Genomic DNA, 111,552 nt, shown 5'->3' on the forward strand with positions numbered 1-111,552 from the left:
TTGGCACATACCCCCCCAAACCCCTATTGGGCCGGCGACGCCTATCCCGCCCCCAACTTTCTCCCGCCCCCCCTCTGGGGGGCGCTCGGGCCCGCCCCCCCGCAACGGGTCGAGCCCGGTGCATTCGGTGTCGGTGGTCGTTCCGGTGTATCGGGGCGAGGACACGATCGCGGCACTGGTCGCCGAGCTGGACCGGCTGACGGGCCCGAGTACGACTGCGGCGGGCGCCCGGTTCGCGGTCGAGGAAATCATCCTCGTGCACGACAACGGCCCCGACCGCTCCGATGTCGTCCTGCAGGAATTGGAAGGCTCCTTCCCGCAGGTGCGCGCGGTGTGGTTGAGCCGCAACTTCGGTCAGGACGCGGCGACGATCGCCGGGATGGCGGCGGCACAGGGCGACTGGATCGTCACGATGGACGAGGACGGTCAGCACGACCCCGCGTTCATCGCGGACTTCCTCGACGCGGCGCTGGCCTCGCGCGCGGACCTGGTCTATTCGAAACCGTCCAATACCCGCCCGCACGGTTTCCTGCGCAATCTCACCTCACGCGGCGCCAAGATCGTGCTCGCGACGGTGTTCGCGTTCCCGGATTCGACGCGCTTCGAGAGCTTCCGGCTGATCCGCGGCGACATCGGCCGTCAGCTCGCCGAGGTCGCGGCCAACGGGGTGTACCTGGACGTGGCGCTCACCTGGGTCGTCGGCAATACGGTCTCGGTGCCGGTGGTGCTGCGCGCCGAAGGGCGCGAGGAGTCCGGGTACAACTATCGCCGCCTGTTCTCACTGTTCTGGAAGATGGTGCTGTGCAGCGGCACTCGTGGCCTGCGGCTGGTGAGCATGCTCGGGGTCACTCTCGCGCTGGCCGGGGTGATCATGGCCGCGGTGGTGATCGTGCAGGCGCTGACGCAGGACAACCACGATCCCGAGGGCTGGGCGTCGATCATCGTCGTGATGCTGCTGTGCTCGGGCGCGATGCTGTTCTCGCTCGGCCTGATCGCCGAGTATCTCGGTGTCGCACTGCACATCCTGGTCGGCAAGCCGCTCTACCTCACCGTGCAGACCCCGACACCGCGCCCGGATACGATGCATGCGCCGGCCGTGAACCATCGAGTCGACGCCGCGGTACCGGCAGCCGCGACGGAGAAGGGCCAGCGCGCGTGAGCGACCGCATCATCTTCAGCAGGCCGTTCCGGGCTGCCGCTGAACGCCCCAATCTGATGACCGTGCTCGATTCCGATCACAGTCACGGCGACGGTCAGTTCACCAAGTCGGCGACGGCGAAGATCAAAGCCATCACCGGCGCCGATCACGCGCTGCTCACCACCTCCTGCACGCACGCGCTCGAATTGGGCGCGCTGCTGCTGGAGCTGGGTCCCGACGACGAGGTGATCGTCCCCAGTTTCGCGTTCACCTCCGCGGCCACCTCGATGGCCCTGCGCGGTTCCACCTGCGTGTTCGTCGACATCGATGAGTCCACCGGCAATATCGACCCCGCCGCCGCGGCCGCCGCGATCACCGACCGCACCAAGGCCATCGTGGTGATGCACTACGGCGGTGTCGCCGCCGACATGGAGCCGCTGCTGGAACTCGCGGCTCAGCACGGTGTGGCGATCATCGAGGACAACGCACACGGTCTCGGTGGCACCTGGCGTGGTCGGCAGCTCGGCACGATCGGCACCCTCGGCACACAGAGTTTCCACGACACCAAGAACGTGCACTGCGGTGAGGGCGGCGCGCTGCTGCTGTCGGACGAGATCCTGATGGGCCGCGCCGAGATCATGCGGGAGAAGGGCACCGACCGCGCTCGCTTCCTGCGCGGCCAGGTCGACAAGTACTCCTGGCAGGACATCGGTTCCAGCTACCTGCCCAGCGAGCTCAATGCCGCCGTGCTCGACGCCCAGCTGGCCGAATTCGACACCATCCAGGCCAACCGTCACCGCGTGTGGGACACCTACGCGGCCGCGCTGCCCGACTGGGCGGCACGCAACGACGTGCGCCCGATGACGGTGCCCGCCGACGCGGGGCACACCGCGCACCTGTTCTACCTGCGCATGCCCAGCGAGGACAGCCGCGACGGCATCATCGCCCACCTGGCCGAACGCGGCATCGTCGCGCCGTTCCACTACATTCCGCTGGATTCGAGCCCCGCGGGCCTCAAGTACGGCCGTACCCCGGTGCCGTGCACCCGCTCGGCGAACTTCTCGGCGACGATCGTGCGCCTGCCGCTGTGGCCGTTGCTCAGCGAGGCGCAGCTCGGTCGTGTCGTCGACGCGGTCACCGAATACCAGGTGTAGCCGCAAAATCGAACAAAGGCCGCCCGGTTTCTGCCGGGCGGCCTTCGCGTTGTGCGGTCAGCTTCCGCCGAACAGCGTCGCCGCCGCGGCGTTGCTGAGCACCTCGTAAGCCTCGGTCTCCCGGTTGTAGATCCAGGTACCCGGTCCGGCCTTGGGCAGACCCGCGGCCTGGATCGCCGAGGCCGAGGGGCGGAAGCTGGAACTGCGCGGGATCTCGTCGACGACGTAGACCAGGTCAGGGCGCTGGCCGGGCTCCAGCCCGCGCATCGCCTCGGTGACGTCGCCCGGTTCGATCCGGAACCCGTCACGCACGCTCAGGGCGGCCGCGGCGATCACCCCTGCCGCGGTCTTCAGCCCGAACGCGACCTCCATGTCGACCGGGGTGATGTCGTTGAGCACGTCCACGATCGGCTGGGTGAACACGGGGCCGCGCACGGCACGGATCACGGTGTCGCGCCGGTCGACCAACCAGTAGTCACCGTCGCTGTCACGCCGGAACAGGTTCTCCGTCGGCCACCAGGCGTCACCGGCGCGGAACACACCGCGCAGCCCACCGTCGGAGATGTCGCCACCGTCTACGGCCTTGCCGAGCAGCAGCCCGGGTTCGTTGTCGGCGCAGCGGCGGGCGAACCCGTCGTCGCCGACGAGGATCTGCTCGCTGACCGGGTCGTAGGCGACCAATTCGACCCGCGCGGTGCCCGGAACCGGCCTGCCCTTCGATCCGATCTTGGCGCCGGTGACATTCGCCAGCACCACGTCGCCGTCGATCGAGGCGTAGAACTCGAGCACCCTGGCCGGGGCGAACTGTTCGATGGTGCGCCGCCACAGACCCGCGGGCATACCGGAACCGATGAACAGCCGGATCGGATGGTTGTGGCCTGCGGGGAAGACCTGGGAGTCGAGCAGGTCGCGCAGCATCGTCCAGGTGTAGGTGACGACGGTGACGCCGTAGCGGTGCACCTCTTCGGCGAACCGGCCCGGATCCATGTCCATCGGCCGAGCCAGCGCGATGCGGCTGCCGCCGGCGATCGCCCCGCCGAGGCTCACCAGCAGCCCGGACGAATGGTGCAGTGGCGCAAGGCAGTAGACCGTGTCACGACGGTCGAGGTCGGCCGCGCTCGCGGTGCCGAACGCCGACAGGGCCCAGCGGTGGTTGGTGATGTACTTCGCCTCGAGGCGCTCGCCGGAGCCGAGGACGAGCACGAACGCGAGTTCGCGCGCCAGGCCCGGGTTCGGCCGGTACCAGGCGGGCACCCGGACCTTCGCCGGGTCGATCTGTTCGAGGTCGATCACCCGATCGCTGGTCGGCACCGCGAGCGCGCGGCTGTCGCCACCGCCGAGTACCAGCACCCTGGCGGCCGTCGCGGCGGCGGTGCGCAGGTTCTCCGGATCGGCGATCAGCGTCTGCACGCCGGTCAGCTCGATGGCCCGGTCGAGTTCGGCGCCCGGCGCCAGCAGCACCGCGACGGCGCCGATGCGGGAGAGCGCCGCGACCGAGGCCAGGGCGCTCGGGCGCGTCTCCATCATGATGCCGACGCGCATGGCGGGGCGGATGCCGACCGAGATCAGGCCGCGCACGACATTGTCGACGCGCTCCTCGACGGCGGCATTGGTGTGCACCCGGTCGTCGAAGAGGACCAGGTCCTTCTGCGGCGCGCGGCTCGCGTGCTCACTGAGCAGTTTGCCGAGCGAGATGCGGGTGTGCGGCTGGATCATCCCGAGCCTGGTCAGCCGGGGCAGTGCCCGCGCCGCCTCCCCCGCCATTTCCAGCGATCCGCGAATCGTGTTGCCCGCGATGCCTTCCAGTGCCTTGCCGACACCCGCGCCCGCCTCGGCCAGGCCGGCGGCGGTGTGCACCATCCGGGTGGCGGCGGTGCGCGGCGCGTTGCTCGCGACGTGTTCCTGCATGGGCACGATCTGCTCGGGCAGGGTGCCGTTGCCGTCCATCCAGGCGATCCAGTCGCGCACCATCGGCCAGGTGTGGTTGGTGGCCGTCGAGCCGGCGACGAGCCCGAAATGGCCTGCCACCAAACTCGCTTCGTACACCTCGGCATTGGGGGCGGCCCGCACGATGCCACGCACCGCGGCGGGCTGACCGATGTCGTCCACCTCGCCGACGAAGGCCAGGATCGGGCACTTGAGCTCAGCGAGCGATACCGGGTGGTCGCGAATCACGAATCCGCCGAGCATCATCCGGTTGTGGGCGACGAACTGCTTGAGCAGATCGGCCACCGCCGGACCCGAATACCCCACCCAGCCATCGCTGTTGAGGAAGCGGCGCTGACGTTCCTTGGGCAGCAACGCTTCCCGATCGTGCAATTGCAGCAGGAAGTCGATCCGCGACTTGGCGGTCTTCACCGGGTCGAGCATCTGGAAGCCGATGCGTACCATCGATTCGGTGATCGGCAGCCGGTGCATCACGTGGTCGGCGAGGAAGTCGGCGACTTCGGAAACCAGACCGTAGGGCAGACCGAACGGCATCCCGTTGACGATGTCGACAGGGCTGCCGAAGGTGACGATGGAGGCCACGCCCTTGCCGTAGCGATAGGCGGTGGTCTGGTAGGCGAACATGCCGCCCTGGGAGTACCCCATCAAATGCAGCTGCGCGCCGGTGGCATCACAGACGGTGTCGATCGCGGAGTTCACCGCGAGCACGTGGTCGGCCAGGTCGCGTTCCCAGCCGCCCTCCTCGGTCGCCGGTGAGCCGAAATCGATGACCCAGCAGTCGATTCCGCTCTCGTGCAGGATGCCGACCGCGCCGCCTGCCGCGTTCACGTCCCAGATGTCGGCGTTCACCATCAACGGCGGCACCAGCAGCGCCACCGGACGCCCCGGCGTCGTATCGTCGGGGAAGTAATGTCGCAGCCGGTACATGCGCCGACGCTCGACGACCTCGAAGGGCGAGGACTCGACATCGTGTGACAACCCGCCGAAGCGGATCACCTCCAGCCCGTTCTGCGCGGTAGCCAGCAACCGCTGCACCGAACCGACCACACCTTTTGGACTGATATCCACCGTTCCCACCTGGCCCTACCTGCTCAAAGTGACACACCTCACACACCCCGATGTGCTCATATGAGCTTGCCACATCGGACCTCCATTATGTGTCGGCTGTGACAGGCCGCATGTTCCGGCGATTCGAATCACATGCCCCGCTCAACGGCCGATAACACTGAGGTCACAACTCTCGTACGGTTCGCTGTCACGCCGAGATCGCCCGGGAACCGACAGTGCGGGGCAGAGGTGGCGGCCCAGCATCGGCGCCGAGAACACAGCGCGGGCTACCCCCGGACACGCACCTGTCCGCAATCGCCTCCCGCACAACGGTTCTCCCGGTCATCACCATGTTTTCCCGAATATCCGGCGCGCGGCCTCCGCAACCACCTACCATCGTTATCGTCCGGAACGCACTGACACGCATCAGATTTCGTGTAACACCGTTTCACACGCCCGGTTATCCGCGCAGGACCATTCGCTTCGCACCATCAACCACACCCCAGCCTGTCGCGCATTGTCGCGCCACACAGGTCGATCGGCCGTGCCGATTTTCCGTCCCGAGGTGAGGACATATCCCATGACCATCGAAATGCCGTTGCCCACAGACAATTCCGTGCGCAAGAGCCTGAGTACCACGGCCGCGCACAAGCTGACACATACCACCAAATCCGAACCGCAGATGCAGGGCATCAGCTCGCGCTGGCTCTCACGCGCCCTGCCATGGGTGCAGGTCGCGGGCGGTATCTATCGGGTCAACCGCAGGCTCACTCACACCGTCGGCAACGGCGAAGTGGAATTCGTCGTCGACGGATCCCGGGCCAGGGTGATTCCACAGGAACTCCGTGAGCTTCCGCCGCTGCGCAATATCGACGACGACGAACTCCTGCGCCCGCTCGCGGACAAATTCGTGCAATACGACCTCGATCCGGGATCGGTCGTCGCCGAATTCGGCAATCCGATGGATCAGGTGATCCTCGTCGTGCACGGAAAACTCGCCCGGCTCGGCTCCGGTCAATACGGCGAGTCGACCAAACTCGGCCTGCTGTCCGGCGGCGACTATTACGGCGAGGAAATGCTCACCGATCCTTCGGCGATCTGGCCGGACACGGTGAAGACGGTGACCAGAACCACCATCCTCTGCCTGCCGAGACAACAATTCGAGCAATTCCTCGAACTGAACCCGGAGCTGGATCAGATCCGCACCGAAGCGGCCCAGCGGTCGAGCCGGCTCCAGAACTCCAAGGGTGAAGCCGATATCGAGATCGCCTCCGGTCACTCCGGCGAGCCGCTGCTCGAGGGCACTTTCGTCGACTACGACGCCAGCCCCCGCGAATACGAACTCAGCCTGGCGCAGAGCGTGCTGCGGGTGCACACCCGCGTCGCCGACCTGTTCAACGATCCGATGAACCAGGTCGACCAGCAGCTGCGGCTCACCGTCGAAGCGCTCTACGAGCGACGCGAGCACGACCTGGTGAACAATGCCGAGTTCGGCCTGCTGCACAACTGCGACCTCAAACAGCGCATCACCACCGAATCCGGCGCGCCGACCCCCGACGACATGGACGAGCTGCTCAGCATGCGGCGCGGCACCAAATTCTTTCTCGCACATCCGAAAGCGATCGCCGCGTTCGGTCGCGAGTGTTCGCGCCGCGGTCTGTATCCCGATCCCGTGGAGTACCAGGGGCACCGGGTGCCCGCCTGGCGCGGCGTGCCCCTGCTGCCGTGCGGCAAGATCCCGGTCAGCGACACTCAGACCACATCGATCATGGCGATGCGCATCGGTGAGAAGGATCAGGGCGTCGTGGGGCTGCATCAGACCGGCATTCCCGACGAGTACGAGCCGAGCCTCAACGTCCGGTTCAAGCAGATCGACGACCAGTCGATCATGTCGTACCTGGTGAGCTGCTATTACTCCGCGGCCGTCCTCGTTCCCGATGCGCTCGGCGTGCTGGACGACGTGCTCGTCGCGCGTCGCGCCGACTGATCGGCGCGGACCGTGTCCATCCTCACCAGGGTCGGCGCTCCCATCGCGGCAGGCGAGCTGGCTGTCGCGGTGGCGGCCCTGTTGCACGGCGCCGCCGCCCCGGCCGACCTGTTCTCCGGCACCGCGACGCTCCCCCGACGCGCACACAGTGCGCCCACCGGCTCCGTCACGCCACGTCGTCTTCGCGGTCCGACCGGGATAGGCACTTCAGGCCTGCGATTGTTCCCGGCACAGAATTCTCCTGCCGCTCCCGCTGCGGAGACGACGAATTCCACTGGGCAACAGCCGATTCCCGCTCTCTACTGCCCACCTCCCGAGCGTGACGACCCGGCGCTGGCCGACGCCGTCAACGCGGGGCTGCTCGCCTGGGCCGCCGAGATCGGCCTCTACGAAGGCCGTCTGGACGAGCTCGCCAAGGCCGACTTCGGCCGGTTGATCATGCTCGCCCATCCCGATTGCGACGATCCCGACCGGCTGCTGGCCGCCGCACGCTGCGCGGTGGCGGAATGGTCGGTCGACGACTACTACTGCGAGGAGGACGCCCCTGGCGACACCGCACCCGACGGCACACCGTCCAGCGCCGCCGCCGAACTCGGGCCACGGCTCGAATTGGCCGCCGCCGCGATGGATCCGGCCCATCTACCCACGCGGTACGCGCCCAGGCTCGAACAGGCCATGCAGGCCGACCCGATCCTGCGCGCGTTCCGCACCTCGTTCGCGCACCTGGCGGGGTACGCGAGCCCGGCGCAGCTGGCCCGGTTACGCACCGAGATCGCGGGGTGGTTCATCGCGCTCGGCGCGGAGGCGGGCTGGCGCACCGCGGACCGGATGCCGCCGGTCTGGGAGTACCTGACCAACCGGCAGCCGCACAGTTTCCTGCCGTGTATGGCACCGATCGACGCGGTCGGCGGCTACGAACTCACCGCCGCCGACTACGCCGATCCGGCGGTGCGGCGGGTGACCACCACCGCCGCGCTGGCCGCCCAGATGGTGAACGACCTGTATTCGATGGCGCGCGAGGACCTTTCGGGCGGCAGGGAGTTCAACCTGCCGACGGTCCTGGCCGCCGAGGAGGGCTGCAGCCGGGCCGACGCCGTGCTGCGCACCGCCCAGATCCACGACGAACTGATGCATCGCTTCGAACGGGAGGCGGCCCCCCTCGCCGCCTCGGGCTCACCCCAGCTGCGCCGCTTCCTGGCCGGGCTGTGGGCCTGGATGGGCGGCAACCGCGCCTGGCACGCCGGCAGTCGCCGCTACCACGACATCGCACCAGGAGAGGACGACAGATGACCATCGTCAACACCCCCGACCGCTCGGTCCTGCGCACCACCTATCAGCGTTCGGTCGCCGCGTACTGGAACAACAATCCCAACGACGACCGGGTCAATACCGAACTGGGCAAGGTCGACGGCCTCTACCACCACCACTACGGCATCGGCGAACCCGATTGGTCGGTACTCGAAGGCCCGGAGAAGACCCGGCAGGAACGGATCGTGCGCGAACTACACCGCCTCGAGACGGCCCAGGCCGACTATCTGCTCGACAACCTCGGCGCCATCACCCCCGACGACCGGCTGATCGACGGCGGCTCGGGCCGCGGCGGCACCAGTTTCATGGCCGCCGATCGCTTCGGCTGCCACGTCGACGGCGTCAGCATCTCCGAGTACCAGGTCGGCTTCGCCAACGATCAGGCCGAGGCGCGCGGTGTGACCGAGCGGGTCGGGTTCCACTTCCGCAATATGCTCGACACCGGCTTCGTCGACGAGTCGGCTCGGGCCATCTGGACCAACGAAACCACCATGTACGTCGACCTTTTCGATCTCTTCGACGAATTCGCCCGCGTGCTCGAACCGGGTGGGCGCTACGTGTGCATCACCGGCTGCTCCAACGATGTCACCGGCGGCCGGTCCGCCTCGGTCAGCTGGATCGACGCGCACTACGGCTGCATGATCCACCCGCGCAGCGAGTACTTCCGCGCACTGTCCGACAGCGGCCTCGTCCCCACCACGGTCGTCGACCTCACGCCCGACACCATCCCGTACTGGGAGTTGCGCACCCATTCCGAGCTCGCCACCGGCGTCGAACAGCCGTTCCTCACCGCCTATCGCGAGGGCAGCTTCCAATACCTGATGATCGTCGCCGATAAGGTGGCCAGGTGACCGAGAAGCTCGCCGACCCGTCGACCGACCGCGAAACCATGCTCGTCGAGCTGGTCGACGAATCAGGCGCGGCGATCGGAGCGTGCTCGGTGGCCGATGCCCATCGGCCACCGGGCACGCTCCACCGCGCCTTCTCCGTGCTGCTGTTCGACTCGCACGGACACGTCCTGCTCCAGCAGCGCGCGGCGGTGAAGACCCGGTTCCCGCTCCAGTGGGCGAACACCTGCTGCGGGCATCCGCTGCCGGGTCAGAGCGTTGTCGAGGCCGCAGCGATCCGGTTGCGCGAGGAGTTCGGGATGGCGGCCGAACTCACGAAGGTCGGCGTGTTCACCTACCTCGCCGGCGACGAGAAGACCGGCCGTGTCGAGCACGAGTACGACCATGTCCTGATCGGTGTGGTCGGCGAGGTGCCCCCGCGGCCGGACCCGGCCGAGATCGCCCGCTGGGCGTGGATCCCCCCGCAGGAAGTGCGTGCGGATCTGGCAGAGAACCCTGGCAAGTTCACGCCGTGGCTGTCCCAGGTGCTCGAGATCGCCGATCAGGCCCACCAGCGCTGACCTGGCTGTCCCTGCTTTCTTTTCTCGTCCCGGGGGCCTCCCGTGACGACAAATCAGATAGATGCGCATATCTATATTTGTAGATGGTTTCGAGTTCCTTGGGGAACTCACAGGCTCACCACAGTCCGTGAACAGGCCGCCCGGCGAAACTGGACATCGAACGGTCCGCACGATGGCGAGTGAGGTAGCGATGGTCGAGGTCGAGATCAACGACGACACGGTGACGGTCAATGTGCTCGGTGGGCATCGCCTGCTCGCTCTGCGCCAGCAGGTCGTGATCGACCGCGCCGCGATCACCGAGATCGCTACCGCCGAAGTGGACCTGCGGCCCCCGTGGGTCCGTGCCCCCGGCACCTTCATCCCCGGCGTGATCGCCGCGGGCGTCTACCGCGGCAAGGGCCGCAAAGAGTTCTGGGACACCACTTTCGGCGGCAGCGCCGTGCGGATCGACCTGGACGGGCCCGACTTCACCCGCCTGGTCGTCGACGTCGACGATCTCGCCGCGGTGCTGAACGCACTGGGCACCGAGACCGCGGGCGTCTGACCGGGCTTCACGAACCGAACGATTCCAGCAGTCCCGCGTACGTCTTCGGCGGCGGCGTCGCGAACTCGCCCCTACCCGACTTGCGCAGGCCCATCGTCAGCAGCGACTGCACGGTCAAGGTCGCCGCCGCGACGCCGTCGATCACCGGCACCCCGATCTCGTCACGGATGTGCGCGCACAGATCCGCCATTCCGGCACACCCGAGCACCACAGCATCGGACCCGTCCTGCGCGACGGCGACCCGGCACGCCTCGGTGACGATCTTGCGCGCGTCCGGATCGGTGTCGAGGGCGAGTACCGGGATCTCGCACGCGTGGATTCCCCGGCAGAACCGTTGCATGCCATAGTGTTCCGCGAGATCGGCCGCCCGCCCGATGGTGCGGCCGAGCGTCGTGACGACACTGAATCCGCGACCCAGATGACTCGCGGTGTGCATGGCCGCCTCGGCGATCCCGATCACCGGCCCCACCGCCAGTTCCCGTGCCGCGTCCAAGCCCGGATCTCCGAAGCAGGCGATGACGTACCCGTCCACCCCGTCGGCCTCGCCCTGCCGGATCGCGGCGAGCAGGCCCGGCACGCTCATCGCCTCGTCGTAGTGGCTCTCGATCGAGGCGGGCCCGATCTCGGAGGTGACCGCGTCGAGCAGCGTGCCCGGGCCCGCGACGGCCAGCGCACACTGCTCGATCGTGTCGGTCATCGCCCGCGTGGTGTTCGGGTTGACGACCCGGATGCGCATCAGACACCGACCTCCTCGGCAGCGGCCGTCCGCGCGGCGCCCGTCAGCAGGTAGTAGACGGCGAAGCCGATACCGCACCCGATGAACCAGCTGTATTGGGCGGCGGTGTGCATGCCGGGCAGGCTGTTGGCCAGCACCGGGAACACCGCCACCGCGGCGGCCACCGCGGTCGCGATGATCGCGGCCGGGTGATAGCCCTTCGCGTAGTAATACGTCCCCTGCTCCGACATCGTGAACAGATCGTCGACGACCACCTTCTGCTTGCGCACCAAGTAGTAATCGCAGATCAACACCCCGAACAGCGGTCCGATGAAGGCCCCGAGAACCTCGAGGGTGTAGTGGATGACGTCAGGATTGTTGTACAGATTCCAGGGCGTGATCAGCACCGAACCGACCGCCGCGATCATGCCACCCGCGCGCCAGCTGATCCGCTGCGGACTGACGTTCGAGAAATCGAAAGCCGGCGAGATGAAGTTCGCGACGATATTGATCCCGATGGTGGCGACGGTGAAGGTGAGTGCGCCGAGCACGATCGCGAAAGTGGAATCGATCTTGGCGACGGTGGCAACCGGATCGGTGATGAGCTCGCCGTACACCGGCAATGTCAGGGAGGCGGTGACCACCACCAGTACCGAGAAGACCAGGAAATTCACCGGAAGCCCGAGGAAGTTCCCCTTCTTCACCGCGGCGAAGCTCTTGCCGTATCGGGAGAAGTCACCGAAATTGAGCATCGGCCCCGAGAAATACGACACGACGAGGGCGATCGCGCCGAGCATCACCGGCACTGACGCCCAGCCGGTGTATTTCACATCGCCGAGTTTCAGGTCGATGGCACTCCAGCCCGCCTTCGCGATGAGGTAGCCGCACAGCAGGAACATGACGACGTAGACGGCGGGGCCGCAGAAGTCGATGAACCGGCGAATCGATTCCATGCCCCGCCAGAACACGCACGCCTGCACCACCCACAGCAGCAGGAAGCTGCCCCAGCCCAGGGCCGACAGTCCGAGGAACCCGTAGTCGGCGGTGACGGCGTAGGGCGCCAATCCCGGAAACAGTTTCACCAGAACGACATCCAGCGCCGCCGACGCGAGGAAAGTCTGAATGCCGTACCAGGCCACCGCGATCAGACCGCGGATGATCGCGGGAATATTCGCGCCGAGCACGCCGAATGCACTGCGGCAGATCACCGGATAGGGCACCCCGGTCATCTGACTCGGTTTCGCCACCAGATTACAGAAGAAGTACACGATGGTGATGCCGATGAGCAGTGCGGCGAGCACCTGCCAACTGGCCAGCCCGAGTGCGAAAAGGCTTCCCGCCGTGACATATCCGCCGACGCTGTGCACATCCGACATCCAGAACGCGAAGATGTTGTAAGTGCCCCAGCTCTGCTTGCGCAGGGGTGCCAGATCCTCGTTCGTCAGCCGCGGGTCGTAAATGGGCGGTTCGCCGGCGGGAACCGCCGAGGACGTAAGGGTGTCGGTCATGATCGTTCCCGTCCGAAAGGGTACATCTGCTGAACTGACGGTAAGTATCAGCAATTGCCCAGCGGTTTCCCGGGAATTTCGCGCCTATTGCACCGAAGATATATCTTCCGGCGCGAGCAGCCCGGTATCGGTCGGCAGGGTCGCGACCACGGTTTCCAGCCTGCGGTGGTGCTCCTCGGCGGCCACGAGCAGACGGTCGACATCGCGGGCGAGGAACGCGTCGAGCATGGCGATGTGGTCGATGTGCAGGCGCTCGCGGTCGAGTCGGTCGATGTGGACCATCGACTGCACCGGCTCGGTGACATTCCACGCGGCTTCGAGCATGTACAGCAGCCGGAACATCCGTGACGGCCGGGTCAGCGCCACGTGGAAGCTGCGGGACTGGCGCTGGTACGACTCGGGATCGTCGTCGAGGATGGCGCGTTCGAGCAGGTCGTTCACCGCGAGCAGGTGCGCGCGTTCGGCCTCGTCGGCGTGCAGCGCGGCCGCGGCGAGTGACGCCGTCTCCAAAGTGTCACGCACGATGTACATTTCGCGCAGTTCACGGGCGGTGAGCTGGGCCACCTGGTAGCCGCGCTGCTGACGGTGGGTGACCAGGCCCTCCCCGATCAGCGTCTTGAGCGCCTCACGGACCGGGATGTGACTCACCCCGAACAGCTCGGCGACTTCACGCAGCGGGATCACGGTGCACGGCGGTACGGCACCGTCGAGGATCACCCGGCGCAGTTCGCCCAGAATCACTTGCGGTCGGCCTGGCTCATCGACCACAAGCCTTGCGAGCAGCGCCGATCGTCGTCTCGGGGGCATGCGAACATGCTATGGACCACGTATTGCGTGCGGAGTGTTCGGTGTGACAGTTAGGAAACGTTCACCGTACCGACCGGTCCCTAGTGTGTGATGGCATGCTCGGAGGATGGGAGTTTCGACAGCGCAGTCGGTGGATCGCCGTTTCGTCCGCTTGGTCACCGTCTTCGACCATCTGTTCCGCAAGCCCTCACACGGCGGTGGCGCACTGTGCGTATATCTGCACGGCGAGCCCGTCGTCGATGTTTGGGCGGGCTACGCGAGTCCGGGCGTGCCATGGACGGCGGACTCGGTGGCGTTGGGCTTCTCCACCGGAAAAGGCGTGGCCTCCACCGTGATTCATCAGCTGGCCGATCGGGGACAGCTCGACTACGACAGCCCGGTCGCCGAGTACTGGCCGGAGTTCGCCGCGGCGGGCAAGGCCGGCATCACCGTGCGCGATGTACTCACCCACCGCGCCGGTCTGCACCGGCTGCGGGGTCTGCTGCCCGGGCCGATCGAGAGTTTCCTCGATGACGGTGCCGTCACCGCCGCGCTGGCCGCCGCCACTCCCGATCCGCGGCATCGGGTCACCAGCGGCTATCACGGAATCAGCTACGGGCACTTGGCCGCCGAGATCGTCGCGCGGGTAACCGGCCGCGAATTCGTCGATGTGGTGCGCACCGAACTGGCCGAACCTCTCGACGCCGAAGAACTCTGGTTCCGGGTGCCGCACGATCAGCGCCACCGCATCGCCACCACCTTCCCGCGCCTGCGCGCCGCGGGCATGGATTGGGATACCGGCTCCGATCTGCTCACCCGTACCCGTTTCGCCGCCGCCGCCGAGACCACCCCGCGCGGGTTCGCCGACCTGATCGTCGATGAACGCGTCCACGATTCGGTGATGCCCGGCGTGAACGGTGTCTTCTCCGCCCGCGCGCTCGCCCGCGTGTACGCCGCCCTGGCCAACGGCGGCGAACTCGACGGCACCCGCATCCTGTCCCCCGGTTCGATCCCCCGCTTCGCCGCGCGCCAGGTCTTCACCCCCGACTACGTCCTGGCATTCCGCATCCCCTGGGCCATGGGCTTCCACGGTGTCCCGATGAAACCCTCCAAGGCCGACCCGATCTCCGCCTTCGGCCACTTCGGCCTCGGCGGCTCCGGCGCCTTCGCCGATCCCGAAACCGGCCTCTCCCTCGCCTTCGTCACCAATCGTCTCGGCGGCAGACTCACCCCGCTCGGCGACGCCCGCCTCACCCGCCTCGGCACCATCGCCCACAACATCGCGAAGTCGTCGCAACTCCCCTGAGCCAGTCGCGGGTCGGTTGATCACTGCACAATATGGACGCAACACCTGGATACACGACTCGCGATGCCGAACCTGGCACCATGTGGCCGATGGAGACCGTGGGACTGGAGCGGATCGAGGAAGCCGCGCGACTGCTGGCGCCGGTGATTCGACGGACACCGATCGTGGGGTCGCGGGTGTTGTCGGAGCGGGCGGGGACGCAGGTGCTGCTCAAATGCGAGAACTTGCAGCGGACCGGGTCGTTCAAGCCACGCGGGGCCTATAACCGGATCGCCAATCTCCCGGCGGCGGATCGGGCGCGGGGCGTGGTGGCGGCCAGCGCCGGCAACCATGCGCAGGGTGTGGCGTGGGCGGCGAGCGAACTCGGGATCGCCTCGACGGTGTTCATGCCGGTCGGGGCCTCGTTGCCGAAGCTCGTCGCGACGCGCGCCTATGGTGCCGACGTGCATCTGGTGGGTGACACGATCGACGAATCCTTGGTCGCCGCACAGGACTTCGCCGACCGCACCGGCGCGACCCTGATCCATCCCTTCGACCATCCCGACATCGTCGCCGGTCAGGCGACAGTCGCGCTCGAGATTCTCGAGCAGGTTCCCGAGGTGGGCACGGTCGTCGTGCCCACCGGTGGTGGCGGGTTGCTCGCGGGTGTCGCCGTGGCGTTGCAGGCGTTGGCGCCGAATGTCCGGGTGATCGGCGTGCAAGCCGCCGAGGCGGCGGCGTGGCCGGATTCGCTGGCGGCGGGCAGGCCGGTCCGGGTGCCACGGATGTCGACGATGGCCGACGGTATCGCGGTCGGACTACCCGGCGCGGTGCCCTTCGCCCATGTCGCCGAGCTGGTGTCCGAGATCGTCACCGTCGACGAGGACGCCCTGTCCAGGGCCCTGTTGCTCTGCCTCGAACGGGCCAAACTCGTCGTCGAACCCGCGGGTGCGGCGGGCGTCGCCGCCTTGCTCACCTCCGCTCTCGAGGATCTGCCCGGCCCGGTGGTGACCATCCTGTCGGGCGGAAATATCGACCCGCTGTTACTCACGCGCGTGATCGGCCACGGTCTCAGCGCCGCGGGCCGCTACCTGGCCATGCACGTGACGATCGACGACCGGCCAGGAGCCCTGTCCGCGCTGCTCGCCGTGGTCGGGCGAGCGGGCGCGAGCGTGGTGGATGTCGTGCACTCGCGAACGGGGCCGTGGCTGGCCGTCGACGAGGTCGAGGTGTCGCTCACCGTGGAAACCCGCGGCTCCGCGCACCGCGACGACGTCCTGGACGCACTGCGTGACTCGGGTTTTCGTGTACACGCCGAGCTCTAGAAACCGTCCGCTCACCGAGTTCCCGCACCACGAGCCCGGAGATCACCGCGTCAGTGCGCCATTTTCAGCCCGACCACACCGGCAACGATCATCACCAGGAACACGGCCTTCACGACCGAGAAGGCTTCCGCGCCGGTGACCATGGCATAGACGACGGTCAGGACGGCACCGATGCCCACCCAGACCGCGTACGCGGTGCCGACGGGGAGATCGCGCATGGCCAGCGCCAGCCCGGTCATGCTGGCTGCCAGAGCTACGCCGAAAACCACGGTCGGGACGAGTCGGGTGAACCCTTCGGTTCGGCCCAGCGCGGTGGCCCACACTGCTTCGAGCACACCGGAGATGACGAGCAGAATCCATGACATGACGAGCCTCCTGTGGCCGTCTTGTCGCGTTCCGGGTACGGCTACCCTCGTCCGGGAGCCCCGTTCGGGCTCACTGCCAAGTTGTCACAGCGGCAACCTCTTGGCAAGCGGGTGGTGGGTGAAGTCACCACCTCCCCGCCTCAGCTCAACCAGGCGCGAGCGTCGTCCGCGGTCTTGCGGACCTCGTCGAGCTGTTCGGCCACGCGCACACCGGCGGTGCCACCCCGCGCGTTGCGCGAGGCGATCGAACCCTGGACCGTGAGCACCTCGCGCACACCGGCGGTGAGCGCGGGGTCCACGGCGGCGAACTCTTCGTCGGTCAGCTCGTCGAGACCGACACCGCGCGCCTCCGCGACGCGCACGCACGCACCGGCCGCCTCGTGGGCGACGCGGAACGGAACACCTCGGCGCACCATCCATTCCGCGATATCGGTGGCGAGGGTGAACCCGGCGGGTGCGAGTTCGGCCATCCGGTCGGTGTGAAAGGTCAAGGTGGCGACCAGGCCCGCGATGGCGGGCAGGAGCAGTTCGAGCTGCGCGACCGAGTCGAAGACCGGCTCTTTGTCTTCCTGCAGGTCCCGGTTGTACGCCAGCGGTTGGGCTTTCAGCGTGGCGAGCAGGCCGGTCAGGTTTCCGATCAGGCGGCCTGCCTTGCCACGGGTGAGCTCGGAGACATCGGGGTTCTTCTTCTGCGGCATGATCGACGAACCGGTGGACCAGGCGTCGGCCAGGGTCACGTAGCCGAATTCCGGTGTGCTCCAGATGATGACCTCTTCGGCCATCCGGCTCAGATCGACGCCGATCATGGCCAGCACGAAGGCGGCCTCGGCGGCGAAGTCACGCGAGGAGGTGGCGTCGATCGAATTGGCGGCGGAGGCGGTGAAATCCAGTTCGGCGGCGATCTGCTCGGGATCGAGGCCCAGCGAGGAACCGGCCAGCGCGCCCGAACCGTACGGCGAGATGGCGGCGCGCTTGTCGAAATCGCGCAGGCGTTCCAGGTCGCGCAGCAGCGGATGCGCGTGGGCGAGCAGGTGATGCGAGAGCAGTACCGGCTGGGCGGCCTGGAGGTGGGTCTTGCCCGGCATCACGGCGTCGGGATGCGCGGCCGCCTGCGCGACCAGCGCGTCGACAACATCGAGCACACCGGCGGCGACGCGACGCACACCGTCGCGCAGCCACATCCGGAACAGGGTCGCCACCTGGTCGTTGCGCGAACGACCGGCCCGCAGCCGACCACCGAGCTCGGTGCCGACCCGCTCGATCAGCCCGCGCTCGAGCGCACCGTGCACATCCTCGTCGGAGTCGGCGGGGCCGTAGGCGCCCGAGGCGACGTCGGCCGCGAGCGCGTCGAGACCGGCCAGCATGGCGGGCAGATCCTCGTCGGCGAGCAGCCCGGCCTTGTGCAGCACGCGAGCATGCGCCTTGGACGCGCGAATGTCATAGGGAGCCAGCACCCAGTCGAAGTGGGTCGACTTGCTCAGCGCCGCCATCGCCTCGGCCGGACCGGAAGCGAATCGCCCACCCCAGAGGGCACCTTCGTTGGTTCCACTATGGGTCATCGTGTGCCCTCTCCTGGGTATAGGCGGTCGCGCTCACAGTCGCACATCGGCTGCCAGCGCACGAAGGGCAACCGAATCGAGCCTACGGTTGCCAACTGATCTAGCGAGAACATGGGTAACTCATCGGGCACGCCCAGAACAGGTGTACACCTCAGGTGAGCCCGGAACCGACGCCAACCGCCCCCTACGACCGGCAGAAGTCGCGGGGAGGCGGGAAGGCGGCGGGCGAGCTTACTTCTGGTTCAGGTCGCGGCGCGCGGCAACCTTCGAGGACAGGCCGTGGATCTGGACGAAGCCCTTGGCCAGCGACTGGTCGAAGGTGTCGCCCTCGTCGTAGGTGGCCAGGTTGAAGTCGTAGAGCGACTGCTCGGAGCGACGGCCGTTGACCACCGCGGACCCACCGTGCAGCACCATCCGGATCTCGCCGGTGACGGTCTGCTGGGTGTCGGAGATGAAGGCGTCGAGTGCGCGCTTGAGCGGGGAATACCACAGGCCGTCGTAGGCCAGCTCGCCCCAGCGCTGCTCGACCTGGCGCTTGTAGCGGGCCAGCTCACGCTCGACGGTGACGGCTTCGAGGGCCTGGTGCGCGGTGATCAGCGCGATGGCGCCCGGCGCCTCGTAGATCTCGCGGCTCTTGATGCCGACGAGGCGGTCCTCGACCATGTCGAGACGGCCCACGCCCTGACGGCCCGCGCGGGTGTTCATCTCCTCGATGGCCTGCAGCACGGAGACCGGGCGGCCGTCGATGGCGACCGGCACACCCTTCTCGAAGGTGATGATGACCTCGTCGGGCGCTTCGAAGTTCACCGTCGGATCAGCGGTGTAGTCGTAGACGTCCTTGGTGGGCGCGTTCCACAGGTCCTCGAGGAACCCGGTCTCGACCGCGCGGCCCCACACGTTCTGGTCGATGGAGAACGGCGACTTCTTGGTGACGTTGATCGGCAGGCTGTTCTGCTCGGCGAAGGCGATGGCCTTCTCCCGGGTCCAGGCGTAGTCGCGGACCGGGGCGATGACCTCGAGGTCGGGCGCGAGCGCGCCGATGCCGACCTCGAAGCGGACCTGGTCGTTGCCCTTGCCGGTGCAGCCGTGCGAGACGGTGGTGGCGTTGTGGAACTTCGCGGCCTCGACCAGGTGCTTGACGATCAGCGGGCGGCTGATGGCCGAGACGAGCGGGTACTGGCCCATGTACATGGCGTTGGCCTGGATGGTGGGCAGGCAGTACTCGTCGGCGAACTCGTCGCGCGCGTCGACCACGATGGCCTCCACGGCGCCGCAGTCCAGTGCGCGCTGTCGGATCGCGCTCATGTCCTCGCCGCCCTGGCCCAGGTCGATGGCCACGGCCACCACCTCGGAACCGGTCTCCTTCGCGATCCAGCTGATGGCGACGGAGGTGTCAAGCCCACCGGAGTAGGCGAGTACGACGCGATCGGACATGTCTGTTGTGCTCCTCGAAGTCTGGTACGTAAGGCCTGCCGTGAGCAGTATGGATGCTCCGGCCGCCGGTTCGGCTCACGCCGTTGCTACAAATGATTATGCATGATGATGCAATCTCATTCATAACCGGGGGTACGGCGATACCGTAAGCCCCCTTGGCGAGCAGTCTCGGCTGTGAGACGCTGGTCACAGCAGATAGCCGCGGGTCGGGACCAAAGGAGCCATCATGCAGTCGCTACGTGATTTCGCCGAGGCCAACTACGACCTCATCGGCACCGTGGTCATCGGACTCGGGAACCTCGGCTTGACGGTGGCCAAGACCGTCATCGAGCTCGGTACCCCGCTGCTCCAGGGGTTCTTCGCCTGACCCCATCGACCTCGAATCCAGGGAGCACAACATGGACGAAGTCCTGCAGTTCCTCTCCGACAATTACAACGCCATCGCTGGTCTCGGGCTGTATGTCTTGCAAACAGGATTCGAGATCACCGCTCCGCTGACGCTGCTGATCCTCAATTTCCTCAACTCCTGACACCTCGCGTATGGCACGCTGGGAGAGCACTATTCGGCTCGCCACACGTGAGGACGAACAAGATGCTCCATTACATCGCGCAGGAATTCTCCACCCTCGGCAACGGTGTTCTCGATGTCGGCAGGGCCGTCGTCGACCTGGTTCAGGACATCATCGACATCGCCACGCCGAACAACCGCGGCGGCGGCGCGGGCGGCGGCCAGTACCCGTTCAACTGACGCTCCCCCGTCTCACGGGGATTCCGGCGCGGGTTACCGCCGATCACCGACCCACGCCGCTAGTCTGCGAGCCATGACCGACGATGTGCGGCTCGACGCAGGTTCCGCGGGTCTCACGATCGCCCCCGGCGACGGCGGCGCGATCCACAGCCTCACCGTCGACGGCACCGAGCTGCTCCGGCAAGACCCGGGGGCCGGGTGTTTCGTCATGGCGCCGTGGGCCGGTCGGCTCGGCAACGGCGAGCTGCGCGTCGGCGATCGCACCTATCAGCTGCCGATCAACAATCCACCGCACAGCATCCACGGCACCGCGCGCGACGGACGCTGGGACGTGGTGGCCGCGTCGCCGACCGAGGCGACGATCAGCCATCGCCTCGGTGACCCGTGGCCGTTCGCGGGCACCGTCACTCAGACTTTCACCCTGACCGACACCGGCCTCGCCCTGGCGATGCGCATCACCACCGACCACGATGCGTTCCCCGCCCAAGGCGGCTGGCATCCATGGTTCCTGCGCGAAGTCCCGCCGGCGACCGGCCCGGTGCGACTCGATTTCGACCCGGTCTGGCAGTACGAACGCGGCGACGACTACCTGCCCACCGGCCGAGAGATCGCGCCGGCACCGCCGCCGTGGGACGACTGCTTCGGCATGCCCGACGGCGTTCTGGCCCGCCTCACCTGGCCCGGATTCCTGGAGTTCACCATCACCAGCCCGGTCCACGACGTGGTCGTCTGGACCCTGCCGGAGCGATCCCTGTCGGTGGAGGCCCAGTCCGGCCCACCCAACGGCCTCAACACCGAACCACGGATGGTCACACCGGATTCACCACTCGATGTCCACGTGGACTGGACATGGCAACGCCTGTCGCGGAACCGAACGACTCCGCGGCCCGAGTAGCCCAGCACCACAGCCGATTACGGTGATTGCGTGCCGATCACGTTCGCCCATCCCGTTGCGGTGCTGCCCTTCGCTCGATATCTCCCCCTTCCCGCACTCGTCGCGGGATCCATCGCTCCCGACGTCGTCTACTACCTGCCCGGTCCCATGTCCGGCACCACAACCCACTCGGTTGTCGGCGTTCTGTGCTGGGACCTGCTGATCGGCCTGGTACTACTCGTCGCTTTCCGGCTTTCCGCCGGCCCGGCCTCGGCGCTTCTCCGCCTGGCGCCCTCCTCGTCCCCTGATCACAGATCAGCGGGGCTCGCGGCGGTTTCGACGGTCACCGCCCTCGTGCTCGGTGCCGCGACACACGTGGTCTGGGATTCTTTCACTCAGACAACAGGTTTCGTGGTCCAGCACTCGGCTCTGTTGCGGACGTCGATCATCGAGCCGCACAAGACCTACAACGTCCTCGGCTATCTCTCCTCGCTCGCCGGAACAGCGGTCCTCACCTACCTTGTGGTGCGCCGCACCTGGCGCGAGGTTCGCGCACCCACGTGGACGCACCGGGCCGTCGTCGCCGTGCTGCTCGCCGCGCCGGTCATCGGTGCGGCACTCGCCGTCGACGACCCGGTCACCCGAGCCAGCACCTACGACCTGATCCGACACACGATCGTCGGTGCGGCTCGGGCGACGGTTGTCGCCTGGGCCGGCTACGCCGTGCTCTGGCACCTCGGCACAGGTCGCGTGCGCTCACCGCGGCGAGCGGACGCTGCGGAAGGTGAGGGCGACCAGGAAGGTCAGGGCGGCGATGACGGCGGCTGCCGCGAAGGCGGCGGTCATACCGCCGACCAGGGCATGGGTGGGTGAACCGCCCGCGTCGCGCGCGGCGGTGCCGAAGATCGTCACCAGAACGGCCAAGCCCAGCGCGCCACCGGTCTGCTGCATGGTCTGGAGAGCGCCGCCCGCAGCGCCCGCCTCGTCGGGCGAGACGGTGGACATGATGATCACGTTCAGCGGAGAGAACGCGAGCCCGATGCCGCAGCCCATCGCGACCATCGCCACGAACAGCAGGGGGAAGTAGCCGGAATCCTCCGAAAGCCTGGTCAGCAGCACGAGTCCGGTGACCATGGCGACGGCGCCGGTCAAGGTCACCGGCTTGGGTCCGAAACGCGCCAACAGCCGCGGGATCAGGCGGATCATCGCGAACATCAGCACCGCGGTCGGCAGGAACGCGAAACCTGTTGCCAGCGAACTCATCCCCAGCACATCTTGCAGATACTGGGTGAGGAAGAAGAACATCGACATGCCCGCCATCGGGCCGAGGAACATGTTCAGATACGCGGCGGCGCGATTGCGGTCGGCGAACAGGTGCAGTGGCAGAAGTGGTTGCGACGCACGCAGTTCGATGGCGATGAACGCCGCCAACAGCGCGACTCCGACCGCGAGCCAGATATCGGTGCCCGCCGCGGCCCACCCGTGCGAGGCGGCGCTGATGAAGCCGTAGACGAGGGCGGCCACGCCCGCGGTCGCGGTCACCGCACCGGGCAGGTCGAGCCGGGCGGCGCGCCGGGGCAGATCGGGCAGGCAGCGCAGCGCGAGCACGGCGATGACCAGGCCGAACGGCACATTGATGAACAGCACCGAGCGCCAGCCGAACCATTCGGTCAGCAGCCCGCCGACGACCAGGCCGATCGCGAAACCGGCGCTCGACATGCCGGAGAACAGGGCCAGTACCCGAATCCGCGCCTTGGGCTCGGTGAACGTAGTAGTCAGCAGCGCAAGGGTATTGGGACCGGCCATCGCGCCGCCGATGCCCTGGAGCACACGGGCCGCGAGCAACCACCCAGCAGAGGGCGCCAGCCCACCGGCCAGCGAGGCGAGGGTGAACAGCAGTGCGCCCGCGAGGAACATCCGGCGCCTGCCGAACAGGTCGCCGGCGCGACCGCCGAGCAGCAGCAGGCCACCGAAGACCAGCGTGTAGGAGTTCATCACCCAGGACAGGCCGGTAGCACTGAACTCGAGGTCGGCTCTGATGTGCGGCAGTGCCACATTCATCACGGTGATGTCGAGGATGATCATGAGCTGACAGGTCAGCAAAGTGACCAGGACGAGCCGTGGCCGAACACGGTCCACCTGGGATTCTTCCGAGAAAGTGGTGGTAGTCAAGAACGCTCCATCAACAAGGAACTCAAACGGAGAGAGTCTCCGTTTATGACAGAGTTAGCATAGGGAGAAAGTCTCCGGTTCCGCAAGACTAAACGGAGACTTCATCCGTTTCCAGTGGAGGATCTCGTGGACGCACCGTCGCGGCCGATGCGCGCCGACGCACGCCGCAATTACGAGCGCATCGTCGACTGCGCCCGCGACGCGTTCGCCGAGCACGGCACCGACGCACCCCTCGATGACATCGCACGGCGCGCAGGGGTCGGCCCGGGGACGCTGTATCGCCACTTCCCGAATCGCACCACGCTCATGGAGGCGGTGTACCGCTCCAACATCGAGACCCTCGCCGCACGGGCCGACGAATTACGCCGAACCCACGCCCCCCTCGACGCGTTCGACGCCTGGTTCGGCGAACTGGTCACCTACATCCTCGAAAAGCACGGCCTGGCAACCACTCTCAAAGCGGCCATCGACCGCACCTCGGAGACCTTCACCGCCTGCTCCACCCTGCTGGCCGAAGCCGCGGGCAGCGTGCTGATTCCGGTGCAGGAGGCAGGCCTCATCCGCCCCGAAGTGAGCCCCCGCGACATCCTGCGCCTGGGCCACGGCATCGGCGCGGGCTGCCAAGCCGCGGCCGACTCCGCACCACTGCTCACCGACGTGGCGCTCGCGGGCCTGCGCGTCCAGCGTTAGGCCAGGCCTTCGATCTTCGCCGCCAGTTCGGCGCCGGTGAGTGGTTCGCGGGCGATGACGGCGATGGTGTCGTCGCCGGCGATGGTGCCGACGATGTAGGGCAGGGCGGCGCGGTCGAGGGCGCTGGCCAGGAAGTGGGCGGCGCCGGGCGGGGTGCGCAGGACGGCCAGATTGCCGCTGGCGTCGGTGGAGACGAGCAGGTCACCGAGGAGTTTGGACAGACGGCCGGTACCGCCGGTGACCCCACGCACGGGGCTACCGTCCTCGGGGACGATGTAGACGCCCGCGCCGCCGTCGGCCGCGCGCAGTTTCACCGCGCCGAGTTCGTCGAGGTCGCGCGACAGGGTGGCCTGGGTGGTCTCGATCCCCTCGGCCGACAGCAGCGCGGCGAGTTCGGTCTGGCTGCGGACCGAATGCGAGGTCAGCAGTTCGATGATCCGTGACTGGCGGCCGGCGCGGGTGCGAGCGATCGCGGGCGAGCCCTTTTCAGGCGCGCTCATCGCCCAGCCCCTACGCCGGCCCCGGTTCGCGGTCTCACGCGGCGGCTTTCGCGAGCAGCCACACCAGCAGCGCCTTCTGCGCGTGCAGGCGATTCTCGGCTTCGTCCCAGACCACACTGTGCCCACCGTCGAGAACCTCGTCGGTGATCTCTTCGCCGCGGTGCGCCGGAAGGCAGTGCAGCACAATCACTTCCGGAGTCGCGTGGGCGAGCAGCTCGGCGTTGAGCTGGAACGGGCGGAACGGGCCGACACGGTCGAGGCCGTCGTTCTCTTGACCCATGGAGGTCCAGGTATCGGTGACGAGCACGTCCGCGCCGGTCGCGCCGACCACCGGGTCACCCGTGACCGACACGGTCGCACCGGTTTCCGCGGCGCGCTTGGCGGCGGCGTCCAGGATCCACGGCAGCGGTTCGAAGCCCGCGGGCGCGGCCACGGTCACATTCATGCCCGCCGTCACGCCACCGAGCAACAGCGAGTGCGCCATGTTGTTGGCGCCGTCGCCGAAGTAGGTGAGGTTCAGCCCCGCGAGCGATCCCTTGCGCTCGCTGATCGTCTGCAGATCGGCCAGCACCTGGCAGGGGTGGAACTCGTTGGACAGCGCGTTCACCACGGGAACCGTCGCGGTGACGGCCATCTCGTCGAGGCGGGACTGTTCGAAGGTCCGCCACACGATGGCGTCGACGTAGCGCGAGAGCACGCTGCCGGTGTCGCCGAGGGTCTCCTCACGACCCAGCTGGGTGTCGCGACCGTCGACGACCACCGCGTGCCCGCCGAGCTGAGCGATACCCAGCTCGAACGAGAAGCGGGTGCGGGTGGAGTTCTTCTCGAAGATCACCCCGACTCCGCGCGGGCCGTCGAGCGGCCGGTGCGCGAAGGGGTCCTTCTTCAATTCGGCGGCGATGGCGAGGATCTCGGCCTGTTCGGCCTGCGTCACATCGTCGTCGCGCAAGAAATGACGCAGGGTCACTTGGTCGCTCCCTTAGCATCGGCGGCGGCCTTGTCGAGGATCTCGGGCAGGTCGGCGACGAAATTGTCGGCCTGGGTTTCGGTGAGCACCAGGGGTGGCGCCAACCGGATCACGTTGGGCTTGGCGGGGTTCAGCAGGTAGCCGGCCTCGCGCGCCCGTTCGTCGACATACGCGGAGATGTCGTTCTTCAGCACGATGCCGATGAGCAGACCCGCACCACGCACGTGGTCGATCTCGGGATGCTCGAGCAACGCGATGCCGTCGCTGAGCTTCTTGCCCACCCACTCCACATGGGTCAGCAGGTTGTCGGAGTCGATCGTGCGCAGCACGGCCAAAGCCGCTGCGGCACAGACGGGATTGCCGCCGAAGGTGGTGCCGTGCAGACCCGGCGTGAGCAGTTCGGCGGCGCGGCCCTGGGCCAGCACCGCGCCGATCGGCAGGCCGCCACCGAGCCCCTTGGCCAGGGTGATCGCGTCGGGCACGATGCCCGCCGCCTGGTGCGCGAAAAATGTTCCGGTGCGCCCGATTCCGGTCTGGACCTCATCGAGGATCAGCAGCGCCCCGGCCCTGGACGTGATCTCCCGCGCCTTGGCGAGATAGTCGAACGGCGGGACGACCACACCGCTCTCCCCCATCATCGGTTCGAGGAACACAGCGGCGGTGTCGGAGTCGACCACCGCGTCGAGCGCGGCGGCGTCACCGTAGGGCACGTGCACGACGCCGGGCGGCATCGGCTCGAACGGTGTGCGCTTGGCGGGCTGACCGGTGAGGGCGAGCGCGCCCATGGTGCGACCGTGGAACGCCTCCTCGGCGGCGACGATCTTGGACCGCCCGGTGAGCCGCGCGATCTTGAACGCGGCCTCGTTGGCCTCGGTGCCGGAGTTGCAGAAGAACGCCTTGCCCTCCCCGTCGCCGAAGTGGGCCAGCAGCTTCTCGGCCAGCTCGATCACGGGCTCGCTGGCGTACAGGTTCGACACGTGGCCGAGCGTGCCCAGCTGCTGGGTCACCGCTTCCAGAATGGCCGGGTGGGCGTGGCCGAGGCTGTTGACCGCGATGCCGCCGAGGAAGTCGATATAGCGCTTGCCGTCGGCGTCGTAGAGCACCGCACCGGCGCCGCGCACCAGCGCGACCTTCGGGGTGCCGTAGTTGTCCATCATCGCGGCCGACCACCGCTGCTGCAGCTTCTCTACTTCGCTCATGATTGCGTTCCATCCGGCGACCCTGCGGGGGTCACCATGGTTCCGATTCCTTCTCCAGTGAACAGCTCCAGTAGTACCGAATGCGGGACCCGCCCGTCGATCACGTGGGCACTGGGGACCCCGCCGAGCACGGCGCGCAAGCACGCTTCCATCTTCGGCACCATGCCCGCATCCAGCCGTGGCAGCAACTTCGCCAACGCGTCGGTGTCGATCCGACTGGTCAGCGAGGAGCGGTCCGGCCAGTCGGTGTAGAGGCCCTCGACGTCGGTGAGCACGACGAGTTTCTCGGCGCCGATGCCCTCGGCCAGCGCGGCGGCGGCGGTGTCGGCGTTGATGTTGTGCACCACGCCGTCGGCATCGGGGGCGATGGTGGAGACCACCGGGATGCGGCCCGCGTCGATCAGGTCGAGCACGGCGCCGGGGTTGACCTCGGTGACGTCGCCGACCAGGCCGATGTCGGTGGCGACACCCTCCACGGCGACGGTGCGCCGGGTGGCGGTGAACAGGTGCGCGTCCTCGCCGGAGATGCCGACCGCGTACGGGCCGTGCGCGTTGATCAGCCCGACGAGCTCACGGCCCACCTGACCGAACAGCACCATCCGGACCACGTCCATCACCTCGGGGGTGGTGACGCGGAAGCCGCCGCGGAATTCGCCTGCCATGCCGAGCCTTTTCAGCATGGCGTTGATCTGCGGGCCGCCACCGTGCACGACTACGGGATGGACGCCGACGGTGCGCAGGAACGCCATGTCGGCGGCGAAGGCGGCCTTGAGTCCGTCGTCGACCATGGCGTTGCCGCCGTACTTCACGACCACGATCTTGTCGCGGAACTTCTGCAGCCACGGCAGCGCGTCGGCGAGCACGTGCGCCTTGTCCAGCGCCGAAAGAGTGTGCACCACACTGTTACTCATGAGCTGTACGCCGAGTTCTCTTCGACGTAGGCGTGCGAGAGGTCGGTGGTGCGCACCATCGCGGTGCCCTCTCCCACGTTGAGCTCGATCAGCACGTCGACGTCCTCGCCGGACAGGTCGACCTCGCGGGCGCCGGGCGCGCCGACACTGTCGACGCAGACCGGATTGCCGTTGAACGACACCGTGATCCGGTTCGGATCCAGGGTCACCGGCGCGATGCCGACGGCGGCGAGCACGCGACCCCAGTTCGGGTCGGAGCCGAACAGCGCGGTCTTGACCAGACTGTCGCGGGCGACCGCGCGGGCGACGGTGAGCGCCTCCTCCTCGGACGCCGCACCGGCGACGGTGACCTGGACCCGCTTGGTGACGCCCTCGGCGTCGGCCATCAGCTGGGCGGCCAGGTCGTCACACACGGTGAACACCGCGGCGTCGAGATCCTCCTGCGTGGGCGCGACGCCGCTGGCACCGTTGGCCAGCAGCAGCACGGTGTCGTTGGTGGAGCAGGAACCGTCGACATCGAGCCGGTCGAAGGTGTATTTGGTGGCCTTGCGCAGGGCGGAATCCAGTTGCTCGGGCGCAGCCACGGCGTCGGTGGTGAGCACGACGAGCATGGTGGCCAGCGACGGCGCGAGCATGCCCGCGCCCTTGGCCATGCCGCCCACATTCCACTTGTCCTCGCTGTGGAATGCCGACTCCTTCGGCACGGTGTCGGTGGTCATGATGGCGTGGGCGGCGTCGGAGCCACCCGACATGCCGCCGCCCATCTCGTGCACGATCTCGGTGACCGCCGGGATGAGCTTGTCCATCGGCAGGCGGTCACCGATGAGACCGGTGGAGCAGACCGCGATCTCGCCCGCGCCGGTCTCGGTGCCCCAATTGCTCAGTGCCGCGGCGAGTTCCTCGGCGGTCTTGTGGGTGTCCTGGAAACCGCCGTGGCCGGTGCAGGCGTTCGCACCGCCGGAGTTCAGGATCACCGCGCGCAGGTGACCGGTCTTGAGCACCTGCTGCGACCACAGCACCGGCGCGGCCTTGACCTGGTTGCTGGTGAAGACACCGGCCGCCGCGTACTCGGGGCCCTCGTTGAGCACCAGCGCGAGGTCCGGCTTGCCGCTGGCCTTGATACCGGCCGCGATGCCCGCCGCGCGGAATCCCAGTGGCGCGGTGACGCCCTGGGTGTGGATCAGTTTGCCGTGGTCCGGGGTCTGCGGATCAGGGGTCGTCACGGTGCCACTCCTACGGTGGAAAGTCCTGCGGTCTCGTCGAATCCGACGGCCAGATTCATCGATTGCACCGCGGCGCCCGCGGTGCCCTTGGTCAAGTTGTCGATCGCGCCGATCACCACGAGCAGGCCCGCGTCGGCGTCGACGGTGACCTGCAGGGTGATGGCGTTGGAGCCGAGCACCGAACCGGTCTGCGGCAGTACGCCTTCGGGCAGCAGGTGCACGAAAGGCTCGTCGGCATAGGCTTTTTCGTAGACGGCGCGCGCCTGCGCGGCGTCGACCTTCACCGGGGCGGTGCAGGTGGCGAGGATGCCGCGCGGCATCGGCGCCAGCACCGGGGTGAACGACACCGAGACATCCACGCCGCCAGCGGCTTTCAGATTCTGCGCGATCTCGGGAGTGTGCCGGTGCGCGCCCGCGATGCCGTAGGCCCGAACGCTGCCCATCACCTCGGAACCGAGCAGACCGACATCGAGCTTGCGGCCGGCACCCGAAGTACCGCTCACGGCGACGACATTCACGGCGGGCTCGATGATTCCGGCGGCGATCGCCGGGGCCAGCGCCACACTCGACACGGTCGGGTAGCAGCCGGGCACGGCGATGCGCCGGGCGCCGGTGAGCTTCGCCCGCCCACCGGGCAGTTCGGGCAGACCATAGGGCCAGCTGCCCGCATGGGGGCTGCCGTAGTACCGCTCCCAGGCGGCGGCGTCGGTGAGCCGGTAATCGGCGCCGCAGTCGATGATGACGGTCTCGTCGGGCAGGGCTGCCGCGATGGCGCCGGACTGGCCGTGCGGGAGGCCGAGGAACACGATGTCGTGACCGGCCAGGACCTCGGGAGTGGTCTCCTCGAGAACCCGGTCCGCCAGGGGCAGCAGATGCGGCTGCAGCGCGCCCAGGGCGGTACCCGCGTTGGATCCGGCGGTCAGCGCCCCGATCTCGAGGCGCCCCGCTCGGTATTCGGGATGACCGAGCAGTAGACGCAACACTTCGCCACCGGCGTATCCACTCGCACCGGCAACCGCCACCCGCAACACGGGTCCTCCCGACGTATCGACCATGTGATGATTATGCACGACTATGCAAGCTCATTCATGAGCGGGTGTGACCGACTTCGCCTCCGACGCCCCGATCAGGCGCGCGACCAGCGGAAACACCAGAACGGTCGTCGCGCCCGCCGCGACCAGGATCGAGGCGACATCAGCGGTCAGCAAGCCCGTCTGGGTGGCCACCTGGGTCACCGCGACGATGATCGGCAGGCCCGTGGCGGCAAAGAGCGCCAATTCGACGCGCTCCCGCGCGGTCGGCAGGGTGTCCGCGCGCGGCACGAACCGCTCGCTCAGCCAGACGGGCAACCCGCGGGCGATCGCGATGGTGACCACGAACCACAACCACAGTGCCGGATTCCGGCCGACCGCCGCCACATCGATGCCCATGCCCGACACCACGAAGAACACCGGGATCAGCAACCCGTAGCCGATGGCCTCGAGCGAGGAGTCCACATCCGGATGCCCCGCCGCGATGAGCCGCCGCAGAATCATGCCCGCGGCGAACGCGCCGAGGACCACGTCCAGATCGAAGACCTCGGCGACCACCATCAGCACCAACAGCAGCAGCACCACCCCGCGCACGGGCAGCTGCGAGGTGCCACCGCCCAGCTTGGCCAGCCCGGCGCCCAGATCCGGCATGCGATCGAGCATCCGCACCGGCACGAATCCGACGACCACGGCCGCCACCACGAACATCACGACTACCACCACCGCGCTGCCCGCATCACGACTGGTGAGCAGCACCGACATCGCCACGATGGGCCCCAGCTCGCCCACCGCGCCGTGCGTCATCACCGCCCGGCCCAGCCGTGAATCGAGGATTCCCGCCTGCTTCAGGATCGGCAGCAGGGTGCCGAGCGCGGTGGAGGTCAACGCGATCGCGACCGCGACGCGGGTGCCGCTGGAGGTGTCCGTCGCGACCATCACGATCACGAACGCGAACAGCAGACACACGATCCACACCACCCACGCCGTCCGCCCCGAGCGGCCGCGCAGCAACTGCGGATCGAGCTCGTAGCCCGCCAGCAGGAACAGCATCCCCAGGCCCAACTCGCTGACCAGGTCGACCCCGCCCGCGCTGCTCGCCCACCCGAGCACATGCGGTCCGACTACCGCCCCGGCCACCAGCAGGATCACCACATCCGGCAGATACCCGCGCACCAGCCGCGACAGCAGCGGTGCGATCACCGCGATGAGCGCGATCCAGAACAGCGAGACGATCGGCGAGGGATCGCCGACACCTTCGGACGCGAGCAGATCCATGCAGGTCATCGTGGCACAGCGGCATGCCCGATCCCCGAAACCGCGCGCGGGCGATCGGTCACGCCACCGGGCGCGGCGTGACCGGCACGCGCTCGTCGACGGCGCCCGGCTCCGGCAAGAGGTGGGCGAGGAGGAGTTTGATCAGCAGAACGGGTCCGAACCAGACCAGGAACGTCGGGACCGCGAGCACGGCGGTGGTGAGCGTGGCACCGAAGACGGTGGCGGCGAAGGCGACCGGGGTGCGGAGGTGGAATGGCGTCGCGGTGACCGCTATGGCGGCCACGACTACGAATCCGTAGATCGCGGCCGCCGTCCACCCGCCGAACCCGGGCACGACGAGGGCGAGCAGGAACGGCTGTGCGTGGATCGCCACGAACGCCAGGTGGTGGCGAGCATCGCGGCCGGGCCGGTGGAACCAGCGCTTCGCCGAGTCGGTCGCGTTCACCACCGCGCCGCCGAACAGGTCGAACCCGACCAGTGCGACCACGATGATCAGCACTGCGGATCCACCCGCGTGCCGAGCCAGCAGACCGGCCACCGCCGCGCCGGCGACCGCCGCCGAATAGCACAGGGCGGCTTCACTTCTCGTCGCGTTCGGGGCGATCAGCCGGTCGGTGATCGTCATCGCCGGACCCCGTCCACACAGATCTGCACCAGGGGTTCGGCCAGATCGGCGAGCCGGACCTGATCGTCGGCCAGCCACTGCACCAGGCAACCTTCGATCGCACCGACGATCACCGCCGCGTGCCCCGGCCCGATCCCCGCCCGCAACTGTCCGCCGGCGCCTGCCTCACGCAGCAGCTCGGCGATCGCCGCGCGGTATTCCGCGTACACGGTGGCCATGTCTATCGGGGTGCGGGCGGCCCACACGTCCAGCAGCACGCGTGCGTGGTCGGGATGAGCGGCCAGCATCGTGACTGTCGCCCGGATCAGCGCGGCCAGCCGATCCAGTGCCGAACCGGCGCCAGGAATGGCGAGCTGTTCCCGCGCGCGAGCGCGGTACTGGTCGAACGCCGCGGTCAGCAACTCCTCTCGGCTGCTGACCGCGAGGTAGACACTGCCTTTCGCGACACCGGCCTCGGCCGCGACATCCTCGATCCGGGATGCGGCGAAGCCCTTGCGCGCGAACACCCGGACGGCCGCATCCAGGATTTCGGTGCGCCGGGCATGCACGTCCACTCGCTTCGGCATGCTCCGATTATGACTGACTGGACAGTCATAATCAATGAAGGGTGGGTGACTCAGTGCTTGCGGACGACGGTTTCGCCCGCGCCCGGTTTCCAGACGGTGATGTCGAGGTGGTCGTCGTTGGTTTCGACGGTGGAGGCTCCGGTGAGGTCGGCGACGTAGAAGTGGTCGAATTTCTCGCCGCGGATGTCGAAACCGCTGTCGTCGAACAGTTTTTGGGCGAAGCGGGCGTGGACGGTTTCGTCCTTCAGGTCGGTGACGGTGCCGAAGAGTTTCGCGTCGCCGTCGGAGACCATGGTGTCGACGGTGGCAGTGTGCAGGCAGAAGCGTGGGTCGCGCGCGAGGTCGTCGAATTTTCGGGTATTGGGCATGCCGGCCAGGACCAGCATGTCCTCGAAGACCATCGGCTCGATCGGGCTGATGCGTGGCGATCCGTCGGCGCGCAGGGTGCCGAGCATGCAGAGTTTGCCGGTGGCCTGGTGTCTGCGCTGGAACAAGGCCGCGATGCTCGGTGCTTCTTCGGTGAACTGGCTCCACGTGGTCATATCTCGTACGGTACGACTCAACCTTGACATCTTGTGTCAGGTTTCGCGGCTAGTCTCGGAATATGCGAGCGAGCAGGTTGGTGCAGTTGCTGCTGCTGTTACAAGCGGGCGGCGGCGCGACCGCGAGCGAGTTGGCGCGTGAGCTCGAGGTGTCGGTGCGCACGGTGTATCGGGACGTGGAGGCACTCTCGGCCGCAGGCGTTCCGGTGTACAGCGAGCCGGGGCGCGGTGGCGGTGTCCGGCTGATCGACGGCTACCGCACCCGGCTCACCGGCCTCACCTCCGACGAAGCCGACGCGGTCCTTCTCGCCGGCCTCCCCGGCGCTGCCGCCGACCTCGGCCTCGGGACTGTGCTGGCCACCGCCCAGCTGAAGATGCTCGCCGCGCTCCCACCGGAACTCCGCGGCCGGGCGACCCGCATCGCCGAACGCGTCCACATCGACATGCCCGGCTGGTTCCAGCGCCCCGACGACACCCCCACCCTCGCCACGGTGGCCGACGCCCTCTGGCACGACCGCCGCCTCGCGATCACCTACCGGCGTCGCGATCGCACGGTGGAACGGACCCTCGACCCACTCGGCCTGGTCATGAAGGCAGGCACCTGGTACCTGATCGCCCGCGAACACACCGACATCCGCTCGTACCGGGCGAGCCGCATCGCCACGGCGGTTAACACCGGCGAATCATTCATCCGCCCAACATCTTTCGACCTGGCCGAGCACTGGCAGTCCGCCGCCGAGGAGTTCGCCCGGTCCATGCTGCGCGTCAGCGCGCACTGCCGGATCTCCATCGACCACCTGAGCCTGCTGCGCCTCATGAACGACCCCGCCGCCGTCCGCGAAGCCCTCGCCTCGACGGGTACCCCCGACGCGGACGGCTGGGCCGACATCACCATCCCCGCCGAGTCCTACGAAGTCCTGGCCCACGCCCTACTCCCCCTCGGTGAACACATCGAAGTCCTCACCCCACCCGAACTCCGCGCGACCATGACCGCCACCGCCGTAGCTGTGCTCGCCCGCTACCAGCGCTCGACGGTGATCTAGGCGCCCGAGCACCGCGAAACCTACGCAGACTGCGAGGTGCCCGGCCTGCTGAACTCGACGCAGTCAGGGCATTCGTCGACGATCGGGTGAGTACAGCGCAGCACGTGACCGAGGAAGTCGATGGTTCGGGTGAGGTCGTCGACGTGGGCTCGCAGTTCGGCCTGCTTGTCCGCGAAGAGCGCTACGCGCCGGGCCCTCGACCTCGTGTCGAAAAGATCTTTGATCTCCGCCAGGGACAGCCCCGCTCGTTGACAGAGCTGGACGAGGCGGGCCTGAACGATCAGGGCGCCGTTGTAGATCCGTTGCCCGCCGGGCGCGCGGGGCGGAACCAGGACACCGGCGTCCTCCCAGTGACGCAGGACATGTGCGGCGACGCCCAATTCGGCGGCGGCGTCACCGATGCGGCGCAGCTCGTCGGCACGCGGCATATTCACCCCTTTACTTCAGGTCGACCTGAAGTTTTAGCGTACTTCGCATGGGACACAACGACAATCGGACTCCATTGATCGACTCGGTCGCGGCACCGGACTTGTGGCGCTGTTGCCGATCCGTGGGATCGGCGGTGACGGGCGCGCTGCGGCCACGACAACCCGACCGCCGGTTCCTGGCCTCGTTGCCTGACCACGGCCTACCACGCGGCACAACGACGGTCGAACTGACAGTTCTGGCGCAGAACGCCAAGAGTGTGCCGACGGCAGCGATCGTCGAAGGCCTGTTCGCCCCGCGACGGATTGATTCCGCGATGACGGCTTTCGTGGTCCGGCATCCGAAGGCGACCTTTCTCGTCGACCCGGGCATCTGCGTCGACGTCCAAGACCGAGCGGTGGTGGAACTCCCCCGGATATTGCGGCTCGCGGTGACGCCTCCGAAGGACGTACTCGACATACGCGAGTCACTGCGTCGCAGTGGAATCGAGGCGAACGCCCTCGACTTCGCGCTGCCGACACATCTGCACTGGGACCATATCGCCGGCCTTCTCGATCTCCCCGGGCTGGCACTGCGCCTGCACCGACCAGAGCACGAGTGGGCGATGGAGGGTCCGGTGGCGCCGGTCGGCGGCGTGCGGCGCGCCGTTCGCGAACGACCTCTCGATGTCTACGATCTGGACGGTCCACCCGTTCTCACCTTCGCCCGCAGCCGCGATCTCTTCGGGGACGGCGCGGTGGTCCTCGTCGACCTGTCCGGCCACACCCCGGGCAGCGTCGGTGTCCTCTCACGCACCGAGCACGGTCCGGTCCTGCTCGCGGGGGACGCGATCTGGCACAACCTCCAGACCGAGGAGCTCCGACAGAAGTCCGGCTATCCCGGCATGCTGGCCGACAACGACCGCACCGAGACCTGGCGTACTGTCCACCGGCTGCACGCGATCCGCGGCGCGGTTCGCATCATTCCCAGTCACGACCATCGGGCGGCGTGCGCATGGCACGAGAACCCGCGCGCACTTCGGTCGAGGGAGATCTGACCTCAAGACTTCCAGTCGAGAATCTCTGCCAGGGAACGTAACTGGGTCGAGGTGGGGGTCAGGCGTAGTGCCGTGTTGCGGAGGGTGACCAGGGGGCGCGCGGACAGCTGGGCGATGGTGCCGATCCGGGCGGAGCGGGCGACGATCATCTGGGTTCGGGGGCGGCGCTCCCGGTCGTAGCGGGCGAGGCCGTCCGGCTCGCTCGCCGAGCGGGCCAGGACCACCGCGTCCTCCAGGGCCTGGCAGCCGCCCTGGCCGAGGTTCGGCGTCATCGCGTGGGCGGCGTCGCCGAGCAGGGCGATGCGGCCGGCGGTGAAGGTCGGCAGCGCCGGTAGATCATAGATGTCGTTGTGCAGCACCGTGTTCTGGTCCGCGGCGGCGAGGAGGGCCGAGATCGGGTGGTGCCAGTTGTCGAAGCGGTCGCGCACTTCGGCGAGGCTGCCGGGGGCGTTCTCGGGGGCGTCGTAGACGGCGAAGCAGTAGACGCGACCGTCCGCGAGCGGGGCCATGCCGAAACGTGCGCCGCGACCCCAGGTTTCACCGAACTCGGTGAGCGGCTCGTCGATGTCGACCACCGCGCGCCAGGCGGTGTAGCCGGCGTAGCGTGGCGCGACCTCCCCGCAGACCGCACGCCGGACGACGCTGCGAATCCCGTCGGCACCCACGACCAGATCGGCGGAGGAGGTGCCCGAGGAGTGCACCACCAGTCCGTCGGTCGTCGCCTCACGCACCGAGATCCCGGTGCGCACAACCTCTTCGGGAAGCGCCCCGCGCAGAATGTCCAGCAGCCGGGCGCGGTGGATCACCACCGGAGCACCGAACCGCTCGCGCAGGGTCGCCACATCGGTGCGTGAGAGCCATCGCCCACGGTCGTCCCTGATCCCGGCCGACACCTCCGCCAGGCCCTGCGCACGGACCGTGTCACCGACACCGAGGGCATCCAGCGCCCGTAAGGCATTGGACCACAGGGAAATCCCGGATCCCACGTCGGCGACCTCCGGCGCCCGTTCCAGCACCTGAACCGACCACCCCTTCCGAACGAGCGCGAGCGCCGCGGCCGTTCCGCCGATTCCGCCGCCGACGACGATTGCTGTGGACATCGCACACTCCCTCGTTTCGAGTACGACACGAACCGCGTCCGCACACAGGCGCGCTCGGCTGTTCGGCGAGTCGCAGACGATGCCCATTCTCGCCGAGTCGGTGCATCGTGGGCACCAGCGGCTGCGCGCCCGGCATGTCCCGACTTCGTCCGGGCCGGTCCCGGCCGTCCGCCGATCCGTGCTCGGCCAACACGAAGCCGGGCTGCCCCGTGGGGACAGCCCGGCTTCGCGGTAGGTGTCAGACGATCGAGAACAACAGGGCCGCGACCGCGAAACTGACCACCGACAGGATGGTTTCGAGAACCGTCCAGGTCTGCAGGGTCTGCTTCACCGTCATGTTGAAGTACTTCGCGATGATCCAGAAGCCGCCGTCGTTGACGTGGCTGAGGATGATCGAGCCCGCCGCGATCGCCATGGCGATCAGCGCGATCGACATCTGCGAGTAGCCCTGCTCGGCCACCAGCGGCGCGACGATGCCGCCGGTGGTGACGATGGCGACCGTTGCCGAACCCTGGGCGATGCGCAGTCCGCAGCTGATCAGGTAGGCGAGCACGATGATCGGCAGTCCCGCCGCGGACATCGTGTCGGCCAGGGCCGTCCCGATGCCGGTGGCCGAGATGACCTTGCCGAAGAAGGCGCCCGCGCCGACCACCAGCAGCACCATGCCGACCGGCTTGAGCGATTCGGCGGTGATGGTGCTCAGTTCCTGCACCGTCGAACCGCGCCGGATCCCGAGGAGATAGAACGCGACGAGCACGGTGATGAGCAGCGCGACCGCCGGGGTGCCGAAGAAGGTGAGCACCTGCAGCAGCGTCGAATCCTTGTCCAGCAACTGGTACCCGAATGTGGCGCCCAGGATCAAGACCAGCGGGATCGCGATGATGCCGCCGATCAGCGCGACCGAGGGCGGCGATTTCGTGAGCACCGCGGTCCCACCCGAACCGTCGGCCTGCTCCGGCTCCGGCTCGGGCTCCAACGGCACGAACTCCTCGGGCACCGAAACCTGCACGCGCTTACCGATATAGGTGCCCCAGACGATGCCCGCGGCGATGAAACCCGGAATGCCACAGACGAAGCCCATGAGAATCAGCCAGCCCAGGCTCACCCCGAGCAGCCCGCCGAGCGCGACGGGGCCGGGATGCGGCGGCAGGAAGGCGTGCGTCATCGACAGACCGGCGAGCATCGGCATGGCGTAGAGGACCAGCGAGCGCCCGCCGCGCTTGGCCGCCACATAGACCAGTGGCGCGAGCACGAAGATGCCGATGTCGAAGAACACCGGGATACCGAAGATGAGCCCGAGCAGGCCCATCGCGACCGGAGCGCCCTTCTCGCCGAACATCTTCAGCAGCTTGTCGGTGAGAACATCGGCACCACCGGATCTTTCGAGGATCGCGCCCAACATAGTTCCCAGACCGATGATCACCGCGATGTGGCCGAGGATGCCACCGAAGCCTGTTTCCAGCAGTGACTCACCGGCTTTCAGCGGTGTGCCGACGATCTGGGAGATCGGCAGCCCGGCGGCCAGCGCCAGCAGGAGTCCGGTCAGCAGCAGCGCGACGAACGGCTCCAGTTTGACCTTGATGATGGCGATGAGCAGGACAGCGATCGCGAGACCGCACAGCACCAGCAACCCGGGGGTGGTGGTGCGCAACCAGTCGATGGTGGCGCCCATGGAAAACCTCTCAATCCAGCGAATGAACGAAATGCGCGGCTTTGGAGCCGATGTGGGACCAGCGCGCGGCCTCGACGTCGGCCGGGGCGACCACTTCGGTGCCCGCGGTGACGGCGATCGCGCCCGCTCGGAGGAAATCGCGGGCGTTGTGGGAATTGACGCCGCCGGAGGGGATCAGGAACATGTGCGGGAACGGCCCGAGCAGATCCTTGAAGTACTGCGGGCCGAGCGCGCGAGCCGGGAAGATCTTCACCGCCGCCGCCCCCAGCTCCGCCGCGGCGAGGACCTCCGACGGCGTGAACGCGCCCATGATCACCGGAATCGTGTGTGCCGCTGCCACTTCGGCGACCTCGGGGCGCAGCGCGGGTGTCACCAGGAAGCGGGCGCCGACCTCGATGGCCGCTTCGGCCTGCGCACGGGTGGTGACGGTGCCGACCCCGATCACGGCGTCGGTGACCGCGCTCGCCTTGCTGATCGCGTCGAGCACACCGAGCGTGGTGAACGTCAGTTCGACCGCCCGCAGACCGGCGCCGGCGAGCGCTTCGGCCAGCGCGGCCGGGTCGGGGATGTCGGGGGCGCGGACCACCGTGAGGGCACGATCCGCGCGGATCACGTCCATGGCCTCCGACGACGAGCTCAGCATCGGGTTCATCGGGTTTCCTCCTTCGTGGGGTCCAGGCGCAGGGAGCGACCGGCGCGCACGCCGGTCGCGGTGCCGTTCTCCAGCGCGAATTCGCCGTTGACCAGCACGTGCTGGATGCCGCGGGCCTGCTGCTGGGGATGCTCGAACGTCGCCGTGTCGTGGATCGTCGCCGGATCGAAGACGACCAGGTCGGCGGCGTAACCGCGCCGGATCAGGCCACGTTCGGCCAGGCGGAGCCGGGCGGCCGGGCGGCCGGTGAGGTGATGCACGCAGTCCTCGAGACCGAGGACACCCAGTTCCCGGACATAGCGCGACAGATAGCGCGGGAAGGTGCCCCAGGCGCGCGGGTGAGGTCGGGCGCCGACGAGCAGTCCGTCGCTGCCGCCCATGTGGCCGGGGTCGACCATGATGGCGCGCACGTTCTCCTCGTGACCGACGTGCTGCAGGATCGTCGTGGCGAGCTGGTCGCGGCGCAGCAGGTCGAAGAACACCTCCGCCGGGGCGGTACCGCGCTCGGTCGCGAGCTCGGCGACGGTGCGGCCCACCGCGTCCGCGAGCGCGTCGTCGCCGACGCCGCTGATCTGGATGGTCTCCCATTCGACGGTGACGCCGTGGCAGCCGTCGGAGCCGTTGACGTCGACATCGTCGGTGATCCTGGCGCGCTCGGCCGGATCGTCGAGCCGGGCGAGCGCGGCGTCGGGACCGCCCGACATCGCCCAGCTGGGCAGCAGCGCGGACAGGGTGGTCGAGCCGGGCAGATAGGGATAGGTGTCGAGGGTGATGTCGCAGCCGTCGGCGCGGGCCGCGGCGAGCATCGCGAGGAATTCCGGTGCGCGGCCGCGGTTCACGCCGAAGTTCATGGTGGCGTGGGTCAGGTGCAGCGCGCAGCCGGTCGCTTTCGCCAGGCCGATCATCTCCGCGTAGGCCTCGAGCGCGCCCGCGCCGTAGGAGCGGGTGTGTGGTGCGTAGAAGCCGCCGTAGGAGGCGACCACCGCGCACAGCGCCGCGAGTTCGCTTGTGTCGGCGTATATTCCGGGCGTGTAGGTGAGCCCACTGGACATGCCGACCGCACCCTGTTCGAACCCCTCGGCCAGCAGTGCGCACATCCGGTCGATCTCGGCGGCGGTGGCCGCCCGCTGCTCGCTGCCGACGACGAGCATGCGCAGCGTGCCCTGGGGGACGAGGTAGGCGGCGTTGGGCGTGATGCCCTGATCGAGGCGGTCCAGGTATTGCGCGACGGTGCGCCAGCTGAAGTCGAAGTCGCCCGGGTTACCGTTCCAGCCCGCGATCTGCTTGCGCACCACCGCGAGTGCGGCATCGTCGATCGGCGCGTAGGACAGCCCGTCCTGGCCGATCACCTCGGTGGTGACCCCCTGGGTGATCTTCGGGAAGTGATCGGGATGGGTGAGCAGGTAGAGGTCGGAATGCGCGTGCATGTCGATGAATCCGGGTGCGATGACCGAACCCGGCTGTACCGGAACGACTCTCGCGTCGGAGCCGATGGTGCCCGGTGGCGCGATCTCGGCGATGCGGCCGTCGCGGACCAGCACGTCGCCCCTGGTGCGTGGGCCGCCGGTGCCGTCGACGATATCGATGTCACGAAAGAGCAGGTGCGTCATGGTCATCCGTCAGAAGTAGGTGCGGATCAGGTCGATCACGCGCGGGTCGGGCGCGTCGACGCTGTCGATCGCCGGGATCAGGCGCCACTTGTCGAACGCGGTGCACGGGTGTGAGAGACCGAGGCGCACGACGGAGCCGACCGGGAGATCGGCCGCATCGGCGCCGGGCAACCGCAGGAAGGTGTGCTGATCGTTCAGCGCGGTGACCACCGCGTTCGGCGGAAGCATGCCGCCGACCACCAGTTGGGGCACCGGCAGACCCTCGTCGAAGGGGAAATCGCGTTTGCCACCGTCGAGCAGGGCCAGCTCCGGTTCCGGCCGCGAGACCACCCTGGCCCAGCCGTGCATGGCGGACCGCAGCCCCGGCTCCTTCGCGGGCGCGGCGAGCGGGGAGATTCCCGCGTAGAAGCCGTCGTCGTGAACGACGTAGGCGCCGCTGCGCAGAACCACCGTGGTCGGCACGCCGCGCGCACCCTCGGGGTCGGCCAGTCCGGCGAGTTCCTCGACCACGAGCTCGGGGTAGGCGCTGCCGCCCGCGGTGACCACCGCGGGGCCCGAATAGGCGCCTGCCGCACCGAGTTCGGTGTGCAGCGCGGCGAGTTCGCGCAGATAGCCGCGCACCGCTGCGACACCCTCGGCGCTGCGATCGTGAGCCAGCGCGCCCTCGTAGCCCGCGACTCCGGCCAGGCTCAGCCGCTCGCTCGCGCCGATGGCGGCGGCGACCGCGTGCGCCTGGGCCCGGGTGCGAGCACCGGTCCGGCCGTGCGGTCCCCCCAGCTCGACCAGCACGCGCACCCGCGAACCCGCGGCGGTCTCGCGCAGGATCTTGTCCATCAGTTCGACGGTGGCGACGCCGTCGGCCCAGCAGTACAACTCGAAGCCGGCCTCGCGTGCCGATTCCGCTGCGGCCCACGCCAACCCGACCGGGTCGAGCAGGGTATTGGCGAGCATGATCCGGCCGACACCGAACGAGCGCGCGAGCTGCGCCTGCCACGCGGTGGCCAAGGTGATCCCCCACGATCCGGCCACGAGCTGCTCGCGCCACAGCTGCGGCGCCATCGTCGTCTTGCCGTGCGGGGCGAGCGCGACGCCCACCGCGGCGGTCCATTCGGCCATGAGGTCGCGGTTCGCGTCGAGCCTGCCGCGGTCGAGGGTGAGCAACGGCGTCTGCCACTGGTCGAGTCGCGGTGCGCCGGCGAGATATTCGCGCACGGTGCTCCCCCACGCCGCGGGCGGCGCGCTCTTGTCATGGGGTCCGAGCAACTCGTCGGCGAGGGCGTCCACGACGTCGTTGTCGATGATCACAGCATCCCTTTCTGTCGACCGAGCCCGGGATGGCGGCTCGATCAGTCATATCGAACAAACATTGCACAGTATGCAACGGTGGTTGCGCTGAATGTTTCTGCTCGTTATTGTGCATCTCGAAGGCAGTGACCGCAAGCACGAAAGGGCGAACAAGGTGACCCAGGCAACATCCACTCCGCCCAGGGCGATCACTGTCGGCGAGGGGCTGGCCGTCCTGATCGCGGGCGCGGGACCCCTGGAACTGTCCGCGCGGTTCGATCGCGGCGCGGGCGGCGCGGAGGCCAATGTTGCCGTGGTCCTCGCCCAGCTCGACGTGTCGGCGGCCTGGCTGTCGCGGGTCGGCGACGACGGATTCGGGCGATATCTGCTCGCCGAGCTCAGCGCGCAGGGCGTGGATGTCGCGGCGGTCGCGGTCGACCCGATGCGGCCCACCGGCCTCTACGTCAAGGAACGTGGTGCGGGCTCCGGCGTGGCCAACGATCTGGACGCCGATGCCAGCCGCATGCACTACTACCGCACGGGTTCGGCTGCCAGCGCACTGTCGCCCGCCGATCTCACGGACCGGGCGGCCTTGCTCGAGGGCGCCGATCTCGTGCACTTCACCGGCATCACCCCGGCGCTGTCGGAATCGGCGACCGAACTCACCCGCGCGCTGCTCGCCGAGCCCCGTCGCGCGCTGGTCAGCTTCGACCTGAATTACCGTCCGGCAGTGTGGGGTTCGCGCGTCGACGAGGCCACCGACGAACTCGCCGCGCATATTCGCGGCGCCGATGTGGCGTTTCTCGGCGCCGACGAGGCCGAGGAGATCTTCGGCACCGGCGAACCGGCCGCCCTGCGCGCGTTGTTTCCCGAACCCGCCCAGCTCATCGTCAAGAACGACAAGCACACCGTCACGGGATTCGACGGCGATTCCTCGATCGAGGTGCCCGCGTTGACACTGGAGATCACCGAGCGCATCGGTGCCGGCGACGCCTTCGCCGGCGGCTATCTCGCCGCCCTGCTGCACGGCGCCGACCTGCGCACCCGCCTTCGATACGGCCATCTGTGCGCGGCGGCAGCGCTGACCGCGACCGGCGATTCGGCGAAACTGCCGCCACCCCAGGATATTCGGCGCCTCGCGCTGCTACCCGATGATATCTGGGCCACGCTGCGCTATCCGGCGGCGCTGGATGAAACGATCAGCGCATGAGTCAAAGCGTGTCGCGGGCCCTGTCCATTCTCATCGCCCTCGGCGAGAACTCGCAGTCCCTCGACGAGCTGGCTGCCCGGCTCGGCGTCCACAAGTCGACGGTGTTGCGGATACTGCAGACCATGCAGGCCGATCGGTTCGTCGTGCGCGACAACGCGCACCGCTACTCGCTCGGCACCCGCATGTTCGAATTGGCCAGTCGCGCACTGGAGAACCGTGACGTGCGCACCGTCGCCCGCCGGCATCTGAGTGCGCTGGGCGCGGCCACCGGGCAGACCGTGCACCTGGCCGCCTACGAATCGGGCGATGCCGTCTACATCGACAAGGTCGACGCCGAGCAGGCGGTGCGGATGTACTCGCGGATCGGCAGGCCCGCGCCCCTGCACTGCACCGCGGTCGGCAAGGTGCTCGTCGCCGCGCTGCCACGCAGCGAATGGGCGGCAGTGGCAGCCCGATTGGACTACCACCCCTTCACCACCCGCACCCTGCGCACCCCCGAGCAGTACCTGGCCGAGTTGAAACTCGTTGCCGCGCAGGGCTTCGCCGAGGACCACGAGGAACACGAGAGCTTCGTCAACTGCATCGGCGTCGGCGTGCGCGACGGGATCGGCGCCGTCGTCGCCGCCGTGTCGGTCTCCGTTCCCGACGTGCTGCTCGACCATGACCAGGTGCTGGCACTGTTGCCGCAGCTCAGGGCGACAGCCGACGCCATCTCCACCGAACTCGGCTGGGACCCCCGCCGAGACGTCACCGCGAGGAAAGGCTGAACTCCATGTCCGACAAGACCGCCGTGCGCACCTCCGACGCCCCGGCGCCCGCCCACACCTTCTCCCAGGGCGTGCGCAAGGGCCCGTTCGTCCAGGTGTCCGGTCAGGGACCCGTGGACCCCGAGACCAACGAGTACCTGCATCAGGGCGATGTCGCCGCCCAGACCACGCGCACCCTGATGAACGTCAAGGCGATCATCGACGCGTCCGGCGCCACCTTCGACGATGTGATGATGCTGCGGGTCTACCTCACCAAGCGCGAGGACTTCGCGATCATGAACGAGGCCTACGGCGAATTCGTCACGAAGCACACCGGCAACGGCGTGCTGCCCGCGCGCACCACCGTTTTCACCGGCCTGCCGCGCGCGGAGATGCTGGTCGAGATCGACGCGATCGCCGTCGTAACCGGCTGAGCCACCGCGAATCCCGCCATGTCGTGGACGCCGTCGGCGCATCGTGTTGAGATGGGGTCGCCCCCGCACGGGGGTGTTCACCCCGTTCTACCCGAGGATCAGCCTATGTTCGCCAAGATCGCCCGCCCGCTCGCCGTCGCCGCCCTTGCCCTGTCCGTGACCGCGATCGGCGCCGGAACCGCATCGGCCGCCCCCGCGCAGCCGGTCGTCGGCTCGGTGTCTATCTGCACCGGCATCCCGGTCGGGCCCTTCACCATCAGCGTCTGCCTGTAGTCGCTCACCCGAGTTGCCGCTACCCCGAGTTGCGCAGCGCGGTGGCCAGGCCGTTCATGGTGAGCAGGATGCCCCGCTTCACCAGTTCGGAATCGTCACCGCCGCGCAGCCGGGCCAGCAGGTCGACCTGGAGCTGGTTCAGCGGCTCCAGGTAGGGGAAGCGGTTGTGGATCGACTCGGCCAGCGACGGGTTGTCGCTGAGGAGTTCGGCGTGGCCGGTGACCGCGAGGTACATGCGGATGGTGCGGGCGTGTTCGTCGGCGATCATGGCGAAGATCTTCGCGCGCAGAGTTTCGTCGGTGACCAGCTCGGCGTAGCGGGCGGCGATGTCGAGGTCGCTCTTGGCCATCACCTGGGCCAGGTTCGACAGCACGGTATTGAAGAACGGCCAGCGCTGGTAGAGGTCGGTGAGACGTGCGAGGCGGGCCGGATCGTCGTCGACCCAGTCTTCGAGCGCGGTGCCGGTGCCGTACCAGCCGGGCAGCATGACCCTGGCCTGACTCCAGGCCATCACCCAGGGGATGGCGCGCAGGTCCGAGACCGAATTGGTGGGTTTGCGGGAGGCGGGGCGGCTGCCGATATTGAGGTCGCCGACTTCGGCGACCGGGGTGGATTCGCGGAAGTACTCGACGAAGCCGGGGGTGTCGTGCACCAGGTTCGCGTAGGCGGCACGAGCGCGGGCGGCGAGGTCGTCGAGGAGTTCATAGGCCGGTTCGGCGTCGTCGCCGAGACCTTCCACGTCCAGTAGCGTCGATTCCAGGGTCCCTGCGATCAGCGACTCCAGATTGCGGTGTGCCGCACCGGATTCGGAGTACTTCGCGGCGATCACCTCACCCTGTTCGGTCAGTCGCAGCGAACCACGCACCGCGCCCGCGGGCTGCGCCAGGATGGCGTCGTAGCTGCGGCCGCCGCCGCGACCGACGGTGCCGCCGCGACCGTGGAACAGCCGCAACCGGATACCCGATTTCCTGGCCACCTCCACCAGGTCCAGTTCCGCGCGGTAGAGCGCCCAGTTCGCGGCGAGATATCCGCCGTCCTTGTTGGAGTCGGAGTAGCCGAGCATCACTTCCTGGCGCATGCCCGCCGCCTCGACCAGCTCGCGATAGACCGGAACCTCCAGCACCGCGGCGAGAGTCGACGCACCGGCGCTGAGGTCCTCGATGGTTTCGAACAGCGGGACGATGCCCACGGGACAGCTCGGCGCGGTGTCGGCGGTGCCCGGATCGAGAATGCCGGATTCCTTCAACAGCAAGGCCGCTTCGAGCATGTCACTGACCGAGGTGCACATGCTGATGATGTAGTTCGGGACGGCGGCGGCACCGAAGGTATCGATGACCTCCTTGGCGGCGCCCAGAACACCGAGTTCCTTGGTGGCGAGTTCGCTCAGCTGCGCGTTCGGCCCGAGAAGTGGTCGGCGCGTGCGCAATTCGGCGGCGAGCAGCTCCACTCGCCGGGCTTCGGACAGGCTCGGATAGTCGGGGTGCACGCCCGACCACGCCAGCAGTTCGGTGACCACCTGTTCGTGGACCTCGGAGTTCTGGCGCATGTCCAGGCCCTGCAGGTGGAAGCCGAAGGTCTCGATGGCGTGGCGCAGCGCGGCCAGGCGATCGTCGGCGAGCAGTCCGTCGCCGCTGGCGCGCATGGACTCGTCGATCGCGTCGAGGTCGTCGAGGACCGATTGCGGCGACGGATACGGTGCGGCGCCGACGTCGAGGCCGTGTTCGGGCAGTTCACCGAGCGCGAGCTCGGCAGTGGCACTGAGCCGGGCCCGAATCGCGTGCAGCGCACGGCGATACGGCTCGTCGGCGAACAGGCCGGGGTCGGGGTAACCCGCTGCGGCGAGGTCCGCGACCCGAGGTGTCACCTGCACCAGGCGGGCCGATTGCGACAGGGACTTCTCGAGTTCGACCAGCTCGTCCAGGTAGCGGCCGAAGGCGTAGGCGGCTGCCTGCTCAGCGGCGGTGTGCACGACTTCCGCTGTGACGAAGGGGTTTCCGTCACGGTCGCCGCCGATCCACGAGCCGGGGCGCAGGATCGGGCGCGGCAGGAGATCTTCGGCGGGCCAGCGCGTCCGCAGCGCCGCGCGCACCTGCGCGTTGATCGCGGGGATCACGTCGTAGAGGGTCAGGTCGTAGTAGCGCAGACCGACGGAGATCTCGTCCTGGATCCGCAAGCGCGCCAACCGGATCAGCGCCGTGCGCCACAGGGTGAGCACTTCGCGGCGAATCCGCTGTTCGGATTCGTCGAGGCCGGGCTCGCCGGGTTCGAGGCGCCGGCGCAGGCGCATCAGTTCGGTGATCTTGGACTGCACGTCGAAGACGGTGCGCCTGCGGGTTTCGGTCGGATGCGCCGTGATCACCGGGGAGACGAGCGCGTCGGTGAGTAGGTCGGCCACCACGGTGCCGTCCAGACCGGCCGCGTCGAGTTTGTCGTAGGTGGCGGCCAGGGAGGAGTCCTGCGGCGGCTCGCCCGCCGCCACGTGCACGGCGCGGCGTCGATCACGCTGGATGTCCTCGGCCAAGTTGGCCAGCAGCACGAAGTAGCTGAACGCCCGGATCAGCGGGATCGCGACCTCGGTGGGGGTGCCGTCGAGCATGTCGGCGACGGCGCTGCGCTCGACCTCCTCGCGGCGCACCCGGAACGCCTCGATGCGGACGCGCTCGATCAGGTCGAACACCTCCGGACCTTCGTGGTCGCGGATGGTATCGCCCAGGATGCCGCCGAGGAAGCGGATGTCCTCGCGCAGCGGCCGGGTAGCTTCGGGTTCCATCTCGATTCGCGATTCGCCCATGGTCAGACAGTATTGCCGCCGGGCCGCGGGCGCGACCCGACGCCGCACCCGCACCGCATGTCGCGCTCAGCCGTGGTGGCGGGCGGTGAAGCGGATCTGATTGCCCCACGGGTCACGGAACGCGCAGTCGCGGCCGTACTGCTGGTGCACGATCTCCTGGGCGACTTCGGCCCCGGCGTCGCGGATACGGGTGAAGGTGGCGTCGATGTCGTCGGTGGCGAAGATGACGGTGGACTGGGCGCCGCTGTCGATGCGCGCGAGCGCGGCCGCCCGATAGGCGGGGTCGGGGGCCATCTCCGGGACCTCGAGCACGAATTCCAGGTTCTTCTGGTCGACCGGGCCGACCGTCAGCCAGCGCGTGTTGTCGCCGAACGGCATGTCGGTGCGGACCTGCAGGCCGATCAGGTCCCGATAGAAGGTGAGGGCCTGGTCCTGGTCGCCCACGAGCAGCATGACGTGGGTGAGGGAGAGATCTTCGCCGTGGCGCATCCGGTCTCCTTCGGTCGGGCGTCAGCGGTGCGCCGGCGCCTGCGTTCCAGCGTAGCCAGCGAACCTAGAGTTGCCGGATCACCCGCGCCGGATTGCCCGCCGCGAACACCCGGTCCGGTAGATCGCGGGTCACCACGCTGCCCGCGCCGACCACCACGTCGTCGCCGATGGTCACGCCGGGGCACACGATCACCCCGCCACCGAACCAGGCATTGTTCCCGATCCGGATAGGCGCCGCCGATTCCCAGCGCTGCCTGCGCTTTTCGTGATCCTGCATCGGATGCAGCGCGGTGAGCAGCTGACAGCGCGGCCCGATCGAACAGTCGTCGCCGATGGTGATCGGCGCGCAGTCGAGCAGGATCGCGTCGTAGTTGAGGAAGCTGTTCGCCCCGATCTCGATCAGGTATCCGTAGTCACACTGGAATCGCGGCATGATCCACGAACCCTCCCCCAGCTTGCCGAGGAGATCACCCAGCAACTCGGTGCGCCGCCCGGTCTCGTCGGGCCCGGTGCGATTGAACTCGTCGCACAACCGTTGTGCCCGTTGCCGTTCGGCCACCAGTTCCGGATCGTTGTCCTTGTACAGCTCCCCCGACAACATCCGCTGCTTCTGTTCGCCCACCCCGCCGAGTGTAGGGGTGGGCGAACACGACGCGTTCGGCCTACTTGGCCGGGTCGACCTCGAAGGTCTTGGCGATGTCGTCGAGGACCGAGTGGGCGCCGGTGAGGCCGACCGAGGTCAGCCAGACCAGGTCGTCGACCGGAGTGACCTTGCCACGCAGCTGGTTCCACAGCGGGTTGGCCTCGGCGGCCGCCTTGCGCTGCGCGGCGGCGTCCTCGCCGTTGCTGGTGAGGAAGACGTAGTCGGCGTCGGCGTCCAGCAGCCGCTCGGGGCTGAGCGTGATCGAGAAGTCGTTCTTGGGGTCGTCGGACTTGTCGAGCTGGTTCAGACCGGCGTCGGCGAAGATGTCGCCGACAAAGCTGACCCGCTGCATCAGCCGGTCTTCCTTGGGAAGGAAGCGCAGTAGCGACACGGTCGGCGCGTTGCCGCCGTTCTTCGCCTTGATCGCCGCCCCGATCTTGGTGGCACGGTCCTGGTACGCCGCCAGCTTGGCCTGCGCCAGGTTCTCCTTGTCGACCGCCTTGGCGAGCAGCAGCAGGTTCTCCTTCCAGGTGGCACCGGTGGTCTGGCTGAACACGACCGGCACGGTGCCCGAACCGAGCTTGATGCCCTTGAACTGCTCGTACTGCTTCTCGTGACGCACCTTCGCCGACACGATCAGATCCGGCCGGGCGCCGGCCAGCTTCTCGATATCGGGGGTCTGCAGGTTGCCGATGTTCACCGCTCGCCCGCCGCAGGTCTGGGCGGCCGCGCCGAGGAACGCGGGCAGCTTCTCGCCCATGGACTGGTAGGTCGTGTACGCGACGACTTCGGCGTTCAGCACCAGGGCGGCGTCGACGAACGTCTGATCCAGCGCCGCGACCCGAACCGGCCGGGTGGTGATGGTGGCCGGGTCGACGACCGTGCCGACATTCGCGCCCGCCTTGTCCTTGACCGCCCCGGCCTCGATCGTGCGCGGGTACGCGCCGCCGTCGAGGTTGCTCGCGGTATCGCAATCGCTGCTCGCGGCGCCGGTGACCGACCGGTCCTGGCCACACGCGGACAGGCTCAGTACGGCGGCGGCGACTACCGCGGCGGCGGCGAGCCGACGGCTCAGTGGGGTGTTCATCGAGGTCTCCCGAGTGGTTCAGAGTTCTTTAGGGTTGCTAACCTAGCGAAGCCTTACCTAATTACCAACTATGAAGAGGGACAGTGCCCGCATCGCCGCCCGGAGTCGTGTTCGCCAACACACGGTCTCGCCGGTTGCTACTCATCGCCGGACTCTTGGCCGCGGTGTTCGCGGCCGTCCTGCTCAGTTTGGCCATCGGTTCCAAATTCATTGCTCCCCTTGATGTTCTGCACGCACTCGGCGGTACGACCGACACCGAGACCGGCGCCATCGTCAACGGTCTGCGCCTGCCACGCACGCTGCTGGGGGTGCTCGCCGGCCTCGCGCTCGGCATCGCCGGCGCGGTGATCCAGGGTCACACCAGAAACCCCCTCGCCGACCCCGCACTGCTCGGCATCACCCAGGGCGCGGCGCTCGGCATCGTCCTGGCGGTGATGGTCGGCGGCATCTCCAGCCTGTTCGGCTACGTGTGGTTCGGCTTCGCCGGCGCGCTGATCGCCACCATCACCGTGTTCGTCATCGGCACGACGGGCCGCGGCGGACCGACCCCGGTGACCCTCGCCTTGGCGGGCGCCGCCGTGAGCTACCTGTTGCAGGGCCTGATCTCGGCGGTGGTGCTGTTCGATACCGATGTCACCGACATCTACCGCTTCTGGAAGGCCGGTTCGCTGGTCGGATCCAACCTGGACCTCCTCGGCAAGGCCACCCCGTTCATCCTGGTCGGGATCGTCCTCGCGCTGGCCAACACCTCCGCGCTCAACGCGCTCAGCCTCGGCGAGGACACCGCCCGTGCGCTGGGCCATCGCGTTTCCCTGGCGCGCACCATCGGCATCGGCTCGATCGTGCTGCTCACCGGCGCGGTCGTGGCGATCGCGGGACCGCTCGGCTTCGTCGGGCTCGTCGTCCCGCACCTGGCCCGCGGTATCACCGGGCCCGACTATCGCTGGCTGGTCCCGGTCGCCGGATTGCTCGGTGTGGTCATGGTGCTGGTCGCCGACATCGCGGGGCGGCTGGTGCTGGACAAGGGCGAACTTCCGGCGGGCATCATGCTGGCCTTCGTCGGCGTCCCGTTCTTCATCGTGTTGGTCCGCCGCCGAAAGCTGGTGAGCATATGAGTACCGTCCGGGCGGTCCGGCTGGGACCGGTGTCCTGGCAACTGCGACTACGCACGACGGCAGTCCTGGTCGTCGGGCTCGCGATTCTCGGCGCCGCGAGTTGCGTCGCGCTGGCGCTGGGCACGTACACGATGCCCGACGGCGGTCCGGTCACGCCGTGGGACGTGCTCGCCGTGCTCAGCGGTGGCGGCGACGACGGCCTGGCCTATGTGGTGTGGGATCTGCGGCTGCCGCGGATTCTCACCGGCGCGCTGGTCGGCGCGGCACTGGCGCTGTCCGGCGCGATCACGCAGGGCATTGCCCGAAACCCGTTGTCCAGTCCCGATATTCTCGGCGTCACGGCGGGCTCGAGCGTCGCCGCGGTCGCGGTGATCGCCCTGTCGGGCAGCCGTGGCCAGATCAGCGGCGCCGCCGCCGAGATCGGGGTGCCGGTCGCGTCCATGCTCGGCGGCCTCCTCGCCGCGCTCGGCGTCTTCCTCCTGGCCTGGCGCGGCGGTATCGAGGGCTATCGGCTCGTGCTCGTCGGTCTCGGCGCCGGTTCGCTGCTGTCCAGCGTGACCTTCTGGCTCCTCAGCGTCGGTGACGTGGATATCGCGACGCGGGCGGTGACCTGGCTGACCGGCAGCCTCAACGGCAGCAGCTGGATCCAGGTGACACCGGTGGCGATCGCCCTGGCTGTCCTGGTGCCGGTCGTACTCGGGGGCACCCATCTGCTCGGCGCGCTGCATTTCGGCGACGACACCGCCCGCTCACTCGGTGTGCGGCTCAACGCCGCCCGGCTGACACTCCTCGTCCTGGCCGTGTTGCTCGCCGGTGTGGCGACCGCCTCGGCGGGCGCCATCATCTTCATCGCGCTCGCGGTGCCGCAGGTAGCACTGCGTCTCACCGGTTCGGCACAACCACCGCTGCTCACCTCGGTGGTGCTCGGCGCGGCCTTCACAGTCGCCGCCGATCTGGTCGCCCGCACCCTGCTGCCCGCCGGCGAACTGCCCGTCGGGGTGATCACCGCCGTCCTCGGCGCGCCCTATCTGATCTATCTGTTGATGCGGCGCAATCGCGTCGGGAAAGCGGGCGTGTGATGACCGTTCGGCTGCAGGCCAGCGAGCTGACCCTCGGCTACGGGCCGACAACCGTCGTGGACGGGCTGGACCTGGACATCACCGGTGGCACTGTCACCGCGGTGATCGGGCCCAACGGGTGCGGCAAATCCACCCTGTTGCGCGCGATGGCCCGGCTCCTGCGACCCGCCGGTGGACATGTCCACCTGGACGGCAAACGGATCGACCGCATGTCGACCAAGGAAGTGGCGCGCGTGCTGGGCATCCTGCCCCAATCCCCGATGGCTCCGGAGGGTCTCACCGTCACCGACCTGGTCGCCCGTGGCAGACACCCGCACCAGCGCTGGTACCGCCAGTGGTCCGACGACGACGAAGCCGCCATCACCGAGGCGCTGACCTGGACCGACATGGTCGAGTTCGCCGATCGCTCGCTCGACGAGCTGTCCGGCGGCCAACGCCAGCGCGCGTGGATCTCGATGGCGCTGGCCCAGAACACCGACCTGCTCCTGCTCGACGAACCCACCACCTTTCTCGATCTCGCCCACCAGATCGAGGTTCTCGACCTGGTCCGGCGCCTGCACGCCGAGGCGGGCCGGACAGTGGTGATGGTGCTGCACGACTTGAACCTCGCCGCGCGGTACGCGCATCGACTGGTCGCGATGCGCGCGGGCCGGGTGGTTGCCGCGGGTACGCCCGCCGAAGTGCTCACCGAGGACGTGGTGGCGCAGGTATTCGGGCTGCGCGCCAAGGTGATCGACGACCCGGTCACCGGCACTCCGCTGGTGGTCCCGATCGGACCCGTCGACGCCGGCGCCTCGACCGAATCCTGAACAGTAGGGTCATGGGGTGACCTCTGGGCGGACTCGACACAACTACACCGGCACCTCGGTCGCCGAACGACAGGTCGAGCGCCGGGCGCTGTTCATCGACGCGGGACTGACCGTGTTCGCGGAGAAGTCGTACGCCAACAGTTCGCTGACCGACGTGTGCGCGGCCGCGGGGCTGTCGCGTCGGCAGTTCTACGAACAGTTCGCCGGGCGCGAGGAACTGCTCGTCGCGGTGTACGACTCCGTGCAGGACAAGGCAGGGGCGGCGGTCGCCGAGGCGCTGGCCGCAGCGGAATCCGACGAGCTGCGCACGCTGATCGACGCGGCCGTTCGCGCGTACACGACGGCGATCACCGACGACATCCGGTGCGCCAAAGTCGCTTTCGTCGACATCGTCGGAGTGAGCCCCGAGATCGAGGCGTATCGGGCGCAGGTCAGGGACCGGTGGGGCGAGGTGGTCACCGCGATCGCGGCCGGACGCGACGGGGTGCGGATGCCGCCCGGCGGTTGGCGGGTGCCGATGGCGGCGTTCATCGGGGCCGTGAACGGCGCCGTGCACCAGTGGAGCCTGGACGACCCGCGACCGCCCGTCGACGAACTGGTCGACGTGTTCTCCACCATCCTGAACAGCCTGATCTCGGCGACGTCCCCCGACGCGTGATTGCGATCTGCGCCACACCCATGTCATAGTTGCCGCTATTGAGACGAAGGAGTCTCAATTCATGTGAGGACTGTGCGCGATGAGATCTCCCTTCGTTCAGCGATGGCTTGCCCTGGCCACCGGTTTGCTCGCGGCGGCAACGGTGGTGACCGCCGGGCCCGTCGCGGCCGAGCCACCGGCGGCGCCCCCGCCGATGATTCCACTACCGCCCGAATGGGATCCGGGCTTCTACCTACCGCCCGCGGACGTGGTGGCGGCGACCGAGCCGGGGGCGATCATCGCGGTCCGGCAGGTGCGGATCGCCGATTTCGGTCTGCTGCCGATCGATGTCGACGCATGGCAGGTGTCGTATCGCTCCAACAACAGCCGTGACGAGGCGATCCCCGCGGTCGCCACCCTGATCAAGCCGCGCGGGCAGGCGCCGAACCCGCGCAAGCTGCTGTCGGTGCAGCTGGCCGAGGACTCGACCGCGGGCTACTGCGCGCCGTCCTATGCGCTGCAACATCTTTCGGCGGCCGCGGTGGCGGGCCAGATCGTGGTGCCCGCCGAGTTCCTGTTCGCGCAGGCAGCGCTGTCACAGGGCTGGGCCGTGGTCGTCCCGGACCATCAGGGACCTGATTCGGCCTACGCGGCCGGACCGCTGGCGGGCCGGATCACCCTCGACGGCATTCGCGCGGCGACCAGCTTCGCCCCACTCGAGGCGGGACCGACCGCACCGGTGGGGCTCTACGGCTACTCCGGCGGTTCCATCGCGACCGGCCACGCCGCCGAACTACACAGCAGCTACGCGCCCGAACTGAACATCGTGGGCGCGGCCGAAGGCGGGGTCGGTGCCGATCTCGGTGCCGCCTTGAGCATGGCGAACAATCAGCTGACCTCGGGTCTGGTGTTCGCCGCCGTTCTGGGACTCACCCGCGAATACCCCGATTTCGCCGCCTACCTCGATCAGCGGCTCGATCCGCTCGGCAGGGCCCTGTTCGCGATCAAATCGCCACTGTGCGTGCAGTATCAGTCGGCGCTGCTGCCGTTTCTGAATCTGACGGGCATGATCGGCTCCGACGGTAATCCCCTCGACGATCCGCCGGTCGCGGCGATGCTCGACGACACCCGCATGGGCAAGTCCGTCCCCGACATGCCGCTGTTCGTGTGGCATTCCGCGTGGGACGAGATCCTGCCGCTGGCCGCCACCGACACCTTGGTCGACACCTACTGCCGCGATCCGAACACGTCGCTGACCTACACCCGCGACCATGCCAGCGAACACATCGTCGCGGAAGTGGTCGGTGGTCCGGCCGCGCTGATCTGGCTGCGCGACCGCCTCGACGGCGTCCCGGCCGCTGCCGGCTGCACCACCTCCGACGCGGGCACCATGGCCGCGACCCCCGGCGCCCTGGACTTCCTCGGCGACTCGCTCGCCGCGAAGTTCGCGTCCCTATTCGGCATGCCGCTCGGGAGCCGCTGACTCGACGAATCGGCGAACTCGGCGATACACATTGACGTTCGATGTTGATTTGTATCATACTCGCCGAGTTCGTCGATCATGAGCAGGAGGTGCCCCGTTGACCGACAACGCGCGGGCCGCGCTGGAGATTCTTCGCGATGCGAGCCAGTTCAAGTGGTATGTCATTCCGCTGTTACTGGTGGTCATCTACATCTACGCGGTCGAAGTCGAGCGGCGTAACTGGAATGTGCTGTTCGCCGGGCTCGCGCTGTGGGGCATGGACTGGTTCAACGAGATCTGGAACGCGCTGGTCTTCCACTTCACCGAGCGGGCACCGGTCTGGGCGGCGAGCGGACCGACGGCGTACCAGATCTTGATCGGGCTGAACATCGAGATCTGCTTCATGTTCGCGATCATGGGCATCGCGGCGGCGAAGATGCTGCCGCCGAAGGAAACTCGGATCTTCGGGCTGCCGAACCGGCCGGTGCTGATCGCGGTCAACTCGATCGCGGCGGTGGCTGTCGAGATACTGCTCAACAAGGCCGACATGCTGACCTGGGACTGGTCATGGTGGCAGCCGGGCTTCCCGTTCCTGATCTGGATCATCGGGTACGTGCCGTTCTTCGCGGCCTGCTTCTTCGTGCACGATCTACCGAGCGTGCGGAGCAAGGCGCTGGTGGTCGGCACGATCTTCGGGATCGACGCGATCGCCCTGATCGGTTTCGGCGCGGCGGGATGGCTGTGAGGCGCGGGCACGCCGTCCGGCGTACAGCGCTGATCGCGGCCGCCGGACTGGTATTCGCGGGGGTGACAACACAATCGGTGGCCTTCGCCGATCCGGGGTGTCTGCCGGTGGGTACGGTCGGCACCCCGGAGGTGAGCGTCGACGAATCCGATGCCGGGCTCGCGGCGTTCGCCCCGGCAACGGTCGTGCTGCCCGAGCAGGTGTATTTCCGCACCGCCACCGAGTCGTTCAACCGCCGCTGGTCCTTCGCCACCCGCGACGGTCAGGTGTACGCGAAAGCGGCTGCCGCCCTAGGTGGTTGGCGCATGATCGCGCTGCCGGGCTGCCTGGCGGGCACGATCGCCGGTGTCTCGGCCGACGACGACGAAGTGATGATGATCGACCGGGACGGCCGGTTCGTCACGATGGATCACGCACTCAGCGCTCCCGCGGACTGGAACTGGAGCAGCCGCTACGGCACCCCGCTGTGGACCGGGCCCGGCAATACGCTGCCGCCGGGCGCGCTGACCTGGTCGTGGTCGGTGTTGTCACCCAACGAGGACCACGTGTGGACAGATACCGCGGGCAACGAACACCCTGTCGGCGGGGCGAAGGTGTCGCACGTCTTCGCGCTCACCCACGGCGGTCAGCGGATCCAGTACGTCGACCCGTGGCTGCCGGTGGACCACAGCTACGAGATGAGCACTCCGGTCGGTGGGCGCTTCCAGGCTGTCGCGTTGTCCACCAGCGCGTCGACCTCGCTGGTCGTCAACCGGTACGGCGACTTCTACACGCGCCTCTACGATTTCGACATCTCCGGCGCGGACAAGGTCTTCTTCCGCTACTCCTACGAGGACCAGCGCGGCCTGCCCGAAGCGCCGGACATGCTGTCCGAGCGCGTCGATCCTCGCTACGCCGCCATCCAGCTGCCCGCACCCGACTGGGCCGCACAGCCGAAGGTGCCCGGTGAGATCACCGACCGCATCTCCGTCCACCGGACCGGGCCCGGCTCGGCGGCGCGAGAGCTGCGCGTCGAAGGACGCGACGGTGGCCGGACCGGATTCTGGCGCAAGATGCTCACCGATGCGTCGTGGACCTTCGTCGTCACCGATCAGCCGCTGTCCGGTGCGGCGCTGGAGAACTCGCCGGTGAACCGCGCTCACGAGACGCTCGGTCCGGTGTCCGAGTACGGCTACCAGGGCGTTTCGGCCCAGGGGTGGACCGCACGCATCCAGTCCTTCGATCCGGCCGTCTCCCCCACACCGCTGCGGATCGAATTCGGTGACGGAAGCGGGCTCGACGTCGTGCTGCACACCGTCGACGGCTTGCGGCAGACACCGCAGCAGCCCGGAATCACCGCCCAGCCACGGTTCTTCGACGGGACCATCGCAGTGCCGCAGGGACTTCTCGCCTCGGTGGACGCGCAGCCGAGCACCGTACGCGATTTCCTGCGGAACACGCTGGGTGGCAAGCGGTTCACCGACACCTCGGTCGATGTCACCGACGCGCGGTTGCACCTGGCCCTGTCGGACCTCACCCTGAATCGACGCTGACCGGTGCGACCGGGATGGGTTCAGCTCACCTCCCGCTGACGGGGTTGGACGCGGTGCAGCAGGACCTGCTCGAGCAGTGCGACCAGGACATCGCGCACGGAGTCACGGTCGCGGGCATCGCAGTCCAGCACCGGGATCCAGTCGTCGAGGCCGAGCGCTTCACGGACTTCACCGAGATCGAAGCGGGTCGCGTCGGCGAAGCGGTTCACCACCACGACGAAGGGCGTGTGGTGTTCCTCGAAGTAGTCCAGGACGGGGTAGCAGTCCTCGACGCGGCCGGTGTCGACGACGATCACCGCGCCGAGGGCGCCGTCGACCAGGTCGTCCCAGAGGAACACGAATCGGTCCTGGCCGGGGGTGCCGAAGAGGTAGAGGATCAGCGACTTGTCGAGGGTGATCCGGCCGAAGTCCAGAGCCACTGTGGTCGCGATCTTTTCGGCGCGGCGACCGGGATCGTCGACACCGATGGAGACCTCGGTCATCGACGCTTCGGTGACCAGTGGCTCGATTTCGGAGATGGCGCCGATGAAGGTGGTCTTGCCGACGCCGAAGCCGCCGCTGACCACGATCTTCACCGACGACGGCATGGCTGGTGCCTCAAAGTGCGCGGACAAGGTCGCGGATCCTCTCGATGGCGGCGGTCGACAGTTCCGGCGCGTCACGGACGGTCACATGCCCCGCCGCCGCCAGATCGCTGACGATCACCTTGGCGATGCCGATCGGAACCCGCAGGGCGGCACCGATTTCGGCGATGGAGTGCGGCGTCAGGCACAGCTGCACCACGGTGCGTTCTTCGAACCGCAGCGGCGCCGACAGTGCGGACGGCGGTGCCTGGACGAGGGTTTCGATGCGCAGCCCGTCCAGCACCGGGACGGTGCGGCCCGCGGTGACCACGAACGGGCGAACGAAGCGGTCGTCGACATCGTTGTGGTCGGTGGGGGTCACCGGCACCGACGGGACGAGACCACGCCACCCCACCGGCTGGTTCATCGGGATCATGCGCGGGTCGGGCAGCCGCGGGAGATCGAAATCTCTCATCTGCGCAACGACTCTCGCAATTCGCTGATCAGCAGCGGGTCCAGCAGTGATCCGGCGCGTTCGGCGAGGATCGCCATCTCGTAGCCGACCAGACCGACATCGCAGCCGCCGTCGGCGATCACGCCGAGGCAGCTGCCGTCGCCCAGCGCCGACACCAGCAGGAAGCCGCGCTTCATCTCGATCATGATCAGTTTGAGGCCGTCGAAATCGTAACTGCGCGAAGCACTCCGGGCGAGGCTGGACAGGCCCGACACCATCGCGGCGAGCCGGTCGGCACCGGTGCGGTCGAGTCCGTCCGACATCGCGATCAGCAGCCCGTCGGAGGAGACGGCGACGGTGTCGCGCACGCCGTCGGTATTGCGGACGAAGTTGCCGAGCAGCCAGTTGAAGGTGTGTGGATCGGCGGTCGGTAGGTGGGTGGTCACCGGGTCTCCTGGGGTCTTGTCCGATCGGTCAGCGGGTGGGATCGAGTGGAGGGGAAGAGGATTCGGTCTCGCCGCCGCGTTCGTGGCCGGTGCGGAACGAGGAGAGCATGCTGCGTGTCTGGTCGGGGGTCCGTTCGACAACCGGAGGCCGGTCCGGACTGCCGGCCGGATCGCGGCGGGGTCGCTCGGGCGCACCGGTGATCTTGGCGCGCTTGCTGCGTTTGACCAGGCCGTTGCGGGTGCGTTCGACGGCGGGTGCGCCGATGGACTCCACGGCGGGCAGTTCACGCGGTGGCGGTACCGCCGAGCCGTTGTGTCCCCGGGCCGCCCGCTCCGAGCGGTCCGGGGCTACCACGCCGTAGTGGTCCTCAGCCGACGCGCCGTTGCGGACCGCACCGTTGCGCGGGTGCGCGGAATCGGTTGAACCGCTGAGGAACTGTGCGTATGCGGAGCCGGTGGACGAATGGTTCGCCGAGGCCGGACGACTGCCGTTGGCGCTGTTGCCGGCTCCCGATTCCGAATTCCGGCTGTGCCGCGACCGCCCGTTGGTGCCGGTTGCCGACGCCGAGCCACCGGGGATGCCGTGCGACGTATCGCCGAGGAACCCGGCCGGTCGATCATCGCTATGGTCCGCACCTGGCGCGCCGGCCGGGATCGCGTGGTGCCCCGGTGTCGCCGAACCGGTCGTGGCCCCAGTGCGCGCAGGGGCCACCGCGTGACCCACGGCGACGGAGGTGGCAGTGCGCTCCAGCGTTGCGGGTTCGGCCAGATCCTGACGTGCGGGGCCTCGGGCGGCGCCCTCTCGCGGATCCGCTGTCTGCCCGGTCTTTCCGTCGGCGAGCAGCGACGGCGGGAGGAGCAGGCGGGCGACGATGCCGCTGACCGGTGACGTGTTCAGTTCCACGTCGATGCCGAGGCGCCCCGCCAGCCGACCGACCACGTAGTGGCCCAGGTAGCGGGTGGAGGCGACGATGAAGTCCTGCTCGCCGCGCAGCCGGGCATTGGCTTCGGCGAGTTGCTCGGCGGGCATGCCGACGCCGTGATCGACGACGGCGAGCAGGTAGCCGCCCGCGACCTTGCGGCCGTACACCTCGACCTCGAGATCGGGCGGCGAGAAGGCCAGCCCGTTCTCGATGAGTTCGGCCAGGATGTGCGCCAGTTCGCTGACGACGGCGCCGGTCACCGCGATGTAGTCGATCCGGCGCAGCACCACCCGCCGGTAGTCGTCGACCTCGGACAGCCCGGCCCGGATCACGTCGGTGAGCGCGATCGGCTCGGCCCATCGACGCGGACTCGCCTCGCCGACCAGCACCAGCAGACTCTCGGCGTTGCGCCGCATGCGGGTGGCCAGGTGGTCGAGTTCGAACAGGTTCGACAGTGCCTTCGGGTCGAGCTCCTCGCGTTCGAACTCGCTGATCAATCCCAGCTGACGGCGCACCAGGTTCTGATTGCGGCGGGCCAGATTCGCCATCGATTCGGTGGTGTTGCGCCGCACCAGCGCCTGCTCGGAGGCGAGGTCGAACGCGGTGGTCTGCACGCGATCCAACGCACCCGCCACAGCGGCGATCTCGACGCTGGCGCCGGGAGGTGTGCGCACGGGGGCGGGCGGATCGGGTTGGGCGTCGGCGGCACTGTGCCAGGCCGCGATCACCTCGGGTAGTCGGGCGGAGGCGACATCGTCGGCTTCGGTGGCCAGCTGGGCCAAGGGGCGGACGATGGCCCTGATGCTGGCGAAGACGAGCGCGAACTCGGCGGCGATCGCCAACAGCGCGGCCAGGGCGAAGGCGGCCAGCATCAGCGCGGCGTCACGGCGCAGTGTCTCGGCCCGCGCGCCCACGTCGTCGCCGATGACCTGCTGGACCCTGCGTTGCTCGTCGATGACCGCGGTCATCTGCGTCCACCACACGGCCGGGTCGACCTGCTGAACCAGCGGTCCCGATGTCGAGGCGATCGCGATGTTCTCCGATTCGGTTGCCCGCGTGGCGTTCTCGCTTGCCAGGACTGCGTCCAGACGGGCCTGCTGGGCGGGTGTCGCGTCGTGGCCGAAGGCGGTGAGCGCGGCATTGCGGGCAGCGCGGATGTCGAGGAACTGCACGTACTCCCCCGGCGCGAATTCCCCCGCAGCGAAAACGCCGTTGAGGAAGCCGCGTTCGCGGGCCGCGAATTCCTTCGCGTCACCGAGCGCGTAGAGCGCTTGCAGGCCGTGCCGGACGGCCGGGTCACGCGCCTGGTCGAGACCCAGCGAGAGACGGTTCAGCGCGTCGATGCCGTCGGTGTAGAACTGGAACGCGGCCTGCCTGGTGACATTGCGATTGTCGACCTGGGAGCGGATCGCGGGCAGACCCGCCAGATGCCCCAGCGCCGAGCGCACCTCCCCCGCACCGGGCGGGTTCCCCACGACGGCGTTCACCAGGGCATGCAGGGCGGCGTCGGTGCCCGTGCGCTGGTCGGTGACGGGTTGGCGCAGGCGCTGATCACCGCCGAGCAGACCGTTGCTCAGACCGCGCTCGCGCTGGACCTGCTGCACGAGGTCCTGCGTGGCCAGCGCGACCGCCACCGCGTCCACGGTCTCCCCGCTGCGGCGGTAGGCGCTGACCTGTGTCGACATGGTCAGCCCGAGCAGTGCGAGCACCAGCACCAGCGACACCACCAGGATCCGGGCGAGCTGGCCGGAGATGGTGCGCGGCCGGATCAGCCCGGCGCCGGCCCGCTGCCCTCGAGCGCCGCCGTCCGATCGGGTTCCGGTCGGGTTCGGCCGGGAACGTGCACGCACACCTACTCCTTGGCAATGCCACCGCAACGTCGGTCACGGTGGCTCACGGAAAGTCAGGTGCAAACTTGCACTCCGCGCAGTGCGCGGTCAATTCGGAACGGTGTAAAGCAGCAATTCGTGCACTGATCTAAACATGCCGGAAATCCAGCGGGCTTTGTGTAGCCGAATGCTCACAGCCGCACCGGCGGCGAGTTGGTCGGCCGGTTCACTGCTGGATACATACAGGTCACCAGAGAGCGTGACACACAGCACATTTGATGCGACCGATCAGAAGCCGAAATTCGAATGCTCGACATCACTACCGGTTGCGACGATGTCACGCAAATCGGGAAGCGAAGTCGTATCGATCAATTCGCGTTACCGAACGGGATTCGCGAGAATTACTCGCCGCCGAGAATTCCCAGCACCTGATCGGAGTAGAAGAACGGCTCGAGCCGTTCCCTGATCAGCCCGGCCAGCACACCGTTGCGCTTGGCCGCCTCGATGACAGCCGGCCCGTAGCGCAGGATCTCGGCACTGATGTCGTCGGCGTCGAGGCCGAGTTCGGGCAGCATCGCCGAGAGCGTGTGGTCGCTGTACCTGGCATAGAACACCTCGACGCACTCGCGCACGAGCAGGCCGAAGTACTCCTTCTCCCTGGTCGTCACCGCGATCTCGTAGCAGATCTGGACCAGCTCGTTGAGGTCCTTCTGGGTGAGGTATTCGCGCAGGCCCGCGACGGGTTCGTCGGCATGCAGGTCCCAGAACTCCATCGCCGCCGAGTGCACGGGCGCGTCGCGCAGCATGTCGCGGATGGCGTTGTTGGTGCGCTTGAGCGCGAACAGCGCGCCCTTGCCCGCGAGGTCACCGACGAAGGTGCTGTCGGCGGCGACCTTCTTGGCCCGGTTGGCAGCGGACTGACCCAGCGACATCAGCGAGGAGACGCCCGGAATCTTCTCGGCGCGCTCGCGATTGGCCTGCACGAAATCGCCGATCAGCTTGTCGACGAAACGCGAGGCGACCGTGGCGACGAGCGGGCTCTCGGTGAGCCGGTCCAGGATCCGCTCCTGGGCCTGGTGCATGCCGAAGATCTTCTCCAGCAACGCTTCCACCGGTTCGCGGTCGACGACGTCGCCGAGGGTGTATTCGGTGTTCGAGGCGATGTGGTCGTAGATGGCGTCGGAGAAGATGCCGACGGTATCGGCGATCACGGGGCTGCCGCCGATGCGGTCGAACACGGTGGCCACCGTCTGCTCGCCCTGTTCCAGGGAGACCACGTCACCGAACCTGATCGTCTCGCCGACGGCCAGCACGGCCGCCACGTCGCGGGCGATCACCTCGGCGAACCGTTCACCGGTCACCTCGGCGAGCAGGAATTCCACCTGCGCATCGAGCAGTCGGTCGGCGATCTGGCGCGCCTGCGTCATCTGTGTGTCCACCCATCACGGTCGTTGCTGGAGGGGAGGACGCGTGGCTACTTCTCGCCGGAATCGTTGCCCTGCACCGATTTCCGGATCTGATCCAGCCGCTCACGCGCGGCTTTCTCCCGCGCCTCCCATTGCTCGTCGACGCTGCGACCCGCGGGAGTCTGCCGGTCGAGCTCGTCCATTCCCTGCGCGGTGCCGAAACGCTGCTCGACCTTATCCCGAACCGAGTCGAATGTCGGCACTCCGGAAGTGGAATATCCGCCGGTGGCGGTGGGTGCGCCCGTCACCGGTAGCCCGGACGGTACCGGCGGTACCGGCATCGCGCCTCCGACCTGCCCGGATGCGACGGGCACCACATCCGCGTCGATGACGTTCGTGTCCAGAGTCACAGGTGATCCGGTTTCGGCATGACCGATCTCAGCCTGGGCCAGTGCGGCGGCGACCGCGCCGAGCCCGGGGCGTCCGGCGACCGCGGCGCGCAGCACCGACACCAGCTCGCCGTCGGGCAGCGCAGCCAGGCGGCCGAGGAGTTCGCTCGTTTCGCTCATACCGCCAGGCTACGCAGAATCAGCGACCCCCGGCGACGACCGGGCTGCGGCGTTATCGAGCCGCCCAGTCGGCGATGATCTTCGGCCACTGGGCGCCGAGCGTGTCGATCACATCGTTGTGACCCGCGCCGGGGACCACGATCAGCTGTTTCGGTTCCCGCGCCGCCGCGTACAGGCGTTCGGCGTGGCGCAGCGGGAGGAGTTCGTCGCGGTCACCGTGCATCATCAGGACCGGGACGCGCAGGTTCGCGATGTGCCGCAGGCTCGGATAGGCGTTCGGGATCAGCGGCGCGGGCAGGAACGGGTAGACCGAGCGGGCGGCGGCGCGCATGCCGCTGAACGTCGACATGAGGATCATGCCCGCGGGCGGATACTCGCCCGCCAATTCGAGCAATACCCCGCCACCGAGGGATTTGCCCAGGTAGTAGACCCGCTCGGGATCGACTTCGGGTTGCTCGAGCAGGGCCTGGCGGGCGGCTCTGGCGTCGAGGTAGGTGCCCTGTTCGCTCGGCGTGCCCGTGCTGTGGCCGAAGCCGCGGTAGTCGAAGGCGAGCACGTCGAAGCCGGCGCCGACCAGCAGCGCGATGATCGAGACGCGGTCGCCGATGGTGCCCGCGTTGCCGTGCGCGTAGAGGATGTGACCGCGGGAGCGCTCGGCCCGCACGAACCAGCCGTGCACATCGAAACCATCGGCGGTGCGCATGGTCAGATCGCGATATTCCAGGCCGAGCGCCGCCGGGGTCTGGGCGAGGTGCTTGTCGGGGTGGTAGACCAGCGCGTTGAGCACGCGCGTCGCGGGATGCCGGATCACTTGCCGCGGCCCGCCTGGAAGCCGAAGTCCCAGTTGTACAGGCGGGCGATCTCCACGACACCGCCGCCCGGTTGACCGGCGGGCGGGCGGACGAAGCTGCCCTCGCGGCGCACCACGAACTCGCCGTCGACATTCTCCAGCGCGAACAGCACCGCGTCGCGGGAGTTGTCGGTGCAGCCGTCGAGCGTCATCTCGATGGGCGCGGAATTCACCGTGTTCAGGGTGACGGTGGCGTGCACATTACGGAAATCGCTGGCGCCGTCGTAGATCGAGGCGAACACGAGGATGCGGCGGATGAACTGGGTGCAGTCGAGATTGACCGACAGGTTCTCGCCGGTGATGCTGGCGCCGGTGCGGTCGTCCTGATCGAGGTGGATGAACGGCGGTTCGTAGAGAGCGCCGAAGCGGCGGTCGAGGGCGCGCACGGAACCGATCGCGCCGTTGACCAATTCGAAGAAGCAGCACAGGTCGAGGTCGATGTTCTTGCCGCGGAGTTTCCCGAAGAGGCGGCCGGTGGCGGCCATCGAGGTCCAATTGAGGTTCACGCGCATGACGCCGCCGGTGGCGCCGTGTTTCGTCAGGGAGACCGACGGGGCCTCTTTGGTGAGCGACACCTTGGCGAGGTCGACCGGTGGTGGTGGCGGGGCGAACTGGGGGTTCTGCTGGGGTGGGATGCCTGGCTGGTTCGGCGGCGGCGCGTACTGCGGCTGCTGCTGATTCGGCGGGAACGCGGGGGTCGGCGGGCTGGGCGGCGGGGTGTGGGGCCGGTTCGGCTGCGGCGCGGGAATGAAGGGCTGTGTCGGTGGGGCGTACGACTGTTGCGGAGCCGGCCGGCCCGAAGCGAACGGCGGCGGGGGTGCGGGTGGTGCGACGGGAGGCGCGGGGGCGTCGTCGACGGAGATGCCGAAATCGGTAGCGAGTCCGGCCAATCCGCTGTCATACCCCTGGCCGACCGCACGGAACTTCCACGCACCCTGGCGGCGGTACAGCTCGCCGAGCACGAACGCGGTTTCCGTGGTCGCCCCGCTGCTGTCGAACCGCGCGACCTCGGCGCCGTTCGCGGTGTCGATCACCCGGATGTAGAGCCCGTGGAACTGGCCGAAGGTCCCCCCGTCGGCGGACGCGGCGAGCACGATCGTCTCGATCTGCGGCTCGACCTGCCCGAGATTCACCGAGAGCGCGTCGACCACGGTGTGCCCCTGCTGTTTTCCTTCGTGCCGCACCGCCCCCGAGGGGTGCACGGCCTGGTTGTAGAACACGAAGTCGTCATCGGAGCGCACTTTCGCCCCGGCGAGCAACAGCGCGGACGCGTCGGCATCGGGCACACCCTGCCCCGACTGCCAACCCAATTCGACCCGGACCGCGGAGGCAGGCACCGCGACATTGGCACCTTTCATCATCGACACCCGTCCAACCTATCCCGCCCTGACTCCGCCCCCAACCGGTCGCCCCTGCTCCCCGCCCGCCGGACAGGTGGAATCACCGCGGCGACACGACGAAGGCCGCCCGGCACAACCGGGCGGCCTTCGGGTATCGGTGCGGATCAGCCGCGCAGTTCTGCGCCGACCGCGGTGGTGGCCGAGGCGACGGCGGCGTCGCGGGCGGCGCTGGCCTCGTCTTCGGTGAGGGTGCGGTCGGGCGCGCGGAAGCGCAGGGCGTAGGTGAGGGATTTGCGGCCCTCGCCGGCTTGGGCGCCTTCGTAGACGTCGAACAGGGCGATGCTCTCGAGCAGGTCGCCGCCGCCGGTGCGAAGCGCGGTTTCCACCTGCGCGGCCGGGACGGTCTTCTCGACGCTGATCGATACGTCCTGCAGGACCGCCGGGAACGCCGAGATCGTCGGCGCGGGCAGGGATTCGCTCAGCGGCAGGGCGTCGAGGTCCACTTCCAGCGCGCAGGTGCGCGGCGGCAGACCGGCGCGCTCCAGGACGGCGGGGTGGAGTTCGCCCGCGTGACCGACGACCACACCGTCGACGAGCAGTTCCGCGCAGCGACCGGGGTGCCACGGGAGGTAGGCCGCGGCCCGGCGTTCGATGACGACACCCGCCGCGTCGGCGATGTCGTCGACCAGCGCGAACGCATCGGCCGCCTCGGCCGGACGGCCCGGTCCCCACGGCCCGCGCGGGTCGTGCTTACCGCTGAGCACCGCGGCGATGTGCACCGGCTGGGCGGGCAGCGACGCTTTGAGCTCGGCGATCTGTTCGTCGGTGGGACGACGGTCCACCGGCAACGCCTCGACCGAGTGGGTCTGCGCGCCGGGCTGCACCACCTGGGCGATGCCGTAGATGGTCAGGTCGCGCGCACCGCGAGAGATGTTGCGGGCGGCCACTTCCAGCAGACCCGGCAGCAACGTGGTCGCCAGTTCGGGGCGGTCGCTGTCCAGGGGATTGAGGACGCGGGTGGTATTGCGGCGCGGGTCGTCGGCGTCGAGCCCCCACACCTCGAACACGCCACCGGGCAGGAAGGCGGGCGGCGGCACCTCGACGGCACCGGCGAAGGCCAGCGCCCGGCTCACCGCACGACGACGCCGCTGTTGCGCGGTCAGACCGCGACCGCCGGGCGCGGTCGGCAGCACGGACGGGATCTGCTCGAGGCCCTCCAGCCGCAGGACCTCTTCGACCAGGTCAGCGGGCTGCGAGAGATCGGGGCGCCAGCTCGGCGGGGTCACCAGCAGCTGGGTCTTGCCCGCGTCGTTGACCTCGATCTCGACGCCCGCGCCGATCTGGGCCAGCCTGCGCACGGAGGTGCCCGCCGGGTAGGTGACGCCGGCGACGCGGTCGGGCAGGTCGATGTCCATCGCGATCGGCGCGACCGGCTCCAGGGGCACCCGGATGTCGGTGAGCGCGGATTCGATGGTGCCGCCGGTGATGTCGGCGAGCAGGGTCGCGGCGCGGTCGAGCGCGGCGATGTTGATCTCGGGATCGACGACCCGTTCGTAGCGCTTGCCCGCCTCCGAGGAGAGCTTGTGACGGCGCGAGGTCCGGTACACCCGCAGCGGATTCCAGACGGCTGCTTCCAGGACCACATCGGTGGTCTCGGCGCCGACCTCGGTGCTCGCACCGCCCATGACACCGGCGAGGGAGATGACGCCGGAATCATCGGCGATCACCACGTCCTCGGCGTCGAGGGTGCGCTCGGTGTCGTCGAGGGTGCGCAGAGTCTCGCCCTTGTGCGCCGAGCGAACCACCAGGCCGCCGTGCAGCTTCGCGGCGTCGAAGGCGTGCAGCGGCTGACCGAGTTCGAGCATCACGTAGTTGGTGACGTCGACAGCCGGGGAGATCGGCCGCATACCCGACAGCATCAGCCTGCGCTGCAACCACAGCGGGCTCACCGCGTTCGGGTTCATCCCGGTCACGCGGCGCACGCCGAAGCGGGTGCAATCCGCATCGTCTTCCAGGCGAACGGGCCAGGCCTGGTCGTCGGCCTCCGGCAGCGTGCGCACGGCGGGATCGGCGTATTCGAGGTCGAACCCGCAGGCCAGCTCGCGGGCCAGGCCGCGCACCGAGAAGCAGTAGCCACGATCGGGGGTGATGTTGAGTTCGATGATCGTGTCATCGGTGCCGAGCAGCACGTTCGCGTCGTCGCCGGGCTGCGCGGAACCGGGCTCGAGCACCAGGATGCCGTCGTGATCCTTGCCGATGCCGAGTTCGGCGACCGAGCAGATCATGCCGTTGGAGGTGTGACCGTAGGTCTTGCGCGAGGAGATCTTGAACCCGCCGGGCAGCTCGCCACCGGGCAGCACGACGACAACGAGGTCGCCGACCGCGAAATTGCGCGCGCCACAGACGATTTCCTGCAACTCGGGGTTGCCGACGTCGACCTTGCAGAAGCGGATCGGCTTCTTGAACTCGGTCAGTTCGGTGATCTCGGCGACGCGGCCGACGACCAGCGGCTTGTCGATGTCACCGCCGATGGGCTCGAGCTTGTCGACCTCTTCGACTTCCAGACCCACCCGGACGAAGCCCGCGTCGAGCTCTTCCGCCGACACCGACCACTCGGGGGTGGTGCGCTGCAGGATCTCGGTCAGCCAGGACTGTGCTACTCGCACTTGACGTTTCGCTCTCTCTCTAAGACCGGATACCGAAGGGCAGGGTGAACCGCACGTCACCCTCGACGATGTCGCGCATGTCGGCGATGGTGGTCTGGAACTGCAGGGTGCGCTCCATGCCCATGCCGAACGCGAACCCGGAATACACCTCGGGATCGATACCGCTGGCGATCAGGACCTTCGGGTTGACCATGCCGCAGCCGCCCCACTCGATCCAGCCCGCGCCGCCCTTCTTGTTCGGGAACCACACGTCGACCTCGGCCGACGGCTCGGTGAAGGGGAAGTAGTTGGGGCGCATGCGAGTACGGGTCTCGGGGCCGAACATGGCCTGGGCGAACGCGTCGAGGACACCGCGCAGGTGCGCCATGGTCAGGCCCTTGTCGATCGCCAAACCCTCCACCTGCGAGAACACCGGGGTGTGGGTGGCGTCGAGCTCGTCGGTGCGGAAGGTGCGACCGGGGCACGCGACATAGATCGGCACCTCGCGCTCGAGCATGGACCGCACCTGCACCGGGGAGGTGTGCGTGCGCAGCACCTGGCGCGAACCCTCCGGGGCGATGTGGAAGGTGTCCTGCATGGTGCGCGCCGGGTGGTCGGGCAGGAAGTTCAGCGCGTCGAAGTTGAAGTGCTCGGTCTCCACCTCGGGACCCTCGGCGACCTCCCAGCCCATGCCGACGAAGAAGTCGGCGATCTGCTCGGAGATGACGGTGATCGGGTGCCGGGCGCCCACGGGCTGACGACGGGCGGGCAGCGTGACGTCGATCTTCTCGGAGATGAGCACCGCCTGATCGCGCTCCGCCAAGAGCGCGGCACGGCGCGCCTCGAACGCGTCCGACACCCGCTTACGCGCGACGTTGACCCGCTTACCGGCCTCGGCCTTCTCCTCCTTGGGCACACTGCCCAGCCCACGTTGCGCGAGCGCGATCGGCGACTTACCGCCGATGAAGTCGGTCTTGGCGACCGCCAGCGCATCCAGGTCAGCCGCCGCGGCAAACGCCTTCTCGGCCTCCGCCGCCGCTGCCGCGAGTGCCTCCTCGGTCAAAGAGGCGTTTTGCTCGACTCCACTGTTGTCGTCGGCCACGATCTTCTCGACTCTCCCCTGGGGATCGGTTCGCGGGCGCGTCATTGCCATCCCGCATCGGTGCTGCGTAAATCCTATGGGATGGGGTTGACGCGATTCATCCGGATTACTCGCGACGCGATCAGCGCAGGTCGGCGGGGTCTCGAGGTGGACCGATCAGTGCACTCGAGGGCGCGGATCCACAGCGCAGGTCGCGCGAATTCTTCTAGCCGGTTCCGGCGCGCCGGTCACGACCGTCACCCACACAGCCCTCGAATGGGATCCCGCAATCGCGGGCTGACCGATCTGGTCGGGGGTCGTGGCGCGGCTACTCGTCGTATCGGGGCAGGCAGGCAGTGTCGAGGGACAACCCCAGGGGATCGAGGAGGCTGATCGGGTCGCCGTATATGCCTTCGATCAGTTCGGCGTAGCCGCCTGCGGCGGGACCGGCGAACAATGCCCAGCGGCCGACGCGAGGGTCGATGACGAGTAGGGCGCGCACGCCCGCCGCGGCGTACCAGCCGTTCTTGCCGTTGATCTGCGCCGCCCGCTCCGACTTCGCGATCACCTCGACGGCGAGTTCGACATCGAGGGGGTCGGCAAGCCAGTCATCGTCGGTGTCCCAGGTGTCAGGGAGGACGACCAAGTCGGGCGGCGTCGGGTGTTGTGCGCGAAATCGGCTGTTTCTCAGGGCAATCGGAAAGCAGTCCGAATTCGAGGGAACCGAATGGGATCGGGGCGCGTCCAAATGAGCAAACACACCAGCGTGTTCGACTCGAGAACAGGACGACTCGATGGCTGAACAGACCGGCGATCCGACGTCTCCGCGGGGGCGGCGTGCTCGACTCACCGCTCCGGGGAGCGGGCTTGCGTTGTGTGGCTTCGGGATTCGGCCCGTGGGGCGGCGTCCGTTCCCGCGTGTGGCGGGGTTGTGCGCGCACCGGCCAGAACAGCAGGCGGCGCCCGAGCAGGGCCAGCACCCGGACAGTGTCGGATGACGGGGCCGAACGGCCGTCGGGTCACGTCGGCCGGCGCACTGCCCTACGTTCGATTCCAGGCTGCGCAGCCCAATCGACACGGTCGACATCCGGGCGTGTTCGGCCTGGTGAACGGGCTGTGGGCCGCAGGGCACCTGAGTGCCCGGGAGGTGCGGTTTCGCCGTGACGGCAACGACTGGTTCAGCGAGAATCTGACGAATCCGAGTGATGTCGACCCGGGGGTGTACGACCGCGCACGGCATCCGGGTGCCGCCTCGTGGTTCAAGGCGAGCGCGGTGTCGATGATCGAGCGGGTCGAGGGATACCTCGCGATCCTCGACGCGCACGGCGTCGGGTGGGAGCGGCTGGACTCCGCCGCACCGGGCACCATCATCTATGCCGATGCCGAGCAGGTGGTTGTCGTGCCGTTCGGCGACAACCACCTGCTCAGGGAACCGATCAGCGGCTATTCCGCGGGCTGAGTGTGCCGGGGCAGGAACGCTGCCACCACCGCCGCGCAGGCGACCAGGGCGGCGCCGACCCACACCGCGGGGACGAGGCCGTCCACGTAGGCCTGGGGGTCGGTGTAGGAGCCGTGAGAGGCGAAGACCGAGGCCAGGACGGCGATGCCCATGGCGACGCCTACTTCGCGAACGGTGCTGCTGATGCCCGACGCCATGCCCTGGTCGGCGGGGGAAGCGCTGGCCATGACGATGGTGGACGAGGGCGCGAAGGTGAGGCCCATGCCGATACCGCCGAGGACGAACGGGGCGACGAAGGCGAGATAGGGGACGTCGGCGGTGGTGATCATCGCCATCCAGCCGAGCGAGACAGCCAGGCAGAGCTGGCCGATCGCGATGAGGGTGCGGGCACCGACGCGGTCGACGATCAGGCCGGCCAGCGGTGCGACGACCATCGGGACCATCGTCCACGGCATCGTGCGGATGCCCGACTCCAGCGGTGAGTAGCCCTGGACCACCTGGAAGAACTGGGCGAGCAGGAAGATCGAGCCGAAGACGCCGGACGAGAACCCGAAGGACACGATGAAGCTCAGGCTCAGGCCGCGGGATTTGAACATGCGCAGCGGGAGCATCGGATCGGTGGCGTAGGTTTCCCAGACGACGAACGCGACGAGCAGCACGGCGCCGCCGATCAGCGCGGTGAGGACCTGCGGTGCGGTCCAGCCGTCATCGGCGCCGTGGATGACACCCCAGACCAGTGCCAGCACGCCGCCGGCCGAGAGCAGCACGCCCAAGTAGTCGAGTTTCCGTGCGGCGCCCCGTGATTCGGACAGCATGCGGGCAGCGAAGGGCAGCGCCAGCAGCCCGATCGGGACGTTGAGCCAGAAGATCCACTGCCAGTTCAGGCCGTCGACCACCGCACCGCCGACGACCGGCCCGACCGCGACGCCAAGGCCGGCGATGCCGCCCCAGATGCCGATCGCGGCGCTGCGCATCTTCGCGGGTACCGCGGCGGCCAGCAAAGTGAGCGACAGCGGCATGACGGCCGCACCACCGACGCCCTGCACCGCACGGGCGGCGATGAGCATCCACGGCTCGGTGGCCAGCGCGCACGCCGCGGAAGCGACGACGAAGATGCCGATTCCGGCCAGGAAGACCCGGCGCCGGCCGATCCGGTCGCCCAGGGCCGACGCCGACAGCAGCAGCGCGGCGAAGGACAGCGTGTAGGCGTTGATGAACCATTGCAGGTCCGACAGCGACGCTCCCAGTTCGGTTTTGATCACCGGGAGGGCGTTCGTCACGACGAGGTTGTCCAGCGTGACCATGAACATCGGAATGCCGACGGCGGCGATCACCGCGCCGAGCGGCTTGTTCTTCGCCCCGGAGTTCGGTGGCGTCACGGCGGCTCGCGCGTCGCCGGATTCGAGTGTCTGCGTCATGCCAAGCCCTTGGTTGTTATTGACTGATAACTTCTCCGCTTATCGTTATGCATCGACTGATAACATGTCAAGAGGCATTCGAACGAGGAGGCAGTGACGCCCATGACGAGAACCCGGATGACCGCGTCCGAGCGCAGCGCCCAGGTGCTCGAAGCCGCGATCCATGCCTTTGCCGAAACTGGCTATGCCGCAACGAAAACCGACGAGATCGCCAGACTGGCGGGAGTGTCGCAGCCCTATGTGATCCGCCTGTTCGGAACCAAGCAGCAGCTGTTCATCGCCTGCCTGCTGGAGGTGTGCACGCGCATCGAGCAGGTGTTCCGTGACGCCGAGATCGCCCCCGACGCCGACACCGCGGAGGCATTGCGCGCCCTCGGACACGCATTCGATGTCTTCCTGGCCGAACGCGAACTCCCCCTCGTGCTGCTGCACGGCGCCGCCGCCAGCGCGGATCCGGCGATCGGCGACCACATGCGAGAGCGATTCGGGCGCATCTATCGCCTGATCGGCGAACTCACCGGCGCCGACACACTGGAATCGCGCCGCTTCGTCGCCACCGGCATGCTGCTCACCATCATGACCGCGATGCAGGTCGCGGGCAGCGACGCGATCACACTCCCCTGGGCCACCGAAATCCTCACCGACCTGCGCAGTGCCACCACCCCTTCGTGCTGAGACCGGTCAGCCCGCGAGCAGCACGGGCCAGTTCTGCGCCTCGGCCCAGTCCCTGAACGAATGCCAGGCGATGTCGGGGTACGCACGACGCAGACCGTCGACATCGACGTCGAGGCCGACGGTGGCGAAGTAGTCGAACATGGCGGCCAGATCCTCGGAGTGGCCGCGAACGTAGTCGAGCGGGACTTCGCGGTGCGCGATCGGACGGTCGAGGGCGACAGCCAGGGCGGCGGCGAGCCGATCCGGGGTGAGCTCGTCGGCGGCGATGTCGATGCGGCGACCCGCGAACTCGGCGCGGCGATCGAGGACGAGCGCGGCGAAGGCGCCGATGTCCTCGGCACAGATCAGCGTGAGCGGCCGATCGGCGGGCATCGGCCAGGCGAAGGTGCCGTCACGGAGGCCGTCGAGGGTCCAGCCGGTGGCGTAGTTGTCCATGAAGGCGGCGGGCGCGATGACGGTCCACGGGACGCCGCTCGCCCGCAGATGCTCTTCGATCGCGAATTTGCTGTCGTAGTGCGGGATTCCGGTGGCGCGGTCGGCATGCGCGGCGGAGGTGAAGACGATGTGGCCGACATGTGCGGCACCGGCGGCATCGACGAGGGTGACGCCGTGGCGGGTTTCGGCGGTGGTGTCGGTGCCGAACGGCGTGGTCACGGCGAAGAGGGAGTCGACACCGGCCAGGGCGACACCGAGGGAGCCACGGTCGTCGAAGTCGGCGTAGTGGATCTCGGCGCCGAGATCGCGCAACGCCACCGCGGCGGGGCTGTCGGGAAATCGGGTGAGCGCGCGGACACGGTGACCCATGGCGAGCAGGGCGCGAGCGGTGGCGCCGCCCTGCGCGCCGGTGGCACCGGCCACGGCGATGGTGAGCATGATGTTTCCTCCGGTATGATTTGCTGTGTGGAACATTAACTGTGCCATGCAGCAATATATCCGTTTTAACTGCGTCGCGCAGCTGATAAGGAGTGTGATCCGGATTACAGAGCAGAGTCGACGTGCCCGCTACGCGGAGTTGTCGCGCGTCTCACGGCAGTACATGGCCTCGTATGTCCTGTTCAATCAGGCTGTCGCCGACCATCTGGGCCTGCACCCCACCGATCTGCAATGTCTGAGCCTGCTCACCGCGGAGCCGCAGCCACTCACCGTCAAACAGATCGCCGACATGACCGGACTCACCACCGGCTCCGCCACCCGATTGGTCGACCGGCTCGAACGCGACGGCTATGTGGTGCGCGAACCCGACGCCGAGGACCGCCGTCGAGTGCTGGTCTCCCCCGTGCCCGATCGCGTCGCCCGCGTCACCGCCGTATGGGACGACCTCGGTGAGGGCTGGGAAGCGTTACTCGACACCCATACCGAGGACGAGCTCTCGGTGATCACCGAACACATGCGCAAGGCCGAGCAGCTCAGCCACACCCAGATCGACTATCTCCGGGGCCGGGCCGCACCGGCGTGAGAACTACGTCGCGTGCTGGACGCGGGCGCTCGCGTAGAGGCAGATAGCCGCTGCCGCAGCCAGATTCAGGCTTTCGGCGCGGCCGTGGATGGGGATGCGGATGCGGTGATCGGCGCGGGCGGCGACGGCGGGGTCGAGTCCGTGGGCCTCGTTGCCGAAGAGCCAGGCGACCGGTCCGCGCAGGATGTCGTCGGCGGCGTCGAGGTCGACTTCGCCGTTGGCGGCGGTCGCGAGGATCGTCACGCCCGCGGCGGAGATCGCATCGAGGGTCGCGGTGATGTCGCGGCTGCGGGCCACGGGGACGTGGAAGAGGCTGCCCGCGCTGGCGCGCACGCATTTGCCGTTGTGCGGGTCGACGGTCTCGCCCGCCAGCACCACCCCGTCGGCGCCGACCGCATCGGCGACCCGGATCAGGGTGCCCGCGTTGCCGGGTTCGGCGATCTCCACGGGGACGGCGAGCATCCGTGGGCCACCATCGAGAATCTCACCGAGCGGCACGTCGACGAGTTCGCACACCGCGACCAGGCCGGGCGCGGTGACGGTTTCACCGAGATGTTCGGCGGCGCGATCGCTGACCAAGGTGGTGCGGACGCCGTCGGCGGTGGCACCGGCGATCAGCGCGTTCTCACGACCGGCGGCCGCGAGCGAATAGAAGATCTCCCGGACGCGGCCGGTCTCCAGAGCGGCGGACACCGCGTTGGCCCCCTCGGCGAGGAAAAGGCCGGATTTGCGGCGCTGGGCCGCACGCTGGAGCTTGACAGCGGAAACGACCCGCGGATTGCGCTCGGAGAGCGCGTCCACGGGCCGTTCCGACAGATCGCTGTGTGTTGTCAAGCTCAGGCAGCGGTGGCCGGGGCGTTGACGTCGGCCGGCAGCGCGGCCTTGGCGACAGCCACCAGGCCGGCGAAGGCCTCGGCGTCCGAGACCGCGAGCTCGGCGAGGATCTTGCGGTCCACCTCGACACCAGCGGCCTTGAGGCCCTGGATGAAGCGGTTGTAGGTGATGTCGTTCAGACGCGCGGCGGCGTTGATACGAGCAATCCACAGCTTGCGGAAGTCACCCTTGCGCGCCTTGCGGTCACGGTAGGCGTAGGTCAGCGAGTGGAGCTGCTGTTCCTTGGCCTTGCGGTACAGGCGCGAACGCTGGCCCCGGTAGCCCTTGGAGGCCTCGAGGATGGAACGGCGCTTCTTCTGAGCGTTGACGGCCCTTTTGACGCGTGCCACTTTGGTAGTCCTTGATCATCTGGGGGCGCGGCGGCGCCCGAATTCGGTAGTTGTCGGCGTCCGGTTATCCCGGCCGCGGAATCGTCGGGTTGCGACGGTCCGGCTGACCCGAAGGTCAGGCGAGACCGAGCAGCCGCTTCACGCGGGGGACGTCGACGGAAGCGACGGACTCCGTGCCTTCCAGACGACGAGTCCGGCGAGAGGACTTGTGCTCCAGGAGGTGGCGACGGTTCGCCTGCTCGCGAAGCAGCTTGCCCCGGCCGGTCACCTTGAATCGCTTCTTGGCGCCGCTGTGGGTCTTGTTCTTCGGCATGGATTCCTCTATCTAGTCGTTGAAATCGTTTACTGCGGGTCGGCCGGCGCAGCCTGCTCGGCAGGCGCGGCCTGCTCGACCGGTGCGGCCGGTTCGACCGGCGCGGCCGGGTCTGCGCTCGCGGGACCGGTCGGCAGCGGCTGGCGTGTCGCCGCCGGCGCCGAAGAGTCCTGCTGGGCCTTCACCCGCGTCTTCGCGCCCTTGTGGGGAGCGAGGACCATGGTCATGTTGCGGCCGTCCTGCTTGGCCGAGGTCTCGACGAACCCGAGATCGGCCACATCGGAGCCCAGACGCTGGAGCAACCGGAAGCCGAGTTCGGGACGCGACTGCTCACGACCGCGGAACATGATCGTGACCTTGACCTTGGACCCGGCTTCGAGGAAGCGAACCACGTTGCGCTTCTTGGTCTCGTAGTCGTGGTCGTCGATCTTCGGACGGAGCTTCTGCTCCTTGATCACGGTCTGGACCTGGTTCTTACGGGACTCGCGCGCCTTCTGCGCGGTCTCGTACTTGAACTTGCCGTAGTCCATGATCTTGCAGACCGGCGGACGGGCATCGGGTGCTACCTCGACGAGGTCGAGGTCGGCTTCGAGCGCGACGCGTAGTGCATCTTCAACACGCACGATCCCAACCTGTTCGCCGCCGGGTCCGATGAGACGAACCTCGGGAACACGGATGCGATCGTTGATGCGGGTCTCAGTGCTGATGGGGCCTCCTAGGTCAAGCGGTGTCGTCTTAACGACCGCACGCAATAACTGCAACCCCTGTTTCAACACGAAAGCCCCGCTGCGGTATTTCTCCGCCACGGGGCCCGATGTCGACCGATCGCCCACAGCCGAAGCCCTCACAGGCTCGGTTGTCGACCCCCGCGTGCCAGGCACACGGGAAACCCACCACAATGAGCGGGTGACCGGGACCGTTTATCCGAACGATTGCTCGCCGGTAACGGTGGGAGTCGGGCTCCACTTATCTGCCCCACGGATGCATGACACATCCAGGGGCGGTCGTCAGCGAAGAGCTTAGCATGGCGTTGGGCTATGACCGAATCGCACCTGGCCCGAGCATCCGGAATCAGGCTCGCTATAGCCTGATCAGCATGACTGACGAGCTCGATCCTCCTGTGCGCGACCTGGCCGACATCCCCGCTGTCGAGGTGATCAGCCGGGCCGCCGTGATGCTGATGAGTTCGGCCGCGGAGAAGCTGGGCCTGGCAGGCGAGAACCCGGATTCGGGCGCGGGCGTCGACCTCGACGAGGCGCGCCGGGTGATCACCGCACTGGCCGGACTGGTCACGGCATCGGTGGAGTACCTCGGCCCGCACGCGGGCCCGATCCGCGAGGGTTTGCAGGCGCTGCAGCGCGCGTTCCGCGAGGCATCCTCGGTACCGGACGCGCCGGGCACGGGACCGGGCGAGAAGTACACCGGCCCGGTGCACTGACGGTCCGCACAACGAAAAGATCCGCCGGCGCAGTGCGTCGGCGGATCTTTTCTGTGCTGCGAGCGAACGTCGCGACTCAGACCACGGGGGTCGGAGTGGGACCGCCGGGGGTGACCGAGACGGCCGAGCCGGAGGAGATCATGTTGGCGAGTGCGGTGAGCAGCGCCGCGCTTCCGGTATCCATTACAGGCGTTCCTTTCGAATCCAGGTCAGACGGTCGGCTTGGTGGGCTCGTAAGCCAACGATGACCCGCCGGCGAGGAAACCGAGAATCTGGGCGATGAGCGCCGTGGTGGCTTCATCCATGAGGACGTTCCTTTCGAACTACACGACGATCGAGCCGTCGACAAACCGCTACTACCCGGCATTCCGGGGACGGTGAGGCGAATGTTACCCACGGCTGTTTCACTTCGTGGCGCTTTCGGAAAGTCCCTGCCGGAACGTCTCGAGAGGACGGTAGCCCGGCTCAGCGCAGCGCGGCCGCCTTTCGCGCCAACCGCTTGGCCGCAGTCGTCTCCGCCGGCGCCTTCTTCGCCGCGGGGGCAGCTTTCTTGGCCGCTTTCTTCGCGGCGGGCTTCTTCGGCGCGGGCGCTGCCAGCACCTCCTTCAGGAACTGACCGGTGTAGCTGTCCGACACCCCGGCGATGTCCTCCGGTGTACCGGTGGCGACCACCGTACCGCCGCCCGAACCGCCCTCGGGGCCCATGTCGACGACCCAGTCGGCGGTCTTGATGACGTCGAGGTTGTGCTCGATGACGATCACCGTGTTGCCCTTGTCGACCAGTCCGTTGATCACCTTGAGCAGTTTGCGGATGTCTTCGAAGTGCAGGCCGGTGGTCGGCTCGTCGAGGATGTAGACCGTCCGCCCCATGGACCGTTTCTGCAGCTCGGCGGCCAGCTTCACGCGCTGGGCCTCACCGCCGGACAGGGTCGGCGCACTCTGGCCCAGACGCACGTAACCCAGGCCGACCTCGACGAGGGTCTTGAGATAGCGGTGGATCGAGGTGATCGCCTCGAAGAAGTCGGCCGCCTCGTCGATCGGCATGTCGAGGACTTCGGCGATGGTCTTGCCCTTGTAGTGCACCTCGAGGGTTTCCCGGTTGTACCGAGCGCCGTGGCAGACCTCGCACGGGACGTACACATCGGGCAGGAAGTTCATCTCGATCTTGAGCGTGCCGTCGCCCGAGCAGGCCTCGCAGCGGCCGCCCTTGACATTGAACGAGAACCGCCCGGGCTGGTAGCCGCGCACCTTGGCCTCGGTGGTGGAGGCGAACAGGGTGCGGATCTTGTCGAAGACGCCGGTGTAGGTGGCCGGGTTCGAGCGCGGGGTGCGCCCGATCGGCGACTGATCGACCTGCACCAGCTTGTCGAGGTTGTCGAGACCGTTGATCCTGGTGTGCCGACCCGGCACCTGGCGGGCGCCGTTGAGCTTGTTCGCGAGAACGGTGGCCAGGATGTCGTTGACCAGGGTCGACTTGCCCGAACCGGAGACACCGGTGACCGCGGTGAGTACACCCAGCGGGAACGCCACGTCGACATTCTGCAAATTGTGTTCGGTGGCGCCCACGACGGTGAGCTTGCGCTTCTTGTCGATCGCGCGCCGCACCAGCGGCAGCTCGATCTGCTCGCGGCCGGAAAGGTAAGCGCCGGTGAGCGATTCGGGCTCGGTCAGCAGCTCCTCATAGGGGCCGCTGTGCACCACGCGACCACCGTGCTCGCCCGCGAGGGGGCCGATGTCGACCACCCAGTCCGAGGCGCGGATGGTGTCCTCGTCGTGCTCGACGACGATCAGCGTGTTGCCCAGCTTCTTCAACCGCAGCAGCGTCTCGATGAGCCTGCGGTTGTCGCGCTGGTGCAGGCCGATCGACGGCTCGTCGAGAACGTAGAGGACACCGACCAGCCCGGATCCGATCTGGGTGGCCAGCCGGATGCGCTGGGCCTCACCGCCGGACAGGGTCGCGGCGGCCCGCGACAGCGTCAGGTACTCCAGGCCGACGTCGAGCAGGAAGCCGAGCCGGGCCTGGATCTCCTTGAGCACCTGACCGGCGATCGCGGTCTCACGCTCCCCCAGCGTGAGCGCGTTCAGGAACTGCGCGCAGTCACCGATGGACAGCTCACTGACCTCGGCGATCGACTTGTCGGTGCCGTCCGAGGCCAAGGTGACGGCCAGGATCTCCGGGCGCAGCCGGGAGCCGTTGCAGACCGGGCACGCCACATCGCGCATGTACCCGTCGTAGTGCTCTTTCATCTGCTCGGACTCGGTGTTCTCCATGCGCCGCTGCAGAAACGGCATCACGCCTTCGAAATCGGCGTAATAGGAGCGCTTGCGGCCGTAGCGGTTGGTGTAGGACACGTGCACCTGGTCGGAGCTGCCTTCCAGCACCGCCTTGCGTGCCTTCGCGGGCAGATCGCGCCACGGGGTGTCCATCGAGAAGCCGACCGCCTCGGCCAGCCCGGAGAGCAATCGGTTGAAGTACTCGGCGGTCTGCCCGCGCGACCACGGGGCGATCGCGCCGTCGGCCAGGCTCAGGTCGGGGTCGGGCACCACCAGTTCCGGGTCGACTTCCTTGCGGATGCCGAGGCCGGTGCAGTCGGGGCAGGCGCCGTAGGGCGAGTTGAAGGAGAACGAGCGGGGCTCGAGGTCCTCGATGTCGAGGGGGTGGCCGTTGGGGCAGGCCAGGCGTTCGGAGAAGCGGCGTTCCCGGTCGTGGGCGTGCTCGTCGCGGTCGACGAAATCGAGCACCACGATGCCGTCGGCCAGGCGCAGCGCGGTCTCGATCGAGTCGGTGAGGCGCTGCTTGGAGGCGGCCTTGACCGAGAGACGGTCGACGACCACCTCGACGTCGTGCTTCTCCTGCTTCTTCAGCTTCGGCGGATCGGTGAGCGGATACACCACGCCGTCCACCCGCACGCGCGAGTAGCCCTGGGTCTTGAGCTGGTCGAACAGGTCGACGAACTCGCCCTTGCGGGTGCGCACCACGGGCGCCAGCACCTGGAACTTGAGACCGTCGTCCATGGCGAGTACCTGGTCGACGATCTGCTGCGGGCTCTGCTTCTCGATCAGCTCGTGGCAGACCGGGCAGTGCGGCGTGCCCGCGCGGGCGTAGAGCAGGCGCAGGTAGTCGTAGACCTCGGTGATGGTGCCGACCGTGGACCGCGGGTTGCGGTTGGTCGACTTCTGGTCGATCGACACCGCGGGCGAGAGCCCCTCGATGAAGTCGACATCGGGCTTGTCCATCTGCCCGAGGAACTGACGCGCGTAGGCCGACAGCGATTCGACGTAGCGACGCTGCCCCTCGGCGAAGATCGTGTCGAACGCCAAGCTCGACTTCCCGGAACCGGACAGACCGGTGAACACGATCAGGCTGTCGCGCGGCAAATCCAGGTCTACACCTTTCAGGTTGTGTTCCCGAGCTCCGCGCACAGTGAGGCGTTCCGCCACCTGGTGAATCCCTTCTCCATCGTCATCCGCCGACCGGACATAATCCCCCGCTGACAATGCTAGGCGTGGGGTCCGACAAGTTTCGGTGTGCGACCGCGCGGACCCGTCGGCCGGGCGCGCTGCGCAGGGGACGTGACATATCTCGTTCGCCGACCGGCCCCGCAACCGACAGGCGCGGATTATGTTGGAACACAAGGGTGGATCGTTCGACATGATGAAGGAGCCGGCGTGCTCGAGGTGTTCCTGGTCGACGACCACGAGATCGTGCGGCGCGGATTGATCGACCTGCTCGAAGGTGATCCAGAACTCACTGTGATCGGTCAGGCAGGCGGCGTCGCCGAGGCGATGGTGCGCATCCGCGAGGCCCGCCCCGATGTCGCGGTCCTCGACGTGCGGTTACCCGACGGCAACGGCATCGAGCTGTGCCGCAACCTGCTGGCCGAATTCGACGACCTGCACTGCCTGATCCTGACCTCGTTCTCCGACGAGCACGCCATGCTCGACGCCATTCTGGCCGGCGCCAGCGGATATGTGGTGAAGAACATCGACGGGATGAAACTGGCCGACGCGATCAAGCAGGTGGGCGCGGGCCACTCGCTGCTCGATACCCGCGCCGCCGACGCCCTGCGCGCCCGGCTGCGCCGCAGCGCCGAACCCTCCGGGCCGCTGGCCGGGCTCACCGACCAGGAACGCCGGCTGCTCGAACTGCTCGGTGAGGGTCTGACCAACCGCCAGATCGCCGCGCGCATGTTCCTCGCGGAGAAGACGGTCAAGAACTACGTCTCGCGACTGCTGGCGAAACTGGGGGTCGAACGCCGCACCCAGGCGGCCGTCCTGGCGACGAAGCTCCGTGAGCCGTGACGGTTCAGGACGGGACGACGATGGTGAGGTTGCCGTCGTAGCGGCGGTAGAGCAGGTTGCCGCGGCCGGTGTGGCTGTCGGTGAAGAACAGGTAGGGCAGCCCGGCGGCGCACAGCGCGTCGGAGGCCTCGTCCTCGGCGAAGACGGGAGCCGCGTCCTGCACCACCCGGACCGGCATCGCGCTCGCGGTCAACGGCAGCTCGGCCGAGGAGTCCGCCGCGGCGGTGAGCCGCTGCCTGGCCAGCGCGACGCCGTGCGGGTCGGCCCACGTGACGATGGCGTCCTCACCGGTATCGGCGTCGGTGAACAGGTAGGCGTCGTAGTCCATCGCGTCCAGGACGGTGCTGGCTTCCAGCGGCGTACCGGTCATCAGGGCACAGTCCTTGCGGCGGATGATCGGCCGCGTCTCGGTGATCTGCGCCAGCGGCCGACGGGCCGGGTCGGGCCACGCGCCGCGCGCTTCCTTGCCCGCGCGGCGGGCGAGCTGACGGTCGAGCCGTTCGGCGGCGAAGGTGACCGCGAAACCGCCGGGGCCGGTGACCTGGACACGGGTGAAGGTGTCGTTGGTACGGATGTTGGCCTGCACCAGGGTCGGCTCGTCGTACCCCTGCGGCGCGGTGACACGCACCCTGGCCGGACTGTCGAGATGATGCCTGCGCATCACGCGGGTGATGGCGCGAACAGCACGGGTGACGTCCTGGGCCGGCACTTCGCCACGCGTGGTCACGGCGAGCTCCGGGTCCGCGGCGGTCGTCCAGTGCTGGGTGCTCGACAACGAATTCATCATGTGCCCCACTTCTCGATCCCAATTCCCGGTGCCCAATGCCACCACTACCGCCGGTGCGAGTGAAGGGCCGAAAGTCCCCTCATTGCGGACTAGACTTTGCTTCGACTCACTCGAGGAGCTGCGAAGACGGGGTACTGCGATGGCGAACGACGGTCGGGGCGGCCGCTATTCGGCTGACCAGACGGTGTCGCGGCAGATGTTGCGCAGCCTGCTCGGCGAGGTCGCCGATCGGGTCGAAGTGATGATCGGTTCGCGCGATCGGATGGACGGCCTCGTCGAGGCCATGCTCACGGTCACCGCGGGTCTGGACCTGGACGAAACCCTGCGCACCATCGTGCGGACCGCGATGAACCTGGTCGACGCCCGCTACGGCGCGCTGGCGGTGCGCGGCCACGATCAGCAGGTCGCGCAGTTCATCGACGAGGGCATGCCGGATCAGATCCGCGACCGGATCGAGCGATTACCCGCGGGCCACGGCGTACTCGGCGCGGTGTTCGCGCACAAGGCGCCGCTGCGGCTGGCCGATCTCACCCAGCACGAATCCTCGATCGGGTTTCCGGCGGGACATCCGCCGATGCACACGTTCCTCGGTGTGCCCGTACGCATTCGGGACGAGGTGTTCGGCAGTCTCTATCTGACCGAGAAGTCCGACGGTCAGCCGTTCACCGAGGAAGACGAAGTCCTGGTGCTGGCGCTGGCGGCCGCCGCGGGGATCGCGGTCGACAACGCGCGCCTCTACGAGCAGGCACGCACCAGGCAGGCGTGGATCGAGGCGACCCGCGATATCGCGACGGAATTCCTGGCCGGTACCGAATCCGATCGGGTGCTCGGCCATGTGGTCGATCACGCGCGCGGGCTCACCGGATCGCATCAGGCGTTCCTCGCCTCGGTGCCGGTGCCCGACGAATTGCCCGGCGAGATCAGCGAATTGGTGGTCACCCAGTGGACCGGCCCCGATGCGGGTCAGGACTGGCAGACCATCCCGATCGCGGGGACGGTGGTGGGCGACGCCTTCAGCAGACGCACACCGCTGCGCTTCGACGACGTGTCGAAGGTGACACTGGGCGTCGAGTTCCCCGTGGCCGAATTGCCCGGCGCCGGACCGGCTCTCGTGCTGCCGCTGTGCACCCCCGATGCCACCCTCGGCGTCCTGGTGACGTTCCGGCCGCCGGGTTTCGCGCCGTATTCCGACGAGATGCTCGAGCTGACGGCGGCCTTCTGCGATCAGGCCGCGCTGGCGGTGCGGCTGGCCGATGCGCAGCAGCGGATGCGCGAACTCGACCTCGTCGCCGACCGCGACCGGATCGCGCGCGATCTGCACGACCATGTGATCCAGCGCCTGTTCGCGATCGGTCTCACCGTGCAGGCGACCCTGCCCAAGGCGGTGGTGCCCGAAGTGCGGCAACGGCTTTCGACGGTGATCATGGATCTGCAGGAGGTGGTGCAGGAGATCCGCACCTCCATCTTCGATCTGCACGCCAGCGGCTCCGGTCACAGCGAAGGGCTGCAGCAGCGCCTCGAGGTGGCGATCCGGCGCCAGACCTCCGACATCGCCCTGCGCGCGACGATCCAGGTGTCGGGCCCGCTGTCGGTACTCGATCCGCAGCTGGCCGACCACGCCGAGGCGGTGGTGCGCGAGGCGGTGAGCAACGCGGTGCGCCATTCCGGTGCCGACACCGTCGCCATCGTGATCGAGGTGGCCGACGATCTGGTGATCACGGTGTCCGACAACGGCTGGGGAATTCCGAACCACGTCATCCGCAGCGGGCTGCGCAATCTCGAGCAGCGCGCGCAGGAGGCGAGCGGGTATTTCGAGGTCGGTCCGGCGAAACGCCCCGACGCCGACGGCAACCACCCCGAGATGCCTGGCACACAGCTGCGCTGGGCGGTGCCACTGCCCCAGGATGCGCCGACGACCGGCGGGTTCGCCCTCGCCGCCGGACCCGAGACGGGCGAGGACTGAGTCAGGCCGCGGCCAGGACCACGGCGGCGTTGTTGCCACCCATTCCCAGCGACAGTTTCAGCGTCGGGCCGTCGAGCAGCGGGGTCGGGCCGTTGAGCAGCCGCGGGTGCGCGGGCGCCACAGTCGGCGCCGACGCGACGATGCCGCGCTCGTAGGACAGGGCGATCGCGGCGACTTCGACCGCCGCGCAGGCGCCTTGACAGTGCCCGGTGAGCGGTTTGAGCGCGGCGACGGCGGGCCGGTCGTCGAAGACCGTGCGCAGCACGTCGCGTTCGGCGGCATCGCACTGCCTGGTTCCGGTGCCGTGCGCGTTGTAGTACGCCAGGTCGCCGGCGTCGATCCCCGCGTCGGCCAGTGCGCGCCGGACACACGCGATGATCTGGGCGTGGCTGGGATCGACCGAGACGACATGGAAGGCGTCGTTGGTCATCGCGCCGCCGAGCAGCCGCGCGTAGGGCCGCTCGACCGCGTCGGTGAGCAGCAGCGCCACCGACGCCTCGGCCATGGTGAAACCGAGGGTGCCCTCCTGAAAGGGCCTGCAGGCGGTGAACGGGTCGGCATCGGCGATCGCCGCACCCAGACCGACGAAATGTTCGAGCATGTCCGGCGTGGCCGACAGGTCGGTCGTGATGCACAACACATCGTCGACCAGACCCGCGTCACGCCACATCTTCGCCGTCAGCAACGCGACATTGCCCGAACTGCACGCCGCCGACACGTTCATCGCGGGCCCGTGGAAACCGAACTCCTGCATCACCACCGAAATGGGTGTCGACGGCAGCATCCGCAGATAGTCGCGTGAGCGCCGGTGGCCCTCGTCACGACGGTAGAAATCGCGCCAATCGGCGACATCGCCCAGCGTGAACGCGTGCACGAGGCCGACGGTGCGTCCCTCCCGGCGCCACCCGCGTTCCTGCGCGTCGGCGACCGCCTCGGCGGCCGCGGCGAACACGGCACGCCCGAACAGACCGGTTCCGTAGGCCACGTCACCACCGTCGGGAATCAGCCCGACCCAGGCGTGCTGATCACGTCCGGGCCCGTAACCGGGGTACAAACGGGCTGCCGGTTTGCACCCCAACAATCCCTGCCACAGGAATTCCCGACCCCACCCGTAACCGGAGACAACACCCATGCCGGCGATCGACATAGAATCGAGGCGGTGGGTCATGCCGCCCGTGAGCACATCCAGTGTCACATCGCTCCTCGCGGATCTTCATGAAGGATCACCAGACTAGTCCGGTATGCCGTTCGCAGACCAGGCCGAGATCGGGGGTTTCGCAGTGGGAGAAGGAAGGACCGACGCGGCGAGCGCCGAGCAGCTCGCGCAGCGCTACCGGTCGCTGGTCGAACACACTCCCGATGCCATCTGTGTGCACGAGTCGGGGACGATCGTCTACGTCAATCCGGCGATGGTTCGCCTGCTCGGTGCCCGTTCGGCCGACGACCTGCTCGGCTTGTCGATCACCGTTTTCGTCCATCCCGATTCCATCGCCCCGATGCTCGAGCGGATCGACCAGCTCACCGCCGAGGGATCGGCCTCGCCGCCCACCGACATGGATCTCGTCCGGGTGGACGGGCGCACGGTGCCGGTGCAGACCGTGTCGGTGCTCACGGTGTGGCAGGAGAAGCTCGCGTTCCAGGTGGTCGTGCACGATCTGACGGCCCAACGCGCCGCGGAGGCGTCGGCGCGGCAGGCGGAGGCGTATTTCACCACCGTGGTGTCGCAGCTGGAAGAAGGCGTGCTCGTCGTCGATCGGCGCGGTCGCCTCGAATCGATCAACCCCGCAGGCAAACGCATACTCGGCATCGCTGCGGAGGCCGAGCCGGTACTCGGACTGCACATCGACGAACTGCCCATGAAGATGCTCGACCGTGACGGCCGGCCACTCGCGCCCGACCAGCATCCGATGGCGCGCACCCTCGCGACGGGAGAGGCGGTGACCCAGTTCATCTTCGGGGTCGAGCGCACCGACGGGCAGCTGGTATGGCTGTCGTGCAACTGCCGATTACTCAATCCGGACAGCCCGGAGTCGGCGGGGGTGTCCTCGTTCGCCGACATCACCGCGTTCCGGGCCAGCAAGCGCCAGCTCGAGTACCAGGCCACCCATGACGCGCTGACCGGGCTCGCGAATCGTTCCCTGATCCTGTCGCAGCTGTCGGCGGCGCTGGCCGACGACGGCGGCACTCTGATCACCACGGTGCTGTTCATCGACCTCGACGGCTTCAAAGCGATCAACGACACCCTTGGGCACGCCATCGGCGACACGGTATTGCAGATCGTGGCCCAGCGGTTGCAACAGGCGCTGCGCGCCGAAGACCTGGTCGGACGGCTGGGTGGCGACGAATTCCTGGTGCTGCTGGCCGGTCATCCGCAGCGTGCCGACCTGCCCGCCCTGGTAGAGCGCCTGCGCGTGAAGATGGCGGAACCGATCATCGCCAGCGGTCACCGTCTCGAGGTGAGCGCCTCGGTCGGCATCACCGAACTCGGCCCGCACGAACACCGCACGCCCGAAGCCGTCCTGCACGACGCCGACCTGGCGATGTACCGCGACAAGCCGTCGGCCCATCGTGAGCTCGGTCTCGGTCAGAATCGACGCTCGAACAACACCCACGCCTCCTGACAGACTGGTCGGCGTGATCGTCGAACACGCGCTGTTACCCGTTCGCCCCGGCGCCGCCGCCGCTTTCGAAGCGGCCTTCGCGCAGGCGTATCCGATCATCGCGGGAATGCCCGGTTTCGGTGGGTTGTCGTTGTCGCGCTGTGTCGAGCGGCCCGACTGCTTCCTGTTGCTGGTGCGCTGGGAGCAGCTGGCCGACCACACGGTGGGATTCCGTGAGTCACCGGAATATCAGCGCTGGCGTGCGCTGTTGCACCACTTCTACGAGCCTTTCCCGGTGGTCGAACACTTCACGCCGGTCCTCGGCGACGAAGTCTTCCCGGTCGCGGCGGCCCTGCCCGCGGACACGTAGACTCGACAACTCTGTTCTCAACGCGGTGACAAAGGAGTCCTGTTTTGCCCGACCGCCTCGCCGACGCCTCCCCGGCCGCGCACAACCGCGAAATCGAACAGGAGCAGCAGTACCTCTCGGTGCTCTACGACCGGCTCGACGGCATGCGCGACTACGCGCAGAACCGGCTCAAGACTGTGCTCCTCGAATCCGGTGGCACGCCGCAGGCGCGCAGTGAGCGCGAGTCCTTCACCCAGCTCTACAACGAGGACCTGTCCAAATACGACGCCGCCGAGCACGGTCTGTGCTTCGGCCGGATCGATCTGGAAGGCACCGAGGACGCGGCGCGCTACATCGGCAGGCTCGGCATCCTCGACGAGGACAACGACTACGAGCCGCTGCTGCTCGACTGGCGCGCTCCGCTGGCCCGTCCGTTCTACCTGGCCACCACCGCCAATCCCGAGAACGTCACCCGGCGCAGGCACATCCGCTCGCGCAACCGCGCGGTGACCGCGATCAACGACGAGTACCTCGATCTCGATGCCGCCGAACGCGACGGTGTGGTCGGCACCGACGACGGCGTCGGCGGCGAGAGCGCGCTGCTGTCGGCGCTCAACGCCGCCCGCACCGGGCACATGAACGACATCGTCGAGACGATCCAGAGCGAACAGGACGCGATCATCCGCTCCGAGCACAAGAGCGTGCTCGTGGTGCAGGGTGGGCCGGGCACCGGCAAGACCGCCGTCGCGCTGCATCGCGCGGCTTTCCTGCTCTACACCTATCGGCAGCAGCTGGCCAAGAGCGGCGTGCTGATCATCGGCCCGAACGCCACCTTCCTCGACTACATCGGCCAGGTGCTGCCCTCGCTCGGCGAGACCGGCGTGCTGCTGTCGACCATCGGCGACCTGTACCCGGGTGTGAAGGCGGTGCGCGAGGATTCGCTGCGCGCCGGGGAGATCAAGGGCTCCCTGGACATGCTCGAGGTGCTCAAGCAGGCGGTGCGCGACCGTCAGGAAGTGCCGTCGGAGCCGGTGCGCCTGGCGTTCGACGGCTATCCGGTGACTCTGGACCGCAAGATCGCGACCAGGGCGCGCGGACGGGCCCGTTCCTCGCGCCGCCCGCACAACCTGGCCAGGCCGATCTTCGCGTCCTCGGTGATCGACGCGCTCACCGACCAGCTCGCCGCCACGATGGGCGCCGACCTGTCCGGTGGCACGAGCCTGCTCAGCTCCGCCGACCTCAGCGAGATCGGCGACGAGATGCGGGCCGACCCGCACGTGCAGGCCGCGATCAGCGCGCTGTGGCCGGTGCTCTCGCCCCAGGAAGTGCTCGCCGACCTGCTCGCCGACCCGGCGCGGCTGGACCGTGCCGCCAAGACCCTGAGCCCCGACGACCGCGCCGAGCTGGTGCGCTCCGACGACGGCACCTTCGGCGCGGCCGACGCCCCGCTGCTCGACGAGCTGGCCGAGCTGCTCGGCGTCGACGACACCGAGGAACGCGAACGCTCGCGCCGCCGGTGGCGGGCCCAGATCGAGGAGGCCCAGGACGCCCTCGACATCCTCACCGGTTCCGCCCCGCAGGACATCGAGGACGAACTCGATCCCGAGATCCTGATGGCCTACGACCTGATCGACGCCTCCCAGCTGGCCCAGCGCCAGGAATTCGGCAACCGGCAGACCACCGCCGAACGCGCCGCGGGCGACCGGACCTGGACCTACGGTCACGTGATCGTCGACGAGGCACAGGAACTCTCGGAGATGGCGTGGCGAATGGTGATGCGACGCATCCCGAATCGCTGGATCACCGTCGTCGGCGACGTCGCCCAGACCGGTGATCCGGCCGGCGCGTCGTCCTGGCAGCGGGTGCTGGAACCGTATGTGGCACAGCGCTGGAGGCTCACCGAGCTCACGGTGAACTACCGCACTCCCGCCGAGATCATGGCGGTCGCGGCCGATGTGCTCGCCGAGATCGATCCGGGCACCAAGGTGCCGCGTTCGGTTCGCGAGACCGGCAATCCCCCACGCGCCTACCGGGTGCTGCCCGCCGACGTCGCGAGCGAGGTGGCGCGGTTGCTCGAGGCCGAGAACGGTCCGGGCACCTCCGCGGTCCTCGCTCCCGCCGCCTCGGTGCCCGAATTATCCTCGCTGGCAGGTGAATCCGTTCAGGTACTCACCGTGCACGATGCGAAGGGCCTCGAGTTCGACCGGGTGTACCTGGTCGAGCCGCAGGCGATCCTGGACGAGTCCCCGCGCGGCCTCAACGACCTCTACGTCGCATTGACCCGCGCGACCCAGCGACTGGCCGTGGTGCACACCGAGGACCTCCCCGCGGTGCTGTCCTCGTTGGGATAGGCGGCACCGGCCGGTGCCGCCTCACACGAGCAAGCCGGTGACCAGCGCCGCCAGCCCGGCGGCGTAGGTGCTCTCGGCGTCGAATTCGGTCCAGCGGGAACCGATCTCGGCCAGCCGGGGCAGCTGCTCGGGGTCCAGGTCGGCGAAGACCTCCGCGCGGTAGGTCGGCCCTTCCTCGGCGCGCCGCACCGCCCTGCCGGTGACGATCAGCTCGCCTGCCGTGTAGTGCCAGATGGCGCGGTACGCGGCCACCGCGCGCTCGACGGTGAGGCCCGCGGTGATCGCCGCGTCGATGATGGTCTCGGGAAACCACAGCGCCGAGCGGCCGAGCAGATCGCCGTCGGCGAGCACGTCCACGATCCAGGACTGGGCCGCGAGCGCGTCTCGCATCGCGGTGGCGGCCACCAGGATCCGCTGCCGCGGGTCGGCCGGGAGCTCGGGCCAGGCGATCGCGTCGGCGTAGTCGTCGAGCAGTAGCCGCAGCAGGTCCTGCTTGTCGCGGACGTGATGGTAGAGCGCCATCGGGGTGCAGCCGAGTTCGGTGGCGAGCCTGCGCATCGTCAGCTTCTCGACGCCGTCGGCGGCGATCACCCGGTGCGCCGACGCGACGATATCCGCGCGGGACATGCGCGCGGGTCTGCCCGTGCGCGCTGGTTGATCCGACTGCGAGGTGGGCATGGCCCCATCTTGCCCATGCGAAGCCCGGGTATGGACAAGGGGTCGCGGTGGAGTTAGTTTTTATACGTGTATAAAAACACTTCTCCTCCTCGTCCCGGTACCGCGCTGGTCGCGGTCGCCATCGCACAGTTCGTGATCGCCCTCGATATGGCCGTCGTGAACGTGGCGCTTCCTTCGATCGGCGACGCACTCGGCTTCGCACCGCTCGACCTGGCCTGGGTGGTGCACATCTACGCCCTGACCTTCGGCGGTTTCCTGCTGCTCGGCGGCAAGGCGTGTGATCTCTACGGGCGGCGCAGGCTGTTCGCGGGCGGGCTGCTCGTCTTCGCGATCGCCTCGCTCGCAGGCGGATTCGCGCAGGAGCCATGGCAACTGGTGGCCGCGCGCGCCGTGCAGGGCATCGGGGCCGCGGCCATCGCCCCGGCCACACTCGCCACACTCACCACAACGTTTCCCGAAGGGCCCGCCCGCGTCCGAGCGCTCGGCGTCTGGGGCGGGGTCAACGCCGCGGGTGGCGCGCTCGGTGTGCTCGTCGGCGGACTGCTCACCGAGTACGCGAATTGGCGCTGGGTGATGCTGGTCAATATCCCGATCGTCGCGATCGCGCTGCTCGCCTTGGCCAGAGGCGTACCCGCCGACGCACCGACGGGTACGCGGGCGCGGCTCGATATCGCCGGTGCGCTGCTGGCGACGGGCGGTATCGGACTACTCGTCACCGGCGTGATCCGCACCGATCACTACGGCTGGGCTTCTACCGAGACAGGCGTGACCCTCGCCGTAGCGGCAGGGTTCCTCGCGGGTTTCCTCGTGGTCGAGACCCGCTCGGCGAACCCGCTGTTGCGGCTGAGCCTTTTCACCAACCGCTGGGTGAGCGGCGCGAACCTGTTCGTCTTCTGCGCCGCCGCAGGCCAGTTCTCCGCCTTCTACCTGGTGTCGCTGTATATGCAGCAGGTGCTGCACATGAACGCGGGGGCCACCGGGGCCGCCTTCATCCCGTTCTCACTGTGCGTCATCGTCGGCACCCTCGCCGCCACCCGGATGGGCGCCCACTTCTCCCCCAGGCCATTGCTGGTCGGGGGCGGTCTACTCACCGCGGTCGGCATCGGCTGGTTCGCACTCATCAGTCCCGACGGCGATTTCGTCACCGACGTTCTCGGCCCGTCGATCGTCGGCGGCATCGGGCTCGGACTCTGCCTCGCCCCCGTCGCGGCGGCGGCCGTCAGCGGCGTGGCACCCGGTGAAGCCGGCATGGCCTCCGGCGCCTTCAACAGCGCCCGCCAACTCGGCGGCAGTGTCGGCGTCGCCGTACTGGCCACCCTCGCGGCGGGCCGCACCGGCGCGAGCGCCGATCCGGTCGCGCTCAACAACGGCTACGCCTTCGCGTTGGCGATCGCCGCTGCGCTGTTCGCCGCTGCCGCGGTAGTCGCGGCCACCGTCCTACCCACCCGGTTGGACCGCACCGAAAACCCGGTCCGCGAGGACATTCCCGCAGTGACCCCATGAAAGGAACTCCGATGACACCCATCGATCTGTTCGCCCGCGCGCTGCACTTCCAGCCACACGGCACGGTGCGATCGGGCGAGCGACGAATGGCCGACGCGTCAGGCGGCTGGCAACTGGCCACCTTCCACGTCGACACCGACGCCGACGTCCATGCCGACCACTGGGAGATACACCCGTCCAGTGAGGAAGCGGTGTGCTGCCTCGCCGGTTCGCTGCGGCTCTACCTGCGACCGGAGAGTCAGGGCGAGGCGGAAACCGCGGTGCGGCTCACGACAGGAACCGCGTTCATCGTGCCGCGCAACCGCTGGCACAGAATCGAACTCGACGAGCCGTCCGACATCATGTCGATCGGGCTGCGCGGCGGCACCCGGCAGGAGCCCGTCGCAGACTGAGTGGTGAGTACTGCCGAAAAAGGTCGAGGGCGCCGGTTTCCCGGTGCCCTCGACCTTTTTTCGTACTACCGCGAGTGAACTAGCGGACGGTGTGCACGATCAGCACGTCCGAACGGGACTTGCGGGCCACGTCCGAGGGGACGGAGCCGAGCAGGCGACCGGTGAGGGTGTTGAGGCCCCGGTTGCCGACGACGAGCAGGTCGGCGTCCACTTCGTTGACGAGGTCGAGCAGCGAATCGACCGGCTCGCCGACGATCGCGCGGTCGACGATGTTCTTCGCACCGGCGGCCAGGGCCTTTTCCCGGGCGACGTGCAGGATCTCGTTGGTCGGGGCCGAGCCACGGACCTGGTAGGCCTCGTCCTTGAGCACATCGGCGGCGGCGGCGACGTCGCGGTCCTCGGTCGGGAAGTAGGCGCAGGCCAGCACGAGAGTTGCCTCAGCGTCCCCGGCGAGCGCCGCGGCCTTCTCCACCGCCACGTACGACGAATCCGAGCCATCAGTACCGACGACAATGGTCCGGTAGGCGGTCATCTCTCCTCCAACTTGGTCGGTGCCAGCACCGAACCACTCGGGAATCGAGCGTCAGCGCGGCAATTGGCTCGACCCTAACGCCAAATCAGGCCGATTTATCAGAAATCGCAACAGATCACACCGGGAGTGTTGGCGTTCCTGCCCGATGTCACGGTGGCCTTCGCAACAGTCGAGAAGATTCACCTGCGGCAACAAGACCGCGGTTCGAAGAAATTGTGGCCTATCACAACACGATCAACGACATAGTGCGGCTGGGACTTTGATCACATCAACCGGAGAAACTGGGGAACCCACAGGCCGCGCTTCCGGTGCCGGTATTCGCCGCCACGGTCACCGTGGCGGGGGTGATCCACCAGCTGTTGAGATAGCTGTCGACTTTCGCTGTCAGCTGGTGCGCGCCGGCGGCGGCGGGACGCCAGGAGGTCTTGGTCTCGCCGATCGCCGGGATCGTGACCGTGTCGATCACGTCACCGTTGTCATAGAAGGTCACCGGTGCGCCCGCGTGGCCCGAGCTGTAGCCGACGACGTTGACCGCGACCACCGTGTAGGAACAGCCGACCTTCGGATCGGCGCTCGACACGCTGACCCGCTGGCCATCCGAGATGTCCGCGTGCGCGCCCGGCGCGAGCAGAGCCGTGGCGGCCAGCGCGGTCGCGAGGGCGGCACCGAGACGGGCGGTCCGGTCGAATGATGTTGTCACTGTTGATGTCCTGACTTCTCCACGCAGCAACGGCCGCTGCGAATGCGGTGACACTATCGACGAACACCGCCGTTCCAAGGTGGAATGTCCATATTTCAGACCCCCCACTTCTCGGGTCTGGACGCACCCGATCAGCGCGCCGTGGGGACAGCGCTCACCGTCTGTGCGCTGCGCGCGTATTCCGTCGGTGACATCCCGATCTCGGCGGTGAATTCGCGGCTGAAATGCGCCTGGTCGAAATAGCCGAGCTGGGCCGCGAGTACCGCGAGATCAGGGCGGCCGTGCGCGAGCAGGTCGGCGGCGTCCTGCAACCTGAACCGGCACAGTACCCATTTCGGGCCTGCCCCGACATAGCGGCGGAACAGGCGTTGCAGGGTGCGGATCGGGACGGCGAAACGATCGGTGACCTGGTCGACCCTGGTCAGCTCCGGATCGGTCGCCATGGCGGTGACGATGCGGGTCACCAGCGCGTAGTGCGGATCGTCGGTGCGGCCACGGCCCGCGAAGAACTCCTCGACGATGTCGCGTCGGCGTTCGTCGGACTGTTCGGCCAGCACTCGGTCGGCCAGGCCCGCGGCCTCGGGCAACACCGCGCTCAGCGGGGCCGAATCATCGCGCAGCGCGCCGACATCCATGCCGGTGAAGGCACCGAATCCGCCGGGGGCGAACCGGATGCCGAAGGTCTCGCCTTCCCCGGCGAGCTCGCGCACGTACTTCGTCGTGCACACCCCGGTGACGAAGCCGCCGGTGCGGGTGGTGCTGCGTTCGAAGGTGACGTTCACGCACGGGAACGACAGCACCTGCGCCGAATAGCTGGGCCGACCACGCAGATCCCACCGCACCACCCAGTACCGGTCCGCGAACTCGGCCAGCGCGGGCCCGACCCCCAGCCGGTTCAGCGACCGGTGCCTCGCCTGCTCCTCCGGGTGCAGGATTCCTTTCACATCACCGGGATCCGGCGCCGCTGTCATCACCGGCCGATCTGTCGCGTTCTTACAAGACGGGCCGTCGGCCGCGGAGCAGGATCGTAGTCATGACCAATCCCGTTGCGCCCATTCCGGAGGGCTACCACTCCATCACCTGTTTCCTGGCCGTGCCGGACGGAAACGCGGCCATCGACTTCTACACCGCGGTCTTCGAGGCGAAGGTGCTCAGCCGCGCCGATCTGCCCGACGGCCAGCCCGCGCACGCCGAACTGCTCATCGGGGATTCCACCCTGCAGCTCGGGATGCCCATCCCCGACAACAATGTTCGCGCCCCCGAGGACTGGGTGCACACCTCGGTGGTGCACTACTGCCCCGACGTGGACGCGGTGATCGCCCGCGCGCTCTCCCATGGCGCCCGCAGCGCGGAGGAGCCGCAGACCTTCGTCACCGGGGATCGCTTCGGCGTGGTGATCGACCCCTTCGGCCACCGCTGGGCGGTGATCACCCGCGTCGAGGACGTCTCGAAGGAAGAGGCCGACCGCCGTGTCGCCGCGTGGATGGCCGAGCAGGCGTAGCGGCTCGCCAGGCCGGGCCCTCGACCGCAGAGGCCTCGCCTCCGAGCAGCACGTGCGCGATCGGTCGCGCAGCTCGGGGGCGGGGTCGCCCGGCGGCCGTGGCATCGGCATGATCAGGAGAGCCCCGCGGCATCCATCCCGCGCAGCTCCTTCTTCAGGTCGGCGATCTCGTCACGCAACCGGCCCGCCAGCTCGAACTGCAATTCGCGGGCCGCGTTCATCATCTGCGCGGTGAGTTCGGTGACCAGGGCGGCCAATTCGGCACGTGGCATCGACTTCACATCGCGTTCGGCGTAGATGCCCGAGCTGGCGCGGCCCGGTTCGCCCTGAGCACGCCTGCCGCGGCTGGCATTGCGGCCCGATCCGCCGACGGCCACCTCGTCCTCGGCCTCGGTGTACACCTGATCCAGGATGTCGGCGATCTTCTTGCGCAGCGGCTGCGGGTCGAGGCCGTTCTCGGTGTTGTAGGCGATCTGCTTGGCACGGCGGCGATCGGTCTCCTCGATCGCGTGCTGCATCGAGTCGGTGATCTTGTCCGCGTACATGTGCACTTCGCCGGACACGTTGCGCGCCGCGCGGCCGATGGTCTGGATGAGGCTGGTGCTCGACCGCAGGAAGCCTTCCTTGTCGGCGTCGAGGATCGCGACCAGCGACACTTCGGGCAGGTCGAGGCCCTCACGCAGCAGGTTGATGCCGACGAGCACGTCGTACTCGCCCAGGCGTAGCTGCCGGAGCAGTTCGACGCGCCGCAGCGTGTCGATCTCGGAGTGCAGGTAGCGGACCTTCACACCGAGGCCGAGCAGGTAGTCGGTGAGGTCTTCGGACATCTTCTTGGTGAGTGTGGTGACCAGGACCCGCTCGTTGCGCTCCGAACGCTCGCGGATCTCGTGCACCAGGTCGTCGATCTGCCCCTTGGTGGGCTTGACCACGACCTTCGGATCGACCAGGCCGGTCGGGCGGATGACCTGCTCGACCACCTCACCGCCGACCTGACCCAGCTCGTAGTTGCCCGGTGTCGCCGACAGATACACCGCCTGACCGATTCGCCCGGCGAACTCCTCCCAGGTCAGCGGCCGGTTGTCGACCGCCGACGGCAACCGGAAACCGAAATCGACGAGATTGCGCTTACGCGACATGTCACCTTCGAACATGCCGCCGATCTGCGGCACCGTGACGTGCGATTCGTCGATCACGAGCAGGAAGTCGTCGGGGAAGTAGTCGAGCAGCGTCGCAGGCGCCGAACCCGCCGGGCGCCCGTCGATGTGGCGCGAGTAGTTCTCGATGCCCGAGCAGAAGCCGACCTGACGGATCATCTCCAGGTCGTATTCGGTGCGCATGCGCAACCGCTGCGCCTCGAGCAATTTGCCCTGGCGCTCCAATTCCTCGAGCCGCGCGGCCAATTCGGCCTCGATGTCGCCGACCGCGCGCTCCATCCGCTCCGGACCGGCCACGTAGTGGGTGGCCGGGAAGATGCGCGCCGAATCGACCTGGCGCACCACGTCACCGGTGAGCGGGTGCAGGTAGTAGAGCGACTCGATCTCGTCACCGAAGAACTCGATGCGGATCGCCAGCTCCTCGTAGGACGGGATGATCTCGACGGTGTCGCCGCGTACCCGGAAGGAACCACGGGTGAACGACATGTCGTTGCGGGTGTATTGCACATCGACGAGCAGCCGCAGCAACGCGTCGCGGTCGATCTCGCCGCCGACCTCGAGCTGCACCGACCGGTCCAGATACGACTGCGGGGTGCCGAGACCGTAGATGCACGACACCGAGGCGACCACCACGACATCGCGACGCGAGAGCAGACTCGAGGTCGCCGAGTGCCGCAGCCGCTCGACGTCGTCGTTGATCGAGCTGTCCTTCTCGATGTAGGTGTCGGTCTGGGCGATGTACGCCTCGGGTTGGTAGTAGTCGTAGTACGAGACGAAGTATTCGACCGCGTTGTTGGGCAGCATCTCGCGCAGCTCGTTGGCCAGCTGCGCGGCCAGGGTCTTGTTCGGTGCCATCACCAGCGTGGGGCGCTGCAACTTCTCGATCAGCCAGGCGGTGGTCGCCGATTTACCGGTACCGGTGGCGCCGAGCAGGACGACGTCCTTCTCCCCCGCGTTCACCCGGCGCTCGAGCTCGGCGATGGCCGCGGGCTGGTCGCCGGCGGGCGAGTACTCGCTGACCACCTCGAATCGGGCGCCCGAGCGCTCGATCGTGCCGACGGGGCGGTGTTCGGAATGGGCGATCGGGTGACCCCGCTCTTCGTACCCTTCCGTCGGGATCTCGGTTGCGAATGCCATGGAACCAGCTTAGGCGCGACCACTGACACGTTTGCGCGCCAGCGAGCCACCGCCCGTCCGCCACACCCCGCGCCGCGCCGATCACCGGCGGTCGGGTCGTGGTCGTTCTGGTGAACTTCTGCTCATCGATATCGTCGCGGCACTGCGCGGCTGTGACGACAGCCACCGGCAAGCAAACCGTCCGCGACCCCCATTTCGCCTGGTCGGGGCGACCGCACACGAACGCGGCGAACGCCCGGCACTTCGCGCGATGTCCGAAAAGTCCCTTGCGCCAATGACATTCGACGATCGAGGCGCCGAATCGACCACGCCACAACTCCCGATGCGGGCGTACCCTGAGTTGATCATCGGACGTGGTGAAGGACAAGGCCATGAGCGTTCTACTTCCCCTGCTCGTCGCGGCTCCCGCGGTAACCGGATTCGCCGGCTATTTCGCCAGAGAGATACGCGGCCCGCACACACCGACCACCGTTTCCACGACCGTCTCACCGTCTGCCAGACCCCGGGTCGAATACTTCGACCTCGCCGAGCTGACCAGCACCGACGCCAAGGGCTACATCCGCCCGGTCGACCGGTACGAAGTGCAGCCGTGGGGCATCTATCTGGCCCGCATCCTCGACCGGCCGCACGGTCGCTACGAGGAGTCGTGGATGCTGCCAGGCCAGGCCATTCGCGCCACCATCAGCCACGACCGGCCCGGCCATCACCGCAGCCACGATTACGTGCTCGACATCATCGAGTGCGTCCAGGTCGGGCCGAAACGGTGGCGGACCACCGACTACTTCCTCGACATCGCGGTGCGGCGCGGCCGGTCCTCGACGTTGTCCGGGTCCAGCGAACTGCTCGCCGCGCACGCCGCCGGCCATGTCGGCACCGAGCACGCCGACCGGGCGTTCGAGGGTGCCGCGCGCGTGCTCGACGGGCTGGCGGCCAACGACCACGATGTCGAACAGTGGTTGCGGTCGCGGGAGATCACGCTGACCTGGATGTGACCGCCGACCCGGCGCGGGTCGGCACGCGCCGGTAGATTCTGCGCTCATGACGCAGGCATCCACCGTGCACGTGCATCCACCCAAGGTCGAGTACTTCGACATCGCGGCAGGCACGAACACCGATCCCAAAGGTTTCGTCCGGCCGGTGGAGATCTATCGGGTGGAGCCGTGGGGCCTGTACATGGGTCGCCACTCCGATCACGCGCACTTCCACTACCTGGAATCGTGGGTGCTGCCGGAGCTGTCGCTGCGGGCGTCGAAGCTGCACTACAACCCCGGCGTCGAGCAGTGGCAGGACATCTATGTCGATGTGGGCGCGTTCACCAGGGAGTCGCCGACGCTGTGGCGCTCGGTCGACCACTACCTCGACGTACTGGTCCGCACCCGGCGTGATGTCCGGCTCGTCGACGTCGACGAGCTGCTGGCCGCACACACCGACGGCCTGCTGGACGCCGCGCAGTGTCAGGCAGCGATCGAACACGCCACCGCGGCGATCGACGGGATCGCCGCGCACGGCTATTCACTCGAGGAATGGCTGAGCACCTTCGGGATGACCCTGACCTGGCGCCGAAACGACGAACCGCCCGGACCTCGGTAGGGGGTCCGGGCGGTGCGTGGAGTCGGTGTCAGCCGGCCGACAGGCTCGGGAACAGGTCCGCGAGGCCGCCGCCGCACGACGCGCTCCCGGTGCTGCCCGCCGCACCGACGGTGACGGTGATCGAGTCGCTGATCAGCAGCTGACGTGCCTCGAGCTTGTGCTGGCCCGCCGTGGTGGGCTTCCAGGTGATGCTCACGGTGCCCGAGAGCAGCGATGGCGACACCGGGCTGCCCGGAATATCCACGCCGTTGTCGGTGAACTTCACCGAGGTCAGCCGGTCGACCTCGACGCTGGCGGTCAGCTTGTAGCTGCAACCGACCTTGTGGTCGGTTCCGGCCACGCCGAGATTACCGACCCAGGCCGAGGCCTGTGGAGCGGCCAGCACGAGGCTGGCGGCGGCGGCGCCGAGTGCGGTGATGCCGAAGCCCGCACGGCCGAACTGACGGTGATGTGTTGTCATACGCGCTACAACTTCCCTGTGAATCGAGTCACCCTGTAGTGACTTCGCACAATTTACACAGCGCGAGACAGCGTGCGGACAGTTTCCGAAACATTGATGTTTAACAGATTGGCGCGCGGTTCACGCGCGGGCGGCGGCCCACTCGGTGACCACCGGATAGACCGCGTCGAACCACGGTTCCTTCACCACGTAGTAGGCATCACCGGCCGCGTCGCCGGTCAGACCCGCCGCCGCGAGTTCGGCTCCGCGCTTGACCGCCAGGTACTCCGACCGCGCGCTCTCGTTCGCGCGCAACCAGTCGCGCAGATCGAGCGCGAACCGCTGTCCGAGCGAATCCCGTACGCGCAGATGAATATTGGCCGGCCTTCCCGGATCGGCATTGCCGTGCAGGCGTTTTCCCCAGAGGGCGAGGTCGGTCCCCTCGGGATCGCCGTGGCTCGGTTTCGGATTGTCGTGCGTCACCTGGGGAGCGAGCGGGAACCCGGCGGCCGTCAAGGCATCCGTCAGCGATTCGGCCGTGGCCATGTCGGCCACCGTCACCTGGATGTCGATGATGTCCTTGGCGGGGAGTCCGTGCACCGCGGTGGATCCGACGTGATCGATGCGCACCGCCGACGCACCGCAGGCCAGGTGCAGCCGGGCGATGATCCTGCGCGCCTGCATATCCCATTCCGGGTCGGTGACGAGAACGTAGTCGGCGCGCGCCCGGATGCCCTCGCGCTGATTGCGCTCGAACGGCACCAGCCGTCGCGCCCACAGCTCACGGACCTGCGCCTCGACCACCTCCGGCGCACCGTTGTTGTCGAGCCACACATCGGCGACCGCGCGGCGCTGGTCGTCGGTGGCCTGGGCGGCGATCCTGACTCGCGCGTCGGCTTCGGCCACGCCGCGGTGTTCGACCAGCCTGCGCAGCCTGGTCTCCTCTTCTGCCCCGACCACCACGACGAGCTGCATCAGTGGCGCGAGCCCGTTCTCGACCAGGAGCGGAATATCCTGCACCACAACGGCATCGGTGGCCGCTTCGCCGATCAGATCAGCAGTACGGGCGCCGACCAGCGGATGGGTGATGGCGTTGAGCTTGCCCCGCGACACATCGTCGGCGAAGGCGACCGCGGCCAGCGCGGGCCGGTCCAAGCTGCCGTCGGGGCTCAGAATGCCCTCACCGAATTCCTCGACCAGCGCGGCCAGGCCCGGCGTACCGGGGGCGACGACCTCGCGCGCGATCGCGTCGGAGTCGATGAGCACCGCCCCGAGTTCGACCAGCGTCCGCGCCACTGTGGACTTACCCGCTCCCATGCCTCCGGTGAGGCCGATCCGCAACATGGGCCCAGTCTCGCATCCCGGCCGCCGCGCCGGGGCACCTCCTCCGACACGCCCATGCCCGGAGCGGCGGAAGATCCCGGGCCGGGCGCGTCGCGTGGATTAATCTTCCGCGCAGGCGAGAAGGCCGCACGACTACCGGAGGATGATCATGAGTACCAGGAACCACCGGGCGGCTCGCCACCGCCTCGGTATGCCCGGCGGTGTGCACTGCATCGAATTCCCCGCTGTTGCAGCGACTCTCGCCGAGTACCGGCGCTCCTGGTTCACTACCCTGCTCTCCCCCGCCAGACACAGCTTCGCCGCGATGCGCAAACGCCCGAGCATGGCCACCGGATACTGGTCGCCCGCCGCCGCGAGCTGACAGTGGGCCCGGCGCGATGCCGAGCCCACCCCCGCTCAGACGCCGACGAGACCGCTCGGCGCGCGCCGTGCCCCCGGCTGCTGCGCCGGCATCGCATTCGGCGGCACCGGGTACGGCACACCCTGTCCGAGGGTGCCCGCCGCGATATTCGGACCGCACTGCGCGATCGCCGCGTCGGCCTTGGGGCGCGGGTCGGGCAGCACCGGTTTCGCGGCATTCGGCGCCGCCGCGAAGTCGAACGTGGATGTCATATCGCCGGTGACGCCGCGTCGCCACGCGGTCAGGTTCGGCACGTCGACGCCGAATCTGGTTTCCAGCAAACGCAATTGGGACGTGTGGTCGAAGGTCTGCGAGGCGACCAACCCACCGCGGCTGTACGGCGAGATCACCATGCACGGCACCCGGTAACCCAGTCCGATCGGGCCGGTGATCCCACCCGCGGCGGGCACCCGATCCAGTGGCACCGTCAGGAATTCGCCCGCGGTGCCGGGCGGCGGGGTCGGCGGCGTGACGTGGTCGAAGAAGCCGCCGTTCTCGTCGTAGCTGATGATCAGCGCGGTCTTCTCCCACACCGCCGGATTCGAGGTGAGGATATCGAGGAGCCCCACGATGCCGAGCGCACCGAAAGCCGCGGGCAGCGCGGGGTGTTCGCAGTGCAGCAGCGACGGCACCACCCAGGACACCGCGGGCAGCGTGTTGTTGGCGACGTCGGCCTGGAAATCGTTCGGGTAGGTCGGTGCGATACCACGGCGCGCCAGTTCGGAATTCGGGTCGGCGGCCTGGGTGAAGCAGCCCATCATGCCGTCCAGGAGCATCGACGAGGCCGGGCCGACATCGCGATTGCTGTAGATCTTCCACGGCACCCCGCCCTCGGACAGGTTCTCCGGGTAGGTCCGCCAGCTGTAGACGTTCTTCGGAAGCAGGGTCGGCGTCTCCACCAGCGGACCGCCCGCCAGGCCGTCGGGGTCGATGCTCGCGCTCATCCAGTACAGCCGGTTGGGGTCGGTGGGACCGAGCACCGAGCAGTGGTAGTTGTCGCACAGCGTGAACGCCTGCGCGAGCTCGGTGTGGATCGGAATGTCTTCCGGTAGGTAGTAACCCATCGCCGCGGGCGCGTTCGCCGGCCCGACCGAGGCCACCGACATCGGCATCCAGCCGTCGTTGCGGCCGTTGTTGAATGCCTTGTGCATGCCCGGCCAGGTGTGGTCGGGGTCGTTGATGCACTCCCCGTCCAGCGTGGCGCCGCGGGTGGTGTCGAGCCGGAACGGTTCGACGAAACCGTCTGCGGTGGGCCCGATTCCGGGCGACCACCCGTACTGACGCCACGACGCGGAGGACTCACCGAACCCGCGCACCCCCGACAGGGTGCCGAAATAGTGGTCGAAGGACCGATTTTCCTGCATGAGCAAGACGAAGTGCTCGATATCGCCGAGCCCGCCCATGCCCACCGGATCGGCGGCGAAAGCTCGGTCGATAATCGGATTCGCCCAGGTGGCAAGCGTTCCCACCGCACCGGCGGCCATAGCCTTCGCAAGGAATTGTCGCCGGTTGAGACCGGCGAAGGGACCAGAACTCATCGGAGTGGAGCACCTTTCCCATAGGGGGATGGAGCAATCGCGCACACGCTACCCCACCTGGGAAAAGACCTACTCGCGCAATCCGAGTGAACGGACCAGATCGAGCATCTCGGCCCGGTAGAGCTTGTCCGGATGTTGCGCCCGAGGCCCGAGATGTCCGTAGATCTCCAGCGCCAGCAGCCCGTGCATGCGCCCCCACATCCGCAGCGCGAGAGCCAGTCCCGCGGGCGGCAGGTCGGGGAATTCGCCGCGCACGTGGTCGACGAGCGCGGGGTCGAAATCCGGCCACGCCGGTGCGCCGATGGTCTGCGAGGTCGCGGCATACGGCCAGGCCGCGGCTGCCAGACCGACCAATCCGCTGCACGCACGCAGTTCCGCCTCGTGCGCGGGACCGCTCGACGGCGGTTGATAGCCGAGAACTGGATCGCCGTAGATCAACTTGAACCCAGCGGGATTGGCGACCGCCCATTCCCGGACAGTCTCACCCCAGGCCATGATCCGACCGGCTGGATCGGTTTCGGGCACGGCATCGCGCGCGGCCTCTGCCCGGTCGACGAGCGAGGTGTAGACGTCGGCGATCAGCGTGGTGATCAGGTCGTCCCGAGCGGGAAAGTACCCGTACAGCGCCCCCGCGGTCATCCCCATCTCCCTGGCGATGGCCCGCAAGGAGATCGCGTCGGGACCGCCTTCGGCCAATAGCCGCAACGCGATCGCCTTGATCTCCGCTGTCGCTTCTTCGCGCAATCGCTCGCGCCGATTCCTCACCTCGACCACGGTTGACACCCTACAGCGTTCGTCTACTATCAGCCGTGTCATTACTGAACGGCGTGTAGTAATCGAACAGCGCTGAGGATTGAGGGCATTGTGGAAATCGGAGTATTCGGCGCCACCGGCGTCATCGGCTCCCGAGTGGTCGCCGAAGCACAGGATCGAGGGCACCGGGTCACAGCGTTCACCCGTGATTCCGCTCGTTTTCCCGCCGAGCGGGGCGACACGACGTGGCGAGCAGCCGATTGGCTCGACACCGACAGCATCGCCGCGGCGATCGCAGGGCTCGACGTGGTGATCAGCGCCGTCAACGCGGGGCACGGCATCGCCGACACCATCGCCAAGGCAGACAATTTCGTCGTCGGCGCGCGGGCGATGGTCGGTGCGCTGCAACAACATCCGGATATCCGGTTGATCGTCGTCGGCGGTGGCGGGAGCTTGGAGGTCGCCCCCGGCCTGCAATTGGTGGATACCCCGGACTTCACCAGGGTGCTCACCGAGGAACTGCGAGTACCGGCCGAGTACCGCGAGCCCGTGCTCGCCGGTCGCGATGCGCTCAACATCTATCGCCAGTCCAATCGGCACTGGACCTATCTGAGCCCGTCCTCGGGGCGTATCGAACCGGGCCCGCGCACCGGTCGCTACCGACTCGGCGGCGACCAACTTCTCGACTCCGACACCGATATCTCGGCCGAGGACCTCGCTGTCGCGCTCCTCGACGAGGTCGACAATCCGCGCCACCTTCAGCGTCGTTTCACCGTGGGCCGCTGAACAGGATCTGCCCAGGAAAGGCCGAAGGCCCCGGTCCATATGGACCGGGGCCTTCGGTAATGCGGGTGTTGATTCAGGCGTTTCCGCTGAATCAGGCGTTGCCGGAGAGCTTCTCCCGCAGAGCCGCGAGCTGGGCATCGCTGGCCAGCGAGCCGCCCGTGGACTCGGCCGGACCGGAGGTGGACGCAGCCGCGCTGCCACCGGTCTCGGAGGAGTAGTTGCCCGCGACGGGACCACCAGCGGCGGCCTCGGCGGCAGCGTCGGCTGCCATCTTCTCCATCTGGGCAGTGTGCATCTTGTGGCGACGCTCGGCCTCGGCGTAGCGGCCTTCCCACTCTTCACGCTGCTTGTCGAACCCGTCGAGCCATTCGTTGGTCTCGGGATCGAAGCCCTCGGGGAAGATGTAGTTGCCCGCATCGTCGTAGCTGTCGGCCATGCCGTACTTCGACGGGTCGAACTCGGCGTTGTAGTCCTCGTTCGCCTGCTTCAGCGACAGCGAGATCCGACGACGCTCGAGGTCGATGTCGATGACCTTGACCATGGCGTCGTCGCCGACGGCCACAACCTGGTCCGGGACCTCGACGTGGCGCTCGGCCAGCTCGGAGATGTGGACCAGGCCCTCGATGCCCTCTTCGACGCGCACGAAGGCACCGAAGGGAACCAGCTTGGTGACCTTGCCGGGCACGATCTGGCCGATGGCGTGGGTCCGGGCGAACTGACGCCACGGGTCTTCCTGAGTCGCCTTGAGCGACAGGGAGACGCGCTCGCGGTCCAGGTCGACGTCGAGAACCTCGACGGTGACCTCGTTGCCGACCTCGACAACCTCGGACGGGTGGTCGATGTGCTTCCAGGACAGCTCGGAGACGTGCACCAGGCCGTCGACGCCACCCAGGTCCACGAAGGCACCGAAGTTGACGATGGAGGACACGACGCCCTTGCGGACCTGGCCCTTCTGGAGCTGGTGCAGGAACTCGCTGCGGACCTCGGACTGGGTCTGCTCGAGCCAGGCGCGACGCGACAGGACCACGTTGTTGCGGTTCTTGTCGAGCTCGATGATCTTGGCCTCGATCTCCTTGCCGACGTACGGCTGGAGGTCGCGGACACGACGCATCTCGACGAGCGAGGCGGGCAGGAAGCCGCGGAGACCGATGTCGAGGATCAGGCCGCCCTTGACGACCTCGATGACGGTGCCCTTGACGGCCTCGTCCTTCTCCTTGAGCTCCTCGATCGTGCCCCACGCGCGCTCGTACTGCGCCCGCTTCTTCGACAGGATCAGGCGGCCTTCCTTGTCCTCCTTCGTGAGGACCAGGGCCTCGACCGCGTCGCCCACGGAAACGACCTCGTTCGGGTCGACGTCGTGCTTGATGGAGAGCTCGCGGGAGGGGATGACGCCTTCGGTCTTGTAACCGATGTCCAGCAGGACCTCGTCACGATCGACCTTGACGATGGTGCCTTCGACGATGTCACCATCGTTGAAGTACTTGATCGTTGCGTCGATGGCGGCCAGGAAATCCTCGGCGGAGCCAATGTCGTTAATGGCTACCTGCGGCGAGGTGACGGTGGTGGGCATATGTGGGTTTGCTCCGGACGGATTGTGGTCGGTTGCGGACATTGGATCTTTCGGTACGCTGCGAGATCACCGCGACGACGCGACGAAGGGATACCGGTAAAGTATCGCACGGACCGTCGCACTTGCCGCTGATCAAATTCAGCGTCCCTCTACAGCGTGCATCAGCCTACGCGACCCGCGCCGAGCCGGGCAAACCACCCCCCGCACCACGCCGATACCCTGTTGGCCGTGTCCGACGACGAACGCCACGCGCAGGCCAACGCGCTGCTGGGTACCTCAGCGACCACCCGAACCAAGATCGACTCGCGCGACAGCGAGCGCGCGAATCGCCGCTGGTGGGACGCCGACGCCGAGCAGTACCACCAGACCCACGCCGACTTCCTCGGCGTCGACTCCCCGGGCGGCGAGTTCGTGTGGTGCCCGGAGGGTCTGCACGAGGGCGACATGGGTTTCCTGGGTGACGTGACCGGCAAGACGATCTTGGAGATCGGCTGCGGATCGGCGCCGTGCTCGCGGTGGCTGGCCGGTCACGGCGCGTTCCCGGTCGGGCTCGATGTGTCGAAGGGGATGCTGGAGCGTGGCGTGGCCGCGATGGATCAGGGCGGACCGCGCGTACCCCTGGTTCAGGCGGGTGCCGAGGCGCTGCCCTTCGCTGACGCGTCGTTCGATCTGGCCTGCTCGGCGTTCGGCGGGGTGCCGTTCGTCGCCGATTCGGCGCTGGTGATGCGCGAGGTGGCTCGGGTGTTGCGCCCGGGTGGGCGCTGGGTGTTCTCGGTGAACCATCCGATGCGCTGGATCTTCCCCGACGATCCGGGCGAGGCGGGTCTGACCGCCACGATCCCGTATTTCGACCGCACTCCTTATGTAGAGGTGGACGGCGACGGTGTGCCGACCTATGTGGAGCACCACCGCACGATCGGTGACCGGGTCCGCGAGATCGTGGGCGCCGGTCTGCACCTGGTGGACATCGTCGAACCGGATTGGCCGGAATGGCTCGACCGCGAATGGGGTCAGTGGTCGCCGCTGCGCGGGCAGATCTTCCCCGGCACCGCCATCTTCATCGCCGAGAAGCCCTAGAACTCCGGCAGCGCGGCGAACGACGGATCCACGCGCACGTTCGGCACGGTGTCGGCGACCCAGCGACGCGCCCTGGTCAGCGCGTGATCGGGGAATTCGACGTCGAAGCGGACGTCATCGGACAGTAGATAGGGCAACCGTCCGCGCAGACCGGGCGCGTACGGGTGGGGCGGGCACATCTCGTCGCGCCGAAGCTGCCGGCCGATCAAGGTCTCGCGCGCGCCGGGCACACCGGTCTCGGGGCAGATCACCTGGAACACCGCCGAGCACCGGTCCTTGGGCACCACGATCGACGCCGCGAAGACCAGCTCACCGCGCGGACCCGGCAGTTGGGTCTTCTCCACCCGCAGCAGGGCGGGCAACTGGTCCACCCACACCACGAACGCCTCGATCAGGCAGCCGGTCCGGGCGTGGTGCTCGGCCAGCCGCCTGCGCAGCCGTTTCAGGTCGTGCAGGCGGGCGGGCAGGTCGGGCGTGCCGTTGACATAGTTCAACGCGACGACGTCACGAGTGGCCGGATTCCCCCAGGTCGTGTCGTCCAACTGTTGCATTCCAGGAATGTCGAACGAGATGGGCACCGGATCAATTTACCGGCGGATTCGAGTTCGGTTGTCCCCGTGGGGCGCCCGGCGCGTCGATCAGGCCGAAATCCGCTCGTCGACCAAGTCGACGAGCCAGGCTTCGTGACTGATCACCATCGCGCGGCTGCGCGGGGTGGCGAGCACGGTCGCCAACGCGGTGCGGAACGCCTCGGCGGCCGCCCGATCGTCGAAATCCAGGTCGATGAGGACTCGGTGTGGTGTGCCGTCGACGCGGCCGACGCGGTAGGTGCGCACGCCGTTGTCGGCGCGGAATCGCTCGTACTGGTCGAACGCGGCCTTCCAGTCGTCGTAGTCGCGAACGGTGTTGTCGATGTGCAGGGTGACGGTCATGGTGACCTCCGTGGTCGTGCCGAATGGACAGCTCCATGGTCTGCCGGTTCGGGGCACCGGAACATCCCTGATCCTGGGGGTTTTCCGCCGTAGACTGGGGTCCGTGCCGAGCACCTTGGCAGACCGGATCGGCCGTCTGTGCCGCGCCGGGCACTCCGCCAAACGATTGCGTGAACTCGTCCTGGTCGAGATCCGCGCGAGGATCCCGTTCACCGGCCATGTCTTCGCGCTCACCGATCCCGTCACCGCGATCGCGACGGCGCCGCTGGCCGATGTCCCCCGCCTCGATCTCGCGCTCTTGCCCGACTTGATCCGCGCCCGGTATCTCACTCCGCTCAATCGCTGGGACACCGTGCGCGGCACCGGCGCCCACTCGTTGCTGGGCGCCACCGACGGCGACCCGGAACGCTCCCTGCTCTGGCGCACCGCCCAGCACGATCTCGGCGTCACCGACTCCGCCACCGTCACCTTCGCCGACCGCTACGGCTGCTGGGGCTTCCTCGAACTGCTCCGCTACACCGAGTCCCCTTTCACCACACCGGAACTCGGTGAGCTGAGCACGCTGACGATCCCGGTCACCGCCGGCCTGCGCCGTACTGTCGGCGCCACCTTCGTCGAATCCGACGCCGCGCTCGCGCCGCTCGGCCCCGCGGTCGTACTCCTCGACGACACCCTGCGTGTGCGTTCCCAAACGGCAGCCGCCGCGGATTCCCTGCTGCGCCTGCTCCCCCCGGACGAACCGATTCCCCCCGTCCCCGCCTCGGTCTACAACGCGGCCGCCGCCCTGCTCGCCACCGAGGCCGCCGTCCCACTCGGCCCCGCCACCTCCCGCGTCCACCTCGGCGGCAACCGCTGGCTCACCGTCAAAGTCGACCGCATCGGCCCCGACATCGCCGTGGCCCTGGAACCGAGCACGGCCACCGAACGCCTCGACCTGTTCGCCCGAGCCCACGCCCTCTCCACCCGGGAATCCCAGGTCCTGACCCTCTTGGCGACCGGCCTGGACTCCCACGAACTGGCAGCGGAACTGTTCCTCTCCGAACACACCGTCAACGACCACGTCAAAGCCGTCCTCGCCAAATCCGACACCCGAACCCGCCAACGCCTCCTCACTCGCGTTCTCGGGGTCGGCTGAGACGACATGATCGATCGACTAGTTGCGCTTGGGCTTTCGGCCTGCCTGGTCGAGGGCGAGGCGGAGGGCGTATTCGATTTGGGAGTTGATGCTGCGCAGGTCGTCGGCCGCCCACTTGGCTATTGCCTCGTGGACGGCCGGGTCGAGCCGTAGCAGGATCTTTTTGGGGTCCTTCTTCGGCTGGGTCATCGGGCGGCTCAGGAGTAGAGGGATCCGGCGTTGACCACGGGCTGGGTGGCGCGGTCACCGCACAGGACGACGAGCAGGTTGGAGACCATGTTGGCCTTGCGCTCCTCGTCGAGTTCGACGGTGCCCTGTTCGGCGAGGCGGTCGAGGGCGAGAGCGACCATGCCGACGGCGCCTTCGACGATCTGGGTGCGAGCGGCGACGACCTGGGCCGCCTGCTGGCGGACGAGCATCGCCTGGGCGATCTCGGGGGCGTAGGCGAGGTGGGTGATGCGGGCCTCGATGACCTCGATACCCGCGGTGAGGGTGCGTTCGCGCAGCTCGACGGTCAGTTCCTCGGCGACTTCGGCACCGTCGCGAAGACTGGTACGGGAGTCGTCGTGGGCGTCGTAGGGGTGGGTGGTGGCGAGGTGACGCACCGCCGCCTCGGACTGGGTTTCGACGTACTCCTCGTAGTCGTCGACAGCGAAGGCGGCCTTGAAGCTGTCGACCACCTTGTAGACGACGACCGCCGCGATCTCGACGGGGTTGCCGTCGGCGTCGTTGACCTTGAGCTTCTGGGTCTCGAAGTTCCGCACCCGCAGCGAGATGGACTTACGGTCGGTGAGCGGGACCACCGAGAAGAACCCGGGCTCGCTCACCGAGCCGATGTAGCGGCCGAAGAAGGTGACGACCTTGGCCTCGTTGGGGTTGACGATGATCAGCCCGGTGGCGAGCAACCAGACGACCAGGATCACGACGACGGCGGCCACCGCGCCGATCCAGGCCAGTGCGCCACCGTTGTGCTGGGTGGCGGCGATGAACGCGAGAACGGCGGCGGCCCCGAACAACAGGGTGAACACCAGCCACCCCAGCACGACGACGAATCCATTGACGCGGAATGCGGACCGCAGCTCCATGACATCCTCCCGATATCTGAGTGATATCACTAAGATAGTAGATATCGGGAGGCTGAGCAAGCGGCGCTAGGAACCGGCGGCGATATTGCGGTTGGCGCGGAACATGTTTCGCGGGTCGTACTTCGCTTTCGCCGCCGCCAGCCAGCGGTAGGTGTCCGGGGAGTAGCCTGCCGCGGTCTGGGCTTCGTCCGCCGCGCCGCCCGCACCGTAGAGGAACGCGAGACTGTGCCCGATCGTCCACGGCGCCAATGCTTCTCGCACCTTCGCGAGGCCTTCGGGTGCGGAGTCACCCTCACCGGGACCGGTGATCACCCGCACGATGTACTCCGCATCGCGATGATCGATCGAGGCCGGGCCACCGTGCCGCAGGGCCGCACCGAGATGGCGGATGTCGATGACCGCGTCGACCGATCCGCCCGGGGCCGTCAACGCGCGCAGCGCGGACAGACCCTGCGGTGTCAGCTCCGAGAGCAGCGCGTTGGTCGCGGCGTAGGCATGCGGGAAGGGCGGGTCACTGTGGATGGTGTGCGATTCGGCGTAGGGCATCGTGCGCAGGTCCTCGTGCAGCCGAGGTCCGATCCGCCGCAGGGGCGCGACCCACCGTTGCCCCTCCTCGTCCGGCCCGTCGAAGGCGATTCGGATCGAAGCGACGTGCCGGCCTCGCAAGGATTCCGGCACGGGCGGGATGTCGGGATAGGTCACCACCGCGATCGTGGAGGTCAGCGCGCTCGGTACGGTCTCGGTCCAGGTGCGCCACGCCTCCAGCGCCGCGTCGACCAGTGGCGCGTCGAAAACCAGCTGACCACCATAGATTTCGGCGACGGGGACGAGATCGAGTTCGAGACCGGTCACCACGCCGAAGTTCCCGCCGGAACCCAGTACCGCCCCGAACAACTCGTCTTCCGGGCCGAGCGAGCGCATCCTGCCGTCGGCGGTCACCAGTTCGATGCGGCGCACATGATCTGCGGCATAACCGAATTCACGGGCCAGCAATCCGAGCCCGCCGCCGAGCACATACCCGACGACGCCCACCGACGGCGACGACCCGTTCAACGGCGCCAGCCCGTACCGCGCGGCCGCCTCGACCAACGCGCCCGCCCGCACCCCGGCCCCGACGTGAGCGGTACGAGCCTGCGGGTCGACGGTGATGGCGTCCATGCGTCCGGTCGTGATGAGCACCCCGCCGTCGGTGGCTACCGACAGACCGTGTCCGGTCGCCTGCACGGCCACCGACAGCCCGTGCCGTGCGGCGAATTCCACGGCGGCGCGCACGTCCTGGCCGTGCTGGGCGCCGACCACGAACGCCGGACGGTGGGTGTAGGCGGTTTGGAAGCCGGCGATCTCCTCGGCGTACCCGGGGTCGTCCGGCGTGAAGACAGGACCAGTGAACTTCGTTGCGATATCGGTCATGTCTTCGACTCTGCTCGCCAACAATGAATAAGTACAAGAGATAGATCTTCTATTACCTATAATCGATAGTTATGGAACTGCGTCAGCTGCGCTACTTCGTGACGATCGTCGACGAGGGCGGGTTCACCAAGGCCGCCGAACGGCTGCACTTGTCCCAGCCCGGTCTCAGCACCCAGATCCGCCAACTCGAACGCGAACTCGGGCAGCGTCTGCTCGACCGCGGTGCGCGCACCGTGACATTGACCGACGTCGGCGCCGCGGTGCTCACCCACGCACGCGCCGCCCTGGCCGCCGCCGACCGGATCGGCGACACGGTCGGGGAGTTCACCGGATTGCTGCGGGGTCAGGTCCGGCTCGGCATGATCTCCGGGGCGGCGTCGGAGGTCTTCGATGTCGCGGGCGTTCTCGCCGATTTCCACCACGATCATCCGCAGGTCGGGATCAGCCTCACCGAGGACACCGCGGAAAGGATGCTCGCCGCCGTCGAACACGGTGAACTCGACATCGCGTTGACCGGATTGACCGGCGCGCCGATAGATTCCGGCATCGGACTCGAGGTGATCCTGGAGACCGCGCTCGTCGCCGCCGTCGCCCACGATGCGCCCATCGACCCCGCCGAATCGGCGGGCTCCATCACCTTGGGAGCCCTCGCCGATCGCCGCCTCATCTGCCTCACCCGGGGCACCGGCCTTCGCGGGGTCTTCGAACGCTCTTGCGCCGCCGCTGGTTTCACCCCGAACATCGCCTT

110 protein-coding genes and 1 riboswitch (1 of these 111 cut by a window edge) are annotated in these 111,552 nt (G+C 68.0%); of the genes, 47 read left to right on the top strand and 63 right to left on the bottom strand.

Features of this window, described 5'->3' with window-relative positions:
* Positions 1–118: 118 nt before the first annotated feature.
* Together ACFTS5_RS28495 and rffA are read left to right on the top strand one after the other, a co-directional pair.
* Positions 119–1,159, top strand: coding sequence for a glycosyltransferase (locus ACFTS5_RS28495; RefSeq protein WP_378636883.1), 1,041 nt, complete (start codon positions 119–121; stop codon positions 1,157–1,159).
* On the top strand, positions 1,156–2,292 hold the full coding sequence (gene rffA, locus ACFTS5_RS28500; RefSeq protein ID WP_358070653.1) for a dTDP-4-amino-4,6-dideoxygalactose transaminase: 1,137 nt from the start codon (positions 1,156–1,158) through the stop codon (positions 2,290–2,292). The genes ACFTS5_RS28495 and rffA overlap by 4 nt, the downstream gene beginning before the upstream one ends.
* A gap of 57 nt (positions 2,293–2,349) precedes the next feature.
* On the opposite strand, the gene ACFTS5_RS28505 is transcribed toward rffA, so the two are convergent.
* Complete coding sequence (locus ACFTS5_RS28505) at positions 2,350–5,307, bottom strand: AMP-binding protein (RefSeq protein WP_378636887.1); 2,958 nt, start codon at positions 5,305–5,307, stop codon at positions 2,350–2,352.
* 559 nt (positions 5,308–5,866) lie between these two features.
* On the opposite strand from ACFTS5_RS28505, the gene ACFTS5_RS28510 reads away from it, so the two are divergent.
* The 5 genes from ACFTS5_RS28510 (at position 5,867) to ACFTS5_RS28530 (ending at position 10,533) form a co-directional block, all read left to right on the top strand.
* The gene (locus ACFTS5_RS28510; protein WP_378636890.1) at positions 5,867–7,273 is read left to right on the top strand and encodes a family 2B encapsulin nanocompartment shell protein; all 1,407 of its coding nucleotides are present in this window, start codon (positions 5,867–5,869) and stop codon (positions 7,271–7,273) included.
* Between the two features lie 12 nt (positions 7,274–7,285).
* Positions 7,286–8,563, top strand: coding sequence for a family 2 encapsulin nanocompartment cargo protein terpene cyclase (locus tag ACFTS5_RS28515; RefSeq protein ID WP_378636893.1), 1,278 nt, complete (start codon positions 7,286–7,288; stop codon positions 8,561–8,563).
* Positions 8,560–9,432, top strand: coding sequence for a geranyl diphosphate 2-C-methyltransferase (locus ACFTS5_RS28520; RefSeq protein WP_378636896.1), 873 nt, complete (start codon positions 8,560–8,562; stop codon positions 9,430–9,432). Before ACFTS5_RS28515 ends, ACFTS5_RS28520 begins: the two co-directional genes overlap by 4 nt.
* On the top strand, positions 9,429–9,989 hold the full coding sequence (gene idi / locus ACFTS5_RS28525) for an isopentenyl-diphosphate Delta-isomerase (protein ID WP_378636899.1): 561 nt from the start codon (positions 9,429–9,431) through the stop codon (positions 9,987–9,989). Before ACFTS5_RS28520 ends, idi begins: the two co-directional genes overlap by 4 nt.
* Positions 9,990–10,161: 172 nt before the next feature.
* Positions 10,162–10,533: a hypothetical protein gene (locus ACFTS5_RS28530; RefSeq protein WP_378636902.1), complete on the top strand. Its 372-nt coding sequence runs from the start codon at positions 10,162–10,164 to the stop codon at positions 10,531–10,533.
* A 7-nt stretch (positions 10,534–10,540) separates the two neighbouring features.
* Here ACFTS5_RS28530 and ACFTS5_RS28535 read toward each other — a convergent pair whose 3' ends face one another.
* From ACFTS5_RS28535 to ACFTS5_RS28545, 3 genes are all read right to left on the bottom strand, one after another.
* Positions 10,541–11,269 (bottom strand): aspartate/glutamate racemase family protein, encoded by a 729-nt coding sequence (locus tag ACFTS5_RS28535; protein ID WP_378636904.1) that lies wholly within the window; start codon positions 11,267–11,269, stop codon positions 10,541–10,543.
* Positions 11,269–12,756 carry an NCS1 family nucleobase:cation symporter-1 gene (locus ACFTS5_RS28540; protein ID WP_378636907.1) on the bottom strand — a complete coding sequence of 496 codons (1,488 nt, stop codon included), beginning with the start codon at positions 12,754–12,756 and terminating at the stop codon, positions 11,269–11,271. Before ACFTS5_RS28540 ends, ACFTS5_RS28535 begins: the two co-directional genes overlap by 1 nt.
* Positions 12,757–12,840: 84 nt before the next feature.
* A complete protein-coding gene (locus ACFTS5_RS28545) occupies positions 12,841–13,563 on the bottom strand; it encodes a GntR family transcriptional regulator (protein WP_378636910.1) in 723 nt (240 codons plus the stop codon).
* A gap of 106 nt (positions 13,564–13,669) precedes the next feature.
* Here ACFTS5_RS28545 and ACFTS5_RS28550 point away from each other — a divergent pair, with 106 nt between their 5' ends.
* Together ACFTS5_RS28550 and ilvA are read left to right on the top strand one after the other, a co-directional pair.
* Positions 13,670–14,848 (top strand): serine hydrolase domain-containing protein, encoded by a 1,179-nt coding sequence (locus ACFTS5_RS28550; RefSeq protein WP_378636913.1) that lies wholly within the window; start codon positions 13,670–13,672, stop codon positions 14,846–14,848.
* A gap of 80 nt (positions 14,849–14,928) precedes the next feature.
* Positions 14,929–16,152, top strand: coding sequence for a threonine ammonia-lyase (ilvA, locus tag ACFTS5_RS28555; RefSeq protein WP_378637338.1), 1,224 nt, complete (start codon positions 14,929–14,931; stop codon positions 16,150–16,152).
* A gap of 50 nt (positions 16,153–16,202) precedes the next feature.
* Here ilvA and ACFTS5_RS28560 read toward each other — a convergent pair whose 3' ends face one another.
* The 3 genes from ACFTS5_RS28560 to ACFTS5_RS28570 form a co-directional block, all read right to left on the bottom strand.
* Positions 16,203–16,517: a multidrug efflux SMR transporter gene (locus ACFTS5_RS28560; RefSeq protein ID WP_358114922.1), complete on the bottom strand. Its 315-nt coding sequence runs from the start codon at positions 16,515–16,517 to the stop codon at positions 16,203–16,205.
* Between the two features lie 10 nt (positions 16,518–16,527).
* Positions 16,528–16,592: riboswitch (guanidine-III (ykkC-III) riboswitch) on the bottom strand.
* A gap of 65 nt (positions 16,593–16,657) precedes the next feature.
* A complete protein-coding gene (argH, locus tag ACFTS5_RS28565; protein ID WP_378636916.1) occupies positions 16,658–18,076 on the bottom strand; it encodes an argininosuccinate lyase in 1,419 nt (472 codons plus the stop codon).
* Positions 18,077–18,307: 231 nt separating this feature from the next.
* Positions 18,308–19,510 (bottom strand): argininosuccinate synthase, encoded by a 1,203-nt coding sequence (locus ACFTS5_RS28570; protein WP_056824327.1) that lies wholly within the window; start codon positions 19,508–19,510, stop codon positions 18,308–18,310.
* A 226-nt stretch (positions 19,511–19,736) separates the two neighbouring features.
* Between ACFTS5_RS28570 and ACFTS5_RS28575 the strand changes: the two genes are divergently transcribed.
* The 5 genes from ACFTS5_RS28575 (at position 19,737) to ACFTS5_RS28595 (ending at position 22,005) form a co-directional block, all read left to right on the top strand.
* Entirely contained in the window at positions 19,737–19,877 is a 141-nt protein-coding gene (locus tag ACFTS5_RS28575; protein ID WP_378636920.1) for a hypothetical protein, read from the top strand.
* 31 nt (positions 19,878–19,908) lie between these two features.
* Entirely contained in the window at positions 19,909–20,040 is a 132-nt protein-coding gene (locus tag ACFTS5_RS28580) for a hypothetical protein (RefSeq protein WP_281258043.1), read from the top strand.
* 62 nt (positions 20,041–20,102) lie between these two features.
* Complete coding sequence (locus tag ACFTS5_RS28585) at positions 20,103–20,258, top strand: hypothetical protein (protein WP_378636924.1); 156 nt, start codon at positions 20,103–20,105, stop codon at positions 20,256–20,258.
* A gap of 73 nt (positions 20,259–20,331) precedes the next feature.
* Positions 20,332–21,153, top strand: a complete 822-nt coding sequence (locus ACFTS5_RS28590) for an aldose 1-epimerase (RefSeq protein WP_378636927.1) — start codon at positions 20,332–20,334, stop codon at positions 21,151–21,153.
* A gap of 30 nt (positions 21,154–21,183) precedes the next feature.
* Positions 21,184–22,005 carry a DUF4184 family protein gene (locus tag ACFTS5_RS28595; protein WP_378636930.1) on the top strand — a complete coding sequence of 274 codons (822 nt, stop codon included), beginning with the start codon at positions 21,184–21,186 and terminating at the stop codon, positions 22,003–22,005.
* On the opposite strand, the gene ACFTS5_RS28600 is transcribed toward ACFTS5_RS28595, so the two are convergent.
* Positions 21,889–23,304, bottom strand: a complete 1,416-nt coding sequence (locus ACFTS5_RS28600; protein WP_378636933.1) for an MFS transporter — start codon at positions 23,302–23,304, stop codon at positions 21,889–21,891. The two genes, ACFTS5_RS28595 and ACFTS5_RS28600, sit on opposite strands and share 117 nt — an antisense overlap.
* A gap of 126 nt (positions 23,305–23,430) precedes the next feature.
* On the opposite strand from ACFTS5_RS28600, the gene ACFTS5_RS28605 reads away from it, so the two are divergent.
* Entirely contained in the window at positions 23,431–23,994 is a 564-nt protein-coding gene (locus ACFTS5_RS28605; RefSeq protein ID WP_378636935.1) for a TetR/AcrR family transcriptional regulator, read from the top strand.
* Here ACFTS5_RS28605 and ACFTS5_RS28610 read toward each other — a convergent pair.
* The 10 genes from ACFTS5_RS28610 to ACFTS5_RS28655 are packed head-to-tail and all read right to left on the bottom strand — an operon-like array spanning position 23,991 to position 32,833.
* A complete protein-coding gene (locus ACFTS5_RS28610; protein WP_378636937.1) occupies positions 23,991–24,494 on the bottom strand; it encodes an arginine repressor in 504 nt (167 codons plus the stop codon). The two genes, ACFTS5_RS28605 and ACFTS5_RS28610, sit on opposite strands and share 4 nt — an antisense overlap.
* Before the next feature lie 34 nt (positions 24,495–24,528).
* Complete coding sequence (gene argF, locus ACFTS5_RS28615; protein WP_378636939.1) at positions 24,529–25,461, bottom strand: ornithine carbamoyltransferase; 933 nt, start codon at positions 25,459–25,461, stop codon at positions 24,529–24,531.
* Positions 25,458–26,660 (bottom strand): acetylornithine transaminase, encoded by a 1,203-nt coding sequence (locus ACFTS5_RS28620; protein ID WP_378636941.1) that lies wholly within the window; start codon positions 26,658–26,660, stop codon positions 25,458–25,460. The genes argF and ACFTS5_RS28620 overlap by 4 nt, the downstream gene beginning before the upstream one ends.
* Positions 26,657–27,571: an acetylglutamate kinase gene (gene argB / locus ACFTS5_RS28625; RefSeq protein WP_378636943.1), complete on the bottom strand. Its 915-nt coding sequence runs from the start codon at positions 27,569–27,571 to the stop codon at positions 26,657–26,659. Before argB ends, ACFTS5_RS28620 begins: the two co-directional genes overlap by 4 nt.
* Positions 27,568–28,794, bottom strand: a complete 1,227-nt coding sequence (gene argJ / locus ACFTS5_RS28630; RefSeq protein ID WP_378636946.1) for a bifunctional glutamate N-acetyltransferase/amino-acid acetyltransferase ArgJ — start codon at positions 28,792–28,794, stop codon at positions 27,568–27,570. Before argJ ends, argB begins: the two co-directional genes overlap by 4 nt.
* Positions 28,791–29,849: an N-acetyl-gamma-glutamyl-phosphate reductase gene (argC, locus tag ACFTS5_RS28635; protein ID WP_378636948.1), complete on the bottom strand. Its 1,059-nt coding sequence runs from the start codon at positions 29,847–29,849 to the stop codon at positions 28,791–28,793. The genes argJ and argC overlap by 4 nt, the downstream gene beginning before the upstream one ends.
* Before the next feature lie 27 nt (positions 29,850–29,876).
* Positions 29,877–31,100 carry a cation:proton antiporter gene (locus tag ACFTS5_RS28640; protein WP_378636951.1) on the bottom strand — a complete coding sequence of 408 codons (1,224 nt, stop codon included), beginning with the start codon at positions 31,098–31,100 and terminating at the stop codon, positions 29,877–29,879.
* A 58-nt stretch (positions 31,101–31,158) separates the two neighbouring features.
* Complete coding sequence (locus ACFTS5_RS28645; RefSeq protein ID WP_378636954.1) at positions 31,159–31,725, bottom strand: hypothetical protein; 567 nt, start codon at positions 31,723–31,725, stop codon at positions 31,159–31,161.
* Positions 31,722–32,291, bottom strand: coding sequence for a TetR/AcrR family transcriptional regulator (locus tag ACFTS5_RS28650; RefSeq protein WP_378636957.1), 570 nt, complete (start codon positions 32,289–32,291; stop codon positions 31,722–31,724). The genes ACFTS5_RS28645 and ACFTS5_RS28650 overlap by 4 nt, the downstream gene beginning before the upstream one ends.
* Before the next feature lie 50 nt (positions 32,292–32,341).
* On the bottom strand, positions 32,342–32,833 hold the full coding sequence (locus ACFTS5_RS28655) for a pyridoxamine 5'-phosphate oxidase family protein (RefSeq protein ID WP_378636960.1): 492 nt from the start codon (positions 32,831–32,833) through the stop codon (positions 32,342–32,344).
* Positions 32,834–32,895: 62 nt separating this feature from the next.
* Here ACFTS5_RS28655 and ACFTS5_RS28660 point away from each other — a divergent pair, with 62 nt between their 5' ends.
* Positions 32,896–33,876 (top strand): helix-turn-helix transcriptional regulator, encoded by a 981-nt coding sequence (locus ACFTS5_RS28660; RefSeq protein ID WP_378636963.1) that lies wholly within the window; start codon positions 32,896–32,898, stop codon positions 33,874–33,876.
* A gap of 20 nt (positions 33,877–33,896) precedes the next feature.
* On the opposite strand, the gene ACFTS5_RS28665 is transcribed toward ACFTS5_RS28660, so the two are convergent.
* Complete coding sequence (locus tag ACFTS5_RS28665; protein WP_378636966.1) at positions 33,897–34,304, bottom strand: MerR family transcriptional regulator; 408 nt, start codon at positions 34,302–34,304, stop codon at positions 33,897–33,899.
* A gap of 134 nt (positions 34,305–34,438) precedes the next feature.
* On the opposite strand from ACFTS5_RS28665, the gene ACFTS5_RS28670 reads away from it, so the two are divergent.
* Entirely contained in the window at positions 34,439–35,338 is a 900-nt protein-coding gene (locus tag ACFTS5_RS28670; protein ID WP_378636969.1) for an MBL fold metallo-hydrolase, read from the top strand.
* A gap of 2 nt (positions 35,339–35,340) precedes the next feature.
* On the opposite strand, the gene ACFTS5_RS28675 is transcribed toward ACFTS5_RS28670, so the two are convergent.
* From ACFTS5_RS28675 to ACFTS5_RS28695, 5 genes are all read right to left on the bottom strand, one after another.
* Positions 35,341–36,438, bottom strand: a complete 1,098-nt coding sequence (locus ACFTS5_RS28675) for an FAD-dependent monooxygenase (RefSeq protein ID WP_378636972.1) — start codon at positions 36,436–36,438, stop codon at positions 35,341–35,343.
* A 238-nt stretch (positions 36,439–36,676) separates the two neighbouring features.
* Positions 36,677–38,110, bottom strand: coding sequence for a GntP family permease (locus ACFTS5_RS28680; RefSeq protein WP_378636975.1), 1,434 nt, complete (start codon positions 38,108–38,110; stop codon positions 36,677–36,679).
* Between the two features lie 10 nt (positions 38,111–38,120).
* Complete coding sequence (locus ACFTS5_RS28685) at positions 38,121–38,762, bottom strand: bifunctional 4-hydroxy-2-oxoglutarate aldolase/2-dehydro-3-deoxy-phosphogluconate aldolase (protein ID WP_378636977.1); 642 nt, start codon at positions 38,760–38,762, stop codon at positions 38,121–38,123.
* Positions 38,759–40,372, bottom strand: a complete 1,614-nt coding sequence (locus tag ACFTS5_RS28690) for an amidohydrolase family protein (RefSeq protein ID WP_378636980.1) — start codon at positions 40,370–40,372, stop codon at positions 38,759–38,761. Before ACFTS5_RS28690 ends, ACFTS5_RS28685 begins: the two co-directional genes overlap by 4 nt.
* 9 nt (positions 40,373–40,381) lie before the next feature.
* A complete protein-coding gene (locus ACFTS5_RS28695; RefSeq protein WP_378636982.1) occupies positions 40,382–41,677 on the bottom strand; it encodes an amino acid deaminase in 1,296 nt (431 codons plus the stop codon).
* A gap of 154 nt (positions 41,678–41,831) precedes the next feature.
* Here ACFTS5_RS28695 and ACFTS5_RS28700 point away from each other — a divergent pair, with 154 nt between their 5' ends.
* From ACFTS5_RS28700 to ACFTS5_RS28715, 4 genes are all read left to right on the top strand, one after another.
* Positions 41,832–42,866 carry a sugar kinase gene (locus ACFTS5_RS28700; protein ID WP_378636985.1) on the top strand — a complete coding sequence of 345 codons (1,035 nt, stop codon included), beginning with the start codon at positions 41,832–41,834 and terminating at the stop codon, positions 42,864–42,866.
* A complete protein-coding gene (locus tag ACFTS5_RS28705) occupies positions 42,863–43,633 on the top strand; it encodes an IclR family transcriptional regulator (protein WP_378636987.1) in 771 nt (256 codons plus the stop codon). The genes ACFTS5_RS28700 and ACFTS5_RS28705 overlap by 4 nt, the downstream gene beginning before the upstream one ends.
* A gap of 5 nt (positions 43,634–43,638) precedes the next feature.
* The gene (locus tag ACFTS5_RS28710; RefSeq protein WP_378636988.1) at positions 43,639–44,046 is read left to right on the top strand and encodes a RidA family protein; all 408 of its coding nucleotides are present in this window, start codon (positions 43,639–43,641) and stop codon (positions 44,044–44,046) included.
* 105 nt (positions 44,047–44,151) lie between these two features.
* Positions 44,152–44,319, top strand: coding sequence for a hypothetical protein (locus tag ACFTS5_RS28715; RefSeq protein ID WP_378636990.1), 168 nt, complete (start codon positions 44,152–44,154; stop codon positions 44,317–44,319).
* Positions 44,320–44,338: 19 nt separating this feature from the next.
* Here ACFTS5_RS28715 and ppc read toward each other — a convergent pair whose 3' ends face one another.
* From ppc to ACFTS5_RS28735, 4 genes are all read right to left on the bottom strand, one after another.
* A complete protein-coding gene (gene ppc / locus ACFTS5_RS28720) occupies positions 44,339–47,110 on the bottom strand; it encodes a phosphoenolpyruvate carboxylase (RefSeq protein ID WP_378636991.1) in 2,772 nt (923 codons plus the stop codon).
* Between the two features lie 66 nt (positions 47,111–47,176).
* A complete protein-coding gene (locus ACFTS5_RS28725; RefSeq protein WP_378636994.1) occupies positions 47,177–47,599 on the bottom strand; it encodes a VOC family protein in 423 nt (140 codons plus the stop codon).
* Positions 47,600–47,663: 64 nt separating this feature from the next.
* Positions 47,664–48,221 (bottom strand): sugar O-acetyltransferase, encoded by a 558-nt coding sequence (locus ACFTS5_RS28730; protein ID WP_378636996.1) that lies wholly within the window; start codon positions 48,219–48,221, stop codon positions 47,664–47,666.
* A gap of 40 nt (positions 48,222–48,261) precedes the next feature.
* Complete coding sequence (locus ACFTS5_RS28735; protein WP_378636999.1) at positions 48,262–49,329, bottom strand: ABC transporter substrate-binding protein; 1,068 nt, start codon at positions 49,327–49,329, stop codon at positions 48,262–48,264.
* A 107-nt stretch (positions 49,330–49,436) separates the two neighbouring features.
* Between ACFTS5_RS28735 and ACFTS5_RS28740 the strand changes: the two genes are divergently transcribed.
* The 7 genes from ACFTS5_RS28740 (at position 49,437) to ACFTS5_RS28770 (ending at position 56,708) form a co-directional block, all read left to right on the top strand.
* On the top strand, positions 49,437–50,444 hold the full coding sequence (locus ACFTS5_RS28740; protein ID WP_378637001.1) for a FecCD family ABC transporter permease: 1,008 nt from the start codon (positions 49,437–49,439) through the stop codon (positions 50,442–50,444).
* Entirely contained in the window at positions 50,441–51,523 is a 1,083-nt protein-coding gene (locus ACFTS5_RS28745; protein WP_378637003.1) for a FecCD family ABC transporter permease, read from the top strand. Before ACFTS5_RS28740 ends, ACFTS5_RS28745 begins: the two co-directional genes overlap by 4 nt.
* Positions 51,523–52,332 carry an ABC transporter ATP-binding protein gene (locus ACFTS5_RS28750; RefSeq protein WP_378637006.1) on the top strand — a complete coding sequence of 270 codons (810 nt, stop codon included), beginning with the start codon at positions 51,523–51,525 and terminating at the stop codon, positions 52,330–52,332. The genes ACFTS5_RS28745 and ACFTS5_RS28750 overlap by 1 nt, the downstream gene beginning before the upstream one ends.
* A 16-nt stretch (positions 52,333–52,348) precedes the next feature.
* A complete protein-coding gene (locus ACFTS5_RS28755; protein ID WP_378637008.1) occupies positions 52,349–52,990 on the top strand; it encodes a TetR/AcrR family transcriptional regulator in 642 nt (213 codons plus the stop codon).
* Between the two features lie 79 nt (positions 52,991–53,069).
* Positions 53,070–54,452 carry a lipase family protein gene (locus tag ACFTS5_RS28760; protein WP_378637010.1) on the top strand — a complete coding sequence of 461 codons (1,383 nt, stop codon included), beginning with the start codon at positions 53,070–53,072 and terminating at the stop codon, positions 54,450–54,452.
* Positions 54,453–54,549: 97 nt separating this feature from the next.
* Entirely contained in the window at positions 54,550–55,176 is a 627-nt protein-coding gene (locus ACFTS5_RS28765; RefSeq protein ID WP_378637013.1) for a hypothetical protein, read from the top strand.
* Positions 55,167–56,708 carry a hypothetical protein gene (locus ACFTS5_RS28770; protein ID WP_378637015.1) on the top strand — a complete coding sequence of 514 codons (1,542 nt, stop codon included), beginning with the start codon at positions 55,167–55,169 and terminating at the stop codon, positions 56,706–56,708. Before ACFTS5_RS28765 ends, ACFTS5_RS28770 begins: the two co-directional genes overlap by 10 nt.
* Before the next feature lie 20 nt (positions 56,709–56,728).
* Here ACFTS5_RS28770 and ACFTS5_RS28775 read toward each other — a convergent pair whose 3' ends face one another.
* The 11 genes from ACFTS5_RS28775 to ACFTS5_RS28825 all read right to left on the bottom strand — a co-directional run bounded on the left by ACFTS5_RS28775 (position 56,729) and on the right by ACFTS5_RS28825 (position 69,460).
* On the bottom strand, positions 56,729–57,295 hold the full coding sequence (locus ACFTS5_RS28775; protein WP_378637017.1) for an ATP/GTP-binding protein: 567 nt from the start codon (positions 57,293–57,295) through the stop codon (positions 56,729–56,731).
* 10 nt (positions 57,296–57,305) lie between these two features.
* Entirely contained in the window at positions 57,306–57,746 is a 441-nt protein-coding gene (locus tag ACFTS5_RS28780) for a DUF742 domain-containing protein (protein ID WP_378637020.1), read from the bottom strand.
* Positions 57,743–58,171, bottom strand: coding sequence for a roadblock/LC7 domain-containing protein (locus tag ACFTS5_RS28785; protein ID WP_378637023.1), 429 nt, complete (start codon positions 58,169–58,171; stop codon positions 57,743–57,745). Before ACFTS5_RS28785 ends, ACFTS5_RS28780 begins: the two co-directional genes overlap by 4 nt.
* A 28-nt stretch (positions 58,172–58,199) precedes the next feature.
* A complete protein-coding gene (locus tag ACFTS5_RS28790; RefSeq protein ID WP_378637025.1) occupies positions 58,200–60,944 on the bottom strand; it encodes a nitrate- and nitrite sensing domain-containing protein in 2,745 nt (914 codons plus the stop codon).
* A gap of 380 nt (positions 60,945–61,324) precedes the next feature.
* The gene (locus ACFTS5_RS28795; protein ID WP_378637028.1) at positions 61,325–62,350 is read right to left on the bottom strand and encodes a hypothetical protein; all 1,026 of its coding nucleotides are present in this window, start codon (positions 62,348–62,350) and stop codon (positions 61,325–61,327) included.
* A gap of 47 nt (positions 62,351–62,397) precedes the next feature.
* Positions 62,398–62,898 (bottom strand): PspA/IM30 family protein, encoded by a 501-nt coding sequence (locus tag ACFTS5_RS28800; RefSeq protein ID WP_378637031.1) that lies wholly within the window; start codon positions 62,896–62,898, stop codon positions 62,398–62,400.
* Positions 62,899–62,950: 52 nt separating this feature from the next.
* Positions 62,951–63,709 (bottom strand): alpha/beta hydrolase, encoded by a 759-nt coding sequence (locus ACFTS5_RS28805; protein ID WP_378637033.1) that lies wholly within the window; start codon positions 63,707–63,709, stop codon positions 62,951–62,953.
* Positions 63,706–65,109 carry a TerD family protein gene (locus ACFTS5_RS28810; RefSeq protein ID WP_378637341.1) on the bottom strand — a complete coding sequence of 468 codons (1,404 nt, stop codon included), beginning with the start codon at positions 65,107–65,109 and terminating at the stop codon, positions 63,706–63,708. Before ACFTS5_RS28810 ends, ACFTS5_RS28805 begins: the two co-directional genes overlap by 4 nt.
* 143 nt (positions 65,110–65,252) lie before the next feature.
* Positions 65,253–67,754 carry a phenylalanine--tRNA ligase subunit beta gene (pheT, locus tag ACFTS5_RS28815; RefSeq protein WP_378637036.1) on the bottom strand — a complete coding sequence of 834 codons (2,502 nt, stop codon included), beginning with the start codon at positions 67,752–67,754 and terminating at the stop codon, positions 65,253–65,255.
* 19 nt (positions 67,755–67,773) lie between these two features.
* A complete protein-coding gene (gene pheS / locus ACFTS5_RS28820) occupies positions 67,774–68,835 on the bottom strand; it encodes a phenylalanine--tRNA ligase subunit alpha (protein WP_378637343.1) in 1,062 nt (353 codons plus the stop codon).
* 307 nt (positions 68,836–69,142) lie between these two features.
* Positions 69,143–69,460, bottom strand: a complete 318-nt coding sequence (locus ACFTS5_RS28825; RefSeq protein WP_378637038.1) for a Uma2 family endonuclease — start codon at positions 69,458–69,460, stop codon at positions 69,143–69,145.
* Positions 69,461–69,808: 348 nt separating this feature from the next.
* On the opposite strand from ACFTS5_RS28825, the gene ACFTS5_RS28830 reads away from it, so the two are divergent.
* Complete coding sequence (locus ACFTS5_RS28830) at positions 69,809–70,273, top strand: hypothetical protein (protein ID WP_378637041.1); 465 nt, start codon at positions 69,809–69,811, stop codon at positions 70,271–70,273.
* Here ACFTS5_RS28830 and ACFTS5_RS28835 read toward each other — a convergent pair.
* Positions 70,258–71,691, bottom strand: coding sequence for a DHA2 family efflux MFS transporter permease subunit (locus ACFTS5_RS28835; RefSeq protein ID WP_378637043.1), 1,434 nt, complete (start codon positions 71,689–71,691; stop codon positions 70,258–70,260). The two genes, ACFTS5_RS28830 and ACFTS5_RS28835, sit on opposite strands and share 16 nt — an antisense overlap.
* Positions 71,692–71,793: 102 nt before the next feature.
* On the opposite strand from ACFTS5_RS28835, the gene ACFTS5_RS28840 reads away from it, so the two are divergent.
* The gene (locus ACFTS5_RS28840; protein ID WP_378637046.1) at positions 71,794–72,366 is read left to right on the top strand and encodes a TetR/AcrR family transcriptional regulator; all 573 of its coding nucleotides are present in this window, start codon (positions 71,794–71,796) and stop codon (positions 72,364–72,366) included.
* Between the two features lie 6 nt (positions 72,367–72,372).
* On the opposite strand, the gene ACFTS5_RS28845 is transcribed toward ACFTS5_RS28840, so the two are convergent.
* A complete protein-coding gene (locus ACFTS5_RS28845) occupies positions 72,373–73,239 on the bottom strand; it encodes an NmrA/HSCARG family protein (protein ID WP_378637049.1) in 867 nt (288 codons plus the stop codon).
* A gap of 94 nt (positions 73,240–73,333) precedes the next feature.
* On the opposite strand from ACFTS5_RS28845, the gene ACFTS5_RS28850 reads away from it, so the two are divergent.
* A complete protein-coding gene (locus ACFTS5_RS28850) occupies positions 73,334–73,822 on the top strand; it encodes a MarR family winged helix-turn-helix transcriptional regulator (protein ID WP_378637051.1) in 489 nt (162 codons plus the stop codon).
* 3 nt (positions 73,823–73,825) lie between these two features.
* Here ACFTS5_RS28850 and ACFTS5_RS28855 read toward each other — a convergent pair whose 3' ends face one another.
* The 4 genes from ACFTS5_RS28855 to infC form a co-directional block, all read right to left on the bottom strand.
* The gene (locus tag ACFTS5_RS28855) at positions 73,826–74,623 is read right to left on the bottom strand and encodes a TrmH family RNA methyltransferase (RefSeq protein WP_378637054.1); all 798 of its coding nucleotides are present in this window, start codon (positions 74,621–74,623) and stop codon (positions 73,826–73,828) included.
* Between the two features lie 35 nt (positions 74,624–74,658).
* The gene (gene rplT / locus ACFTS5_RS28860) at positions 74,659–75,045 is read right to left on the bottom strand and encodes a 50S ribosomal protein L20 (RefSeq protein ID WP_019046423.1); all 387 of its coding nucleotides are present in this window, start codon (positions 75,043–75,045) and stop codon (positions 74,659–74,661) included.
* Between the two features lie 115 nt (positions 75,046–75,160).
* Complete coding sequence (gene rpmI, locus ACFTS5_RS28865; RefSeq protein ID WP_056824456.1) at positions 75,161–75,358, bottom strand: 50S ribosomal protein L35; 198 nt, start codon at positions 75,356–75,358, stop codon at positions 75,161–75,163.
* A 29-nt stretch (positions 75,359–75,387) separates the two neighbouring features.
* Positions 75,388–76,119, bottom strand: a complete 732-nt coding sequence (gene infC, locus ACFTS5_RS28870; RefSeq protein ID WP_378637346.1) for a translation initiation factor IF-3 — start codon at positions 76,117–76,119, stop codon at positions 75,388–75,390.
* 335 nt (positions 76,120–76,454) lie between these two features.
* On the opposite strand from infC, the gene ACFTS5_RS28875 reads away from it, so the two are divergent.
* Positions 76,455–76,796: a DUF1844 domain-containing protein gene (locus ACFTS5_RS28875; protein ID WP_378637057.1), complete on the top strand. Its 342-nt coding sequence runs from the start codon at positions 76,455–76,457 to the stop codon at positions 76,794–76,796.
* Between the two features lie 465 nt (positions 76,797–77,261).
* On the opposite strand, the gene uvrA is transcribed toward ACFTS5_RS28875, so the two are convergent.
* Positions 77,262–80,237, bottom strand: coding sequence for an excinuclease ABC subunit UvrA (gene uvrA, locus ACFTS5_RS28880; RefSeq protein WP_378637059.1), 2,976 nt, complete (start codon positions 80,235–80,237; stop codon positions 77,262–77,264).
* 228 nt (positions 80,238–80,465) lie between these two features.
* Between uvrA and ACFTS5_RS28885 the strand changes: the two genes are divergently transcribed.
* Complete coding sequence (locus ACFTS5_RS28885) at positions 80,466–81,098, top strand: response regulator transcription factor (RefSeq protein ID WP_056824462.1); 633 nt, start codon at positions 80,466–80,468, stop codon at positions 81,096–81,098.
* A 4-nt stretch (positions 81,099–81,102) separates the two neighbouring features.
* On the opposite strand, the gene ACFTS5_RS28890 is transcribed toward ACFTS5_RS28885, so the two are convergent.
* Positions 81,103–81,885 (bottom strand): sigma 54 modulation/S30EA ribosomal C-terminal domain-containing protein, encoded by a 783-nt coding sequence (locus tag ACFTS5_RS28890; protein ID WP_378637062.1) that lies wholly within the window; start codon positions 81,883–81,885, stop codon positions 81,103–81,105.
* Between the two features lie 139 nt (positions 81,886–82,024).
* Between ACFTS5_RS28890 and ACFTS5_RS28895 the strand changes: the two genes are divergently transcribed.
* Positions 82,025–83,848, top strand: coding sequence for a GAF domain-containing protein (locus tag ACFTS5_RS28895; RefSeq protein WP_378637064.1), 1,824 nt, complete (start codon positions 82,025–82,027; stop codon positions 83,846–83,848).
* Between the two features lies 1 nt (position 83,849).
* Here ACFTS5_RS28895 and ACFTS5_RS28900 read toward each other — a convergent pair whose 3' ends face one another.
* Positions 83,850–84,995, bottom strand: a complete 1,146-nt coding sequence (locus ACFTS5_RS28900) for a beta-ketoacyl synthase N-terminal-like domain-containing protein (protein ID WP_378637348.1) — start codon at positions 84,993–84,995, stop codon at positions 83,850–83,852.
* A 94-nt stretch (positions 84,996–85,089) separates the two neighbouring features.
* On the opposite strand from ACFTS5_RS28900, the gene ACFTS5_RS28905 reads away from it, so the two are divergent.
* The 3 genes from ACFTS5_RS28905 to ACFTS5_RS28915 are packed head-to-tail and all read left to right on the top strand — an operon-like array spanning position 85,090 to position 89,148.
* Entirely contained in the window at positions 85,090–86,469 is a 1,380-nt protein-coding gene (locus ACFTS5_RS28905; RefSeq protein ID WP_378637067.1) for a diguanylate cyclase domain-containing protein, read from the top strand.
* A gap of 13 nt (positions 86,470–86,482) precedes the next feature.
* Entirely contained in the window at positions 86,483–86,818 is a 336-nt protein-coding gene (locus ACFTS5_RS28910; RefSeq protein ID WP_378637069.1) for an antibiotic biosynthesis monooxygenase family protein, read from the top strand.
* A gap of 44 nt (positions 86,819–86,862) precedes the next feature.
* Positions 86,863–89,148 (top strand): HelD family protein, encoded by a 2,286-nt coding sequence (locus tag ACFTS5_RS28915; RefSeq protein WP_378637072.1) that lies wholly within the window; start codon positions 86,863–86,865, stop codon positions 89,146–89,148.
* A 21-nt stretch (positions 89,149–89,169) separates the two neighbouring features.
* Here the strand turns inward: ACFTS5_RS28915 and ACFTS5_RS28920 are convergent, their stop codons facing one another.
* Positions 89,170–89,826: a TetR/AcrR family transcriptional regulator gene (locus ACFTS5_RS28920; RefSeq protein ID WP_378637075.1), complete on the bottom strand. Its 657-nt coding sequence runs from the start codon at positions 89,824–89,826 to the stop codon at positions 89,170–89,172.
* A 66-nt stretch (positions 89,827–89,892) separates the two neighbouring features.
* Here ACFTS5_RS28920 and ACFTS5_RS28925 point away from each other — a divergent pair, with 66 nt between their 5' ends.
* Both ACFTS5_RS28925 and ACFTS5_RS28930 read left to right on the top strand, forming a co-directional pair.
* The gene (locus tag ACFTS5_RS28925) at positions 89,893–91,329 is read left to right on the top strand and encodes an MFS transporter (protein WP_378637077.1); all 1,437 of its coding nucleotides are present in this window, start codon (positions 89,893–89,895) and stop codon (positions 91,327–91,329) included.
* 11 nt (positions 91,330–91,340) lie between these two features.
* On the top strand, positions 91,341–91,721 hold the full coding sequence (locus tag ACFTS5_RS28930) for a cupin (RefSeq protein ID WP_378637079.1): 381 nt from the start codon (positions 91,341–91,343) through the stop codon (positions 91,719–91,721).
* 79 nt (positions 91,722–91,800) lie between these two features.
* Here the strand turns inward: ACFTS5_RS28930 and ACFTS5_RS28935 are convergent, their stop codons facing one another.
* The 3 genes from ACFTS5_RS28935 to ACFTS5_RS28945 all read right to left on the bottom strand — a co-directional run bounded on the left by ACFTS5_RS28935 (position 91,801) and on the right by ACFTS5_RS28945 (position 93,924).
* Complete coding sequence (locus ACFTS5_RS28935) at positions 91,801–92,253, bottom strand: universal stress protein (RefSeq protein ID WP_378637081.1); 453 nt, start codon at positions 92,251–92,253, stop codon at positions 91,801–91,803.
* A 268-nt stretch (positions 92,254–92,521) separates the two neighbouring features.
* Entirely contained in the window at positions 92,522–92,953 is a 432-nt protein-coding gene (locus ACFTS5_RS28940) for a hypothetical protein (RefSeq protein ID WP_378637082.1), read from the bottom strand.
* 131 nt (positions 92,954–93,084) lie between these two features.
* Entirely contained in the window at positions 93,085–93,924 is an 840-nt protein-coding gene (locus ACFTS5_RS28945) for a DUF6597 domain-containing transcriptional factor (protein WP_378637351.1), read from the bottom strand.
* A gap of 62 nt (positions 93,925–93,986) precedes the next feature.
* On the opposite strand from ACFTS5_RS28945, the gene ACFTS5_RS28950 reads away from it, so the two are divergent.
* Entirely contained in the window at positions 93,987–94,454 is a 468-nt protein-coding gene (locus ACFTS5_RS28950; RefSeq protein ID WP_378637085.1) for a VOC family protein, read from the top strand.
* A gap of 113 nt (positions 94,455–94,567) precedes the next feature.
* Here ACFTS5_RS28950 and uvrB read toward each other — a convergent pair whose 3' ends face one another.
* Positions 94,568–96,745 carry an excinuclease ABC subunit UvrB gene (gene uvrB, locus ACFTS5_RS28955; RefSeq protein ID WP_378637087.1) on the bottom strand — a complete coding sequence of 726 codons (2,178 nt, stop codon included), beginning with the start codon at positions 96,743–96,745 and terminating at the stop codon, positions 94,568–94,570.
* 371 nt (positions 96,746–97,116) lie between these two features.
* Here uvrB and ACFTS5_RS28960 point away from each other — a divergent pair, with 371 nt between their 5' ends.
* A complete protein-coding gene (locus ACFTS5_RS28960; protein ID WP_378637088.1) occupies positions 97,117–97,737 on the top strand; it encodes a DUF402 domain-containing protein in 621 nt (206 codons plus the stop codon).
* Positions 97,738–97,783: 46 nt separating this feature from the next.
* On the top strand, positions 97,784–98,335 hold the full coding sequence (locus ACFTS5_RS28965; RefSeq protein ID WP_378637091.1) for a DUF402 domain-containing protein: 552 nt from the start codon (positions 97,784–97,786) through the stop codon (positions 98,333–98,335).
* Positions 98,336–98,363: 28 nt separating this feature from the next.
* On the opposite strand, the gene ACFTS5_RS28970 is transcribed toward ACFTS5_RS28965, so the two are convergent.
* Complete coding sequence (locus ACFTS5_RS28970; RefSeq protein ID WP_378637092.1) at positions 98,364–98,795, bottom strand: hypothetical protein; 432 nt, start codon at positions 98,793–98,795, stop codon at positions 98,364–98,366.
* Between the two features lie 120 nt (positions 98,796–98,915).
* The gene (coaE, locus tag ACFTS5_RS28975; protein ID WP_378637094.1) at positions 98,916–100,118 is read right to left on the bottom strand and encodes a dephospho-CoA kinase; all 1,203 of its coding nucleotides are present in this window, start codon (positions 100,116–100,118) and stop codon (positions 98,916–98,918) included.
* Positions 100,119–100,266: 148 nt separating this feature from the next.
* On the opposite strand from coaE, the gene ACFTS5_RS28980 reads away from it, so the two are divergent.
* Entirely contained in the window at positions 100,267–100,479 is a 213-nt protein-coding gene (locus ACFTS5_RS28980; protein WP_378637096.1) for a hypothetical protein, read from the top strand.
* 35 nt (positions 100,480–100,514) lie between these two features.
* Here ACFTS5_RS28980 and ACFTS5_RS28985 read toward each other — a convergent pair whose 3' ends face one another.
* Both ACFTS5_RS28985 and ACFTS5_RS28990 read right to left on the bottom strand, forming a co-directional pair.
* A complete protein-coding gene (locus tag ACFTS5_RS28985; RefSeq protein ID WP_378637099.1) occupies positions 100,515–102,056 on the bottom strand; it encodes a phospholipase C in 1,542 nt (513 codons plus the stop codon).
* A gap of 69 nt (positions 102,057–102,125) precedes the next feature.
* Positions 102,126–102,830: a TetR/AcrR family transcriptional regulator gene (locus ACFTS5_RS28990; protein ID WP_378637100.1), complete on the bottom strand. Its 705-nt coding sequence runs from the start codon at positions 102,828–102,830 to the stop codon at positions 102,126–102,128.
* A 90-nt stretch (positions 102,831–102,920) separates the two neighbouring features.
* Here ACFTS5_RS28990 and ACFTS5_RS28995 point away from each other — a divergent pair, with 90 nt between their 5' ends.
* A complete protein-coding gene (locus tag ACFTS5_RS28995) occupies positions 102,921–103,595 on the top strand; it encodes an NAD(P)-dependent oxidoreductase (protein WP_378637103.1) in 675 nt (224 codons plus the stop codon).
* Positions 103,596–103,686: 91 nt separating this feature from the next.
* Here the strand turns inward: ACFTS5_RS28995 and rpsA are convergent, their stop codons facing one another.
* The gene (gene rpsA, locus ACFTS5_RS29000; protein WP_056824523.1) at positions 103,687–105,165 is read right to left on the bottom strand and encodes a 30S ribosomal protein S1; all 1,479 of its coding nucleotides are present in this window, start codon (positions 105,163–105,165) and stop codon (positions 103,687–103,689) included.
* A 228-nt stretch (positions 105,166–105,393) separates the two neighbouring features.
* Here rpsA and ACFTS5_RS29005 point away from each other — a divergent pair, with 228 nt between their 5' ends.
* The gene (locus ACFTS5_RS29005; RefSeq protein ID WP_378637106.1) at positions 105,394–106,242 is read left to right on the top strand and encodes a class I SAM-dependent methyltransferase; all 849 of its coding nucleotides are present in this window, start codon (positions 105,394–105,396) and stop codon (positions 106,240–106,242) included.
* Here the strand turns inward: ACFTS5_RS29005 and ACFTS5_RS29010 are convergent.
* The gene (locus ACFTS5_RS29010) at positions 106,239–106,793 is read right to left on the bottom strand and encodes a hypothetical protein (protein WP_378637108.1); all 555 of its coding nucleotides are present in this window, start codon (positions 106,791–106,793) and stop codon (positions 106,239–106,241) included. The two genes, ACFTS5_RS29005 and ACFTS5_RS29010, sit on opposite strands and share 4 nt — an antisense overlap.
* 87 nt (positions 106,794–106,880) lie before the next feature.
* Positions 106,881–107,174: a hypothetical protein gene (locus ACFTS5_RS29015; RefSeq protein WP_378637110.1), complete on the bottom strand. Its 294-nt coding sequence runs from the start codon at positions 107,172–107,174 to the stop codon at positions 106,881–106,883.
* A gap of 103 nt (positions 107,175–107,277) precedes the next feature.
* On the opposite strand from ACFTS5_RS29015, the gene ACFTS5_RS29020 reads away from it, so the two are divergent.
* On the top strand, positions 107,278–108,309 hold the full coding sequence (locus ACFTS5_RS29020) for a LuxR C-terminal-related transcriptional regulator (RefSeq protein WP_378637112.1): 1,032 nt from the start codon (positions 107,278–107,280) through the stop codon (positions 108,307–108,309).
* Between the two features lie 18 nt (positions 108,310–108,327).
* On the opposite strand, the gene ACFTS5_RS29025 is transcribed toward ACFTS5_RS29020, so the two are convergent.
* The 3 genes from ACFTS5_RS29025 to ACFTS5_RS29035 all read right to left on the bottom strand — a co-directional run bounded on the left by ACFTS5_RS29025 (position 108,328) and on the right by ACFTS5_RS29035 (position 110,804).
* Positions 108,328–108,498 carry a toxin-antitoxin system HicB family antitoxin gene (locus ACFTS5_RS29025; protein WP_378637115.1) on the bottom strand — a complete coding sequence of 57 codons (171 nt, stop codon included), beginning with the start codon at positions 108,496–108,498 and terminating at the stop codon, positions 108,328–108,330.
* 8 nt (positions 108,499–108,506) lie between these two features.
* Positions 108,507–109,394: an SPFH domain-containing protein gene (locus tag ACFTS5_RS29030; RefSeq protein ID WP_358188763.1), complete on the bottom strand. Its 888-nt coding sequence runs from the start codon at positions 109,392–109,394 to the stop codon at positions 108,507–108,509.
* Between the two features lie 66 nt (positions 109,395–109,460).
* Positions 109,461–110,804 carry an FAD-binding oxidoreductase gene (locus ACFTS5_RS29035; protein WP_378637117.1) on the bottom strand — a complete coding sequence of 448 codons (1,344 nt, stop codon included), beginning with the start codon at positions 110,802–110,804 and terminating at the stop codon, positions 109,461–109,463.
* 71 nt (positions 110,805–110,875) lie between these two features.
* Here ACFTS5_RS29035 and ACFTS5_RS29040 point away from each other — a divergent pair, with 71 nt between their 5' ends.
* Positions 110,876–111,552, top strand: partial view of a LysR family transcriptional regulator gene (locus ACFTS5_RS29040; protein ID WP_358188767.1) — the 5' portion only. Its footprint extends 250 nt past the window's final position; only the first 677 of its 927 coding nucleotides appear in the window; the start codon lies at positions 110,876–110,878; its stop codon lies off the right edge, out of view.

Origin of the sequence: Nocardia sp. NPDC056952 (genome assembly GCF_042674185.1) — a bacterium.
Classification (GTDB): Bacteria; Actinomycetota; Actinomycetes; order Mycobacteriales; family Mycobacteriaceae; genus Nocardia.

What these genes read in the sequence shown, in the direction of transcription:
- rpmI (WP_056824456.1), bottom strand. Translation starts at nt 75,358, where the DNA reads ATGCCGAAGAACAAGACCCACAGCGGCGCCAAGAAGCGATTCAAGGTG.
- ACFTS5_RS29015 (WP_378637110.1), bottom strand. Translation starts at nt 107,174, where the DNA reads ATGACCGTCACCCTGCACATCGACAACACCGTTCGCGACTACGACGAC.
- rpsA (WP_056824523.1), bottom strand. Translation starts at nt 105,165, where the DNA reads ATGCCCACCACCGTCACCTCGCCGCAGGTAGCCATTAACGACATTGGC.
- ACFTS5_RS28545 (WP_378636910.1), bottom strand. Translation starts at nt 13,563, where the DNA reads ATGCCCCCGAGACGACGATCGGCGCTGCTCGCAAGGCTTGTGGTCGAT.
- ACFTS5_RS28665 (WP_378636966.1), bottom strand. Translation starts at nt 34,304, where the DNA reads ATGCCGCGTGCCGACGAGCTGCGCCGCATCGGTGACGCCGCCGCCGAA.
- ACFTS5_RS28810 (WP_378637341.1), bottom strand. Translation starts at nt 65,109, where the DNA reads ATGATGAAAGGTGCCAATGTCGCGGTGCCTGCCTCCGCGGTCCGGGTC.
- ACFTS5_RS29030 (WP_358188763.1), bottom strand. Translation starts at nt 109,394, where the DNA reads ATGGAGCTGCGGTCCGCATTCCGCGTCAATGGATTCGTCGTCGTGCTG.
- ACFTS5_RS28875 (WP_378637057.1), top strand. Translation starts at nt 76,455, where the DNA reads ATGACTGACGAGCTCGATCCTCCTGTGCGCGACCTGGCCGACATCCCC.
- ppc (WP_378636991.1), bottom strand. Translation starts at nt 47,110, where the DNA reads ATGGGCGAATCGCGAATCGAGATGGAACCCGAAGCTACCCGGCCGCTG.
- ACFTS5_RS29010 (WP_378637108.1), bottom strand. Translation starts at nt 106,793, where the DNA reads ATGCAACAGTTGGACGACACGACCTGGGGGAATCCGGCCACTCGTGAC.
- coaE (WP_378637094.1), bottom strand. Translation starts at nt 100,118, where the DNA reads ATGTTGCGGATCGGCCTCACCGGAGGCATGGGAGCGGGTAAGTCCACA.
- ACFTS5_RS28675 (WP_378636972.1), bottom strand. Translation starts at nt 36,438, where the DNA reads ATGTCCACAGCAATCGTCGTCGGCGGCGGAATCGGCGGAACGGCCGCG.
- ACFTS5_RS28520 (WP_378636896.1), top strand. Translation starts at nt 8,560, where the DNA reads ATGACCATCGTCAACACCCCCGACCGCTCGGTCCTGCGCACCACCTAT.
- ACFTS5_RS28540 (WP_378636907.1), bottom strand. Translation starts at nt 12,756, where the DNA reads ATGACCGACACCCTTACGTCCTCGGCGGTTCCCGCCGGCGAACCGCCC.
- ACFTS5_RS28655 (WP_378636960.1), bottom strand. Translation starts at nt 32,833, where the DNA reads ATGACCACGTGGAGCCAGTTCACCGAAGAAGCACCGAGCATCGCGGCC.
- ACFTS5_RS28620 (WP_378636941.1), bottom strand. Translation starts at nt 26,660, where the DNA reads ATGAGCGAAGTAGAGAAGCTGCAGCAGCGGTGGTCGGCCGCGATGATG.
- ACFTS5_RS28645 (WP_378636954.1), bottom strand. Translation starts at nt 31,725, where the DNA reads ATGACGATCACCGACCGGCTGATCGCCCCGAACGCGACGAGAAGTGAA.
- ACFTS5_RS28985 (WP_378637099.1), bottom strand. Translation starts at nt 102,056, where the DNA reads ATGAGTTCTGGTCCCTTCGCCGGTCTCAACCGGCGACAATTCCTTGCG.
- ACFTS5_RS28760 (WP_378637010.1), top strand. Translation starts at nt 53,070, where the DNA reads ATGAGATCTCCCTTCGTTCAGCGATGGCTTGCCCTGGCCACCGGTTTG.
- ACFTS5_RS28835 (WP_378637043.1), bottom strand. Translation starts at nt 71,691, where the DNA reads ATGACGCAGACACTCGAATCCGGCGACGCGCGAGCCGCCGTGACGCCA.
- ACFTS5_RS28800 (WP_378637031.1), bottom strand. Translation starts at nt 62,898, where the DNA reads ATGAGCGAAACGAGCGAACTCCTCGGCCGCCTGGCTGCGCTGCCCGAC.
- ACFTS5_RS28965 (WP_378637091.1), top strand. Translation starts at nt 97,784, where the DNA reads ATGACGCAGGCATCCACCGTGCACGTGCATCCACCCAAGGTCGAGTAC.
- ACFTS5_RS28690 (WP_378636980.1), bottom strand. Translation starts at nt 40,372, where the DNA reads ATGACGCACCTGCTCTTTCGTGACATCGATATCGTCGACGGCACCGGC.
- ACFTS5_RS28570 (WP_056824327.1), bottom strand. Translation starts at nt 19,510, where the DNA reads ATGTCCGATCGCGTCGTACTCGCCTACTCCGGTGGGCTTGACACCTCC.
- ACFTS5_RS28920 (WP_378637075.1), bottom strand. Translation starts at nt 89,826, where the DNA reads ATGCCCACCTCGCAGTCGGATCAACCAGCGCGCACGGGCAGACCCGCG.
- ACFTS5_RS28945 (WP_378637351.1), bottom strand. Translation starts at nt 93,924, where the DNA reads ATGACAGCGGCGCCGGATCCCGGTGATGTGAAAGGAATCCTGCACCCG.
- ACFTS5_RS28745 (WP_378637003.1), top strand. Translation starts at nt 50,441, where the DNA reads ATGAGTACCGTCCGGGCGGTCCGGCTGGGACCGGTGTCCTGGCAACTG.
- ACFTS5_RS28725 (WP_378636994.1), bottom strand. Translation starts at nt 47,599, where the DNA reads ATGCGCCACGGCGAAGATCTCTCCCTCACCCACGTCATGCTGCTCGTG.
- ACFTS5_RS28770 (WP_378637015.1), top strand. Translation starts at nt 55,167, where the DNA reads ATGGCTGTGAGGCGCGGGCACGCCGTCCGGCGTACAGCGCTGATCGCG.
- ACFTS5_RS29025 (WP_378637115.1), bottom strand. Translation starts at nt 108,498, where the DNA reads ATGACCCAGCCGAAGAAGGACCCCAAAAAGATCCTGCTACGGCTCGAC.
- argB (WP_378636943.1), bottom strand. Translation starts at nt 27,571, where the DNA reads ATGAGTAACAGTGTGGTGCACACTCTTTCGGCGCTGGACAAGGCGCAC.
- ACFTS5_RS29035 (WP_378637117.1), bottom strand. Translation starts at nt 110,804, where the DNA reads ATGACCGATATCGCAACGAAGTTCACTGGTCCTGTCTTCACGCCGGAC.
- ACFTS5_RS28575 (WP_378636920.1), top strand. Translation starts at nt 19,737, where the DNA reads ATGCAGTCGCTACGTGATTTCGCCGAGGCCAACTACGACCTCATCGGC.
- ACFTS5_RS28530 (WP_378636902.1), top strand. Translation starts at nt 10,162, where the DNA reads ATGGCGAGTGAGGTAGCGATGGTCGAGGTCGAGATCAACGACGACACG.
- ACFTS5_RS28775 (WP_378637017.1), bottom strand. Translation starts at nt 57,295, where the DNA reads ATGCCGTCGTCGGTGAAGATCGTGGTCAGCGGCGGCTTCGGCGTCGGC.
- ilvA (WP_378637338.1), top strand. Translation starts at nt 14,929, where the DNA reads ATGTGGCCGATGGAGACCGTGGGACTGGAGCGGATCGAGGAAGCCGCG.
- ACFTS5_RS28795 (WP_378637028.1), bottom strand. Translation starts at nt 62,350, where the DNA reads ATGACGCAGGCGCGCCAGATCGCCGACCGACTGCTCGATGCGCAGGTG.
- ACFTS5_RS28510 (WP_378636890.1), top strand. Translation starts at nt 5,867, where the DNA reads ATGACCATCGAAATGCCGTTGCCCACAGACAATTCCGTGCGCAAGAGC.
- ACFTS5_RS28560 (WP_358114922.1), bottom strand. Translation starts at nt 16,517, where the DNA reads ATGTCATGGATTCTGCTCGTCATCTCCGGTGTGCTCGAAGCAGTGTGG.
- ACFTS5_RS28840 (WP_378637046.1), top strand. Translation starts at nt 71,794, where the DNA reads ATGACGAGAACCCGGATGACCGCGTCCGAGCGCAGCGCCCAGGTGCTC.
- ACFTS5_RS28650 (WP_378636957.1), bottom strand. Translation starts at nt 32,291, where the DNA reads ATGCCGAAGCGAGTGGACGTGCATGCCCGGCGCACCGAAATCCTGGAT.
- uvrB (WP_378637087.1), bottom strand. Translation starts at nt 96,745, where the DNA reads ATGGCATTCGCAACCGAGATCCCGACGGAAGGGTACGAAGAGCGGGGT.
- ACFTS5_RS28710 (WP_378636988.1), top strand. Translation starts at nt 43,639, where the DNA reads ATGTCCGACAAGACCGCCGTGCGCACCTCCGACGCCCCGGCGCCCGCC.
- argH (WP_378636916.1), bottom strand. Translation starts at nt 18,076, where the DNA reads ATGACCCATAGTGGAACCAACGAAGGTGCCCTCTGGGGTGGGCGATTC.
- ACFTS5_RS28830 (WP_378637041.1), top strand. Translation starts at nt 69,809, where the DNA reads ATGACGGGGCCGAACGGCCGTCGGGTCACGTCGGCCGGCGCACTGCCC.
- ACFTS5_RS28550 (WP_378636913.1), top strand. Translation starts at nt 13,670, where the DNA reads ATGGGAGTTTCGACAGCGCAGTCGGTGGATCGCCGTTTCGTCCGCTTG.
- ACFTS5_RS28930 (WP_378637079.1), top strand. Translation starts at nt 91,341, where the DNA reads ATGACACCCATCGATCTGTTCGCCCGCGCGCTGCACTTCCAGCCACAC.
- ACFTS5_RS28950 (WP_378637085.1), top strand. Translation starts at nt 93,987, where the DNA reads ATGACCAATCCCGTTGCGCCCATTCCGGAGGGCTACCACTCCATCACC.
- ACFTS5_RS28590 (WP_378636927.1), top strand. Translation starts at nt 20,332, where the DNA reads ATGACCGACGATGTGCGGCTCGACGCAGGTTCCGCGGGTCTCACGATC.
- ACFTS5_RS28535 (WP_378636904.1), bottom strand. Translation starts at nt 11,269, where the DNA reads ATGCGCATCCGGGTCGTCAACCCGAACACCACGCGGGCGATGACCGAC.
- ACFTS5_RS28905 (WP_378637067.1), top strand. Translation starts at nt 85,090, where the DNA reads ATGCCGTTCGCAGACCAGGCCGAGATCGGGGGTTTCGCAGTGGGAGAA.
- ACFTS5_RS28970 (WP_378637092.1), bottom strand. Translation starts at nt 98,795, where the DNA reads ATGACAACACATCACCGTCAGTTCGGCCGTGCGGGCTTCGGCATCACC.
- ACFTS5_RS28585 (WP_378636924.1), top strand. Translation starts at nt 20,103, where the DNA reads ATGCTCCATTACATCGCGCAGGAATTCTCCACCCTCGGCAACGGTGTT.
- argC (WP_378636948.1), bottom strand. Translation starts at nt 29,849, where the DNA reads ATGGTCGATACGTCGGGAGGACCCGTGTTGCGGGTGGCGGTTGCCGGT.
- ACFTS5_RS28685 (WP_378636977.1), bottom strand. Translation starts at nt 38,762, where the DNA reads ATGAACCCGATGCTGAGCTCGTCGTCGGAGGCCATGGACGTGATCCGC.
- ACFTS5_RS28895 (WP_378637064.1), top strand. Translation starts at nt 82,025, where the DNA reads ATGGCGAACGACGGTCGGGGCGGCCGCTATTCGGCTGACCAGACGGTG.
- ACFTS5_RS28935 (WP_378637081.1), bottom strand. Translation starts at nt 92,253, where the DNA reads ATGACCGCCTACCGGACCATTGTCGTCGGTACTGATGGCTCGGATTCG.
- ACFTS5_RS28660 (WP_378636963.1), top strand. Translation starts at nt 32,896, where the DNA reads ATGCGAGCGAGCAGGTTGGTGCAGTTGCTGCTGCTGTTACAAGCGGGC.
- ACFTS5_RS28900 (WP_378637348.1), bottom strand. Translation starts at nt 84,995, where the DNA reads ATGTCGATCGCCGGCATGGGTGTTGTCTCCGGTTACGGGTGGGGTCGG.
- ACFTS5_RS28780 (WP_378637020.1), bottom strand. Translation starts at nt 57,746, where the DNA reads ATGAGAGATTTCGATCTCCCGCGGCTGCCCGACCCGCGCATGATCCCG.
- ACFTS5_RS28610 (WP_378636937.1), bottom strand. Translation starts at nt 24,494, where the DNA reads ATGAGCGCGCCTGAAAAGGGCTCGCCCGCGATCGCTCGCACCCGCGCC.
- ACFTS5_RS28890 (WP_378637062.1), bottom strand. Translation starts at nt 81,885, where the DNA reads ATGATGAATTCGTTGTCGAGCACCCAGCACTGGACGACCGCCGCGGAC.
- ACFTS5_RS28845 (WP_378637049.1), bottom strand. Translation starts at nt 73,239, where the DNA reads ATGCTCACCATCGCCGTGGCCGGTGCCACCGGCGCGCAGGGCGGCGCC.
- ACFTS5_RS28705 (WP_378636987.1), top strand. Translation starts at nt 42,863, where the DNA reads ATGAGTCAAAGCGTGTCGCGGGCCCTGTCCATTCTCATCGCCCTCGGC.
- ACFTS5_RS28960 (WP_378637088.1), top strand. Translation starts at nt 97,117, where the DNA reads ATGAGCGTTCTACTTCCCCTGCTCGTCGCGGCTCCCGCGGTAACCGGA.
- ACFTS5_RS28735 (WP_378636999.1), bottom strand. Translation starts at nt 49,329, where the DNA reads ATGAACACCCCACTGAGCCGTCGGCTCGCCGCCGCCGCGGTAGTCGCC.
- ACFTS5_RS28680 (WP_378636975.1), bottom strand. Translation starts at nt 38,110, where the DNA reads ATGGGCGCCACCATCGACTGGTTGCGCACCACCACCCCCGGGTTGCTG.
- ACFTS5_RS28580 (WP_281258043.1), top strand. Translation starts at nt 19,909, where the DNA reads ATGGACGAAGTCCTGCAGTTCCTCTCCGACAATTACAACGCCATCGCT.
- ACFTS5_RS28750 (WP_378637006.1), top strand. Translation starts at nt 51,523, where the DNA reads ATGACCGTTCGGCTGCAGGCCAGCGAGCTGACCCTCGGCTACGGGCCG.
- ACFTS5_RS28980 (WP_378637096.1), top strand. Translation starts at nt 100,267, where the DNA reads ATGAGTACCAGGAACCACCGGGCGGCTCGCCACCGCCTCGGTATGCCC.
- ACFTS5_RS28715 (WP_378636990.1), top strand. Translation starts at nt 44,152, where the DNA reads ATGTTCGCCAAGATCGCCCGCCCGCTCGCCGTCGCCGCCCTTGCCCTG.
- ACFTS5_RS28640 (WP_378636951.1), bottom strand. Translation starts at nt 31,100, where the DNA reads ATGGATCTGCTCGCGTCCGAAGGTGTCGGCGATCCCTCGCCGATCGTC.